The organism is Planococcus donghaensis MPA1U2, assembly GCF_000189395.1.
GTDB lineage: Bacteria > Bacillota > Bacilli > Bacillales_A > Planococcaceae > Planococcus > Planococcus donghaensis_B.
The window spans coordinates 1-101264 of sequence record NZ_AEPB01000030.1 but is presented as its reverse complement, the minus strand read 5'-3'; the positions used below and the strand labels follow the sequence as shown (position 1 = coordinate 101264).

The 101264-nt window shown below is 39.6% G+C and carries 96 protein-coding genes, 17 tRNA genes and 1 rRNA gene; 82 read left to right on the top strand and 32 right to left on the bottom strand.

Translation table 11 applies throughout. From position 1 onward, the window contains the following. Positions 1 to 65 precede the first annotated feature (65 nt). From rrf to GPDM_RS08675, 18 genes are all read left to right on the top strand, one after another. Positions 66 to 181 (top strand): 5S ribosomal RNA (gene rrf, locus GPDM_RS08760). 11 nt (positions 182 to 192) lie between these two features. Next, positions 193 to 267, top strand: a tRNA-Asn gene (locus GPDM_RS08755). A 5-nt stretch (positions 268 to 272) separates the two neighbouring features. Beyond that, positions 273 to 362: transfer RNA gene (locus tag GPDM_RS08750), tRNA-Ser, on the top strand. A 29-nt stretch (positions 363 to 391) separates the two neighbouring features. Next, positions 392 to 466, top strand: a tRNA-Glu gene (locus GPDM_RS08745). 7 nt (positions 467 to 473) lie between these two features. Continuing rightward, positions 474 to 549, top strand: a tRNA-Val gene (locus GPDM_RS08740). 43 nt (positions 550 to 592) lie between these two features. Beyond that, positions 593 to 669: transfer RNA gene (locus GPDM_RS08735), tRNA-Met, on the top strand. Between the two features lie 3 nt (positions 670 to 672). Then, positions 673 to 748, top strand: a tRNA-Asp gene (locus GPDM_RS08730). A 17-nt stretch (positions 749 to 765) separates the two neighbouring features. After that, positions 766 to 841 (top strand) — tRNA-Phe (locus GPDM_RS08725). Between the two features lie 24 nt (positions 842 to 865). After that, positions 866 to 941, top strand: a tRNA-Thr gene (locus tag GPDM_RS08720). A 7-nt stretch (positions 942 to 948) separates the two neighbouring features. Continuing rightward, positions 949 to 1032, top strand: a tRNA-Tyr gene (locus tag GPDM_RS08715). A gap of 6 nt (positions 1033 to 1038) precedes the next feature. After that, a tRNA-Trp gene (locus tag GPDM_RS08710) sits at positions 1039 to 1112 on the top strand. A gap of 20 nt (positions 1113 to 1132) precedes the next feature. Continuing rightward, positions 1133 to 1208: transfer RNA gene (locus GPDM_RS08705), tRNA-His, on the top strand. A gap of 41 nt (positions 1209 to 1249) precedes the next feature. After that, positions 1250 to 1325 (top strand) — tRNA-His (locus GPDM_RS08700). Between the two features lie 11 nt (positions 1326 to 1336). Next, positions 1337 to 1408 (top strand) — tRNA-Gln (locus GPDM_RS08695). Between the two features lie 7 nt (positions 1409 to 1415). Further along, a tRNA-Gly gene (locus tag GPDM_RS08690) sits at positions 1416 to 1490 on the top strand. Between the two features lie 6 nt (positions 1491 to 1496). Continuing rightward, positions 1497 to 1570: transfer RNA gene (locus GPDM_RS08685), tRNA-Cys, on the top strand. A 9-nt stretch (positions 1571 to 1579) separates the two neighbouring features. Next, positions 1580 to 1663, top strand: a tRNA-Leu gene (locus GPDM_RS08680). Between the two features lie 250 nt (positions 1664 to 1913). Beyond that, positions 1914 to 1997, top strand: a tRNA-Leu gene (locus GPDM_RS08675). Positions 1998 to 2209: 212 nt separating this feature from the next. On the opposite strand, the gene GPDM_RS16320 is transcribed toward GPDM_RS08675, so the two are convergent. The 4 genes from GPDM_RS16320 to GPDM_RS08655 form a co-directional block, all read right to left on the bottom strand. Next, entirely contained in the window at positions 2210 to 2737 is a 528-nt protein-coding gene (locus GPDM_RS16320; protein ID WP_008430689.1) for a hypothetical protein, read from the bottom strand. Positions 2738 to 2961: 224 nt separating this feature from the next. After that, entirely contained in the window at positions 2962 to 3414 is a 453-nt protein-coding gene (locus GPDM_RS08665) for a hypothetical protein (RefSeq protein WP_008430688.1), read from the bottom strand. After that, positions 3398 to 4225 (bottom strand): DUF3100 domain-containing protein, encoded by an 828-nt coding sequence (locus GPDM_RS08660; RefSeq protein ID WP_008430686.1) that lies wholly within the window; start codon positions 4223 to 4225, stop codon positions 3398 to 3400. The genes GPDM_RS08665 and GPDM_RS08660 overlap by 17 nt, the downstream gene beginning before the upstream one ends. A gap of 45 nt (positions 4226 to 4270) precedes the next feature. Beyond that, a complete protein-coding gene (locus GPDM_RS08655; protein WP_008430685.1) occupies positions 4271 to 5467 on the bottom strand; it encodes a M20 family metallopeptidase in 1197 nt (398 codons plus the stop codon). Positions 5468 to 5684: 217 nt separating this feature from the next. Between GPDM_RS08655 and GPDM_RS08650 the strand changes: the two genes are divergently transcribed. The 3 genes from GPDM_RS08650 (at position 5685) to GPDM_RS08640 (ending at position 10110) form a co-directional block, all read left to right on the top strand. Further along, positions 5685 to 8354: an HAD-IC family P-type ATPase gene (locus GPDM_RS08650; RefSeq protein WP_008430683.1), complete on the top strand. Its 2670-nt coding sequence runs from the start codon at positions 5685 to 5687 to the stop codon at positions 8352 to 8354. 47 nt (positions 8355 to 8401) lie between these two features. After that, positions 8402 to 8905 (top strand): VOC family protein, encoded by a 504-nt coding sequence (locus GPDM_RS08645; RefSeq protein WP_008430682.1) that lies wholly within the window; start codon positions 8402 to 8404, stop codon positions 8903 to 8905. A 152-nt stretch (positions 8906 to 9057) separates the two neighbouring features. Further along, the gene (locus GPDM_RS08640; protein ID WP_008430680.1) at positions 9058 to 10110 is read left to right on the top strand and encodes a C45 family autoproteolytic acyltransferase/hydrolase; all 1053 of its coding nucleotides are present in this window, start codon (positions 9058 to 9060) and stop codon (positions 10108 to 10110) included. Positions 10111 to 10149: 39 nt separating this feature from the next. On the opposite strand, the gene GPDM_RS08635 is transcribed toward GPDM_RS08640, so the two are convergent. Together GPDM_RS08635 and GPDM_RS08630 are read right to left on the bottom strand one after the other, a co-directional pair. Beyond that, positions 10150 to 11193 (bottom strand): C45 family autoproteolytic acyltransferase/hydrolase, encoded by a 1044-nt coding sequence (locus GPDM_RS08635; protein ID WP_008430679.1) that lies wholly within the window; start codon positions 11191 to 11193, stop codon positions 10150 to 10152. Positions 11194 to 11366: 173 nt separating this feature from the next. Next, a complete protein-coding gene (locus GPDM_RS08630; RefSeq protein ID WP_008430678.1) occupies positions 11367 to 12029 on the bottom strand; it encodes a B3/B4 domain-containing protein in 663 nt (220 codons plus the stop codon). Between the two features lie 64 nt (positions 12030 to 12093). Here GPDM_RS08630 and queG point away from each other — a divergent pair, with 64 nt between their 5' ends. The 3 genes from queG to GPDM_RS08615 all read left to right on the top strand — a co-directional run bounded on the left by queG (position 12094) and on the right by GPDM_RS08615 (position 14334). Further along, positions 12094 to 13239 (top strand): tRNA epoxyqueuosine(34) reductase QueG, encoded by a 1146-nt coding sequence (queG, locus tag GPDM_RS08625; protein ID WP_008430677.1) that lies wholly within the window; start codon positions 12094 to 12096, stop codon positions 13237 to 13239. A gap of 9 nt (positions 13240 to 13248) precedes the next feature. After that, positions 13249 to 13722, top strand: a complete 474-nt coding sequence (trmL, locus tag GPDM_RS08620) for a tRNA (uridine(34)/cytosine(34)/5-carboxymethylaminomethyluridine(34)-2'-O)-methyltransferase TrmL (protein ID WP_008430675.1) — start codon at positions 13249 to 13251, stop codon at positions 13720 to 13722. Positions 13723 to 14031: 309 nt separating this feature from the next. Then, entirely contained in the window at positions 14032 to 14334 is a 303-nt protein-coding gene (locus GPDM_RS08615; RefSeq protein WP_008430671.1) for a hypothetical protein, read from the top strand. 40 nt (positions 14335 to 14374) lie between these two features. Here GPDM_RS08615 and GPDM_RS08610 read toward each other — a convergent pair whose 3' ends face one another. After that, positions 14375 to 15676: an NCS2 family permease gene (locus tag GPDM_RS08610; protein ID WP_008430670.1), complete on the bottom strand. Its 1302-nt coding sequence runs from the start codon at positions 15674 to 15676 to the stop codon at positions 14375 to 14377. 151 nt (positions 15677 to 15827) lie between these two features. Between GPDM_RS08610 and GPDM_RS08605 the strand changes: the two genes are divergently transcribed. Then, on the top strand, positions 15828 to 16658 hold the full coding sequence (locus tag GPDM_RS08605; protein ID WP_008430669.1) for an aldo/keto reductase: 831 nt from the start codon (positions 15828 to 15830) through the stop codon (positions 16656 to 16658). A 142-nt stretch (positions 16659 to 16800) separates the two neighbouring features. On the opposite strand, the gene GPDM_RS08600 is transcribed toward GPDM_RS08605, so the two are convergent. The 3 genes from GPDM_RS08600 to GPDM_RS08590 are packed head-to-tail and all read right to left on the bottom strand — an operon-like array spanning position 16801 to position 18598. Beyond that, complete coding sequence (locus GPDM_RS08600; RefSeq protein WP_008430668.1) at positions 16801 to 17646, bottom strand: RluA family pseudouridine synthase; 846 nt, start codon at positions 17644 to 17646, stop codon at positions 16801 to 16803. A 54-nt stretch (positions 17647 to 17700) separates the two neighbouring features. Continuing rightward, a complete protein-coding gene (locus tag GPDM_RS08595) occupies positions 17701 to 18171 on the bottom strand; it encodes a thioredoxin family protein (RefSeq protein WP_008430666.1) in 471 nt (156 codons plus the stop codon). A 1-nt stretch (position 18172) separates the two neighbouring features. Beyond that, complete coding sequence (locus tag GPDM_RS08590; protein ID WP_008430665.1) at positions 18173 to 18598, bottom strand: disulfide oxidoreductase; 426 nt, start codon at positions 18596 to 18598, stop codon at positions 18173 to 18175. A gap of 132 nt (positions 18599 to 18730) precedes the next feature. Here GPDM_RS08590 and GPDM_RS08585 point away from each other — a divergent pair, with 132 nt between their 5' ends. The 4 genes from GPDM_RS08585 to GPDM_RS08570 all read left to right on the top strand — a co-directional run bounded on the left by GPDM_RS08585 (position 18731) and on the right by GPDM_RS08570 (position 24361). After that, on the top strand, positions 18731 to 20275 hold the full coding sequence (locus GPDM_RS08585; RefSeq protein ID WP_008430664.1) for a carbon-nitrogen hydrolase family protein: 1545 nt from the start codon (positions 18731 to 18733) through the stop codon (positions 20273 to 20275). A gap of 201 nt (positions 20276 to 20476) precedes the next feature. Then, complete coding sequence (locus GPDM_RS08580; RefSeq protein ID WP_008430663.1) at positions 20477 to 22177, top strand: phospho-sugar mutase; 1701 nt, start codon at positions 20477 to 20479, stop codon at positions 22175 to 22177. Between the two features lie 476 nt (positions 22178 to 22653). Then, complete coding sequence (locus GPDM_RS08575) at positions 22654 to 23703, top strand: GAF domain-containing sensor histidine kinase (RefSeq protein WP_237704149.1); 1050 nt, start codon at positions 22654 to 22656, stop codon at positions 23701 to 23703. A gap of 16 nt (positions 23704 to 23719) precedes the next feature. Continuing rightward, complete coding sequence (locus GPDM_RS08570; RefSeq protein ID WP_008430661.1) at positions 23720 to 24361, top strand: response regulator; 642 nt, start codon at positions 23720 to 23722, stop codon at positions 24359 to 24361. A 35-nt stretch (positions 24362 to 24396) separates the two neighbouring features. On the opposite strand, the gene rsgA is transcribed toward GPDM_RS08570, so the two are convergent. Next, positions 24397 to 25452 carry a ribosome small subunit-dependent GTPase A gene (rsgA, locus tag GPDM_RS08565; RefSeq protein WP_008430660.1) on the bottom strand — a complete coding sequence of 352 codons (1056 nt, stop codon included), beginning with the start codon at positions 25450 to 25452 and terminating at the stop codon, positions 24397 to 24399. 343 nt (positions 25453 to 25795) lie between these two features. Between rsgA and GPDM_RS08560 the strand changes: the two genes are divergently transcribed. The 3 genes from GPDM_RS08560 (at position 25796) to GPDM_RS08550 (ending at position 29369) form a co-directional block, all read left to right on the top strand. Next, positions 25796 to 26863, top strand: coding sequence for a phosphotransferase family protein (locus tag GPDM_RS08560; RefSeq protein ID WP_008430659.1), 1068 nt, complete (start codon positions 25796 to 25798; stop codon positions 26861 to 26863). A gap of 120 nt (positions 26864 to 26983) precedes the next feature. Then, the gene (locus GPDM_RS08555; RefSeq protein ID WP_008430658.1) at positions 26984 to 28276 is read left to right on the top strand and encodes a DUF2254 domain-containing protein; all 1293 of its coding nucleotides are present in this window, start codon (positions 26984 to 26986) and stop codon (positions 28274 to 28276) included. Positions 28277 to 28313: 37 nt separating this feature from the next. Beyond that, the gene (locus GPDM_RS08550; RefSeq protein ID WP_008430656.1) at positions 28314 to 29369 is read left to right on the top strand and encodes a mechanosensitive ion channel family protein; all 1056 of its coding nucleotides are present in this window, start codon (positions 28314 to 28316) and stop codon (positions 29367 to 29369) included. A 39-nt stretch (positions 29370 to 29408) separates the two neighbouring features. Here GPDM_RS08550 and GPDM_RS08545 read toward each other — a convergent pair whose 3' ends face one another. Next, positions 29409 to 30302, bottom strand: coding sequence for a cation diffusion facilitator family transporter (locus GPDM_RS08545; RefSeq protein ID WP_008430655.1), 894 nt, complete (start codon positions 30300 to 30302; stop codon positions 29409 to 29411). 335 nt (positions 30303 to 30637) lie between these two features. Here GPDM_RS08545 and chrA point away from each other — a divergent pair, with 335 nt between their 5' ends. From chrA to kynB, 3 genes are read left to right on the top strand one after another with little or no spacing between them, the layout of a single operon-like run. Further along, a complete protein-coding gene (gene chrA, locus GPDM_RS08540) occupies positions 30638 to 31810 on the top strand; it encodes a chromate efflux transporter (RefSeq protein WP_008430653.1) in 1173 nt (390 codons plus the stop codon). 19 nt (positions 31811 to 31829) lie between these two features. Further along, positions 31830 to 33080: a kynureninase gene (gene kynU / locus GPDM_RS08535; RefSeq protein WP_008430651.1), complete on the top strand. Its 1251-nt coding sequence runs from the start codon at positions 31830 to 31832 to the stop codon at positions 33078 to 33080. Positions 33081 to 33084: 4 nt separating this feature from the next. After that, a complete protein-coding gene (gene kynB / locus GPDM_RS08530; RefSeq protein WP_008430649.1) occupies positions 33085 to 33705 on the top strand; it encodes an arylformamidase in 621 nt (206 codons plus the stop codon). Between the two features lie 69 nt (positions 33706 to 33774). Here the strand turns inward: kynB and GPDM_RS08525 are convergent, their stop codons facing one another. Next, on the bottom strand, positions 33775 to 34218 hold the full coding sequence (locus tag GPDM_RS08525) for an arsenate-mycothiol transferase ArsC (protein ID WP_008430648.1): 444 nt from the start codon (positions 34216 to 34218) through the stop codon (positions 33775 to 33777). Between the two features lie 160 nt (positions 34219 to 34378). Continuing rightward, a complete protein-coding gene (locus tag GPDM_RS08520; protein ID WP_008430646.1) occupies positions 34379 to 34897 on the bottom strand; it encodes a universal stress protein in 519 nt (172 codons plus the stop codon). A gap of 404 nt (positions 34898 to 35301) precedes the next feature. Here GPDM_RS08520 and GPDM_RS08515 point away from each other — a divergent pair, with 404 nt between their 5' ends. After that, positions 35302 to 37038 carry an ABC transporter ATP-binding protein gene (locus GPDM_RS08515; protein ID WP_008430645.1) on the top strand — a complete coding sequence of 579 codons (1737 nt, stop codon included), beginning with the start codon at positions 35302 to 35304 and terminating at the stop codon, positions 37036 to 37038. A 2-nt stretch (positions 37039 to 37040) separates the two neighbouring features. Continuing rightward, positions 37041 to 38795 carry an ABC transporter ATP-binding protein gene (locus tag GPDM_RS08510; RefSeq protein WP_008430644.1) on the top strand — a complete coding sequence of 585 codons (1755 nt, stop codon included), beginning with the start codon at positions 37041 to 37043 and terminating at the stop codon, positions 38793 to 38795. Between the two features lie 105 nt (positions 38796 to 38900). Here the strand turns inward: GPDM_RS08510 and GPDM_RS08505 are convergent, their stop codons facing one another. Continuing rightward, a complete protein-coding gene (locus tag GPDM_RS08505; RefSeq protein ID WP_008430643.1) occupies positions 38901 to 39104 on the bottom strand; it encodes a YheE family protein in 204 nt (67 codons plus the stop codon). Positions 39105 to 39212: 108 nt separating this feature from the next. Between GPDM_RS08505 and GPDM_RS08500 the strand changes: the two genes are divergently transcribed. From GPDM_RS08500 to GPDM_RS08490, 3 genes are all read left to right on the top strand, one after another. Then, positions 39213 to 40328, top strand: coding sequence for a DUF445 domain-containing protein (locus GPDM_RS08500; protein WP_039863184.1), 1116 nt, complete (start codon positions 39213 to 39215; stop codon positions 40326 to 40328). A 21-nt stretch (positions 40329 to 40349) separates the two neighbouring features. After that, positions 40350 to 40697 carry a YlbF family regulator gene (locus GPDM_RS08495; protein WP_008430641.1) on the top strand — a complete coding sequence of 116 codons (348 nt, stop codon included), beginning with the start codon at positions 40350 to 40352 and terminating at the stop codon, positions 40695 to 40697. 88 nt (positions 40698 to 40785) lie between these two features. Further along, the gene (locus GPDM_RS08490; protein ID WP_008430640.1) at positions 40786 to 41565 is read left to right on the top strand and encodes an enoyl-CoA hydratase; all 780 of its coding nucleotides are present in this window, start codon (positions 40786 to 40788) and stop codon (positions 41563 to 41565) included. Between the two features lie 39 nt (positions 41566 to 41604). On the opposite strand, the gene GPDM_RS08485 is transcribed toward GPDM_RS08490, so the two are convergent. Further along, positions 41605 to 41790 carry a YhzD family protein gene (locus tag GPDM_RS08485; protein ID WP_008430638.1) on the bottom strand — a complete coding sequence of 62 codons (186 nt, stop codon included), beginning with the start codon at positions 41788 to 41790 and terminating at the stop codon, positions 41605 to 41607. A gap of 127 nt (positions 41791 to 41917) precedes the next feature. Between GPDM_RS08485 and GPDM_RS08480 the strand changes: the two genes are divergently transcribed. From GPDM_RS08480 to yhaM, 5 genes are all read left to right on the top strand, one after another. Next, positions 41918 to 42808, top strand: coding sequence for an ABC transporter ATP-binding protein (locus GPDM_RS08480; RefSeq protein WP_008430635.1), 891 nt, complete (start codon positions 41918 to 41920; stop codon positions 42806 to 42808). Position 42809: 1 nt separating this feature from the next. Then, a complete protein-coding gene (locus tag GPDM_RS08475) occupies positions 42810 to 44060 on the top strand; it encodes an ABC transporter permease (protein WP_008430634.1) in 1251 nt (416 codons plus the stop codon). A 115-nt stretch (positions 44061 to 44175) separates the two neighbouring features. After that, positions 44176 to 45399 (top strand): metallophosphoesterase family protein, encoded by a 1224-nt coding sequence (locus tag GPDM_RS08470; RefSeq protein WP_008430632.1) that lies wholly within the window; start codon positions 44176 to 44178, stop codon positions 45397 to 45399. Then, positions 45396 to 48236: an AAA family ATPase gene (locus GPDM_RS08465; protein ID WP_008430631.1), complete on the top strand. Its 2841-nt coding sequence runs from the start codon at positions 45396 to 45398 to the stop codon at positions 48234 to 48236. Before GPDM_RS08470 ends, GPDM_RS08465 begins: the two co-directional genes overlap by 4 nt. Continuing rightward, on the top strand, positions 48233 to 49171 hold the full coding sequence (yhaM, locus tag GPDM_RS08460) for a 3'-5' exoribonuclease YhaM (RefSeq protein WP_008430630.1): 939 nt from the start codon (positions 48233 to 48235) through the stop codon (positions 49169 to 49171). Before GPDM_RS08465 ends, yhaM begins: the two co-directional genes overlap by 4 nt. Before the next feature lie 65 nt (positions 49172 to 49236). On the opposite strand, the gene GPDM_RS08455 is transcribed toward yhaM, so the two are convergent. The 7 genes from GPDM_RS08455 to GPDM_RS08425 all read right to left on the bottom strand — a co-directional run bounded on the left by GPDM_RS08455 (position 49237) and on the right by GPDM_RS08425 (position 53505). Next, on the bottom strand, positions 49237 to 50127 hold the full coding sequence (locus GPDM_RS08455) for a peptidylprolyl isomerase (RefSeq protein WP_008430628.1): 891 nt from the start codon (positions 50125 to 50127) through the stop codon (positions 49237 to 49239). A 106-nt stretch (positions 50128 to 50233) separates the two neighbouring features. Beyond that, positions 50234 to 50419: a hypothetical protein gene (locus tag GPDM_RS08450; RefSeq protein WP_006828367.1), complete on the bottom strand. Its 186-nt coding sequence runs from the start codon at positions 50417 to 50419 to the stop codon at positions 50234 to 50236. Positions 50420 to 50480: 61 nt separating this feature from the next. Beyond that, positions 50481 to 51026, bottom strand: a complete 546-nt coding sequence (locus tag GPDM_RS08445) for a DUF3267 domain-containing protein (RefSeq protein WP_008430626.1) — start codon at positions 51024 to 51026, stop codon at positions 50481 to 50483. A gap of 100 nt (positions 51027 to 51126) precedes the next feature. Next, a complete protein-coding gene (locus GPDM_RS08440) occupies positions 51127 to 51690 on the bottom strand; it encodes an HTH-type transcriptional regulator Hpr (RefSeq protein ID WP_008430625.1) in 564 nt (187 codons plus the stop codon). 204 nt (positions 51691 to 51894) lie between these two features. Further along, positions 51895 to 52314: a YtxH domain-containing protein gene (locus GPDM_RS08435; RefSeq protein WP_008430624.1), complete on the bottom strand. Its 420-nt coding sequence runs from the start codon at positions 52312 to 52314 to the stop codon at positions 51895 to 51897. A 124-nt stretch (positions 52315 to 52438) separates the two neighbouring features. Continuing rightward, positions 52439 to 52969: a tryptophan transporter gene (locus tag GPDM_RS08430; RefSeq protein ID WP_008430623.1), complete on the bottom strand. Its 531-nt coding sequence runs from the start codon at positions 52967 to 52969 to the stop codon at positions 52439 to 52441. Between the two features lie 104 nt (positions 52970 to 53073). Beyond that, on the bottom strand, positions 53074 to 53505 hold the full coding sequence (locus GPDM_RS08425) for an HIT family protein (protein ID WP_008430622.1): 432 nt from the start codon (positions 53503 to 53505) through the stop codon (positions 53074 to 53076). 109 nt (positions 53506 to 53614) lie between these two features. Here GPDM_RS08425 and GPDM_RS08420 point away from each other — a divergent pair, with 109 nt between their 5' ends. Next, positions 53615 to 54364, top strand: coding sequence for an ABC transporter ATP-binding protein (locus tag GPDM_RS08420; RefSeq protein WP_008430621.1), 750 nt, complete (start codon positions 53615 to 53617; stop codon positions 54362 to 54364). Further along, positions 54348 to 55550, top strand: a complete 1203-nt coding sequence (locus tag GPDM_RS08415; RefSeq protein ID WP_008430620.1) for an ABC transporter permease — start codon at positions 54348 to 54350, stop codon at positions 55548 to 55550. Before GPDM_RS08420 ends, GPDM_RS08415 begins: the two co-directional genes overlap by 17 nt. A 39-nt stretch (positions 55551 to 55589) precedes the next feature. Here GPDM_RS08415 and GPDM_RS08410 read toward each other — a convergent pair whose 3' ends face one another. The 3 genes from GPDM_RS08410 to GPDM_RS08400 all read right to left on the bottom strand — a co-directional run bounded on the left by GPDM_RS08410 (position 55590) and on the right by GPDM_RS08400 (position 58474). Next, a complete protein-coding gene (locus GPDM_RS08410) occupies positions 55590 to 56762 on the bottom strand; it encodes a M20 metallopeptidase family protein (RefSeq protein ID WP_008430618.1) in 1173 nt (390 codons plus the stop codon). A gap of 150 nt (positions 56763 to 56912) precedes the next feature. Then, a complete protein-coding gene (locus tag GPDM_RS08405; protein ID WP_008430616.1) occupies positions 56913 to 57908 on the bottom strand; it encodes a sodium:calcium antiporter in 996 nt (331 codons plus the stop codon). A gap of 53 nt (positions 57909 to 57961) precedes the next feature. After that, positions 57962 to 58474 (bottom strand): antibiotic biosynthesis monooxygenase family protein, encoded by a 513-nt coding sequence (locus GPDM_RS08400; protein WP_008430615.1) that lies wholly within the window; start codon positions 58472 to 58474, stop codon positions 57962 to 57964. Positions 58475 to 58682: 208 nt separating this feature from the next. Here GPDM_RS08400 and hemE point away from each other — a divergent pair, with 208 nt between their 5' ends. From hemE to GPDM_RS08385, 3 genes are read left to right on the top strand one after another with little or no spacing between them, the layout of a single operon-like run. Next, on the top strand, positions 58683 to 59729 hold the full coding sequence (gene hemE, locus GPDM_RS08395; protein ID WP_008430614.1) for a uroporphyrinogen decarboxylase: 1047 nt from the start codon (positions 58683 to 58685) through the stop codon (positions 59727 to 59729). A gap of 25 nt (positions 59730 to 59754) precedes the next feature. Beyond that, on the top strand, positions 59755 to 60681 hold the full coding sequence (gene hemH / locus GPDM_RS08390; RefSeq protein WP_039863167.1) for a ferrochelatase: 927 nt from the start codon (positions 59755 to 59757) through the stop codon (positions 60679 to 60681). Between the two features lie 46 nt (positions 60682 to 60727). Next, on the top strand, positions 60728 to 61198 hold the full coding sequence (locus GPDM_RS08385; RefSeq protein ID WP_008430610.1) for a FixH family protein: 471 nt from the start codon (positions 60728 to 60730) through the stop codon (positions 61196 to 61198). Between the two features lie 185 nt (positions 61199 to 61383). Here GPDM_RS08385 and yhfH read toward each other — a convergent pair whose 3' ends face one another. Beyond that, positions 61384 to 61509 carry a protein YhfH gene (gene yhfH, locus GPDM_RS16470; protein ID WP_008430608.1) on the bottom strand — a complete coding sequence of 42 codons (126 nt, stop codon included), beginning with the start codon at positions 61507 to 61509 and terminating at the stop codon, positions 61384 to 61386. 143 nt (positions 61510 to 61652) lie between these two features. Here yhfH and GPDM_RS08380 point away from each other — a divergent pair, with 143 nt between their 5' ends. From GPDM_RS08380 to GPDM_RS08350, 7 genes are all read left to right on the top strand, one after another. Then, positions 61653 to 62645: a lipoate--protein ligase gene (locus tag GPDM_RS08380; protein WP_008430607.1), complete on the top strand. Its 993-nt coding sequence runs from the start codon at positions 61653 to 61655 to the stop codon at positions 62643 to 62645. 43 nt (positions 62646 to 62688) lie between these two features. Then, positions 62689 to 63423, top strand: coding sequence for a response regulator transcription factor (locus GPDM_RS08375; RefSeq protein ID WP_407918606.1), 735 nt, complete (start codon positions 62689 to 62691; stop codon positions 63421 to 63423). Beyond that, positions 63423 to 64451, top strand: a complete 1029-nt coding sequence (locus tag GPDM_RS08370) for a sensor histidine kinase (RefSeq protein WP_008430605.1) — start codon at positions 63423 to 63425, stop codon at positions 64449 to 64451. Before GPDM_RS08375 ends, GPDM_RS08370 begins: the two co-directional genes overlap by 1 nt. Then, entirely contained in the window at positions 64429 to 65202 is a 774-nt protein-coding gene (locus GPDM_RS08365) for an ABC transporter ATP-binding protein (RefSeq protein ID WP_008430604.1), read from the top strand. The genes GPDM_RS08370 and GPDM_RS08365 overlap by 23 nt, the downstream gene beginning before the upstream one ends. After that, a complete protein-coding gene (locus GPDM_RS08360; RefSeq protein WP_008430603.1) occupies positions 65174 to 67111 on the top strand; it encodes an ABC transporter permease in 1938 nt (645 codons plus the stop codon). Before GPDM_RS08365 ends, GPDM_RS08360 begins: the two co-directional genes overlap by 29 nt. Positions 67112 to 67208: 97 nt before the next feature. Further along, a complete protein-coding gene (locus GPDM_RS08355) occupies positions 67209 to 68762 on the top strand; it encodes a fatty acid--CoA ligase family protein (RefSeq protein ID WP_008430602.1) in 1554 nt (517 codons plus the stop codon). 228 nt (positions 68763 to 68990) lie between these two features. Continuing rightward, the gene (locus GPDM_RS08350; RefSeq protein WP_008430601.1) at positions 68991 to 70655 is read left to right on the top strand and encodes a S9 family peptidase; all 1665 of its coding nucleotides are present in this window, start codon (positions 68991 to 68993) and stop codon (positions 70653 to 70655) included. 475 nt (positions 70656 to 71130) lie between these two features. On the opposite strand, the gene GPDM_RS08345 is transcribed toward GPDM_RS08350, so the two are convergent. Further along, the gene (locus GPDM_RS08345; RefSeq protein ID WP_008430599.1) at positions 71131 to 71907 is read right to left on the bottom strand and encodes an enoyl-CoA hydratase-related protein; all 777 of its coding nucleotides are present in this window, start codon (positions 71905 to 71907) and stop codon (positions 71131 to 71133) included. A 102-nt stretch (positions 71908 to 72009) separates the two neighbouring features. Here GPDM_RS08345 and GPDM_RS08340 point away from each other — a divergent pair, with 102 nt between their 5' ends. Next, complete coding sequence (locus tag GPDM_RS08340) at positions 72010 to 73626, top strand: ABC1 kinase family protein (protein WP_008430597.1); 1617 nt, start codon at positions 72010 to 72012, stop codon at positions 73624 to 73626. 112 nt (positions 73627 to 73738) lie between these two features. Here the strand turns inward: GPDM_RS08340 and GPDM_RS08335 are convergent, their stop codons facing one another. Further along, the gene (locus GPDM_RS08335) at positions 73739 to 74293 is read right to left on the bottom strand and encodes a competence protein ComK (protein ID WP_008430596.1); all 555 of its coding nucleotides are present in this window, start codon (positions 74291 to 74293) and stop codon (positions 73739 to 73741) included. A 177-nt stretch (positions 74294 to 74470) separates the two neighbouring features. On the opposite strand from GPDM_RS08335, the gene GPDM_RS08330 reads away from it, so the two are divergent. The 4 genes from GPDM_RS08330 (at position 74471) to GPDM_RS08315 (ending at position 81099) form a co-directional block, all read left to right on the top strand. Then, positions 74471 to 74713 (top strand): IDEAL domain-containing protein, encoded by a 243-nt coding sequence (locus GPDM_RS08330; protein ID WP_008430594.1) that lies wholly within the window; start codon positions 74471 to 74473, stop codon positions 74711 to 74713. 227 nt (positions 74714 to 74940) lie between these two features. Further along, positions 74941 to 76923 (top strand): excinuclease ABC subunit UvrB, encoded by a 1983-nt coding sequence (gene uvrB / locus GPDM_RS08325; protein ID WP_008430592.1) that lies wholly within the window; start codon positions 74941 to 74943, stop codon positions 76921 to 76923. A 6-nt stretch (positions 76924 to 76929) separates the two neighbouring features. Further along, positions 76930 to 79812, top strand: a complete 2883-nt coding sequence (uvrA, locus tag GPDM_RS08320) for an excinuclease ABC subunit UvrA (RefSeq protein ID WP_008430590.1) — start codon at positions 76930 to 76932, stop codon at positions 79810 to 79812. A 99-nt stretch (positions 79813 to 79911) separates the two neighbouring features. Continuing rightward, a complete protein-coding gene (locus GPDM_RS08315) occupies positions 79912 to 81099 on the top strand; it encodes a DUF4097 family beta strand repeat-containing protein (RefSeq protein WP_008430588.1) in 1188 nt (395 codons plus the stop codon). A gap of 61 nt (positions 81100 to 81160) precedes the next feature. Here the strand turns inward: GPDM_RS08315 and GPDM_RS08310 are convergent, their stop codons facing one another. The 3 genes from GPDM_RS08310 to GPDM_RS08300 all read right to left on the bottom strand — a co-directional run bounded on the left by GPDM_RS08310 (position 81161) and on the right by GPDM_RS08300 (position 84199). Continuing rightward, a complete protein-coding gene (locus tag GPDM_RS08310; RefSeq protein WP_008430586.1) occupies positions 81161 to 81586 on the bottom strand; it encodes a DUF1801 domain-containing protein in 426 nt (141 codons plus the stop codon). Between the two features lie 31 nt (positions 81587 to 81617). Further along, the gene (locus GPDM_RS08305) at positions 81618 to 83564 is read right to left on the bottom strand and encodes a GTP-binding protein (RefSeq protein WP_008430584.1); all 1947 of its coding nucleotides are present in this window, start codon (positions 83562 to 83564) and stop codon (positions 81618 to 81620) included. An 86-nt stretch (positions 83565 to 83650) separates the two neighbouring features. Beyond that, positions 83651 to 84199 carry an N-acetylmuramoyl-L-alanine amidase gene (locus GPDM_RS08300; protein WP_008430583.1) on the bottom strand — a complete coding sequence of 183 codons (549 nt, stop codon included), beginning with the start codon at positions 84197 to 84199 and terminating at the stop codon, positions 83651 to 83653. Positions 84200 to 84365: 166 nt separating this feature from the next. Here GPDM_RS08300 and hprK point away from each other — a divergent pair, with 166 nt between their 5' ends. The 20 genes from hprK (at position 84366) to GPDM_RS08200 (ending at position 101224) form a co-directional block, all read left to right on the top strand. Next, positions 84366 to 85292 carry an HPr(Ser) kinase/phosphatase gene (gene hprK / locus GPDM_RS08295; RefSeq protein WP_008430581.1) on the top strand — a complete coding sequence of 309 codons (927 nt, stop codon included), beginning with the start codon at positions 84366 to 84368 and terminating at the stop codon, positions 85290 to 85292. A 21-nt stretch (positions 85293 to 85313) separates the two neighbouring features. After that, complete coding sequence (gene lgt, locus GPDM_RS08290) at positions 85314 to 86126, top strand: prolipoprotein diacylglyceryl transferase (RefSeq protein WP_008430580.1); 813 nt, start codon at positions 85314 to 85316, stop codon at positions 86124 to 86126. 19 nt (positions 86127 to 86145) lie between these two features. Continuing rightward, positions 86146 to 87081 (top strand): nucleoside recognition domain-containing protein, encoded by a 936-nt coding sequence (locus GPDM_RS08285; protein WP_008430579.1) that lies wholly within the window; start codon positions 86146 to 86148, stop codon positions 87079 to 87081. Then, positions 87078 to 87734: a pyrophosphatase PpaX gene (ppaX, locus tag GPDM_RS08280; protein WP_008430578.1), complete on the top strand. Its 657-nt coding sequence runs from the start codon at positions 87078 to 87080 to the stop codon at positions 87732 to 87734. Before GPDM_RS08285 ends, ppaX begins: the two co-directional genes overlap by 4 nt. Continuing rightward, the gene (locus GPDM_RS08275) at positions 87731 to 88243 is read left to right on the top strand and encodes an acyltransferase (protein WP_008430576.1); all 513 of its coding nucleotides are present in this window, start codon (positions 87731 to 87733) and stop codon (positions 88241 to 88243) included. Before ppaX ends, GPDM_RS08275 begins: the two co-directional genes overlap by 4 nt. Before the next feature lie 130 nt (positions 88244 to 88373). After that, on the top strand, positions 88374 to 89531 hold the full coding sequence (gene hisZ / locus GPDM_RS08270) for an ATP phosphoribosyltransferase regulatory subunit (protein ID WP_008430575.1): 1158 nt from the start codon (positions 88374 to 88376) through the stop codon (positions 89529 to 89531). Next, positions 89531 to 90157 (top strand): ATP phosphoribosyltransferase, encoded by a 627-nt coding sequence (gene hisG, locus GPDM_RS08265; RefSeq protein WP_008430574.1) that lies wholly within the window; start codon positions 89531 to 89533, stop codon positions 90155 to 90157. The genes hisZ and hisG overlap by 1 nt, the downstream gene beginning before the upstream one ends. Then, positions 90154 to 91437 (top strand): histidinol dehydrogenase, encoded by a 1284-nt coding sequence (hisD, locus tag GPDM_RS08260; RefSeq protein WP_008430573.1) that lies wholly within the window; start codon positions 90154 to 90156, stop codon positions 91435 to 91437. Before hisG ends, hisD begins: the two co-directional genes overlap by 4 nt. Then, positions 91434 to 92021, top strand: coding sequence for an imidazoleglycerol-phosphate dehydratase HisB (gene hisB, locus GPDM_RS08255; RefSeq protein ID WP_008430572.1), 588 nt, complete (start codon positions 91434 to 91436; stop codon positions 92019 to 92021). Before hisD ends, hisB begins: the two co-directional genes overlap by 4 nt. After that, positions 92018 to 92647: an imidazole glycerol phosphate synthase subunit HisH gene (gene hisH / locus GPDM_RS08250; RefSeq protein WP_008430571.1), complete on the top strand. Its 630-nt coding sequence runs from the start codon at positions 92018 to 92020 to the stop codon at positions 92645 to 92647. The genes hisB and hisH overlap by 4 nt, the downstream gene beginning before the upstream one ends. Then, positions 92640 to 93368 carry a 1-(5-phosphoribosyl)-5-[(5-phosphoribosylamino)methylideneamino]imidazole-4-carboxamide isomerase gene (gene hisA / locus GPDM_RS08245; protein ID WP_008430570.1) on the top strand — a complete coding sequence of 243 codons (729 nt, stop codon included), beginning with the start codon at positions 92640 to 92642 and terminating at the stop codon, positions 93366 to 93368. Before hisH ends, hisA begins: the two co-directional genes overlap by 8 nt. Beyond that, entirely contained in the window at positions 93362 to 94114 is a 753-nt protein-coding gene (hisF, locus tag GPDM_RS08240) for an imidazole glycerol phosphate synthase subunit HisF (protein WP_008430569.1), read from the top strand. Before hisA ends, hisF begins: the two co-directional genes overlap by 7 nt. Next, the gene (gene hisIE, locus GPDM_RS08235; RefSeq protein WP_008430568.1) at positions 94111 to 94734 is read left to right on the top strand and encodes a bifunctional phosphoribosyl-AMP cyclohydrolase/phosphoribosyl-ATP diphosphatase HisIE; all 624 of its coding nucleotides are present in this window, start codon (positions 94111 to 94113) and stop codon (positions 94732 to 94734) included. The genes hisF and hisIE overlap by 4 nt, the downstream gene beginning before the upstream one ends. Positions 94735 to 94819: 85 nt before the next feature. Further along, positions 94820 to 96343 carry a tetratricopeptide repeat protein gene (locus GPDM_RS08230; RefSeq protein WP_008430567.1) on the top strand — a complete coding sequence of 508 codons (1524 nt, stop codon included), beginning with the start codon at positions 94820 to 94822 and terminating at the stop codon, positions 96341 to 96343. A gap of 70 nt (positions 96344 to 96413) precedes the next feature. After that, positions 96414 to 97376, top strand: a complete 963-nt coding sequence (gene trxB / locus GPDM_RS08225; protein ID WP_008430566.1) for a thioredoxin-disulfide reductase — start codon at positions 96414 to 96416, stop codon at positions 97374 to 97376. A gap of 203 nt (positions 97377 to 97579) precedes the next feature. Then, a complete protein-coding gene (locus tag GPDM_RS08220) occupies positions 97580 to 98065 on the top strand; it encodes an NUDIX domain-containing protein (protein ID WP_008430565.1) in 486 nt (161 codons plus the stop codon). Next, entirely contained in the window at positions 98058 to 98939 is an 882-nt protein-coding gene (gene rapZ / locus GPDM_RS08215) for an RNase adapter RapZ (protein WP_008430564.1), read from the top strand. The genes GPDM_RS08220 and rapZ overlap by 8 nt, the downstream gene beginning before the upstream one ends. Positions 98940 to 98943: 4 nt before the next feature. After that, the gene (locus tag GPDM_RS08210; RefSeq protein ID WP_008430562.1) at positions 98944 to 99939 is read left to right on the top strand and encodes a gluconeogenesis factor YvcK family protein; all 996 of its coding nucleotides are present in this window, start codon (positions 98944 to 98946) and stop codon (positions 99937 to 99939) included. Between the two features lie 23 nt (positions 99940 to 99962). Beyond that, complete coding sequence (gene whiA, locus GPDM_RS08205; protein WP_008430561.1) at positions 99963 to 100913, top strand: DNA-binding protein WhiA; 951 nt, start codon at positions 99963 to 99965, stop codon at positions 100911 to 100913. Positions 100914 to 100966: 53 nt separating this feature from the next. Beyond that, complete coding sequence (locus tag GPDM_RS08200) at positions 100967 to 101224, top strand: HPr family phosphocarrier protein (protein ID WP_008430560.1); 258 nt, start codon at positions 100967 to 100969, stop codon at positions 101222 to 101224. The last annotated feature ends 40 nt before the right edge of the window (positions 101225 to 101264 follow it).

Below are 101264 nucleotides of genomic sequence, written 5' to 3'. Positions count from 1 at the left end.
GAAAAAAAGCTTGAAAAAACCTGTGATATTGGTATAATAAATCTTGTCTTTCAAAATAAATTCAGTCTGGTAATGATGGCAAAGAGGCCACACCCGTTCCCATCCCGAACACGGCAGTTAAGCTCTTTTGCGCCGATGGTAGTTGGGGGTTTCCCCCTGTGAGAGTAGGACGTTGCCAGGCTGATCAATTATTCCGAAGTAGCTCAGTGGTAGAGCACCGCACTGTTAATGCGATGGTCGTAGGTTCGAGTCCTACCTTCGGAGCCAATTATGGAGAGCTGTCCGAGTGGCCGAAGGAGCATGATTGGAAATCATGTAGGCGGGCAACCGTCTCAAGGGTTCGAATCCCTTGCTCTCCGCCAGAAGATCGTTTTCAACAATTTATAAGAATGGCCCCTTGGTCAAGCGGTTAAGACACCGCCCTTTCACGGCGGTAACACGGGTTCGAATCCCGTAGGGGTCACCAATTTCATGGAGGATTAGCTCAGCTGGGAGAGCATCTGCCTTACAAGCAGAGGGTCGGCGGTTCGATCCCGTCATCCTCCACCATTTCTTACATATTAAGTATATGAAAAGAAATAAATAGTATTATCGCGGGGTGGAGCAGTTCGGTAGCTCGTTGGGCTCATAACCCAAAGGTCGCAGGTTCAAATCCTGCCCCCGCAACCAAATGGTCCCGTGGTGTAGCGGTTAACATGCCTGCCTGTCACGCAGGAGATCGCCGGTTCGATCCCGGTCGGGACCGCCATTTTTACTTAACAAAGTGGGTCAGTAGCTCAGTCGGTAGAGCATTAGATTGAAGCTCTAAGTGTCGGCGGTTCGATTCCGTCCTGACCCACCATTTTTTTAGAAATGCAATCTCCATGCCGGAGTAGCTCAGTTGGTAGAGCAACTGACTTGTAATCAGTAGGTCGAGGGTTCGACTCCTTTCTCCGGCACCATTTTTTAGGTGGGGTAGCGAAGTGGCTAAACGCGGCGGACTGTAAATCCGCTCCTTCGGGTTCGGCAGTTCGAATCTGCCCCCCACCACCAGTTTTTAGGGGCATAGTTTAACGGTAGAACAGAGGTCTCCAAAACCTCCGATGTGGGTTCGATTCCTACTGCCCCTGCCAATTTTAAAATTTATATGATGGCGGTCGTGGCGAAGTGGTTAACGCACCGGATTGTGATTCCGGCACTCGGGGGTTCAATTCCCCTCGTCCGCCCCATGTTTTAATTTAACTAAGTGAACTTATAAAATAGTAAAGTGGCGGTCGTGGCGAAGTGGTTAACGCACCGGATTGTGATTCCGGCACTCGGGGGTTCAATTCCCCTCGTCCGCCCCATCTTTTATTAATGGGGTATAGCCAAGCGGTAAGGCAACGGGTTTTGATCCCGTCATGCCCTGGTTCGAATCCAGGTACCCCAGCTTTATTGCGGAAGTAGTTCAGTGGTAGAACGCCACCTTGCCAAGGTGGAGGTCGCGAGTTCGAACCTCGTCTTCCGCTCCATTATTTGGCGGCATAGCCAAGTGGTAAGGCATGGGTCTGCAACACCCTTATCACCGGTTCGAGTCCGGTTGCCGCCTCCATAATGATTTGCCGGCGTGGCGGAATTGGCAGACGCGCGGGACTCAAAATCCCGTTCCTTCACCGGAGTGTCGGTTCGACCCCGACCGCCGGTATACTGAAAGAACCTGCCTGTTCTTTCCAAAACCCCTTAACTGTGAGTATTCATAGTTAAGGGGTTTTTTGTTGTATCAATATTTATATAAAAAAGTAATCTAGAATCTATTTTTAAAGCACTCGGTGTATAGGGAGTAGAGGCAGCTAATACTTGATTAATGATCAGTGTTTATGATTACTACTTAGAGAAAGTATTGGCGAAAAAAGTAAGGTGTGCTATAATAATTCTTGTCCGCTAAAACAATACTTGCCGGCGTGGCGGAATTGGCAGACGCGCGGGACTCAAAATCCCGTTCCTTCACGGGAGTGTCGGTTCGACCCCGACCGCCGGTATATTGCAAGTAAAAAGAAAGTCCTGACTCAATTGTCAGGGCTTTTTTTTGGACTGATATATAAATGAATTTTCGTATGAGTTTCTTCTATATAAAAGAGTACTTTTATAAACTTATTAATAGTATATGTAACTAAAGATAAACTAGTTTGAAAAACCGACGTAGGAGGAGTTCTCATACGCCGGTTTACTGGTTATTTTCAAGAAGTTATACTTATTCAGCATATTGACAACTTATACGTGTATTCTCTGGTTTGAAGATACCATCAAGATTTGTTTTGAACAGCCATACATGTAAGTCATAATGCTGACCTGCTGTGCCATCATGGTTATTCATAGGACCTTGGAATTTTTGTCCAAATAGTACTGGTGCTTTATCAGTTACATCTGTTGGTACGTACCATTCCGCTCCAACCAATTTGTAGTGACCATTTTTCAGTGGTTCATAAAGCAGAATTTCCGGTTTTTTGATACGAAGTTTGTCATCGTCCATACGGCTAGGTTTGACCAAGTGAATTCCCATATTAGGTACACATGCTCCAGGAAACAGGCCAACAAATCCTTCATCAAGTGCGACGTCGATGTTACGATACTTCTTAATTGCTTTTTTGCTCATAGCTAACTGTTTCTCAATACTGTACTTTTGATCTCCTTTGTCGTGATCATGTGGATGGGCACTCACACTAGACAGGGCAGATAGGCTGAGAAAAGCGACCATGATCATGGTAAAGATTTTCTTCATTTCAGCTCCTCCTTGTTATATTTTTGACCTATGTATCAATATTTTGGTTTTTACAGCACCTATTATACACCTTTTTTTTATAAATACAATATAAAAAACTGAATAATTAATTTTTTTAGAAATAAAAAGTGTTTTGACCTATATAGCAATATATTTAGTGGTTTAAAAGAATTAAAAGACCGCATCAAAGTTATAGCTTTGATGCGGTCTTTTATTGAGGAAGTTTAAATAATGCCTTGGAAACGTAAAATGATTTCAGCGATAACTGCAGATCCAAGAAATGTTCCAAATAGAACGAGCATACCAACGACAATTGTTTTCCAGCCTAACTGAACAAAATCAAACCATGAACGGCCAATTGATACACCTGCATAGGCTAGAATAGGGGTCGCGATAGCCAATAAATTAACTTCCGCTGTATAAGTAGCAATTTGAGCGGATCCCGGCATACCTGGGATTGTTAAAATGAGTCCGATAATGCCGATATAAGCGATACTAGGCAATTGGAAAGGTAACAGGCGGTGAATAATTAATCCAGCCAAGCTGATACCTATTAGAATAGCTATTCCAGGAAGCGCAGTCCATGGAAGCACATCATAGCCAATCCAATTTCCTATTAGCATAATTACGCCGATAATCATAAAGACGGCTATCCATTCTTTAATGCTTTTTAACATATTCCACGCTTCCTTTCATTGCTTTTTTCTCTTTGTTTTTTGACAATACTTCATACATTTTCACAGTTAATGGAAGTCCTACAAAAATACTCATATAGAGACCAGTCACGGAAGAAATCAAGTTACTAACACCTGAAAAGGCAGTCAGTGTTTCACTCATTTCAGGAAATGCTGCAATTAATGGTCCAAGAGAAGCGGCTGCCATACTACCACTGCCAACACCTGTCGCCATTGCAAAAGAAATAGGGTGTAAAGGAGTTACAGTTGCTAAGAAGCCAGAAATCATACCGATGAATATTGAACCGAAAACAGTACCGAAAATATACATGGCCATAACGCCGCGGCCTTCTGGTGAAGACAAACCATATTTATCAGTAATTAACGCGAGGTTAGCTTCGCGTCCGATAGAATGGGTCATACCAATACTTTCTCTTTTCATGCCCAGAAATACTGCCAAAGGTAGAGCTAAAAAGATGGTTCCTAAATTACCGAACTCTTGCAATAGTAAAGCGGGTCCTGCTTCAATAATTTGTGGAAGTGCGGGTCCAGCTTGAACGCCGAATTTCGCAATTAGTATCGAAACAGAAAGAAACACTAAAGGTTCGGCATTAATTGATTGTTTATCGTTTATTAAGGGGGTAAAGTACAAGGCCAACCCAATGACTACTGCATAAAGCATTGGCAATAATAGAATGGTCCCTGGACCCAGTGGAATTTTGAATATACCGATGGATTCGGTTATCACTACAATACCTAAGACAATTACGTGCAATCGCCAATCTTTCCATAACGCTAATGCATTCTCACTCATTTCACAACTACTCCTTCTATGTAAGAGACTAATTCTTTATGAATATTAATTTATGCAAATAGAGGGTCTATTAGCTTTCGCATAAGTTAATGCAGCACTACCTAATACTTTTGCAGCAATTAATAGTGCACGCTCATCAATATCGAACTTTGGATGGTGATGTGGGTAAGCTTCTGTATTTTCTGGATTTTTGGCACCTGTAAAGAAAAAGGTTCCTTTAGTTTGCTGAAGGTAATAAGAGAAATCTTCGCCACCCATAACAGGTTCTGTTTCTCTGACGTTTGTTACATCAGGAATAGCAGGGGCAAGCGCTGCAACAAAGTTTGTTTCGGCTTCATGGTTAACGGTTGTTGGATAGCCGCGTGAATAAGTGTATTCATAATCTGCACCTGAAACGAGACAAGTTCCTTTAATGACACGGTCAATTTCTTCTTCGATAAAATTACGTATATCTTCCTTAAAAGTCCGAACAGTTCCAGTCATTTCGGCCGTATCAGCAATAACGTTATAAGGATTTTTTGCTTCAAAATTGCATATTGAGACAACCGCAGATTCAAGAGGATCGATTCGCCGACTGACAATTTGTTGTAAGTTGTTAATCAACTGTCCACCTATAACAATACTATCTTTCGTTTCATGCGGGCTTGCACCATGTCCACCTTTTCCTATGATTTTAATGTCGAAACGATCAGGAGCAGCTTGTAACGGACCCGACCGGTAACCAATTTCTCCAAGAGGTGTTTGAGCTTGTAAATGTGTTCCGAAAATAACATCAACCCCATCCAGGCAGCCATCTTCAATCATGGCAATTGCTCCACCGGGCGGTAATTCTTCTGCGTGTTGATGCAAAAATACAATAGTGCCTTCAATTTCTGACTGCATACTGTTCAACGCTTTCGCGAGCCCAAGCAAACTTGCAGTATGGCCATCGTGCCCGCAAGCATGCATCACACCGTCATTTTTTGATTTATACGGTGCGTCCGTTTGTTCTTGAATCGGCAATGCGTCAAAGTCAGCACGTAAAGCGATAGTAGGACCAGGTTTACTACCTGTTAAATAGGCAAGTACGCCATTACCACCCACATTTGTCCGTACTTTGTGTCCGAGGTTTTCATGGAACTGAGCAATGTATTTTGCTGTTTTGACTTCTTCAAAAGACAGTTCAGGGTACTCATGAAGAAAACGTCGAATGTCGACTATCTCATCATATAATTCATCAAGCTTGGTAAATAATTGATCCACGATATAACCTCCCCAAAAATAATATTCTAATCCTATCATAATTATTCATATACAACTATAAGACTTTTTACGGAATACAAAAAATATTCTGATATCAGAACCTATAATATATGGAAAAAAGGTAGTTCTGTAACAACAGAAGCCTAAATAGGTGTTATGATAATCAGAATAATAACTTAATTTATTGTCATTTTGTTAGTTGAAATGAGGGACAATGATGCAAGCCAAAAATTGGTGCGGAATAGATGCAGTTGAATTGCTAAAAATTTTCGATACAGATGTAGAAGTTGGCTTAAGTGAAGACATAGCAAAAAAGCGTCACGAGGAATATGGAGCGAATGAGCTGCCAGAACCTAAACAAGAGTCTAAGTTCTTCAAATTTTTTAAGCATTTTAACGATGTATTAATTTATGTATTACTTGTAGCTGCAATTATTACTTTGTTTTTAGGGCATTGGATCGATACGGCTGTAATTTTGATGGTGGTAGTCATCAATGCAATTATTGGATATATTCAGCAAACCAAAGCAGAAAAGGCGTTGGAAAGTATTCGGAAAATGTTGTCATTAAAAGCAACGGTAATTCGGGATTCAGTCCGACAAGAGGTGCTTTCTGCCGAACTGGTACCAGGAGATATTGTAGTACTTTCAGCGGGGGAAAAGAATTCTGCCGATATTCGGATTTTAGAAGCTGTCACCTTACAAGTAGAAGAGTCTTCTTTGACGGGTGAATCAACAGCAGTGGAGAAAAATTCAGCAGTATTGCCAAAAGATACGGTATTGGCTGACCGGCTCAATATGGTATTTGCTGGGACAACGATAGCATCTGGTTCAGGAATAGGAGTTGTTGTTGCAATCGGCTCGGATACAGAACTCGGAAAAATTAGTTCTTCAATAGAAGAAGTCGATCGTCTACAGACACCATTATTAAAGCAAACGGCAGCTTTTGGTAAAGTCATATCGTTGACCATTGTCATTAGCTCTTTTGTCATATTTGTGGTTGGGTACTTGTTTCATGATTATGCAACATCTGATTTATTATTGGCGATTATTGGCCTAGCCGTAGCGGCAATTCCTGAAGGTTTACCAGCTGTGCTATCAATCATTTTAGCAATCGGAGTACAGCGTATGGCAGGAAAAAATGCCATTGTCCGCAATTTACCTTCTGTTGAAACTCTTGGAGCCGTTACAGTAATTTGCTCAGATAAAACTGGGACGTTGACAAAAAATGAAATGACCGTCACTTCTGTGATGTTAAAAGATAAAGAATTAACTGTTACAGGAACAGGTTATTCACCAAACGGCTCGATTTTTGATGGGAAGCAACTTGTTCAACTTGCGGAATATCCAGATTTTAAGGAATTTCTAACAGCTGTTAAAACGGTTAATGAAGCTAATTTGAGGTGTGATGAACAAGGATATTGGGTTATCAGTGGAGATGCTACTGAAGGTTGCCTTATTACATTAACTGAAAAAACAGGGGAAGAGGTTCGAAGGTTGCCAATCTTATCAAAAATCCCTTTTAATTCAGATTATAAGTATATGGCGGCTTTAGTAGAAAAAGAGCAAAGTAAATGGATTTATGTAAAAGGTGCACCTGAAAATTTATTGGAAATGACTGGCTTGTCAGCTTCTTCTGTAGAAGGAGCTTACTGGCATAAAAAGATGGTTCAACATGCCAATAAAGGAGAGCGGTTGATCGCAGTTGCCGCAAAACAAGTTGAGGACACTACTTGTTTTATTAATCATAGCGACATGGAATCAGGATTTAGGTTAGTCGGCCTAGCAGGCATTATTGATCCTCCCCGAGAAGAAGTCATAGATGCGATTCAACAATGTCGCAAGGCAGGGATTATTGTGAAAATGATTACGGGTGATCATAAAGATACAGCAGTTGCTATAGGTGCCCAAATGGGAATTGGCGATGGAATACGTGTACTTGAAGGAAAAGATTTGGATCGAATGGATGACAAAGAGTTAGCACAGGCAGCAGTGAATTATGACGTCTTTGCACGAACTAGTCCGAACAATAAGCTTCAGTTGGTTCAAGCATTACAAGCTGAGAAGCATATTTGTGCCATGACTGGAGATGGGGTCAACGATGCACCAGCATTAAAACGTGCGGATATAGGGGTTGCAATGGGGATAAAAGGGACAGAAGTATCTAAGGAAGCAGCTGGAATGGTTTTAGTGGACGATAACTTTAGCACAATTGTAAATGCGGTGAAAGAAGGCAGGCGCGTTTATGATAATTTGAAAAAGACCATTCTATTTATTTTGCCAACAAATATGTCAGAAGGCGCGTTGATGTTTGTGAGTATTTTGTTTGGAACAACATTGCCATTAACAACAGTACAAATTCTATGGGTTAATATGATTTCTGCCGTTACCATTTCCTTAGCTATTGCTTTTGAAAAGTTGGAACCGGGAGCGATGGAACGGCCCCCAAGAAAGCCCAATGCCAAATTGATGAGCCCCTATTATGTTTTTCGCATCGTCTTTGTTTCACTGATTATTTGTGGGGGAATTCTATTCATGAATATGTTTTTAACCAATCAGCAAATAAATCCATCCACCGTGAATACAATGACGTTACAGGCATTGGTAATTGCGCAATTGATGTATTTATTCAATTGTCGTAGTGAGACCGAGTTTGCATTAAATCGGAGTTTTTTTTCGAATAAAATTGCGTTTATTGTCTCTATTATTTTAATCGTTGTGCAGCTTGCAGTGACCTATATGCCATTTATAAACTTCTTACTTGGAACCGTTCCGTTACAAGTAAAAGAGTGGATATGGCCGTTAACGATTGGTGTTCTAGTATTTGGTATTGTGGAGATTGAGAAATGGATTGTTCGTCAGACAAAGAGATACCAGAAGATTCGTTGACCTATGATACATAGCCATTGCTTTTTTATCGGAAGTAGGAGAAAAATATGGATCCTGTCATTCAAAAAATAACGACGAATTTATGGTTTGATATGAATGCTGAAGAAGCAGTAGATTTCTATACGTCGGTTTTCAATAACTCGAAAATTGGACGAGTGACTTACTATAGTGGTGTAGGTAATGAAAGTCATCGTCTTAATGCAGGAAAAGTCATGACAATCGAGTTTCAAATTGAAGGCCAAGGGTTTTTAGCTTTAAACGGAAGCCCAGCGTTTCCGTATACCGAAGCAATTTCGTTCATCATCAATTGCGAATCTCAAGAAGAAGTGGATCATTATTGGGATAAATTAACCCAAGGCAGTGATAAAAGAACACAAATGTGTGGGTGGTTAACGGATCGGTTTGGGATTACTTGGCAAGTGGTTCCAATCGAATTAAATAATATGTTGATTGATGGCGAAGCAAAAAAAGTAGAGCGGTTAACAAATGCATTAATGAAAATGAAGAAGTTAGACTTAAAAGAATTGCTTAGGGCATATGAAGAAGAATAATAAAAAGCAATGGCTGTTCCCGCTTTATGAATTTTATAAGGCGGGATTTTTTATGGAGATTTTGGTTTTTTAACTCGGAGCTTTTGAACTTTTTGATTGAAGTGTGTAAGCTAAATTATATTCAGTGATTTTGTAGCATAAAGGAGAATTTGATGAAAGATATACATAGTGATATTTTAGAGTTTAGAGGCAGTCATTATGATTTCGGGGTTAAGCAAGGAAAGCTATTAAAAGATAGTGTGATTTTGGATAATCGAAGAAAGCAGTGGAAAGCAAAAAGACCTAGATTTGAAATAGATGTGCAAGAAACAAAAGCTGTTTATCAACGATTTGCTCCAGGTATTTGGGCTGAATTAATGGGACTACAGGAAAGTCTGGGATTGCCGATGGAAGAAGTGCTGCGTGACTTTGGCGGCTACCGAATTGACGCAATGCCTTCGGGCTGCTCGATTGTTACAGGAACAGATTTTATGGTTCGTAACTATGATTTCCATCCACAAACTTATGAAGGACGCTTTAGTTTGTTCCAACCGACTGATGGCGGGTATGCAATCATCGGACCGACATCGCGCATTACCGGACGGATGGATGGGATGAATGAAAAAGGGTTAGCGATGGGCTATAATTTTACACACCGAAAAAAGCCGGGAGACGGGTTTGTGTGTTATTTGATCGGTCGAATCATCCTTGAAACCTGCGCTACAATTCACGAAGCAGTAGAGCTGTTGAGAGAAATTCCTCACCGTGGCTCTTTTAGTTATATTGTGACAGATACCAGCGGTGAAACACGTATTATCGAAGCAAGTCCACGCTCGGTCGATGTTCGCATCAGTAATATCTGCACCAACCATTTTGAAATTCAGTCACATGAAAACCGGAATTATTTAAAAGATTCGTTTGATCGTTTAGAGGCGATTCAAAATCAAGAAAGTCAAACCCATAATGCTTTAGAAGCTTTCCGATTGTTTAACGATACAGACAAAGGTGTATTTTCAACTCTTTATAAAAGTTGGGCAGGAACGATTCATACATCTGCTTATTTACCGAAAGAAAAAAAGGTATGGTTTGCACTTGGCGGAAATCAGCAACCGGTCGTTTTTGATTTTGATAGTTGGCTACAAGGAGAGAGCTTAGCTATTCAAACAGTGTATGGAACGGTAGATACCGATATTGGTTTTGCACATGTCGATAAACAATTTGTATAAAATAAAAACAAGAGTCAGCATCGAGCTGGCTCTTGTTTTTTACAGTTCTGCCATATGAACAAATGGCAAATGTGTATCTATTTTTCCGTTGATCCGTTTAGCGTATAAGCGCTCACCTTGCAGCCATTTATCGAAATCTAGCATTAGTGGTAGGCGATCTGGACCAATAGCAAATCCAACTTTCAAGCTCTGTTGGAAGTATGAAGCGGTATGAAGAGTGCCTGAAGCTGTGCTGTATTTTTTTGAGAAAACGCCTTTATCAGAGTCATTTAGTAGACGAAAAGCGTTGTACGCATCTATTTTTTTATGTTGCTGCAACATCATTTGTTCTCTTCGACGAGAGTCATCGGTTTGGTAGCGGTTTTCTTCTACTAATAACTCGAAATGATTGGTGGAAACAGCAGATTCGCGAACAACAACAGAACGCGGTGAGGCTTCGACTACTACTGACTTCCCAGTACGGTCTAATAGTACGTAACTAAAAGAGCGACGGTGAGGCAGTTCTTCTAGCAATGCTACTGCATCATCAATGGTCGCACAGTTTTCCAGAATCAGCCGACCAATCATATTGCAAATAAAACCATCTTCTGAGTTGCGACGATTAATGAAATTATAGCCCATGACCAAGCCTTTTTCATTCATTCCATCCGTACGTCCGGTAATTTGCATGGTCGGTCCGATTGTTGCGAAGCCTCCATCAGTTGGTTGATACAAAGCAAGTCGACCTTCGTACCCTTGAGGTGAACTATCGTAATTGCGAACCATAAAATCAGACTCGGTATAAATCGAGCAGCCGCTACGTGTGTATTCCAAATAATAGCCGCCGAATTCACGAATCGCTTCATGCATCGACCAGTCAAGAGCGTCGGCTAAGCCATTAATTTCTTCCCATACTCTTGGAGCTAAGGTTACTAATATATTTTTTGCTCGTTGTTCATCAATAATTAAATGACGGCTAGATGCTTTTCTTTGTTTTTGGCGGTTTGGAAGAATCAATGATTCTTTTAGCAATTCTCCTTGCATTCGACCAAATTCATAATGGCTTCCGCGAAACTGAACGATATCGCTATGCACTCGTTTCATGTAAGAATCCCTCTTTTACTTTTCAGTGTAAGAAGAGTTTACTGCAATCGTGCATGAATGGAAAAGAATATGCCTAAGAGAACAAACTGTTAAGATTACACATAAGAGCTGTTAAAAAACGAGGCAAAAAAGCTGATGCACAATATTAAAGCATCAGCATTCTTTTTAATTTATTACACTACATAAATCTCAGCGTCTCCGCCATTAATAGTTGTAAACATATTAGAAGCAGCTGTTAGAAGTTGCAAAGCTGTGTCTTTTGCCATTGATGGACGTAGATAGAAGATATGTACTGCATTTTTTGTTTGTTCCGTAACAGCCGTCCGCTTAGAATCTACATAAGGACTGCCAAACGCGCCTTGAGCATCTTTGGATACAAGAATGCCTGTTAAGGTGTTAATGCGGTTATTCAAGCCTTCATAGCGGTCTGTGCTAGTCCCGACTGCAATTTCGATATCGCCTTCAACTTTGTCAGCATCATATAAACCAAGTGGAATTTCATATTGCAATGACAAAAAGCTATTCATGTCGACAGCTGAATTAATGGCAGCCAAGTAATTTTGCTTTTTGATGCGGCGATATAATGCTTCTGCTGAGGGACGATATCGGCTAGGATCAGAACCTAATGCCTTCCAAATAAGTTGCCATTCGAGCAGACCTGGAAAGTCTGTAATTTCTTTGTCTTCCAACTCGAAGTATAATTGCTCTTGGAAAAGCTGAAGACGGCCTTTTAACATTTGAGGTGAATCGGAAACGGTGATATTGTTATAATGAATGACACCAATTTTAAAGTCACTTAGTGTTTCGTTTATTTGAGGATCGATTGTCAGTTTCATTGCAATCTTCCTTTCATTAGGAGTTTTTATTATCGTATCATAGAATTGAGTGAGGGGTTACGACATGAATCTTGATCAATTTCAAAAAGAGCTTGTTGCGTATGCCTCGGACATCGGAATTGATAAAATCGGCTTTGCTTCGGCAGAACCTTTTTATAGCTTGAAGCATCAATTGATTCGTCAGCAACAATTGAATTATCAGTCTGGATTTGAAGAGTCTGACGTAGAAAAGCGCACGCGACCTGAATTATTGTTGAACGAAGCTGTGAGCATTATTTCCATCGCTATTGCGTATCCATCACGAATGACGGATGCCCCGCAAGGCGTTAAAGGCGCGCGCCGTGGGATTTTCTCTCGGTCTTCTTGGGGAAAAGACTATCATGCGGCACTTAGAGAGCGGCTAACGCTGTTAGAAGCATTTATCGCGTCGCGTTTTCCAGAAGCGCGAATGCGGTCCATGGTGGATACCGGTGAGCTATCTGACCGTGCAGTAGCAGAACGCGCTGGAATTGGCTGGAGTGCCAAAAACACCAATATTATTACACCGGAATTTGGTTCGTACGTTTATCTTGGTGAAATGATTACCAATATTCCGTTTCGGTTTGATGAGCCTATAGAAGACCAGTGCGGTGATTGTCGTTTATGTATTGATAGTTGTCCAACAGGTGCTATAGTTGAAGGTGGCCAATTAAACGCTCAGCGCTGCATTTCGTTTTTAACACAAACAAAAGGATTTTTACCAGATGAGTTTCGTGGCAAAATCGGCAATCGGTTGTATGGCTGCGATACATGTCAGACAGTATGTCCGAAAAATAAGCGCAAAGCCAATCAAATTCATGCAGAATTCGAACCAGATCCTGAAATAGCCAAACCACTACTGTTGCCATTATTAACGATTTCCAATAAAGAATTCAAGGATAAGTTTGGCTATGTGTCCGGATCGTGGCGAGGCAAAAAGCCAATTCAACGAAATGCCATATTGGCGTTAGCACATTTTAAAGAAACGGCTGCTGTGCCTGTGTTGATTGAGTTGCTTGAAAGTGATGAGCGGCCAGTTATTCGAGGAACTGCGGCATGGGCGATTGGTAAGATTGGAACAGCAGAAGGTTTAATTGCTTTGCAGCAAGCAGAAAAAAGTGAAAAAGAAGAAGAAGTGCAAGAAGAAATTCAAAAAGGATTGGCATTTTTTGCTGAAAGATCGAAAGGATAAGTGAAAGATTTGGCTATTCATATTGTATTGTACCAACCGCTGATTCCAGCAAATACAGGAAATATCGCGCGTTCATGCGCAGGGACAGGTGTGAAATTACACTTAATACGTCCGCTAGGCTTTTCGACAGACGATAAAATGCTAAAACGTGCCGGACTTGATTATTGGGAGCATGTTGATATTCATTATTACGATGGATTGCAAGAGTTGTTTGACCGATACAAAAACGGAGCATTTTACTATATTACGAAGTTTGGGGCAAAGACACATACTTCTTACGATTATTCCGACAGAGAAAAAGATCATTTCTTTGTATTTGGACAAGAAACAAAAGGATTGCCAAAAGAATTGATCGAGCAAAATCCGGATTTTTGCTTACGCATTCCGATGAATGACAATATTCGTTCGCTCAATTTATCAAATACAGCATCAATTTTAATGTATGAAGCGTTACGTCAACAAGATTATCCAGGGTTAGAATAAAAAAAGGACAGCGGATTCCGCTGTCCTTTTACACTATTCTCTTTCGTTTGTTCCAGGCTTGTCATCGTATCCAGCAGTGAAAATAGCTACTAAGAACGAAACACAAATACCTAAAATAAGGATTAAGTTCATAATAATGACCTCCTTGAAATGTGCATCTTTGTTTAGTATAGCTTACAAGCGGGAAAAATGAAATATACAACATGGGTTGAAATGTGGATAATTTCTGACGGTCTGCAAAAAATGAAACCTTTTCCGCGTTCAATCGTATAAAGAAGACAAGAATAGTTACAGAAGGGATGAATTTATATGAAAATGAAAATTTCTGTCGCATTGCTTTGGTTTACAGGACTTGCTGAAGCATTTCTAGCGATTCCATTAATAGGCGGTGGCTTTGTCATCAGCACAGGCTACTCAGCTCTTGGCATTATGTTTGTGCTTCATGCGATTACATTGTTCTTTTGTTTCCGTGAATTTTCTCCAAAAGCAGGATCAATTCTCGGAATCATTACAAGTACGATTGCTTGGATTCCAGGCGTAGGCTGGGTATTTCATTTGATCACAGCAGTTGTTTTATTACTGTCAGCAACATTTACAAGAAATCGAGTATAACTAAAAAACCGCCAATTGGCGGTTTTTTTATGTCTATTCATCAATGAGGTGCGATTAATAGTTGAATCGTAAACAAAATAGCAAAGATATACAGAATCGGATGCACAGCTTTCCATTTTCCTTTAAAAACTTTCATTAATGGATAAGAGATAAATCCAAATGCAATACCTGTCGCAATACTAGATGTTAAAGGCATAGCAAGGACAATCAAAAAGGCAGGAAAAGCTTCGTCAAATTTTTCCCATTCAATTTGTTTAACAGAACCAATCATTAAACTCCCAACGATGATTAAGGCAGGTGCTGTGATGGCTGCGACACTTGATAAAGAACCAACTAATGGACCAAAAAAGGCTGCAACGATAAATAAGATAGCGACCGTTAAACTTGTTAATCCGGTGCGTCCTCCAGCCGCGACACCTGCAGAAGATTCTACATAAGCAGAAGTTGGGCTTGTCCCAACCATTGCACCTGCTGTAGCTGCGATTGAATCAGCTAACAACGCTTGGCGCATTCTTGGCATTTTATTGTCTTTCATAAGGCCAGCCTGCTTAGCAACACCAATCATGGTTCCGGTGGTATCAAATAAAGTTACCAGCAAGAATGAAAAGACCACACCATATAAGCCGAATTCAATAACTAATTGAAGCGCCTCTATAGGGTTCCAAATAAGGATTCCTTCCGGTAACGAAGGAAGCTTCATCAGTCCTGCATTGAATTTTAATTGACCTGTGAAAAACGCAACGATGCCAGTAATAATCATGCCGTAAAATATACCGCCATGAATATTTAAGGACATAAAGATGACGGTAATGAGTAATCCAAGCAAAGTTAAGGCAACTGGGGGAGACGTCAAATCACCCAATCCGACCAAATTGGCATCATTGGCCACAATCAACCCACTCAGTCTCATCCCGATAAAAGCGATAAATAAACCAATTCCCGCTGTGATTGCATGTTTTAAGTTTTCAGGAATGGCGTGAATCAATACTTTTCTCAAAGAAGTTAATGACAGTAAAACAAAAATAAGGCCTGCCACAAACACTGCTGCAAAAGCAGTTACATAGTCGATGGCTCCGTCTGAACCGAGGACCATTGAAGTGAAATAAGCATTCAAGCCCATGCCTGGTGCGATAGCGATAGGGTAATTAGCAGCTAACGCCATCCATAAAGTTCCGATGGCAGCGGCGATAATGGTAGCCAGAAATACTTGGTCAAACGGTACACCTGCTGCTCCTAAAATAACGGGGTTAACAATCACGATATAAGCCATTGTTAAGAAAGTCGTCATACCGGCAGTGATTTCCGTCTTTATCGTAGTATTATTTTCTTTTAAATGAAACATTTAAAGCTCCTCCTAAAACACGAACGATTTTAAACAACATGATATATATTATTCGTTTTAATGAGATAGTGCAAGAGCTGGAATCAAAATCCTAAAAGTCGAATTAATCTAATATTATTTGTACAATAGAAAGAAGAAAGGATGATGATAGATGGACTTAACGATCAACTCAACAAAAAAATTACATAATGGAGTAGAAATGCCGCGTTTTGGTCTTGGCGTTTACAAAATGACTGATAAAGAAGCGGCAGTCGAAGCGATGATCACAGCTATTAAAGAAGGCTATAAAGCGATTGATACGGCGACTATTTACGATAACGAGGCAGAAGTAGGAGAAGCGGTTCGAAATTCTGGCGTGAAGCGTGAAGACTTATTTATCACATCAAAAGTTTGGAATACCGATCAAGGTTATGACGAAACATTGCGTGCATTTGAAGCATCGCTAAAGCGTTTAGACTTTGATTATTTAGATTTGTATTTGACGCATTGGGCTATTGAAGGAACATACGTGGATACGTATCGCGCGATTCAACGTCTTTACGATGAAAAGTTAGTTCGTTCAATTGGTGTTTCGAATCATCATGAACATCATCTAGAGAAAATTTTAGCTACTGCTAATACAAAACCAATGGTCAATCAAATTGAATTACATCCACAACTAACGCAAGTGACGTTGCGAAATTATTGTGAGACGAAAGACATTGCCGTAACTTCGTGGTCGCCACTCGCTAGAGGTCGTCTTTTAGAAGATCCGGTGTTATTGGAAATTGCAAAACAACACAATAAATCAATTGCACAAGTAATTATTCGCTGGCATTTGCAAAGTGATTTGATTGTTATTCCAAAATCAGTAAAGCCTTCACGCATTCAAGAAAATGCGTACGTATTTGATTTTTCATTATCACAAGAAGAAATGAAAATGATTGATGAGCTAAACCAAGATTGGCGGAGCGGAACAAACCCAGATGACATTACGGTTTAAAAATTTCTATAGTGTAAGGTAACCTATAAAAGGATGATTTCCATTGCAGCGGACGTTTTCCTGCGGGAGTCGCCGCTTCCATTTCAATCAGCCAGTCTATAAAAAAAGCTATCCCGAAATGTCATTTCGGGATAGCTTTCTATTATCTTGCAGTATCTTCAACCACTACTTTTTCATTAGTGAAAGGGTGGATGAACGACATGCGGAATGCATGTAAATGATAAGCACCATCTTGTGTTGGCGGTCCGTCGTATAATGTATCTCCAACAATCGGATGACCGATATGAGAAAGGTGAGTACGGATTTGGTGCGTGCGTCCTGTTTCTAGTGTTAAATGAAGCAAAGATTTGCCTTCCATTAATTTTAACACGCGGTAATGAGTGACAGCACTTTGACCTGTTTGTGAAACCATGCGACGCGTTGGGTGATGGCGATCGCGACCAATTGCGAAATCAATTGTGCCAGACTTATTATGAACTTTGCCTTTAACGACAGCTTCATAATCACGAACCAATTGTTTTTGTTCTAACATGCGGTCTAAGACGTTTTTAGCGACAGGGTGCTTAGCAACCATCAATAAGCCAGAAGTTCCTTGGTCTAAGCGGTGAACGTGCTCGCCATATGATCCACCGTTGCGGATAATGTGACCAAGAATAGCATTGATAAATGTATCGGTTTGTCCAACTTCGTTTGGATGAGTCGCCATGCCTTTTGGTTTGCGAGCCACAATAAAGTGATCGTCTTCAAAAAGTACAGGTAACTCAACATCGTGTTTTGGTTCGTATGGCGATTCTGCAGGAGGCAAGTCAAAATACAAAACAAAGCCTTTTGGCAATGGCTCTTTCCAAACTACTTCTTGGAATTTATCATTTTTTACGCTTTTGGCCATGCGCATTTGGTGAACAACTTTTTTGCCTAGGCCCCATTCGGTTCTTAGTAATTCTTCTACAGTCATACCTTCGTCTTTAATTTCGTAACTCCACGTCATCTGGTTTCCTCCATAAAAAAGGATCATGCGCAAGGCACATGATCCTTTTGTCAGTTATTTTTTAACTACATCATTGAAAAATAGTTCAATATTTTCTTTCGGCTGTGCGCCGACCCAGCGCGAAACTTCTTTACCGTCTTCATAATGAACTAAAGTTGGTGTTGCTTCAATCTGGTATGGTGCAGCTTCTTCTTCATACTCTAACAGATTATACTGCAACACGTCTACATCCATATCTTCAGCAACTGGCATTAAGACAGGAGTGGTTTCTTTGCAATAGCCACATAATGGGCTGTAAAAATAAACTGTAGTTGGCTCACCGCTAGCAATTTGCTTTTCTAAATCGGCAGGCAAAATAAGGTTCTGATAATTCTCATCATCTAATTGGTCAATGGTTGCTTGGTTTAAATCGTCTGTATCGTAAGGGTTGTTCGCTAATTTACTGTCGTTCGATTGGTTCGTTAATAAAATAATACCTGCGAAAATGACAACGACAATTCCTGCGATGATTAATAATTTTTTCATTTTACTTTTCCTCCTTAAGGGTCTTCAATAAAACAATGCTCATTCCAGCAATTAAAATAAATGCGGTCAATGCTAAAAAAGGAATGGTGATAAAGCCAAAGAGATTGATGTATTCTCCGGTACATGGAACGAGTCCACATGAAGGTGCACTATCCGCTAAAAAATCAAGCTTTTGCAAGCTGTAGTGGTATATGGAGAATCCACCACCAATAATTGATAAAACCAATGCAGTCGTTGCAATTCGAACATTTTTCTGGACAAAAGCGACGCCGAGAACAATAACAAGTGGATACATAAATATGCGTTGAATCCAGCAAAGTTCGCACGGAGCATAGCCGCGAATTTCAGAAAAATAAAGTGAACCTGCCGTAGCGATAAGCGCTACAATCCACATGGACAGCAAAACATTTTCCTGGCGTCTAGTCATTTTGTGGCCCCTCTTTTCAAAAATTGTTTCCATAGAATTATAATTGTAATCAGGAGACATGTAAAATAATATCAACCTAGACAACTATCCTATATAATAAAGTATGAAACTTTTGTGAAGGAGAGCTGTGCTGTGTCAGAACAATTCGATTTATCCCATTTTGAAAAAAGCATGATCATTCGTGAAATGACTTATGCCGATATAAATCCCATCTTGGAAATGCAGCGTTTATGCTTTCCCGGTATGGATCCATGGAAAGAAGAACAATTAAGAAGCCATTTAGGCGTATTTCCACAAGGCCAGCTTGTAGCTGAGCTAGATGGCACAGTGATTGGTTCATGTTCAAGTTTACTTATTAACTTTGACGAATACGATGACCGCCACACGTGGGATGATGTAACAGATGCTGGTTACATAACCAATCATAATCCCGATGGTTACAATATGTACGGAATTGAAGTCATGGTACATCCAGAATACCGCCGGATGAAAGTCGGACAACGTTTATACGAGGCCCGCAAAGAGCTAGCGCGCGAGTTAAACTTAAAGTCGATTATTATCGGAGGACGCATTCCAAACTACCATAAATACTCGGATGAAATGTCCCCACGTGAATATGTAGATTCTGTTTCGCGTCATAAAGTGTATGATCCTGTATTAACATTCCAGTTAATGAACAATTTCCAATTGATGCGCATTAACCCGAACTACTTGCAAGATGATGTAGCGTCAGGCAAATACGCAACGTTAATGGAATGGAATAACGTGGACTATAAACCGATTTCTAAACGTCATTTTAAAACAAGTTTGCCGGTTCGTATTTGTGTGGTGCAGTATTTGATGCGTGCCATTACATCATTCGATGACTTGGCTAACCAAGTTGAATATTTTGTAGACGTTGCCTCAGATGCGCATTCAGATTTTGTTGTATTCCCTGAAATTTTCACAACACAACTGATGTCGTTCTTAAACGAGCCATCGCCAAGTCAAGCTGTTCGTAAACTAACAGAGTATACGCCACAATATATCGAGTTGTTTACAGACTTAGCAGTCCGCTACAACATCAATATTATCGGAGGATCTCACTTCGTTAAAGAAGAAGACGACGAAATTTACAACATTGCTTATTTGTTCCGCCGTGACGGTTCGATTGACAAGCAATACAAAATTCACATCACACCAAATGAACGTAAATGGTGGGGGATTTCCGCAGGAGATTCTGTTCGCGTATTCGATACAGACTGCGGGAAAATCGCTATCCAAATTTGTTACGATATCGAATTTCCAGAACTTGCGCGCATTGCGACAGATATGGGTGCCAATATTATTTTCACACCGTTCTGTACAGAAGATCGTCAAGGCTATCTACGTGTTCGCTATTGTGCACAAGCACGTGCTGTGGAAAACCAAATTTACACGGTTATCTCTGGTACAGTCGGAAACTTGCCACAAACTGAAAATATGGATATCCAGTATGCACAGTCCGGTATTTTTGCGCCATCCGATTTCGAGTTTGCACGTGATGGCATTGTCGGAGAAACCAATCCAAACCTTGAAATGGTCTTGATTGGAGATGTCGATTTAGAAATTTTACGTCGTCAACGTCAAAATGGTACGGTTAAGCAATTAAAAGACCGTCGCCATGATGTTTATCGTGTCGAATACAAAAAAGATTAAAGACAACCGCTTCCAAAAATGGGAGCGGTTTTTCTTTGCGGTATTTGGTAAACTAATGTTTATCTATAAAAAATGCTTTTATCCCTTATTTCAAATGCTTTGTGTTCTTTTTATGAAGGAAAGAGCATGTGGTTTGTAGAATGTTATTAATAGGTGAGGGTTAAAAGTAAAACTATTAACAATTTGAATGGAGGAATACATATGTCGTGGAAAGAACGTATTCAACGTTGGTTGGACCATACAGCACTTGATGAAGAAACGCGTCAATCTTTGAATGTTTTAAAAGAGGATGAAAAATCAGCAGAAGATGCCTTTTATCAGGATTTAGTTTTCGGAACAGGAGGCATGCGCGGCGAGATTGGACCCGGTACAAACCGGATGAACGTTTATACAGTTCGAAAAGCGTCGCAAGGAATTGCCGACTACATAAAAGAAAATGGAGAGTTAGCGATGTCTCGCGGCATGGTCATTGCCTATGACAGTCGCCGGATGTCTCCGGAGTTTGCCGAAGAAGCAGCACGTACATTTGCGGCAAACGGCATTCATACGTATTTATACAGTGGCCCAAGAACGACGCCGCAATTGTCATTTAGTGTTCGTTATTTAAACGCGTTTATGGGAATTGTTATTACGGCAAGTCACAATCCACCAGAGTACAATGGCTATAAAGTATATGGGGAAGATGGTGCTCAATTAAATCTTGAAGATGCGGATCGCGTAATTGATTATGTTGGTCGTGTTGAGGATGAATTGTCTATTGAAAACAATCAGTTCGATAACTCGTTACTCGTTCGAATTGATGAAAAAATGGATGAAGCTTATCTTAGCAATGCATTAACAGTACAAGAGCATTCCGCAAGCCCAATCCAAGCAGTCTTTACGCCGCTTCACGGAGCTTCTGGGGCAACGGTTAAGCGTCTACTCGACAAAGCAGGATATGATCAAATTACGTACGTTACTGAACAAATGCAACCAGACGGAGAATTCCCGACAGTTACTTCTCCGAACCCGGAAGAAGGATCTGCATTCGAACTAGCAAAAGAGTACGGTAAAAAATCAGGTGCTGATTTGTTAATTGCTGTCGACCCAGATGGAGACCGTGTCGGAATTGCTGTTTGGAGTGGTAGCCATTATGAATTATTAAGTGGCAACCAAACTGGCGCTATTTTAATCGAGTATTTATTGAGTCAAAAACAACAAAAAGGGACACTTCCAGAAAACGGTCGTATTTTTAAAACCATCGTTACGTCTGAATTTGGTCGCGTTGTCGCAGAATCTTACGGTGTAAGTTCTGAAGATGTGTTAACCGGCTTTAAATTTATCGGAGAAAAATTAAAGCATAACGATGAGAACCCGAAATTTGAGTTTTTATTCGGATATGAAGAAAGTTATGGCTACTTGATTCGCGATTTCGCACGCGACAAAGACGCTGTGCAATCGGTATTACTGCTTGTTGAAGCCGCAGCTTTCTACAAAAAGCAAGGCAAAAATCTGCATGACGTCTTAATCGAATTGTATAATAAATTTGGTTGGTACCGTGAATCGCTTGTGTCGATTACGAAAAAAGGCATCGATGGAGCACGTGAAATTGCGGCATTGCTCGAAAACTTACGCAAACAGCCAGTAGAAGCAATTGCTGGAATTCCAGTCGTTTCAATAGAAGATTACGAAACACAAAACCGTAGCTTTGTTAAATTAGGAACTAATGAAAAAATTGAATTACCGCAATCCAATGTCATCAAGTATTTCTTAGAAGATGGCTCATGGGTTTGTGTGCGACCAAGTGGTACGGAGCCGAAAGTGAAATATTACTTCGGAATTACTGCCGAAACGCAACAAGAAAGCGATGAAAAAATGGAGTTGCTAAAAGAATCATTTGTTGAAGAAGTAAATAATCGCTAGAGAGCTAAGTCCCCTTCATAAAGGGGGCTTTTATTTTCTTCGTTACATAGATATCTGTGTAGCTTACGTCTGTCGAATCTATATGGCTGCTTGCGCTTTTCTTTGTCTAGACTCCAGCGCCCAGCTCTTTGGGTCATAAGTCAGTCCGACTGTGCGGCAAAAGACGCCGCTTCGTCGGTCTGCCTTATGGCCGGCAGAGCTACACAGGCGCCTACGCTTTTCTTTGTCCAGGCTCCAGCAGCCAGATTCTAGGGGCATAAGCCACTCTGGCTGTGTGGCAAAGAACACCACTTCGCCAGTGCGTCTTATGCCCGTCGAATCTATACGGCTGCTTGCGCTTTTCTAAGACAAAAGTACGAGTGAGCTTTTTTGTGGTAACGTGTATGGTTAAATTAGGTTGAGCGAGGTGAACAGTTGTGGAAGAACCTTCAAATGTAACGCTATTAAAAGAAATTGCTGAATTGTTAAATGAAGAAATGGATATGTCTCGTATGCTTGATGGGGCTATAAGAAAATTACTAAGTGGCTCTACTTTTGAAACGGCTTGGATTTTCTTTATTAATGAAAAAGGAAAACATCAATTGGTAGCTCATGCAAATTTGCCGACAGCGTTGGAAGATAATGATTGTCGACATTTGCAAAAAGGTGGTTGTTGGTGCGTCAAACGTTATCACGATGGCGATCTTGAAAAGGCATCAAATATTATCGCGTGCCAACGAATTGAAAATGCCATGCCAGAAAATGCACGACAACAAGGCAATATCACACATCATGCGACAGTACCTTTGCAATCAGGAGAAGAAAAGTTCGGACTGTTAAATATTGCTGCACCAGATACGATCGGTTTTTCAAAAGACGAGCTGGCTTTGTTGGAGTCGGTCGCTTTTCAAATCGGTTCAGCGATCAAGCGAATTGGTTTAACAAAACAAGAGCAAGAATTAGCGCTTGTAAAAGAGCGTAACCGATTAGCGAGAGATCTTCATGACTCGGTCAATCAATTGTTGTTTTCTGTAACCTTGACTGCGCGTGGTGGAGTTGAAATGTCTGAAGATGTGGCTGTTCAGACTACGTTTCGCGACATTCAGCATTTAACGCAAGAAGCTTTAAATGAAATGAGGGCGTTGATTTGGCAATTACGTCCAAAAGGACTTGAGAGTGGGTTACTTGAGGCGATTAAAGGTTATGGGGAAATGCTCGGCATCACCGTTGAAACAAAAATGACGGGTGTGATTCAGTTGCCATCTCGTATTGAAGAAACTTTATTTCGAATAGCACAAGAGGCTTTAAACAATGTTCGGAAACACGCAGACGTCAATAAAGTCGAGTTGTATTTGTCAGTTACCCCAACGGATGTAATGTTGGTTTTAAAAGATGAAGGTCGTGGATTCGCTTTTGACCTAAGCGTAAACTTACCTTCTATCGGGATTCAAAGTATACAAGATCGAGCAAAAGCAGAAGGTGGAACAGCTGATTGGTCGAGTGAAATTGGCAAAGGAACAGAAATTTTAGTGCGGATCCCGTATTGATAGAGAGGTGCAGATTATGGTGAAAGTGTTGATTGCAGATGACCATCACGTCGTCAGAAGAGGGTTGCTATTCTTTTTAAAAACACAAAAAGATATAGAAGTAGTAGGGGAAGCTGTAAATGGGAAAGAAGCTGTGGAAATGGCAGCGACGCTTCAGCCGGATATTGTGTTAATGGATTTGGTTATGCCTGTCATGGATGGCATACAAGCAACGCGATTGATTAAAGAACAATTTCCGCATATCATCGTTTTGATGTTGACTAGTTTTTCTGATCAAGACCATGTAGTGCCAGCAATTGAAGCAGGCGCGGCAGGCTATCAATTAAAAGACATTGAGCCCGATGAATTGGTTGCTTCATTGCGCAGTTTGATGCGTGGTGAAAACACGCTTCATCCAAAAGCTTCATCAGAGCTACTTAAAGCGCCAGCTGAACCTGCTCCACATACCATTAACCAACTAACACCGAGAGAACAAGAGGTGTTAGCTGAATTGACAAAAGGCAAAAGCAACCGAGAAATCGCATCAGCTTTGTTTGTCACGGAAAAAACGGTCAAGACTCATATTTCCAATATCTTTATCAAACTAGCAGTTCAAGACCGCACACAAGCAGCGTTGTATGCGGTAAAGCACGGATTGACAGAAGTCGGAAGAAACTAAAAAGAGTGCAACGGGATTTTCCGTCGCACTCTTTTTTAACGCTTTTTCACCGGGCGTTTTCGGTAATCTTTAGTTAATTGCTTCCATTTGTTTCGTTCTGCTTTTTGGGCAGCGGCATCGCTTTTTCGCTCCATATGTGCAAGTTCGCGTTTGAGTTTTAAATAACTTTGGTAACGTGCGGCGTCCAATTCACCATTTTGAAGGGCTTCTTGAACGCGACAACCCGGTTCATCGTGGTGAGCACAATCGCGGAATCGACAAGAAGAAGCTAACTCTTCGACATCACTAAACCCTGATGCCACACCTTCTGAGTAATCACCTAGCTGAAATTCACGCATGCCCGGTGTATCAATCAATAACCCACCACTGGGCAACAAAACCATTTCCCGGTGAGTGGTTGTATGACGGCCTTTGCTATCGTCTTCTCGTATATCTTGTACCAGCATCTTATCGCTGCCGGATAAAGCGTTGATTAGCGAGGACTTTCCAACCCCGGAAGAACCAAGTAAAGCACCTGTTCTTGATCCTGCTAGTTGATTTTGTAATTCTTCAATGCCCTCGCCCGTAACAACAGAGACAGCAAAGACGGAAACTCCAAATGCTACACTTTCAACTTGTTGGATAAACGGATCGCTATCTACACATTGATCTTTTTTGGTTAATACAATAATTGGGTTTGCGCCCGAATCCCACGCTGCCACTAAATAGCGTTCCAAACGGCGAATATTAAAATCATCGTTTAATGACATGACTAAAAAGACTAAGTCAACGTTAACTGCAATCAACTGAATATCTGTTGTTTCGCCTGCGCCTTTTCTAGAAAACTGCGAAGTGCGAGAAAGGACTTGGTGAATAATGCCTTTTTCCTCTCCAGGCATTTGCTCAACGATGACCCAATCGCCAACGCATGGAAATTCGGTGCCGCTATGTTGATGTCTGTATTTTCCTGATAACGAACAAAGCCATTCGCCGTGATCTGTTACAACACGATATAAATTTTTATGTTCAAGAGTTACGCGGCCTGGTGTACCATTTACCGTTATTTTTTCTTGCCAGCTGTCGTTCCAGCCGTATTGTTCAATTTTCGTCAATGTTATTTCCTCCTAATTATGCAAAATAAAAAACCACGGATGCGCGCAATTCGCAGTCCATGGTCTCCGGGCATAATGGAAGAAGCGTATCGTTAGCGATACACAGAAGGAGACACTATAGACTGGAATTGCGTATTCAAAAATAAAATAGCCATAATGCCTCACCTCTTTCTTCAAGTTAAGTTAACGATAAATTAGTTTCCATTTTTCGTCAAGATAAAAATTAGATAATTGAAAAATAATTTACTTCAACTTGCATTCAAGAAATGACAACGCTAACATTAAGTAACTATTCCGATTATTTTAAGCAGCGATATCTACTGACATTAGAAGAGGTGAAAAAATGGAAGAGCAGCAAAATGGCATTATTTCTGTAAGAGCAGGAGAAGAACTTGATAAAGTCCGCCTTGAACAGTTTTTGCGAAAGGAAATAGTAGGGTTACCGAACAATCAGCTCAAAATTCGTCAATTTGGAACAGGACATTCGAATTTGACTTATGCGTTGGAAATAGGGGACTGGGAAGCCGTTCTTAGAAGACCGCCACGTGGACCTGTAGCACCTAAAGCGCATGACATGGAACGCGAATACAAAATTTTATCCGCTTTGCATCCGATTTTTACCACAGCTCCAAAACCTTTTGTGTTTTCAGATGATCTATCCATCGTGGGAAGTCCCTTTTTTGTGATGGAGAGACGACATGGCATTGTATTGGATAGTGATTTTCCTGAAGGGGTTGACCCTACGCCTGAACTTGGACGCATAATATCAGAAAAAATGGTCGACTTATTAGTTGAACTTCATTCGCTCGATTATATGAAAACGGGTTTAGCAGAAATGGCAAAACCTGAAGGCTTTATGCAACGGCAAGTTGAGGGTTGGATCGGTCGCTATGAACGTGCACAAACAGATCAACTAGAAGGTGTAGCTCAATTAACTGAATGGATGCGAAAGAATATCCCGGTTTCACAAGAACCGACAATTATCCATTATGATTTCAAACTAAATAATGCTTTATTTTCAGAAGACTTCTCAGAAATAACAGGATTGTTTGATTGGGAAATGACGACAGTTGGTGATCCATTAGCAGACTTGGGTGCTGCGATGAGTTATTGGATTCAGGCAGATGATCCTGAACTACTAAAAGAAGGCTTAGGAAAAGTGCCAGTCACAGTAATGGAAGGCTTTTACAGCCGAGAAGAATTTATCGCAAGCTACGGTAACAAAAGTGGAAGAGATGTATCGGATATGAATTTCTATTTGACCTTTGCTTATTTTAAGCTCGCAGTTATCGTTCAACAAATTTACTATCGTTATAAAAAAGGACAAACGCAAGATCCGCGGTTTATGCATTTTAATCACTATGTAAAAAGCTTAATACATCATGCTTTATCAATTGCTTTAAAGGGTTAAGTGATAGGAAAGCATAAAAATAGATAGGCAAAGGCGGATTAGCTATCCGTCCTTTTTGTTTGTCAAAAAGCTATCAAGGGAAAAGAAAAAGACAGCGACACACTAGAGAGGAGAATTTTTATGAAAGCATTTTCGCTTTGGCTAAAAGAAAAGTTATGGCTTACGCCAGCTATTTATATCGTTATGGCCATTTTGCTATCGATTACTTTTTTTTATATAGACTTATTATATGTGGAGAGAATGAAACCATTTATTCCTTCTATTCTTTTAACAAATGTTGATTTAGCGAAAACGATAATGGGGAGCTTATCAGGCGCCTTATTAACCATGACGACATTTACTTTTTCGACAATTCTAGTCGTCCTAACTATGTACTCATCTCAATTTTCTCCAAGAACATTAAAAAACTTTGTTCACGATAAAATTACATGGCGGGTTTTAGGAATTTTTCTTAGCGGGTTTATTTATAACACGTTGTCATTATTGTTTATGAGAGATGATTTATACGAAACTGACATTCTCTCTACTTTTGTAGGCATCGTCATCGCATTCTTTTGTCTTTCCACTTTCGCTTATTTTATCCACTATATTGCAACCAATGTGCAAGTCGGACAATTGGTCAACCAGTTGATTGCAGATGCAGAAGAAGCCATTTCCAAACTAAAAGATTTGCAGGAAGAAGAAGAGGCAACTACAGAAGAAACTGCTTGGCATCCAGTGGGTATTAAAGAGACCCATCAAGCTGACCAAGAAGGGTACATTCACTATATTTCTTTTGATCGATTAGTGGATTATGCACAAGAACAAGAACTTAAAATAGAAATTCTTGTGAATCCGGGTGACTATGTTTACGAAGGGAAAGAAATTTTCCATATTTACAAAACGAGTGAAGCGGAACTGTCTGTCGCTAAATTCTACTCGCTTGGCAATTCTAGAACTTCAGAGCAAGATTTAGATTTTGCGATTCAAAAAATGGTAGAAGTTGCGCTCCGTGCAATATCTCCAGGAATAAACGACCCAAATACAGCAAACGATATTATCATCCGTTTAGGAAGATTACTTGGCCAACTGGGCTGTTTAAAAACCGGCACGATTCTTTTAGGAAATAAGCACGTGCTGTATCGTTTTCCCTCATACAAAAAAGCGTTGTATAAAACCTTTTATCAATTATCGCATTACGGGAAAGAAGATATTTCAGTTTTGATCTCCATCTTGGAATCATTACAAGTAACTGCTGACGTAGTCCCTAATCGACACCATATAGAATTATGGGAAATTCATAGTTATGTTCTAGAAGGTGTAGACATTCAAGAGTTAAAGACATTAGATATTGAAAAACTGCAAGAGAAAGTGGATGTATTGGCTGTAGCTACAGGGCAGCACTCGTATAATTTACGTCTGGTGGAACAATAATATGTCTTAAAGCAATTAGCAGAAAAGGGGGGAGTCGATGCAGGAAAATCAGCTTTTTGAAGGAATTGGCTTTTTAAAAAATTTATCTATGTCTGAATTTCTCATGTTCTTTATATACTTAGCTATTATTCTTGTTGTGAAATTTATTGGGTTATTGCTATTGCGAAAGCTTGTTCCTTCTAAAGATTTCAAACTGCGCATTTATCCAGTAATTGAAGACATCTCAAATTGGCTGGTCTTATATGGCGGCATCCTATTCTTTGTGTTTTATTTTTCAAAAGAACAATGGTTAACTTCTGCTTTTTATGAAACAGAAGGCGTGGAAATATCCGTATTGCTAATTATTGTTGCTGTACTGATTGTGACTTTTGCAAACCGGATTACAAAAGCGCTTACTCGTTACGTTATGCCATTTGTTTATGAGCAGTTTGATGTCGATATTGGCATGAGCTATACGATTAATCGATTATTGTATTATTTAGTCATGTTTCTCGCTTTGGCTATTAGTTTTACAACGGTGGGGTTAGATTTAACAGCACTTGGTGTTGTGTTTAGCGTGCTTGGGATTGGGATTGGATTTGGTGTCCGTAATATTGCCGCCAACTTTGTCTCAGGCATTATTATTTTATTTGAACGGCCGATGGAAGTCGGAGAAATGGTAGAAATCGATGGCAAAATCGGACGCATTACCAAAATTAAGTTAAGGTCCACTGTGATAGAAACCTTGAAAGAAGGAACACTTGTTGTACCTAATCAATATTTTATCGAGCAGATTGTTAGAAATCGATCTAGCGCGCAATTATACGCTAGAGTTATGGTAAGTGTGCAATATGGTAGCGATACAAAAAAAATTGAGCAACTTCTTCAAGATTCCGCACTAAAAACGATAAATTTAATGGACGAACTGCCAGAGAAAAATATAGAAGTTCAGTTTGTTGATTTTCGAAATTCGGCTTTAGATTTTCAAGTAGAAGTACAAGTAGTAGATGTGGAGATGAAAGAAAATCTTGAAAGTCGAATTCGGCATGCAATTGCGGAAGCTTTTCTCCATAATAATGTAAAACTAGCTGAAGGAAACGATGAAGAATCGTAAAAGGCGATGGTAGCTACCATCGCCTTTTACGATTTTTATTTATTCTTCTTCATAGCTATCCATATATGAAGTGTCTGGCTCAATGTGGACGAGAATTACGCAGTTTGGTTTTACTTTTTGTATTTTCTTTTCAATTTCTTCCGTAATCCAATGACTTTCGATTACATTTAAATTTGGTGCAACGCTAACAGTTAAATCAATAAACATGACATTACCATGATTGCGTCCTTTAAAATCGCGTAATGTAATGACACCAGGTACTCGACGAACTAATACAGATAAAGTTTCGACTTCGTCTTCATCAAAACCATCCGTTAAAGTCATGACAGACTCTTTAAATATATCCAACGCAGTTTTTATTATAATTAATCCAATAATAAAGGCGGTGATAATATCTAATATTGGTGCTCCAAACACTGCGCCAAATATCCCGATACCAGCACCCAAACTAACGAGAGCATCGGAACGGTTGTCGTACGCTGCAGCACGAACAGCAGAGCTCTTAATTTCTTGGCTGAGTTTTAAGTTATAACGGTATACGCCATACATGATAATGGCGGAGAAAAAAGCAATCCATGCAGTAATTAATGAAGGTGCTTCAGCAATCGGTTCGAATATCGAACGAAATGCGTTGGTTAAAACTTGTAAGCCAATGACTGCCATAATAAAAGAAGCCAAAAGAGAGGCAATGGTTTCAGCACGCAAATGACCATAATGATGATTTTCATCGGGTGGCTTCTGAGAAATTCTAAGTCCGACTAATACGGCAATAGAAGCAAGAATATCGGTCAAGTTATTAAAACCATCCGCTTTTAATGCTTCGGAAGATCCCAAAAAACCAAAGGTTAGCTTAATAGAACTAAGAAATATATAAGCCCCAATGCTGATCCAAGCACCTTTTTCCCCTTTGCGTAAATTTGTATACAGGTCCATAATGTTTCCCACCTCCAAGTCACTGAAACAAAGTGAAACGACCCTCACATGAGGGTCGTTTCGCTATTATTATTTATAGTCACATTCTTTAAATATCATTTTTAAATATGGCAAATCATATATGTACCAACCAAACTTTATCTACATGTTCGCCAGGTAAAATAGCTTAATGGTGGAACAGTTGATCCTTTAATAGTATCAAGCTCTTTTCAAACCTTGTCAATACTGAAAATGTTTTCGAACTATTTGTTTAAGAATTTAACACAAATTTAATGTTCACACATATAAGTGAAAGGTTATGCTTAAAGAGAACAAACGATGTAAAGGAGAAACTTATGACTAAGAAAAACAACTACCTTGAAATTCTTAAAGCATCTACAAAATTAGGATTGACGTCTTTTGGTGGGCCAGCTGCTCATATCGGCTATTTTCGTGATGAGTATGTTACGAAAAGAAAGTGGCTAGACGATAAAGCTTACGCAGATATAGTGGCATTATGCCAATTCCTTCCGGGTCCTGCAAGTTCTCAAGTTGGAATCTCAATTGGTATGTTGCGCGGTGGAATATTCGGTGGCTTTTTGTCTTGGTTCGGATTTACGATGCCTTCGGTTATTTTATTAGCGTTATTCGCACTTATTGTCACTAATGGAAATTTTGATAGTGGCTGGATTCAGGGCTTGAAAATTGTTGCAGTTGCAGTTGTAGCACATGCTTTACTAGGAATGGGCAAAAATTTAGCGCCTGATCGTCCGCGTATTGCTATAGCAGTAGGAGCTGCAATTTTAATTTTGTTAATACCTGCTACTTGGGCACAAATCGGAGTAATTGTCCTAGCAGGTGTGCTTGGCTATGCAATTTATCGGAAAGAAGATGCACCTAAACCTGTAAAATTAGTATTAAGTTTTGGGAAGAAAACAGGGATAGCGGCTTGGGTAATTTTTGCAACACTACTAGTCGGCTTACCATTAGTTCGGCCATTTATTGAGTCTACTTCTTTTGCTATTTTTGATGTGTTTTATCGAGTAGGTTCAATCGTTTTCGGTGGAGGGCATGTAGTATTGCCGATGCTTGAGCGAGAAGTTGTTCCGCAATGGATGACGGCAGACGCTTTTATTGCGGGATATGGAGCTGCACAAGCCGTTCCAGGCCCTTTGTTTACATTAGCAGGTTATTTAGGTCAATTGATGAATGGCGGGTGGGGTGTTTTTATCGCAGTGATTGCCATGTTTTTGCCCTCATTTTTATTGGTTATTGGTACCTTGCCTTTTTGGAGTATGATTCGAACAGAATCAGGCGTCCAAGCGGCTTTAAAAGGGATCAATGCAAGTGTTGTGGGTATATTATTAGCAGCTTTATACGATCCTGTTTTCACGTCAGGAATCCGTGGTCCTGTCGACTTTGCAATTGCGATAACAGCCTTTACAATGTTAGTCTATTTTAAACTAGCTCCTTGGATTGTGGTTTTGGTAACGACTATTCTTGGTGTAATCACTTATGCGGTTTTATAACTAAAGGGGGATGGATTAAATGATAGGCAACGAGTTGGATCAACAAGATGTGCTAGCAGCTTACAAGCAAGAGTTTTTTGTAGAAAAAGATACGATTTATATGGATGGGAACTCTCTTGGTTTAATGTCTAAACGAGCTGAAGCAAAATTACATAGTTTAATGGATAGCTGGAAGACCTTCGGAATAGACGGCTGGACAGAAGGCGAGCATCCTTGGTTTACTTTAGCGGAAGACATGAGTGCGCGTATTGCACCTTTAGTTGGCGCAAAGGCTCATGAAGTAATGGTGACAGGGTCAATCACCTCTAATATTCATCAAATGTTATCAACTTTATTTCAACCAACGTCTGATCGTAAGGCAATTCTTGTCGATGAATTAAACTTTCCATCGGACATTTATGCGGTAGAAAGTCATCTTCGTCTGCGTGGACTCGATCCAGCTAAAGCACTGAAAAAAGTTGGCAGTCGAGATGGTTATACATTAAAACTAGAAGATATCCTCGAACAATTGACTGACGACGTGGCGGTATTGTTGTTGCCATCTGTTTTGTATCGAAGTGGACAGCTGTTACAAATTCGAGAAATTACAGAAGCCGCACATAAAAAAGGAATTTTAGTCGGTTTTGATTTGGCACATTCAATCGGCGCAATGCCGCATAATTTACATGACGATGGAGTCGATTTTGCTGTTTGGTGCCATTATAAATATATGAATTCTGGACCTGGTGGAACAGGTGGACTATATGTTCATGAACGTCATCATGATCTATTGCCAGGAAATGCAGGGTGGTTTGGTTCTGACAAAACGCGTCAATTTGATATGGATCATGAATTTTCAAAAGCACAAGGTGCAGGTGCTTATCAAATTGGTACACCACATATTTTCAGTATGGCGCCTTTACTTGGCAGTTTAGAGTTGTTCGAAGAAGCAGGAATTCAAAAAATCCGTGAAAAGTCACTTCAGCTGACAGCACTTTTAAGACAGCTTGTTAGCCAACAAATTCCTGAATTGACTGATGTTACGCCTGAACAAGACGATGCAAGAGGTGGACATATTGCTTTAGCGCATCCAGAAGCTGCAAGAATTTGTAAAGCCTTGAAAGAAGCAAAAATCATTCCTGATTTTCGTGCACCCAATATTATTCGATTAGCACCTATCGCATTTTACACTTCGTTTAGTGATGTAGAGCAAGTAGTTGCTAAACTTCAAGACATTATGGAAAATGAAACTTACAAAAACTTCAGCAATGAACGAAATGTGGTGGCGTAAGGTTATGACGAGAAAAATTATCGATATTTCTATGGAATTGAACGCTATGACTCCGGAATGGCCAGGAGATACGCCGTTTAGCTACGAGCTATCAGTAACAAAAGAACAAAGTGGCTCTGTTAATATTGGAAAGCTGCAAACAAGCACTCACATAGGTACACACATCGATGCTCCATTTCATTACAATGAGCAGGGGTTAAAGACGCATGAATTGCCACTAGATGTCTATTTAACGCAAGCGCAAGTAATGGATGTTAGTGGCTTAGAAAAAATTAATCTTTCAGACTTAAAACCGCTCGAAAAAAATGTTGAAGCAGTATTATTGAAAACGACTTCGTGGCAAGATCGGAACAAATTTCCTGATAAATGGCCCATCTTTGAGGAGTCGATTGCCAAATGGATGGCTGACAATGGGGTGAAATTGCTAGGGGTAGATGTACCGTCTGTAGATCCTGAAACGAGTAAAGATCTGCCCATGCATCAAGCTATGAATCAGCATCAACGTTTTATTTTAGAAGGCATTGTATTGGATGAAGTTTCTGAAGGTGTTTATCACTTAGTCGCATTGCCATTGAAAATTAGAGGTGGGGAAGGCAGTCCTGTGCGCGCCATTCTTCACACGTAAAATAACCAGAAATTATAAAGTGTTTTCAAAGACAAATAAAACCTTCACCTGTTTTTTCAGGTGAAGGTTTTATACGTAGTCAGCACGGAAATATGGTTCCATATTTTTTATATTCATCGCGATTTCATCACAAATCTCTTGATAAAGCGCCCATTGTTCTGTACTGTCGGTAGTCCGCAATTCGGGATTGCGGATATTCCAACGCAATAATTTTTGGCTAGGCAAATCCGATGGAATATCACCATCTTCAAATTCGCCATCGTGTAAAGCGATGATTAAATCCGCTTCTCCTACTTCTTGTGGGTTGTAAGAACGTGCTTCAACTGAAGGTAAATCCAAAATGATTTCTTTCATAATCTCTAAAGGCATCTCGTTAAAGTCAGGTTGAGAACCTTGTGTCCATGCAGCACTACGTATTTCCCAATCAGGGAGCATTAGCCGATTGGCCCAAATTTCAGCCATTAACCCACGATGTTGATGAGGAGAGATAAAATATACTGTTTGTCTTGACATGGGAAACCCCTTCTTCCTATAGAACAAACCGTTTCTTCTGTTAGTAATGTTTACCCACTAACATGAAAATAAAACTATTAAATTTATGACAAAATAGTGAATTTGATGCAATAACTGCAGAATCCGGATTTGTGAACTTTAGCTCACAAATCCGGATTCTTTATTTCACAACTAATATGGAACATGAAGAATCTTGGATTAATTTTTTACTAACTGATCCAACAAAGAATTTTTGCAAACCTGATTTGCCACTGTTGCCGATAATCAGCAAATCGATATTTTGCTCTTCGATAAAAGCTGTAATTGTTTTAGCTGCATTTCCTTCTAGTGCAAGGACAGAAGCTTTGGTGTCATGCGTATCTAGCTGTCGTTGAATAGATTGCTGAATATGCTTCGAGTATTCAGCTGCTCCGTCGTCATAATCTTTTTCGTGAGAAATTCTTTCGTCACCAATCCCATAAGGCATATACTGTGCATAATTGCTATCGACATTCGCAGATACTACAGGAGCCGAAGCAGTTCCTGCATCCATATAGCCAACACTTTCCCGATAATCTTCGTTTACGTAGATTACCGAAAGTTTAGCATTGGGCAATACGTTAACTAGTTCAATTGCTTTTTCAAATGCCATTCGACTCCCATCGGAGCCATCATAAGCCATTGCGATATTCGTATACATATCTCTCACCTCGCCTTATTACTCTTATTTGTAAATTACCCTTCACTACTTAAATGAAACCTCTGTTAGTTTCAGGAAAAAATTTTCGAAAAAAGTTGACAATTCAAAAAAGTTTTTGCTATTCTAGAATTAACTAATAAAAGGGAATGGAGGTAATGATGATGAAAAAAATGGAAATGAACATTCAATTCAATTTAATATCAACATCAGACCTTCCTATAGTTTTTCTCTGACTTTATTTCGAGAATAGAATTATTCAGGACAAGTCTGTAAAACTGTCCTGTTTCCATGAGCGCGCGCCCATAAACTAGGCGTGCGCTTTTTTGTGTTTGTTCTCAAAAGAAATTTAGTCAGCAATAGGAAATTGTAAATAGGGATTGGGTATTAGAAAGTGGGCGGAAAAAATGTTTGACGTGTTATGGAAATTAAAATGGTTTTTTAAAGAAAATTGGCTGCGTTATACGACAGCGATTGGCTTATTATTTGTTGCAAATATTTTAGAGATTATTCCCCCTTGGCTTATCGGCAAGGCGATTGACTCAATTGCACAAGGTCAATTAACTTCGTCATTAATGTGGCAGTATGTAGTAGTTCTATTTATAGCGCTTGTATTGGCTTATTTAATAAACTTTGTGTGGCAGTATCAATTATTTGGAGGTGCCTATGTAATCGAGCGTCAACTTCGTTCGAGTTTGATGGGGCAATTTTTGAAAATGTCGCCAACTTTTTATGAAAAAAATCGGACCGGCGATTTGATGGCGCGATCAACAAATGATTTAAAGGCAATTTCAGAAACTGCTGGATTTGGTATTTTAACGTTAATCGATTCGACTTTGTATATGGCGACAATTATTGTCGCGATGGGAGTTCTGGTTTCTTGGGAGCTGACTTTCTTTGCGATGTTGCCATTGCCAATATTGGCTATCATCGTTCAAGTCTTGGGAAAGAAAATTCATGGACGCTATATGGAAGCGCAGGAAGTATTCGGCGATTTAAATGATAGCGTATTAGAGTCAGTAGGTGGCGTGCGAGTGATTCGGGCGTACGTGCAAGAGCGGGCTTCCGAAAAAACTTTCGCTGAAATGACTGAAGATGTTTATGAAAAAAACATGGCTGTCGAACGAATAGATGCACTGTTTGCGCCGGTAACAAAAGTACTTACATCGATTAGTTATATGATTGGACTTGGTTATGGTGCATTTTTAGTTGCAGAAGGCAAAATGACATTGGGAGATTTAGTTGCTTTTAATGTCTATTTAGGAATGATTGTGTGGCCAATGTTTGCCATTGGAGAAATGATCAACATTTTGCAACGGGGCAACGCATCGTTAGATCGTGTTAATAAAACTTTGGATTACCCAGAAGATGTGACAGATCCTGAAAAGCCGATTGTGGCTGGGAAAATTGAGAGAATTGGCTTTAAAGATTTTAGTTTTACTTATCCACAATCGAGTTCAATTAACCTTCAAGGCATTAACTTATCGATGAATAGTGGCCAAACTTTAGGGGTTGTTGGCAAAACCGGTAGCGGAAAAACCACTTTTATTAAACAATTGATGAGAGAATATCCGACGGGGAATGGATCAATTTTAATAAATGGCATCGAATTAAAAAAACTAACTAAAGATCAATTGCGCAGTTGGATTGGCTATGTACCACAAGACCATGTGTTATTTTCACGGACCATTCGAGAAAATATTTTGTTTGGTAAATCAACTGCAAGTGAAGAAGAGTTAATAGAAGCGCTTCGCTTGTCTTATTTTGAAAAAGATTTGGCTTTATTGCCAAATGGACTAGACACACTAGTTGGTGAAAAAGGAGTGGCATTATCCGGAGGTCAAAAACAACGTATTTCAATTGCGCGCGCCTTGATCAAAAATCCTGAAATTTTAATATTGGATGATTCTCTATCTGCAGTGGATGCAAAAACAGAAGCTCAGATTATTAAAAACATTCAAGATGAGCGTTCAGGAAAAACAACCATTATTACGACGCATCGACTGTCTGCGGTCAAACAGGCCGATTGGATTGTCGTATTAGATGAGGGCGAAATTATAGAAGAAGGAACTCATGATGATTTGCTAGAAAAAAACGGCTGGTACAATGAACAATTCCTCCGTCAGCAAATCGAGGAGGTGTAAGCATGGGAACAGGAAAACGATTATTACACTATGCACTGAATTTTAAAGAAGTTTTAATAACGGGGTTAATCATGTTAGCTATCGCAGTGGCTGCAGATTTAGCGGCACCATTAATCGCTAAAGAGATTATTGATAATCACATAGCGGTTTCAGGTGGGGCTGTAGATTTTGAGCCAATCGCTTATTTATTAACTTTGTTCTTTGTACTGGCGATTGTAACAGCGGTTTTTCGGTATTGGCAATCGGTTTTCTTACAAAAAGGAGCCAATCGAATTATCCGCAAAATGCGAAACGATGTTTACGAGCACACGCAAACTTTGCCCATTCGCTATTTTGATAATTTACCGGCAGGCAAAGTAGTCGCACGCATTACAAACGATACAGAAGCAATCCGTGATTTGTTTGTTACAGTGTTGTCTCAGTTTGCTACAAGTTTTATGTATATGGGCGGTATTTTTATTGCCTTGTTTTACCTCGATTGGAAAATGGCTGCTATGACACTTGTGCTAATTCCGCTGTTATACATTTGGATGTTGGTTTACCGAAAGTATGCAGCTCGCTACAATCATATTGTACGTGAGAAAGTTAGTGAAATGAATGCCATGATTAATGAGTCGATACAAGGGATGACGATTATTCAAGCATTTCGACGAGAACGCAAAATGAAAGATGAGTTTGAACAATTAAATGAGGAGCATTATAAATACCAGAAAAAATTACTGATTCTTGAAGGAGCTGCCTCTTATAATTTAGTTGGTGTGCTTCGTTCGATGACGTTCATTCTATTTGTTTGGTATTTTGGCAGCGCCTCTATATCAGGGGGCACAATTATTACAGTAGGGGTGTTATATGCGTTTATCGACTACATTATTCGCTTGTTTAATCCTATAAGTGGGATCGTCAATCAATTTGGCCGGTTAGAGCAAGCGTTAGTAGCTGCAGAAAGAGTATTCCGTTTGCTTGACCAAGAAGGAGAAGCAGTAGTCGATAAGAAAATAGCGCGCTATCAAGGCAATGTTCGTTTTGAAAAAGTTTGGTTTGCTTATAAGGAGAAAGAATATGTCTTAAAGGATATTTCCTTTTCAGCAAAACAAGGAGAAACAGTGGCGTTGGTTGGCCATACAGGTTCAGGAAAAAGCTCCATCATGAACTTACTGTTTCGCTTTTATGATGTTTCAAAAGGAGCGATTACTATTGATGGCGTCAATATCAATGATATGCCGAGACAATCAGTGAGAGAACACATGGGAATTGTGTTGCAAGATCCATATTTGTTTAGTGGAACGATTGAGTCGAATATTACATTAGGTGATGAGCGAATTACGAGAGACATGGTAATTGATGCATTGTCTGCAGTAGGAGGCGAGCGTGTATTAAATCATTTGCCAAACGGAATTGATGAACCGGTTGTTGAAAAAGGAAGCACGTTGTCTTCGGGGCAACGCCAATTAGTGTCGTTTGCACGAGCATTAGCGTTTGACCCGGCAATTTTGATATTGGATGAAGCCACTTCTAATATTGATACAGAGACAGAAGAGATTATCCAACACGCCATGGACGTGTTGAAAAAAGGCCGAACAACATTTATCATTGCCCATCGTTTGTCCACGATTAAAAATGCTGACCGTATACTAGTGTTAGAAAAAGGCGAAATAGCCGAAGCAGGCAGTCACGAAGAATTGATGAAGCTTGGCGGTATCTATTATCAGATGTACAAAATTCAATCAGGAATGTCCCAAACCCAAACTATTGGGTAAAGGACATTCCTTTTTTCTAGTGAAAGAAGCTATCGCTGTTAAATTGAGCGAGCCTTCCTTATAATTAGAAGAGCGTAAAAAAAAGCACTGGAACATTCCAGCGCTTTAATCGTATACATGATAGAGCATAAGCTCGTGAATCATTGTTTTAATGGTTTCTTCATCTTGAGGAGTCTTTGACTTCCAAACGATGCTGCCATCGGGATGGTATTCTCCTGTTATGCGTTCGTTTTTATAAAAGAAGGAAATGTCCCACCCTGGTAGTTGATCATTTTCAAACATCGGCTTAAATTTAAAATGCTGAAGCATGTAGATCCTCCTTTGCGTTCTCCTTTCATTATAGGGGAATATACGGAATACACAAAGCAGAAAAAGAAATGAGTGACAAAAGTGAATATACTAGTGACCTTAATCTTTATGGCAATCGTCGGGGCGTTAATTGGTGGTGTGACCAATCACTTGGCAATTAAAATGCTCTTTTGGCCGTATGAACCCAAGTATATTGGGAAATGGCGCGTGCCATTAACACCTGGACTTATACCAAAACGGCGCGATGAATTATCCCGTCAACTTGGTCGAACGGTTGTCGAGCATTTACTAACACCGGATACATTTAAAAAACGGTTTTTTAATCAGGAAATGCGCTCAAAATCCGAAAAATGGATCAACCGTCAGTTAAACAAGCATTTGTTTGACTCACCGAAAACATTTAATGATTGGTTGCAAGCAGCTGGTCAAACAGGAATGGACGCGAAAATTGAAGCAAAACTAGATGAATTAGTTGACCTTCAAAAAGAAGCTTTACAACAATATATTGCTGGAAAAACAATCCGTGAATTGATGCCAGACAACTGGAAAGCTGAAGCGGAGACAAAATTGTTTGAAGGGGTGCAATATGCGTTAGACCAAGGAATCGACTATTTTGAATCCTCACATGGCAGACAAACGATTAAGTCATTACTGGATGAATTTTTGGAATCACGTGGTCGATTTGGTCATATGCTGCATTCTTTGCTCGGCGAATCAAGACCTTTAGTCGACCGTATTCAACCTGAAATCATTAAGTTTCTTAACTCTCCAAAAACCTTTGAACTAGTTGGGACTTTAGCTTATAGCGAATGGGATAAAGTTCAAGACCGTAGAGTGGATGAACTGTTAAAAGAGTTTGATTTTGATACCGCAATGGGATCAGTAAAACAATATGTTCGTGAAAAAGCAGCAATTTCTACACGTTTAAACACAACACTTGCAGAGACTTGGCCTGGAGGGTTAGAATGGACAAGTGTCAATATTACGCCCCTTGTAATAGACTTTGTCTTTGAGCAGGGAGAGCATAAACTGGAAGAAACCATATTGAAAATTGATATGGAAGGTATGGTAAAAGAGCAAGTCGATTCTCTGCCGCTCAGTCGCCTAGAAGAATTGGTGCTTGGGATTTCACGGAGAGAATTTAAAATGATTACCGTATTGGGCGCATTTCTCGGAGGCTTTATTGGCGTCTTCCAAGGAATCATCGTCATGATACTAAACTAAAATTAGAGGAGATGGATGAACATGGCAGTAAACATTTATGACGACATTAACAAATTGGAAAGCACATTCCGTTCAACAGACGAGTTTAAAAAATTAGAGGAAGCTGTTGCACAAGTAACTGCTGACCAACAAGCAAACGAATTGTTCAAGACTTTCCGTGATTTGCAAATCACACTTCAGCAAAAACAAACACAAGGTGAAGAAATCACTGAAGAAGAAATGATGAACGCACAAAGTACAGCACAAGAAGCTCAACAAAACGAAAAAATTCTTGCAATGCTAGAAGCTGAAATGGGCTTAAGCCAAATGATCGAAGAAGTTAACCGTGTTTTGATCAAGCCTGTACAATCTTTATACGAAAGCATGTAATTTTACAAAAATAAAGGAATAATGAAGAGAGGCACCGAATACGTAAAGGTGAATGACAATTCATCTTTATGAAGGGGTGTCTCTTTTTATGTTTGAAACAATCGAATTAACAAAACGTGGACGAATCGGTCAATTGGTTTTAAATCGTCCAGACTCAATGAACGCCATGAATGGGAAAATGATGAAAGAGCTGGCGGATTGCTTTGAATCGTTGCAGCAAGATAGTACGGTACAAGTTCTAATCATTAGAGGCGAAGGAAGAGCGTTTTCAGCTGGTGGGGACATTAAAGAAATGATGGATCCGGATAACCCAATGGATATTGATGTGGTGATGAAAGATGTTAGTCGTTTGGCGAAAGCTTTATATACCTTGCCTCAAATAACGATTGCTGTCATTCATGGTGCGTCAGCTGGCCTTGCTTTTAGTATGGCATTAGCATGCGATTATGTAATAGCTGAAGAGAATAGCAAATTAGCCATGAACTTTATCGGCATTGGCCTAGTACCAGATGGTGGAGGACATTTCTTTATGAAAGAACGTGTCGGCGTAGCAAAAGCGAAACAAATCATTTGGGCTGGCCAAACCTTAAAAGCGCACGATGCACTTTCAAAAGGCTTGATCGAAGAAGTGACAGCAGAAGGACGTGGAATTGAGCATGCAGAGATATACGCTGCAGTCGCAATTGCATCTCCACTCAAAGCCAAATTGGCAACGAAACATATTCTACATCAAACAAAAGTCGATGAACTAGTGCAAGTGTTAGAAATGGAAGCAGCTGCACAGTCAGCAATGCGTAAGTCAGCAGACCATTTAGAAGGCATTCAAGCTTTTGTGGAAAAAAGAAAACCTGAGTTTAAAGGTCATTAAAAAGCATGGCGGAAAAATTCCGCCATGCTTTTTACATGTTTATGAATGAAAAAGAAGAAGTTTGCCAGCAGGTGATGCTAAGCGGTGAGTGAGAGTAATCATCTCTTTTTCTTCTAGCATCGCCTGTCCTTTACCGCGTGCTTCTTCATCGGTTTCAGCAGTAAATGTTTCGTCTAATAGTTGTTTGCCTGTTTTTTCGAATACAGTCAGTTTGTAAGTTCTCAATTCAAATCAATCCTTTCTGAATGTATATTCATTTCAAGTATAAAGGGTTTCGTTTAAAAAGTCCTGTAATTATTGAAACATTTTGGCAGTTGTTTCGTAGTAAATAGAAAGAAAGGAGCGAACAGAAATGACTTTGCAGGTTGAAAATGTTACAAAAAAGTTTGGAGATTTCACAGCAGTGGACAATCTTTCGCTGTCGATAGAACAAGGCGGAATGCACGGATTTCTTGGAGCGAACGGAGCTGGGAAAACGACAACATTCCGAATGATTTTAGGGTTATTGGATCCGACCCAAGGGTCTGTCCGTTGGAAAGGAAACCCCATTACATATGCGAGTAGTCCAGAAATAGGATATTTACCAGAAGAACGTGGACTTTATCCCAAAATGAAAGTAGAAGAGCAACTAGTTTATTTAGCGCAACTGCGCAAAATGTCTAAAGGAGATGCGAAACGTGAAGCTGCTGCTTGGTTAGAGCGTTTTGAGGTACCGCATTATGGACAGAAAAAAGTAGAGGAATTGTCAAAAGGCAATCAGCAAAAAATCCAATTGATCGCATCACTCCTACACAAACCATCCTTATTAATATTGGATGAACCGTTTTCAGGGTTAGATCCAGTCAACGTCGAAATGTTGAAAAAAGCGATATTGGACTTTCAAAAGCAAGGAGCCACCATTGTTTTTTCTAGCCATCGTATGGACCATGTCGAAGAATTATGTGATGACATGAGCATTTTAGATCGTGGGAAAATAGTGGTTGGTGGATCGATAAAAAAAGTAAAACGTTCATTTGGCAAACAAAATGTTCGATTAAATATGGATGCGGATCTTAGTCATTTATGTAAAATAGCTGGAGTCGACAACTTTACAAAAACGAAAGATGGAGCTCTGTTTCAAATTACCGATGAACAGGTTGCGCAAGTATTATTGACTGAAGCGATGAAACTCGGTACACTTCGCCATTTTGCAGTAGAAGAACCTTCGTTAGAAGAAATTTTCATCGCAAAGGTGGGGAAATAACATGCATAGTTTTTGGATTATTTTCAAACAAGCATTTATAACTAAAGCTAGAACAAAATCCTTTCTTATAACGACGGGTGTCGTTGTTGCGGCCTTTTTCTTGTTAGCGAATATATCGAACATCATCGCTATTTTCGATGGCGACGAAAATGAAGAAAACACTTTGCATGTCGTAAGTGAAACTCCAGTTTTGCTGGAAAATTTACAAGCGCAATTGGCATTGATGAATAGTGAAATCGAAGCTGTACCCACTCCCTTAACCGAAGCAGAATTGCAAGAAAGTATTACAGAAGGCACCATTGATGATTACTTGGTGTTAATGCTAGATGGGCAATTGACAGCACGTTACGTTTCCGAGTCTGCCAATGAAATGGGCGGAGGGGCTGAAATTGAAAATGCAGTCCAAGCAATACATACTGCTATGACTGCTGAATCACTCGGCTTAGACGATAACCAAGTGGGTCAATTGTTTATGCCTGTTGAATTTGAACGCCAAGCGGTCTCTGAATCTTCTAAATCACAAGAAGAACTGAGTCAGGCTAGAGGGCTTGTTTATGTATTGATTATGTTGATTTATGTCGCCGTTATTTATTACCCAAATATGATTGCCATGGAAGTCGCAACAGAAAAATCATCGCGTGTTATGGAAATTTTAATCTCGAGTGTGTCACCTGTTAAGCACATGTTTGCCAAAATTGCAGGCATCGGCAGTCTTGGTATTTTGCAAATGGGGATTTTCGGGATGGCGGGTTATTTTGCCATCCAATCAGCCGGTACAGATTTGACTGAAGGGGTATTTAGCGTCATGGGCTTTTCAGAAGTGAAAATCAGTACATTCTTGTTTGCAATACTCTTTTTCCTACTCGGGTATTTTCTTTATGCGGTACTTGCCGCATTGCTTGGATCGTTGGTTAGTCGAACAGAAGATGTACAGCAGCTCATGTTGCCTATGATGATTTTAATTATTATCGGATCGTTAATTGCATTTTCAGGTATTTCAGTGCCAGAAGCTAGTTATGTCACCATCTCATCCTACATTCCGTTTTTTGCCCCGCTAGTTATGTTTTTACGCGTTGGTATGCTCGACTTGCCAATATGGGAGCCGTTGTTATCAATTGGAATCATGTTGTTAACCATTGGTATTCTTGGTTGGTTTGGTGCACGCGTTTACCGGGGAGGCGTTTTAATGTATGGTTCTTCACAATCGCTAAAAGATATTCGAAAAGCCATTCATTTAGGCAATAAAAAATAAAATAGTGGATTGAGCTATTCGGCTGTTTGCGGGAAACTTTCTGCAAACAGTTTTTTAAATAACTCGGTCATGTTAAAATAAGAACAAATATTCGGTAGTTAAAAGGGGATTATTTATGGAGTCGATTCGATTTATCCACACAGCAGATTTGCATTTAGGTAGCCCTTTTATCGGCATGAAGGACTTGCAAAAAGAACAGTGGAATCAGTTGAAAGATAGTACATTAGCGGCTTTTGATCGACTGATTCAATATGCACTAAAAACTACACCAGACTTTGTGTGTATTGTAGGCGATATTTATGATGGAGAAGATCGTAATATTCGGGCACAAGCTCGTTTTCAAAAAGGAATGCAGCAACTCGCGGAGCAAAATATTCCCGTTGTTATGTGTTTTGGTAACCACGATCACTTGAGTGGGAATTGGACGCGCTTTGAACTTCCGAAAAATGTGCATGTTTTTGATAAAGCGGTTTCTCAGTTCACGCTACATACAGCTGCTGGTCCTGTTATTTTTACAGGTTTTAGCTATGGTAAGCGACATGTAAACGAATCTATGGTTGAACATTATCCAATTGCACAAAACTTAAACAGTTATCATATTGGTCTTCTTCACGGAAGTCTTGAAGGAGATGCTACACATGCTGTGTATGCTCCGTTTAAAAAAGAACAGCTGCTTAGTAAGCAATATGATTATTGGGCATTAGGGCATATCCACAAGCGCCAAGAGCTCTATCTTGAACCTGCAATGGTGTATCCAGGAAATATTCAAGGTCGCCATAGGAAAGAATCGGGTAAAAAAGGCTTTTACGAAGTGACCTTATCAAAAGCAGCGACTCAATTAGAGTTTATTCCAAGCGCTGTTGTTCAATTCGATCAAGTTGCGATCTCAGGAAAAGGCATGGTTCACATGAATGAATTGATTGATGCTTGTCAAAAACAACTAAGTCTTTTTAGTGAAGAAGTGGGAACAGCCGTTATTGAATTGGTGTTTACAGATTTAGATCAAGACAGTTTTGGGTTACTCGCTGACATTCCAGAAAGTGAATTATTAGAAATGCTCCGTGAATCAGTAGAAGGATTAGACTCTTTTGTTTGGATACAACAAATTCATTTGCAACAAACCCAGCAAGATGCTGAGCTTTCTCCAATTGGTGCCACGTTAATCGACACAATGGCAAGTTGGGAACTAGATGACTGGAAAGTGGTGTTACAGGACTTGTATCGACATCCGAAAAGCAGTCGTTTTTTAGAGGCAGTAGATGAACAAACTAGTAAAGAACTTCAACTAGCAGCTGCCCAAAAAATTCGGCGCACGATGCAGGCAGGAGAGATGACATGAAAATCGAAAAATTAGTGATTTATGGTTTTGGCAAGCATGAAAACCGAACCATCGTATTAGGAGAACAAATGATTTTGTTTGATGGACCAAATGAAGCTGGGAAAACGACGATTCAGCAATTTATCATTCAAGTTCTTTTCGGATTTCCAGCACGTAACCAAACACAACTTCGTTATGAGCCGAAAAACGGTGGGAAATATGGAGGTCAGCTTTACTTAACAGATCCTCAGTACGGTAAGCTAATCATTGAACGCATTAAAGGGAAATCGGCTGGAGATGTTACGGTAACTTTTGAAGATGGACGACGAGGTGGAGAAGCTGACTTGAAGCAAGTGTTGCGAAATTACGATCGCGCTTCTTTTGAAGCGATTTTTTCGTTTTCGGTTCATGAATTACAAGGACTTGATCAACTAAGTGAAGCCGAACTTAGTCGCACGCTACTTGCTTCTGGTACGACAGGCATTGATGCTTTAACGCATTTAGAAAGCCAGCTAGAAAAACAAATGAGTGAACTGTTTAAAAAAAGTGGCCGAAAGCCGTTAGTAAATGCATTAGCTGAAGAATTACGTGAAATGGAAAAGGAGTTAAAAGACTACCGACAGCGAGCTGAACTTTACAGCCCTTCCATTGAACGATTACAGCTTATTGAACAACGCCTACAAGCGATTGAAGATGAAGAGATGACAAAAGATCAAGAACTTAAAGAAATTAGAAAATGGCAACAAGCAGCACCATTATTTGCGAACAAATTGAAATTGACCAGTCAGCTAGATAAATTGGAGATGGAGCAGTTTCCTGCTGAAGGCAGAAGACAAATGGACCGTTTAGTAGATCAGTTGACACAAACTAAGGCAGAGATAGAGCACCTAAACAATCACCTCAATCGCTTAACCAATCCCGACAAAGCAGATTCCATGGAGTTTATTGAGAATTTGTTAAACCGTGAATCTGATTGGCATCAATTAAACGTTCAATTGGCGCAAAAGCAAAACGAGGCAATCGAGTTAACGGAAGAACGAGACGAACTATTAGCTCTTCTCGGACTTACTGAACAACAAGCGATGATTGTGGATGTTTCTTTAAACCAAGAGGAGCAGCTAGCAGAGCGGTTAAAAGAGTTGGATTTAGAAGAAGAAAATCAGCGTTTTACTCAACGATACTTGCAAGAAGAAAAAAATAACTTAGCACGCGCAGAACAAGATTTAGCAAAGTTTTTAGCACAAGAACCAACGGAAAAAGAACGACTAGCTGCAGAACAGTGGCCGCAAATTTCATCCCAGTTAGCAGAAGCTAGAGCTGCCTCAAACTTTCAAAAAGGCAACACAGCTCAAGACCAACTGGTTAAATTTGCGTTAATAGGCGTCGGGTTACTAGTTGCCGCTTATGGCTTTTTTCAGTCCACCATTTTACTAATCGTGATTGGCCTAGCAACGATGGGTGCGGGTCTATGGCTTTTTGTAAAAACGGCAAAATCTGACGAGTTGCCAGCAAATTATGCTGAACTACTCGAAAAATACAATGGTAAAGAACAGGAATACGAAACAATTGCGAAAAAAGTGGCAGAGTTTGACTTGCAACTGGATGCATTGATGAACAATGTTGAGAAGAGCAAGAAGAATGTAGCCAATTACTCTTCTATCAAATCAAATTCTGAAGCTGAAAAAGCTTATCGGCAATTGTTACTTGAGATTGGTTTGAGTTCAACTGTTCGGCGCACAATGGCAATGGAGCTTTTTGAAAAGTTAAGGAAAGTTCATGCTTCTTCTTCACGCCTATTGCGCATTAAGGACGAGATTGAGCAACTAAAAGCCCAGCAAAAAGAATGGTTAGACAAAGCACAAAGAGCATGTGGTAAAGACATAGCAACCGAAGGACTGATGGCTTCATTGCGATCAGAATTATCGGTACGAAAACAAAAGCAAGAACACTGGAATAAAGTTAAAAGTGAACAAAGCAGTTTGCAAGAAAAGTACGATCAATTACGAGCACTCCAGAAACAGCTTGAAAAAGAACAACAGACCTTATTAACATATGCTCATGCGGAAGAAGTATTTGATTTTTACCGATTAGCCGATCAGTGGGAGAAAAAACAGGAACTGGAGCGAGCACTCCAATTGACCCAAGCGCAATTACAATCGATAGGCAACGTAGAAGGGCCACCAAACTGGGAGCTTGAAGATGCACAACGAGCAATCGAACAAATTCAGGCAGGTTTAAACCAGTTAAAAGTAGAGCGGAACGAGTTGTTGAAAGAGCAAGCGGACAAATATCAACTGACCCAAACTCTAGTGTCAGATACTTCATATGAAGAAAAGCTCCAGCAATTTGAAGAAACAAAAGCAACTTTTGTTGATTTAGCGAAACAATGGTCCGTTAACAAAGCAATAGTCGAAGCGATCAACCAAACCATGAATGAACTAAAAGAGAAAAAGCTTCCGGCTGTATTGACCAATGCCCAGCGTTACTTTAGAAAACTAACCAATGGGGCGTACTACGAACTGAATATGAATCAAACAGGCTTTTTTGAAGCTAAACGTCAAGACGATACTTATTTCCCGATATCGGAGCTAAGTCAAGCAACAAAAGAACAAGCTTATTTGGCATTAAGGCTGTCATTGGCCGTTTCAATGAAAGAAAGTCATCCGTTTCCAATTATTATGGATGATGCTTTTGTCCATTTTGATCGCAGTCGATTGCAGCAAATGATAAACTTAGTTAAAGAGTTGCAAGAAGAGCATCAATTTATTTATTTTACATGCCACGAAGATATGCAACAGGCTTGGCCAACTGCACAAATCATTCATTTGGCCAATACCGAAAGGAGCGTTCATTCATGACCAAAGGAATTACACAGTACGCAGTCGGAGAAACAGTCGATGTATTCTTACTGATCAAGCAATCAGTTAAAGGGGTCACGACTACTGGAAACCCATTTATCTCGCTCGTATTACAAGATAAAAGCGGAGATATTGAAGCGAAATTATGGGATACAAAAGATGAGCAGGAAAAAATGTTCGCAGCTGAAGTAATTGTCCGCGTCGGTGGAGAAATCCATAATTATCGTGGGAAAAACCAATTACGCATTAAAAGCATTCGCCCAGCAAAACCAGAAGAAAACCAATCAATCTCTGATTTAATGCCTTCTTCTGAGAAATCAGCAGATGAATTGCTTGAAGAAGTGATGAAGTATTTGTTTGAAATGGAAAACCCTCAAATCCAACGAATCACACGTTTTATGCTTAAAAAATACCAGCAACAATTTTTAACCTACCCAGCAGCAACACGTAATCATCATGATTACGTATCAGGTTTAGCAGATCATGTTGTATCGATGCTAAAACTCGGCAAGTCTTTAACAGAGATTTACCCTGGTCTTAACAAAGATTTATTATTTGCAGGAATCATCCTACACGATATTGGTAAAGTCATCGAGCTATCAGGACCAATCGCGACTACTTATACAGTAGAGGGCAATTTAATCGGTCATATTTCAATCATGGTAACCGAAGTTGCAAAAGCTGCAGAAGAGCTAGAGATTGAAGGGGAAGAAGTCATGCTCTTACAGCATATTATCCTGTCACACCATGGCAAAGAAGAGTGGGGCAGCCCGAAAAAACCAATGCTGAAAGAAGCTGAAATGCTGCATTATATCGATAACATCGATGCAAAAATGATGATGTTGGATCGTGTACTCGGCAAGACAAAAGAAGGCGAGTTTTCAGAGCGTGTTTTCGCGTTAGACAATCGTTCATTTTACAAACCGAAAATTTAATAAACACGTAACGAAAAAACCGCTTCAACAAGTTAGAAAACTAACTGTTGAAGCGGTTTTATTTGTTATTCAGCTGGAGCTTCAGGTATTTCTGGATTTAAAATATCATCCAACGCACCTTCAAGGTCTTCGTCTTTGATTTTAACATTGGCTTCTTTCATAAGCTCAGCAACTTTTGGAAGCAAAGTCGTCTGATCTGCTTTAGAAAGGGCTAATTCTGTACGTAGCTCTTCTTTTTGATCTTCTAGAGCCGGTTGGTCTTCAATTTGACGTTTCTCAAGAACTTGGATGATATGGAAGCCGTATTCAGATGCTACAGGCTCACTAATTTCATCAACTTCAAGTCCATAAGCAGCTTCTTCAAATTCAGGAACCATTGCGCCTGGTCCGAACCAATCAAGATTACCACCGTTTGCACCAGAACCAGTATCTGTTGAATTTTCTTCAGCTAATTTTGCGAAATCTGCGCCTTCATCTAATTGTTTTTTAAGCGAGTTCGCAGTTTCTTCATCAGCAACAAGAATGTGACGAGCATTTAACTCCGTACCTTGACGGTCGTAGTAATCTTGTATTTCTTCGTCCGTTACTTCTACGCCTTCAGTCAATGCTTTTTCTTGCAACAAGTTCAAACGAATTACTTTCTTATAGCTTTCTTCTGTTTGGTTGTTTTGAGCAAGAAACTCATCAAAACTTTCACCAAGTTCTTCTTTATTGCTGTCGTATTCAGCGTCTACTTCTTTGTCAGTGACTTCGTATTTGTCAGCAAGTACTTTTTCAATTAGTAAAATCTGAATTGCTTGTTCACCAATTGATGTTTTCATTTCTTCGTAAAGATCATTCTTTGTAATATCGCCAACATCGGAAGTTACGATAGCTTCTCCATCTCCGCTGTCACTACAAGCAGATAAAGCTAATACCGAGGCTGCTAACGTAAAGGTTAAAAAAGACTTTTTCATTGAATTCGCTCCCAACTTTCTATGTATTTCCAGTAATTACTATACTATAAATGTATTACAGTTTGCAAAGTTCCTAAAAAAATACACTTGCCAGAAGGCAAGTGATTTAAGGTGTAAATTCTACGCCTACATACAACGATACCAGTAGTATTGTAATCAATATATTAATTGTCCGAAATATTTTTTGATGATTTTCTTCCGGGATTTCCCGTGAAGTGACTAATGCCAATGTCATCCGGTTGATCTGGAAAAGATAAAACACGGAGAACATAACGATAAATGCGATAATCATGAATTTCCTCCCCTCTAACTTTCCTTCCTAGTATAACAAAAAAGAGAAGAAAAAGCAGATATCAGCTCATCACCGGCGGCACTAGAATTTCAAAGCCCGTATCTGTTTCTTCTATTAACGCGTATTTAGGTGAGCGCGCTAAGTTACGAAGATAGATGATATCTGTTAAACATAGTGCACAATGATAGGCCAAAAGCATAGCAAAATAGTGTGTAAAAGCCGGATACAGTACACTTAGCGTCACCAAAACCGTATTTAATACGAGGAAAGGAGTAGCCAGTGATAACAGAAACCGAATTTTTGGAACGGGTTCGTTAATATGAAGTGAGATAGCAGGACAAACCTTCATTTGTTTACGAATAATAAATTTTAAGGATTTATGACATCCGATTAACGGTAAAAAATGCAAAAGCTTATGAAGTGGATAAATGCCAAGCAATGCCATTATAAAAAAGAGAAAATACTGATCGGATAAGGGAGTGGCATATATGATTGTAAGCCCGATATAGGCAGTCATAAATACAGCGATTCCGAAAAGTGCCGAAATCATGAAAAGCCGGTCAAATCCGTATTGTTTTTTTAAGTTAATTGTTTTCCAGCAGTGCATGTTTGCATCCCCTATTACTAAATTCATTTTTGATTCGCTACATACAATACAATGATTTATAAGGAAATGCAACCATAAAATTTTTTAAAAAAAGTACTTATTATTGCTGGTTTTTTTGATGGGTAATTACATGATTTTCTTCATTGAATTTATTCTCAATATTTTTGAAAGAAGCTTCGAAAATTTCCATGAAATCATCTCCATAGATATTGCGAATAACAGCCATAATATCCATAAATTCTGGGAACTTACCATATAGCTCGCGTAAAGGAAGAGAGCCATCAATGACAGAATGTGGCGTTTCATGATAGTTCTCAATCATTTCTTGCATTAAGGTTTCGCCTTTTTCTGTTAACTGTACATAAGTATTTCTTTTGTCTGTATCCCGTTTTGAAAAAGATAGCAGTTCACGTTCTTCTAATTTTTTAGAGAAGTTAAAAGCTGTTGAAACGTGCATTACACCAAATTTTGCCACATCTGAAATAGAAGCTCCTTTTAGATGATAGGAGATCCAAAGAATGTGGTGCTCATTAATATTCAAGTCATAAGGTTTTATCCACATTTGCCAATCTTTTTCTACCGCTTTCCATAATGCTTTTGATAATTGACCAATGCGTTGACTAAACAACATGGCTTCTTTCATCGAATATTCTTTCTCGTTCACACAGGCACCAACTTTCCTCCAAAATCTTTTCTTTATTATAGCAGTAAAGCAAACGTAATTAAAGTAAGAATAGTAAAATAATTTACAACAAAGAGATATAACAGAAAAGAAAAAAGAAAATGGTCGTTTAAATGCTGAAAATCCTTGGTACGGAGCTTTATTGCGAAAATAAAGGTAAAAAAAAGCCACCCGAAGGTCGCTATTTTATGCACTTTCTGTATCATCGTCAACTTTTTCTGATTTTGGTTTATTATCGGGTTTAGCTTTTTTGTCTTTACTAATAGTGTTTTGCAATTCTTCGATGGCATTTTGAATTGCCATGATTTCAAGTTGAAGATGTTCCTTTGCAGGAGCAGTGCTTTCAGTCCAAGTTTCCAATGAAGCCTTTAATCCTTCAACAGCTTCAGGCAATTGCGACTTAGCCTCTTCAGATAAATGGTTGATGGATTCTTTCAAGCTATTTACTTTTTCTTTTAGTTCAGTTAAATAGTCTTTCCATTCAGATGATGCTGATTTCACACTAGAGCGAAAATCCTGTCCTGATTGTGGAGCAGAAAATAATGCCGCTGCAGCTCCAGCTGCTAACCCAGTTGTAAGTCCTAAGAAAAACCTTGATGCTTTCATATGTGAAACGCCCCTTTCTTCTTATGTACTTCTTTCCCTCTATTATACCTAATTGAAACATATTAATGAATGGCTATTCAACAAAAAAATGCTCTCCCTGTTAAAACAGAGGAGAGCATTTGTCTTATGCAGCTTGTGAAACAGCTGTTTCGAATTTTGAACGCTTGACCAATGTAATCACAATTGGATAAATTAAAGCGAAAGCAACTCCATTTAACAATACCGCAGGTAAAACTACAGTAACTAGCAATAATGTAAAAGGAATATTAGCGCCAATTACAAAGATTGCTGCAGAAAGGAAGATTGTTCCGGATAATAAAGTTCCAATTGCCACAAGACTAATTGTGACAGGCAGTTTAGTGACAAATTTCTTCAAGATCATCACTAAAGCAAGGAATACGAAAGCCGTGATAAATTTATCGATGATATTCGGGAAAAATCCGCCTGGAAACGTCGAAAACAGTCCGGATAATACGCCCGTTGTTACTGCTAACAAAAAGACATTTTTTACATTTGGAAATAACAGAATACCGACAAACATCATGGTTAACATAAAGTCAGGTTTCATCCCGCCGTTGATGCCTGGAATTACTACGTACAATGTGGCTCCGACGCTAACCAGTAGCGCCATTAAAACTAGATTCTTTGTATTCATTTCTCATCTCTCCTCAGCTCTACGCTATTTTCTTTTTCCCGGTCGTGTCCTCGTGACCGCCGGCGAAAAACTTATATTGATTCTATCTTGTCTACTTGAGAAAATCAAGTATCTGCGTTCAGCTTAGTTTTTACACTTTCCGCCAGTTCTTGAATGCGCTCTGTAGTAAATTCTTTTTCTTTTGTTACCCACTTTGCGCCGAAGCCGTCTGTTTGGCCATAGCGGGGGATAAAGTGTAAGTGGAAATGAAATACACTTTGTCCTGCTTTCGCACCATTATTATTCAGTAAGTTCATGCCTTCGGGTTGGAAAGTTTCATTGATTGCTTTCGCAATTTTAGGTGCGACAGCAAATAAATTGCCCGCTTCTTCTGGTGTCATGTCATAAACAAATTCACGATGTGTTTTAGGGATGAGTAAGGTATGTCCTTTTGATAAAGGCATAATATCCATAAAGGCGAATACATGTTCATCTTCATAAATTTTTACGCTAGGAATTTCACCTGCAATGATTTTGCAGAAAATACAATTTGTCATTCGTATCATCCTTTCCATTTTTCTCATTTTACCATATTTGCCATATCAAAAAAGAATTCGTTAGCTAGTTTTGATACAATAGTTTAATAGAAAGAAAGAGGTGTAGTGGATGGCTGTTTTGGAAGTGGATGCATTAACAGGTGGATATACACGAAAACCTGTTTTGCAAGAAGTGACATTTTCGATTGGAAAAGGCGAACTTGTAGGATTAATTGGTTTGAACGGTGCTGGCAAAAGCACTACAATTAAACACATTATTGGAATGATGCAACCAAAATCGGGGCAAATCCGCTTGAATGGAAAAACGTTTGAAGAGGATATGGATCGTTATCGGTCATCGTTCTCTTATATTCCTGAAACACCGGTATTATACGAAGAACTGACATTGCGAGAACATCTTGAACTAACTGCGATGGCTTATAATATAGATCCAGCACAGTTTGAAAAACGTTCTGCAGAATTGTTAAAGGAATTTCGGATGGAAAAACGTTTGAAATGGTTTCCATCGCATTTTTCAAAAGGAATGCGTCAAAAGGTAATGATTATGAGTGCATTTTTAGTAAACCCAGCACTATACATTATCGACGAACCTTTTGTTGGACTCGATCCACTAGGCATTAAATCTTTGTTGGATCAAATGGAACAACAAAAGAAAAAAGGCGCTTCTGTATTAATGTCGACACATATTTTATCGACAGCTGAACGCTATTGCGACCGAATCATTTTGCTTCACAATGGGCGTGTTCGAGCAAGTGGAACGATGGCAGATTTACGAGATGCGTTCCAGATGCCTGACGCTTCACTGGATGATTTGTATATTGCGATGACCGAGGATGAGCTTAATGAAGAATTTGCATGATATTTGGTCAAAAAGACTTCATAAGTACACCATTGAAGTTCAAAATTATTTGAAATACATTGTGACAGGGCATATTGCCGTTGTAATGCTATTTGCTTTAGGAGCAGCGGGATTTGCATATAGTGAATGGATCCAAGACGTCCCACCGGAATTTCCGGGAGCGTTATTGCTTGCTGTAATTTTCGGCTTATTATTGGCGCTCAGTCCGCCATCTACTTTATTAAAAGAAGCGGACATGGTGTATTTTTTACCATTGGAAAGCAAATTAGATGACTTTTTAAAACCGGCTTTAAGATGGTCGTTTTTGTCCCAATTGTATTTACCCGTGATTGTTTTTATTGTTTCGTTGCCAATGGTGAATGCGATATATGGTTTGTCGTCATCGTTTTTAATCGGTTTTCCAATTTTGCTGTTGTTGATCAAATGGTGGAACGTTCAAACGGAATTTGCTTTTCGGAAGCAAGGTGCAGGAGAGCAAGTTTGGCTTGATCGGCTTGTACGTTTTCTATTAGTTGGATTGTTTGTTTACTTTTATATAGAAAACTTATTAGTAGTTGCAGTGATTATTTTGTTTATCATCATTTTTTACGGCAAATGGATTGCGCGTAAAGCAGTAGGGAAGCCGTTTGCTTATGAACATTTTATCGGCTTGGAAGAAAATCGCATGTTGCGTTTTTATCAATTTGCTAATTATTTTACCGATGTACCTCATTTAAAAGGCAAAATAAAAGCGAGAACTTGGTTGAATTGGGTGTATGGATGGATCAAAACCGGTCCGAAAAATGCTCATCTGTATCTTGTGTGCAGAACTTTTATTCGTTCGGATGAATTGTTTTATTTATGGGTAAGGTTAACTGCGATTATTATGATAGGTGCTTGGTTTATTCCTTTCCAAATTGGAGTTGCCTTGTTTGCAGGCGCTTTAGCTTTTGCAACAGCGATTCAAATTTGGCAAGGGCTGACTCATACGCAGCATTTCCGAATGGATAACTTATTTCCGTTGACACAATTCAGCAGGCAAGGAGCGGTTTGGAAATTAGTCATTGGGTTGCAATCTCTCCAAAGTTTGGCCGCAGCGGGAGTTCTAATCGCACTCGGCGAACCTGTTACAGCATTGCTGACATTTGTCGTTATTTTAACCGTTTCTCTTGTTACAGTTACTGTTTTAAAAAACAAAAAGAAATAAACAAAGCCCACCATCTAAAAAAGATGTTGGGCTTTGTTTTTATTCTTTATTAAAATGAATGGCAGCTGAACCTAATGTTTTTGCGGCAATCAGCATTGCTTCTTCTTTAAAATCGAATTTTGGGTGATGGTGCGGGTACACGTCTCCGTCAGGCATTGCACCAGTGAAGAAGAAAGAACCAGGAATTTCCTCGAGGTAATAAGCAAAATCTTCGCCACCCATTTGAGGTGGGCAATCATATACTTCTGTAACTCCAGGCACGTCAGCTGCAATGTCTTGTACGAACAAAGTTTCATTTTCATGATTAATAACAGCAGAATAGCCCCGCTTGTAATTAAATTCATATTCACTGTTATTAGCTAAACTAGTTCCACTAATCACACGTTCCATTTCGGTTTCCATTAAACTTCGAACATCTTCTTTAAATGTACGAACAGTTCCCGATAACACAGCTTGGTCCGCAATAATATTGAATGGGTTTTGTGCCACAAACGAACCAATAGACAACACAGCAGATTCTAATGGGTCTACTCGTCTAGAAACTAAAGTTTGAAGATTAGAGACAATTTGCGAACCAATTACGACCGCATCAATCGTTTCATGGGGACTTGCACCGTGACCACCGCGGCCCTGTACTTTTAATGTAAAGCTATCAGCGGCCGCCATAAGCGGTCCGACACGCGTATCAATTCGACCAAATGGCGTCATAGACCAAAGATGAGTACCGAAAATGGCATCAACTCCATCTAAAACTCCTGCTCTAATCATCGATTTTGCACCACCTGGCACAAGTTCTTCGGCATGTTGATGGATCAATACATAAGTTCCTTCTAATTCATCGCGCATGTCAAAAAGCGTTTTCCCAAGTACTAAAAGAGTAGCTGTGTGGCCATCGTGACCACAAGCGTGCATGACACCATCAACTGTGGAGCGGTAAGAGACATTTGCTTTTTGATCTTGGATTGGCAAAGCATCAAAATCGGCGCGCAATGCAACTGTTTTTCCAGGTTTTGCTCCTGTGATCGTAGCCACAACACCGTTTCCACCAACACTGTCTTTAACATCAACGCCTAAATTTTTGTAATAAGAAAGAATATAGCGAGCGGTTTCAGTTTCATGAAAAGAGGGTTCAGGATGCATATGTAAGTGGCGACGAATTTCAACCATTTCTGGATAAGCAGCATCTAAAGCGGCATATAATTTCGTAAGCATATGTAAAACTCCTTTTTTTTATTTAAGCATATCACAAAAAATTTAGAATATGCGGAAGAGTGGGTATTGATAAATAACGCAATTGGCTTTATGTAACAATAAAAAAGACACAGTAGTGCTGAATTTCAGCACAACTGTGTCTTTTAAGTATTAGTAAGTAAAGTTTAAATAAGAAGCTGCAAAGTACACAATGAGAATAATCACTGATGGGATTGCATAAGACCATGTAGATGCACTTTGTTTTCGGTAAAGTGAAAACAAGGCCAATAATGACATAATGAGTACCCCAACGGCGATAATCATGTTCGCACCGGAAACATCTAGCATGATAGGTCCTGCAGTATATACAGGATCAGACAAGGCCAGAATAATCATATTGAAAATATTGCTTCCGAGAATTGCGCCGACAGCCATATTGACATTGTTTAATCGCAATGCGATAAAAACGGAAATAGCTTCTGGCAGGGAAGTTGCAGCGGCAATCAAGAAACTGCCGATAAAGCTTGATCCAATGCCAGTAATAATCGCAATTTGGTCTCCTGTAATCGACAAAGCTGTACCGGCTGCTAGAATAACTAAAGCAGCGATGATGAAACGAACAATTGCGGCTTTAGGTGATAATGAAGCACTTGGGTTGTCGGGTTCTTCTTCTGATTCGACAATGGCTTCTGCTTCAGGATCTAGTGAAGGGAGTTTGTTTATAACCACCATCCCAATAATATAGGTAACGGCGATTAACAACGCGTCCAGTCCAACGCCAAAGATTTGCGTATCTAGGCGGAGTAAAAGAGCCATAACAACCAAAACCGTCAACAAAATCCCAAGAAGAGCTGTATAAATATTGTTGCGTGAAGCCCGATTTAAAATTTGACGTCTTCGAAGAAGAAAATCGAATCCAGCAAGGATAAACAGGTTGAACAAATTCGAACCAATCATGTTACCAACAGCAATATCTGCATTGCCAATGGCTGCTGCTGAAAAACTAGTTGATACTTCAGGAAGTGAAGTTGCACCTGCCAATAAGAGTGTACCAACCATCATGCCACCCATTGCTGTTTTTGAACTGATGACATCGGCGTATTGGGAAAGCTTAATGGATGCAAACACAGTAAGTGCAGCTGCTAGTATGAAAATAACAAAGACCAAATGATTTTCCTCCTTAACTTATCAACACCCCATGAGTATATGGGGTGAGGTGATCATTCTTCTTCTGGTTTAGCTCGGTAAGTGCTGACGTAAGATACACCAGAGAAAATATTTGGACGCTGTGCACTCGTGTCAGCTTCTGGCTTCGCAGAATGAGCTTTAGCAAATGCTTGAGATTCTTTCCACTTTTCATAAAAAGCTGGAGATTCCCATTCAGTCAAAACAATATACGTATCTGAATCAAGTGGTCTCAGGACACGAAAAGCAATATAGCCCGGTTCATTTTCAACAGTACCTGCTCTATTTTTAAAACGATGTTCAAAAACAGGACGGCCTTCATCAGAAACTGGAATATTATTTAAAACAAAATATCCTTTTTCTTTGAACTCTCCTGTCCCATCCACTACCTCATAGCGTCGAGGTGTTTGGAAAATCGTTTTGCCTTTTGTTTCATGAATCACCAAGGTCGTTCCTTCCCCTTGCATCACTACCATATTTTCCTCTGGGTGGTTATCACGCATTTTCTTCATATAATCATATGTTCCCGTTGTCATGTAAAAATTCATCAAAACCCCTCCTAAAAATATATATATACTATTATATACTTCCCTAATGAAATCTACATGAAACAGGTTTGTCGAACAAGTGAAAAGAGAAGCGTCAAATTTATGACAAATGCGTTCGAAATCTATACAATATAGTACGGAACGTCTATAGTATAGACGGATATAGGTAGACAAAAGTAGAGTAGCACATCGAAGGGATGAAACATTCATGACATTTAATGATACTTATCTTCGCGCAGCCCGTGGAGAAAAAACAGATCACGTACCCGTTTGGTATATGAGACAAGCTGGACGTTCGCAACCTGAATACCGCAAAATAAAAGAAAAATATTCGTTAGAAGAAATTACGCACCAGCCAGAGCTATGCGCCTACGTAACTAAACTTCCAGTAGATCAATACAATAACGATGCAGCAATTCTTTACAAAGACATTGTGACGCCATTGCCTGCAATTGGTGTTGATGTAAAAATCAAATCTGGAATTGGCCCTGTTATCGATAACCCAATTCGCACGATGGCGGATATCGAACGTTTAGGGGAAATCAATCCTGAGCAAGATGTAGATTTTGTTCTCGATACAATTCGTTTGTTAACGCAAGAGCAATTAAATGTCCCATTGATCGGGTTTTCTGGTGCGCCTTTCACGTTAGCCAGCTATATGATTGAAGGCGGACCTTCTAAGAGTTACAACAAAACAAAAGCGATGATGGTTTCAGAACCAGCGATGTGGTTTGCATTAATGGACAAATTAGCTGATACAATCATTCCTTATGTAAAAGCTCAAATTAAAGCAGGCGCAAAAGCAATCCAAATTTTCGATTCATGGGTTGGCGCATTAAACGTTGAAGATTACCGTATTTTCATCAAACCGGTAATGGATCGTATTTTTGCTGAATTGCGTACAGAAAATGTACCATTGACAATCTTTGGAGTAGGCGCAAGTCATTTAGCAAAAGAATGGCATGAACTGCCAGTAGATGTAGTGGGTCTAGATTGGCGCTTGCCGATTTCAGAAGCCCGTTCAATGGGATTAACAAAAACTTTGCAAGGCAATTTGGATCCTTCTTATTTATTGGCCGACTGGTCAGTTATCGAAGAACGTACGAAAAAGATTTTAGATATGGGTATGCAAAATGATGGCTATATTTTTAACCTTGGCCATGGCGTTTTCCCAGAAGTTAATCCAGATACACTGAAACGCTTAACTTCATTTGTTCATGAATACAGTGCTGCACACAAAAGCAATTTAAAATAAGAACAAAACTTACGTAGAGGTGATTATGTTGAAGAAGAAAATGGGATTATTAGTGATGGCGTACGGTACGCCATACTCAGAAGACGATATTGAACGTTATTATACACATATCCGTCGCGGACGTAAGCCGAGCGAAGAAAGTTTAGAAGACTTACGTAGCCGTTATAAAGCGATTGGCGGTCTTTCACCACTTGCAAAAATTACATTAGACCAAGCAAATGGTTTATGCGATCGTCTAAATGAAGTTCAAGATAACATTGAATTCACAATGTACTTAGGCCTTAAACATATCGAACCATTTGTAGAAGATGGCATTGAAGAAATGAAAAAAGATGGCATTACAGAAGCGGTATCAATCGTCTTAGCTCCGCATTTCTCTACTTTCTCTGTAAAATCATATAATGGACGCGCAGCAGAAGCGGCTGAAAAAGCAGGCATTTCTTTAACTTCGGTTGAAAGCTGGTATAAAGAACCGAAATTCATCCAATATTGGACTGAAAAAGTAAATGCAGCATTTGCTGAAATGTCTGAAGAAGAACGCGCGAAATCTTGCTTAATCGTATCTGCCCATTCATTGCCAGAGAAGATTATTGCAAATGGTGATCCATACCCAGATCAGTTAAAAGAAACGGCTGAAATGATTCAACAAGCGACTAGTGTTAAAAACGTAGAAATCGGTTGGCAAAGCGCTGGACAAACAGGCGAACCTTGGATTGGCCCAGATGTTCAAGATTTGACGCGTGATTTGTTCGAGCAAAAAGGCTATACCTCTTTTGTTTATACACCAGTTGGATTTGTAGCAGATCACTTGGAAGTTCTCTTTGACAATGATTACGAATGTAAAGTAGTTTGCGATGACATCGGAGCAACTTATCGTCGCCCAGAAATGCCAAACGTACAGCCATTATTTATCGATGCATTAGCTGATGTAGTTTTGCGTGAGTTAGCTTAATAAGGATGACTAGCGACTAAGTCTTCCTATGAAAGGAGAAATAGTTATGAAAAAACTTGCATGGCTTGGATTACCTTTACTTTTATTAGCTGCATGCGGATCAGGAGAAGCGGAATCGTCTGGTACTGGTCCTCAAGTAGAAGAAGTGATGGTAGCATTTAATACCGAAACTCAAGCAGAGCCAGCGGAAGAAGTTGTCTTGTCTGTTACAGTAACGCAAGGCGATGATGCTGTAGAAGACGCAGATGAAATTGTTTATGAAGTATGGCAATCAGGTGACCGCAACAATAGCGTAATGATTCCAGCAGAGCACACGGAAAATGGTATTTATGAAGCACAAACGAGCTTTGAAGAAGAAGGTCTGTATTATATGCAGGCACACACGACAGCACGTTCGTTACATGTTATGCCAAAGCAAGAAATAACCGTTGGCGATCCTGATCCGGCCTCAATCGTTTCTGATGACAGTGATGATGCACAAGGTATGGATAAAATGGAAGACCATTCTGGACATTAATACGAAAGAAAAGACATCGCTTTGGCGGTGTCTTTTTGTTTTAAATTTATAAAAGCAAAAAAACCGCTTCCTGTTATGGTACAGAAAATAAGAGCTCTTTATAGAATTCTAGAGGCATCAAACGTGAAAAAACGAAGCAGCGCTTGATAAGCGCTGCTTCGTTTAATCATTAGTTTTAGCTGATTTTATAAATTATTGCAGGAATCACATTGAGTACCATAACATTCATGCTGCTCTTCCATTTTTTCTCCACATGACGCGCACTGTTTCGGGGGCAAGTTCTTGAAAAATTCAACTACGTTTTCAATCATAACTTCCATCTCCTTTTGTTATAGTACTGTTGGTGTTTAAAACAGTGTATTATAACAGGGGGGATTCGTCAACCCTAAATAGTGAATTTATTTAATTAATCCGTTAAACTATAAAAAGGAACATAGTTAAAAGGAGAGAGATTATGTATTTCGTAGACAATAAAGGCATCACAGACCCACGAATTAACTTAGCAATCGAAGAATACTTGTTAAAAACAATGGATGTTGAAAAAGATCCATTTCTTCTGTTTTATATCAATGAACCATCTATCATCATCGGCAAAAACCAAAACACAGCTGAAGAGATCAATACCGATTATGTAGACTCTAATGGCATTCATGTAGTTCGTCGTTTGTCTGGTGGAGGAGCGGTTTATCATGATTTGGGCAATTTAAATTATAGTTTTATTACAGTAGATGATGGGGAGAGCTTCCGTAACTTCCGTAAATTCACTGAGCCTGTTGTACAAGCGTTACAGAGCCTTGGCGTAAATGCGGAACTTTCTGGACGCAATGATTTAATGGCAGAAGGTCGGAAGATATCGGGGAATGCACAATTCTCAACTAGAGGTCGCATGTTTAGTCATGGAACTTTGTTGTTTGATACAGAAATCGAAGCTGTCGTATCTGCATTAAAAGTAAGCAAAGAAAAAATTGAATCAAAAGGTATTAAGTCGATTCGCAGTCGGGTGGCGAACATTTCTGAGTTTTTAAAAGAGCCTATGTCTGTAGAGAATTTCCGGCATGCAGTTTTACATTCCATCTTCGAAGGTGAAGAAAATGTCCGTCATTACGAACTGACAGAAGAAGATTGGAAAAATATACACGAATTATCAAGCGAGCGCTACGGTAACTGGGATTGGAATTATGGGAAGTCTCCTAAATTCAATATTAAACATTCTCACCGCTTCCCAGTCGGTGGCATCGATGTCCGCTTACAAGTAGAAAAAGGCATTGTTCAAGACGCTCATATTTTTGGAGACTTTTTCGGTGTTGGAGACATAGCTGAAGTTGAACAGGCAATTGCTGGTTCAAAATACGAACGTGCGTCTCTAGAGGAAGCTATTGCCGAAATTGACATTCCAAAACTTTTAGGCGGCATTACAAAAGAAGAATTTTTGAAATTAATTTATTAAGAACTTCCGAAGAGTCTGCATTTATGCAGGCTCTTTTGTTAAAATGGAAAGAAAAAGGAAAGGGGGAATCATTGTGGCTATTCAACGAATCTTCATTGTAGAAGATGATTTGAAAATTGCGGAGTTGTTGGCTGAGACTTTAAGGAAATACCATTACGAAGTAGAGACCGCAAAAGATTTTGATCAAATCATCGAAGAGTTCGAAGCATTTGATCCCCATTTGATTTTACTCGATATTAACTTGCCGTCTTACGATGGCTATTATTGGTGCCGCCAACTTAGACAACAAACCACTTGTCCGATTATTTTCATCTCCGCTCGCTCTGGAGAAATGGACCAAGTCTTTGCTTTAGAAAATGGAGGGGATGATTTTATTACGAAACCTTTCCATTATGAAATCGTCCTTGCAAAAATACGAAGCCATTTGCGAAGAGCTTATGGTGAATATGCTCCAAAACAAGAAGAGCGATCTGTTAGGGCAGGACGTATTGTTTTATATATGGAACGAATGGAGTTGCACATTAAAAAAGAAGTCATTCCATTGCAAAAAAAGGAATGCACGATTTTGGAACTATTGCTAACTCATTATCCAAAAGTAGTATCACGTGAACAGCTGCTAGAGGAATTGTGGGACGATCAAGCTTTTGTTGATGAAAATACGCTAAATGTTAATATGACACGTGTTCGGAAAAAGCTATCCGACTATGGTGTATTATCTGCTATTGAAACTGTAAGAGGTGCCGGGTACCGTCTGTTGCTTCATGAGGAGGAAGCTTAATGCTGCGATTATTTATGAAAGAACATGCAGCATTTATCGTTTTTCAAGTAGTACTCGTAGCATTTATCATGCTGTTGTATTGGTTAGATGGTTTCCGAAACTTAGATACGGCAATTTATTCGTTTGTCATAAGCACAGTGTTGGTAATCACATTCTTATCGGCGCGCTTTGCAAGGCGCTATCAGTATTACCAGCGAATTTTGTCGGCTCCCCAAAACTTGGAACATATGTTACAACGTGAAGGAAAGTCGCCCGAACAAGTGCAAAACGAAGTTTATTTGCAAAAATTATACCGCTTGTACCAACACGAAGTGCAATCGTTATATGCAGCTCAAAATCGGCATTTGCAATTTATGAATCAGTGGGTTCATCAAATGAAAACGCCTATTTCGGTCATGCACTTATTGCTTCAAGAAGAAAAAGAACTGGATAAAAATAGTGTTCGTGAAGAAATGGAGCGTTTAAAAGCAGGGTTGGATACGGTGTTAATGAATGCACGTCTAGACACTTTCGAGCAAGACATGCAAGTTGAACAAATTAATCTGCGGGCTTTAGTTAGTGAAGTCGCGACAGAAAACAAACGCCTATTTATTTCAAAGCGCGTTTATCCAGAAATATCAATTGGCGCAGAGCACGTTGTAGCAACAGATCAAAAATGGATGAAGTTTATCATCGGTCAATTTTTAACAAATGCCGTTAAGTATACATTCAAACAAAACAAAAAAGTTTATATTGCGGCTGAATGTTCAAATGGCAATACATTATTGACCATACGTGATGAGGGAATTGGGATTTCATCATCTGATTTGCCTCGTGTAACAAAAGCCTTTTTTACTGGTGAAAATGGACGTAAAATTGGCGAGTCAACAGGGATGGGCTTGTATTTAGCGAAAGAAGTTTGTGGAAAACTAGGTCATGAATTGACGATTTCTTCCGTTCAAGGTGAAGGGACAACCGTTTCTGTTTTGTTTTGTAATCAAGATTTCGTAACACAGGAGGAACATGATGACAGTAGTGGAAATCGATGAAGTAACAAAAGTATATGAAGGAAAAGTGACGCACCGGGCAGTCAATCAGCTAAGTTTCACAGTGGAAAAAGGAGAATTTCTAGCAGTGATGGGGCCGTCCGGTAGTGGGAAAACAACTTTGCTCAATTTGATTTCAACTATCGACTCACTGACTTCTGGCGAGATTTTGATTGATGGGGTCAATCCACATTTATTGGACAAAAATGAGTTAGCCTTGTTTCGCAGAAGAGAAATGGGGTTTGTTTTTCAAGACTTTAATTTACTTCAGATGTTAACTGTCGAAGAAAACTTAGTGTTGCCTTTAACCCTCGATTATTTCCCCGTGGATGAAATGGCCAAACGCGTGCTGGTTATTGCGGAGCGTTTAGGACTGACATCACTTCTTCACAAAAAACCGAACGAAATTTCAGGTGGAGAAGCTCAACGGACAGCGATTGGACGTGCGCTTATTCACCATCCAGCAATTATTTTAGCGGATGAGCCAACAGGGAACTTAGACTCTAAATCTTCCCGTGATGTACTTGAAATTTTATCGCATGCAGCCAAAGAAGATGAAACGACCATTATTATGGTCACGCATGATCCAATTGCAGCAAGCTATTGCGATCGCGTTCTCTTTATAAAAGATGGGGAATTTTTCAATGAAATCTATGGGGATGAACGCCGACAGACTTTTTACCAGCGAATTTTGAATGTCCTGTCGTTGTTGGGAGGATCCGTAAATGACGTTTCGACAACTCGCTTACCATAATGTTTTTCGCAACCGACGAAACTATGCGGCGTTTTTTTTAGCTAGTGTTTTTTCGGTTATGGTGTTTTTTGTGTGCTCAATGTTTATTTTTCATCCGCTATTTGAAAAAGACGCATTGCAGCTGTTAGCCATACGAGGAATGATGATTGCGGAAGTGGTTTTGTACATTTTTACATTGTTTTTCTTGTTTTATTCGATGAGTGCATTTTTACAAGCTCGATCGAAAGAATTTGGTGTGTTAATGCATTTAGGAATGACGAAAAAACAATTGAACAAATTAATCTTTTTTGAAATGCTGATTATCGGAGCAGTTTCTACTGCCACAGGCACTGTTTTTGGTTTTGCTTTTTCCAAATTCTTTTTCATGGTTGGACGAGAAATTATGGAACTGGATACGTTGCCACTTTATGTTTCTTGGGAACCTTTTTTGCTGACAATAGTGGCGTTTGCCAGTTTGTTTATCATCATTTCATTTGTTAGTGTTGGATTTATCCGTACGAAGCGAGTGATTGATTTGTTGCAAGGTTTTTGGAAAGTTGAGGAAGAAACAAAATCATCTACATTGCTCGCGATTACCGGAATTATTTTTTTAGCAGTCGCTTACCTATTTGCTGTGAATGTCTCAGATGAGACGGTGTATTACATTATTTTTATCGTTCCGCCACTCGCCACGTTCGGCACTTACTTGTTTTTTACCCATACGCTGAGTTTCTTATTGAGTTTATGTAAACGAAAAAGGAGTGTATATTGGAAAAAAACGCGCTTGGTTTCACTAGCTGAAGCATCGGTAAAATTAAAAGACAGTGCGCAAATGTTTTTTATCGTAACCATCGTTTCAACCATCGCTTTTTTAACAGTCGGAACGTTAGCGTCTTTCATGTCTTACACGGGTGATTTCCGAGAATCTAATCCGCTAGGGCTTATTTATATTTCTTTTGATGGAAATGAGCAAGAAACAGAACATATCGAACGGCTCACCAGTCAATTAGCAAGCGAACAGCTATCCTATGACTTAGTTGAATTGACGGTAAAACGCCAAACTTCAGAAGCATCTGGCAACGATGTTGATATTTTGTCGGAATCAGAATTTAATCGACTCGCTACGGCGCTTGATTTTGAACCAATACAATTGGCTCAAGGAGAAGGGATGTTTGTGCCATTTTCATTAGATTCGGTAAAAGAGTTGGAGAATGTAAGCGTTGATACCTCGCTAATAGAAAGCGATGTGCCGTTATCCATTCGATCAACTTATCCACATGTCGTTTTTCCTATTCATACATTAAATATCAATACAATTGTAGTAAATGATGCCGATTATGAAGCGATCAATCAACCACTTGTTGGATATGAAGTTGATAAGTCCAATTTTACTTATTATGCGTTTGATATATTAAACTGGACCGAGACGATGAATATAGGGAATCGCTTAACAGACACGATGTATGAAGCAGCAAATAAAGCCGATTTTAATGGAGTCAATTATTATTTTGAAAACCCAGGTGCCGACTATCGATGGTTTAAATCATCATTTGCCTTATTGTTGTTTATCGGCGTTATGGTAGCAGCAGTCTTCTTACTAGCAGCGGGGAGCTTTATCTACTTTAAATTATATACAGGTTTAGAGAGGGACCGAAAGCAGTACAAGTTGTTGACGCGCATGGGGATGACTGAGAAAGAACTGGGTAAAATCGTTAACCGTCAACTTATTCCTCAATTCTTTCTGCCATGGGTAATTGCTTTGTTGCACAGCGCTTTTGCTTTTATTTCGTTACAAGTAGTATGGGATGAATTTGCAGAGCTCTCAATACTCGGCGAAATGGCTATGGTACTTGGAGGCTTTACAATTGCTCAAATTTTATACTTTTTCTTAATACGTTGGCGCTATGTCGCTCACTTACAGGCACCGTAATCTAACGGTGCCTGTTGTATTGTCTGAAGATTTATTTTATAATGAACACAGATTGAAATATGAATGAGTATTCATTCAACACGAAAGAGGGATGAAGATGAGTTTAATGACACGTGTGCATGAAATTGCAGAACAAAATCCTGCCAAAGCAGCTTACAGCTTTATGGGACAAGATACAAGCTACGGGGAATTTGATCAAAAAGTGGCGCTTTTTGCTGGAGCTTTAAAGGAACTGGGCGTGGAAAAAGGGGACCATGTCGCATTTCTTTTAGGCAATACACCACATTTTTTAATCTCACTTTATGCAACAATGCGTCTAGGCGCAACAGCCGTTCCAGTTAATCCTATTTATACGCCTGATGAAATCGCTTACATCGTTAACAATAGCGATGCTAAAGTAGTCGTGGCCCTTGATATGCTACTTCCATTAATAGAAAAGGCGCATGTTGCATTACCGGCAGTAGCATCTTATGTTATTTGTGAAACCGATCCAACAACGCCAGAAAAAATGGCCCAGTTGCCTGAAGCAGTAAAAGGCAAAATCCATTCTTTCACGAAACTGTTAACAAATTCTACAGCTAATAGTGAGTTTGCGGAAGTTGAAGCAGACGATACAGCAGTTATTTTATACACATCAGGCACTACTGGGAAACCAAAAGGTGCGATGCTGACACATCAAAACCTTCATTCAAATGCACGAGATGTTGGAGCATATCTTCAAATTGGTGAAACCGATCGCGTAGTAGCAACTTTGCCAGTATTCCATGTGTTTGCATTAACCGTCGTTGTAAACGCACCTTTATTACAAGGCGCAACCATTATTTTGGTGCCCCGTTTTAATCCGAAAGAAGTATTTGAGGCGATTAAAGCGAACAAAGCGACCGTTTTTGCAGGAGTACCAACGATGTTCAATTTTATGAACCAGTTGCCAGATGTTGACCCAGCAGATTTTGCTACTGTCCGTCTTGCCGTATCAGGTGGTTCTGCAATGCCAGTTGCTTTGCTTCATAGTTTTGAAGATAAATTTAATGTTCGTATTTCAGAAGGATATGGTTTGTCAGAAGCTTCTCCTGTTACTTGCTTTAACCCGATTGATCGAGAACGAAAAGCAGGTTCAATTGGTACATCCATTATCAATGTGGAAAACAAAGTTGTTAACGAGCTAGGCGAAGAAGTAGCTGTAAATGAAGTAGGGGAATTGATTGTTCGTGGACCGAATGTAATGAGAGGGTATTACAAAATGCCAGAAGAAACAGCCGCAGCGATTCGAGACGGTTGGTTGTATACAGGAGACTTGGCTCGTGTGGATGAAGAAGGCTATTTTTATATTGTTGACCGTAAAAAAGACATGATCATTGTAGGCGGATATAATGTCTACCCACGAGAAATTGAAGAAGTATTATTTGCACATCCAGCTATTTTGGAAGCAGCTGTAGTTGGTTTGCCTGATCCCGATTTTGGAGAAGAGGTAAACGCGTACGTAGTACTAAAAGATCCGACAGTTTCTATTGAGGATTTGAAAGATTACTGTGCAGAGCATTTAGCAAAATACAAAGTGCCAAAACAGTTTGAAGTTCTTGAAGAATTGCCGAAAAACACTACAGGTAAAATTTTACGCCGATCGTTGAAAGATCAGGCAAGACAGAAATAAACACGTCTTCATGTTAATAAAATCATAAAGAAGCGATGCGATTTAGCATGGCTTCTTTTTTTGAAGTAAATTACTGTTGAATTCGTATTACAAGCTGAAAAGTTCATGGAAGAGAAATATTAATTCATATAAAAAGTGCGCTAGTACTCCTTTGTGTCTTTTCCTAAAAGTTTTTATTATAGTTAAAGAGTGTGTAGGAGAAGTCAGATGTAAAAAGGGGAATGCATGGTGAAAAAAACAGTGGAAATTCAAGATATCACAACAGTAGTTTCTGTGACCGATCCTCAAATATCTCCAAATGGAAAAAGAGCAGTATACGTTCATACCACAATAGATGAACAGGAAGATGCGTATATCGCAAATCTATTTCATATTGATTTGGTAACGCGTCAGCATAGTCAATGGACTTTTGGAAAAGGTCGAATCAGTTTACCGCAGTGGTCTGTAGACGGTACAGCTGTCGCATATATAGCAGAAGAAGAAGATGGTCATAAGCAATTGTTCGTTTTATCTGTAGCAGACGGGCAAATTAACAAAATGACTGATTTAGAAATTGGTATAGAGCGATTCCAATGGTCGCCTTGTGGAAAAAAGATTTGGGTTAACGGCATACTGGATAAAGAACAAATTACAGAGTCGTTTTATCAACAAATAGGATTCTTAACGATTGAGTCGAAAAAAATAGAACAAGTATTAGCAGGAGACTGTCATTATCGCTTAGAAGCCATATCGCATGATGAGGAGAAAATCGTTTACGCATTAGTAAAAGAACAACAACACGATTTTGTACCTGGTCAACCTCTTTATTTGTATCACTTTCAAACTAACGAACATACAATGCTTACAGAAAACCAAGGTCATTTTAGTGGGGTAACATTTTCACATGATGACTCAAAGCTCGCGTATTTTGGAAATAAGCGACAGTACGGAGAAGCTACTCAAAATGAGCTTTATATCGCAGATTTACAAAATCAAACAAATAGTTGTTTAACGGAAGGTTTAGATGCACCTATTGGAGATTACGCACTAAGTGATCATCAAGAAATAACGGCAGGGAAGCCTGTTTGGACTAAAGACGATCATTTGTATTTTCAAGTGTCTACCATGGGTGATGTTCGTCTATACTTTGCATCGCTTGATGGAATGATTTTTCCAGCATCTCCTGAAATGGAGCATGTGCTTGGCTATGACGTTTCATCCGATGGTGAATTTGCGATTCTTGCTATCAGTACAACGACTCAACCAGGAGAATTATATCGCTTACAAATTACAACAGGAGAATATGAAGCGTTGACGTTTTTAAATCAAGAATACGTTGAAAACAAAAAATTGCTTGAAGGACAACCGACAATTACGATAGGTTCAATGGAGCCGGTACATAGCTGGTTAATAGAGCCGATTGGTATTCAAGAAGGTGAAAAGTATCCGTTAATTGTAAAAGTTCACGAGGGTACGAAGGGAATGTTTGCTAATACTTTTTATCATGAACTGCAAATACTCGCAGCCCAAGGTTATGGTGTTCTTTACGTTAACCCAAGCGGAAATCACGGTTATAGCCAGGAGTTTGCAAAAGCAACAAGTGAATTCGCTTATAAAGATACGATGAATGCAATAGCTGAAGTGGTGGAAACAATTGACTGGATCGATGAAAATCGATTAGCTGTAATAGGGGACCAGTATGGGGGATTATTGACGAAGCTGCTTTTCCTTTACACCAAAAAAGCAGATCGTTCTACAAGTGAGAAAACAGGACAATTGGCTTTAAAATTAGAAAATATGGAGAAGGATACAAAATTTGTCCGTTTTCTAGAAAATGATTCACATATGCATAAACCAAGTCATCGCATTGAACGTTTAGAAAAAATTATAAGTTGGTTGAAAAAATACGTATAGAAAAAAGCGGCTGAAAAAGCCGCTCCAGACTGTAGACAAAAGAATATTCACTCAATTTTGTATGCATATAGGATTCTCCGCACTTAGTGGACGCTTTCCGCGGACTCCGCGCTGAGCCTCCTCGTCGCAAGCTCCTGCGGGGTCTCACCACTTCGCTTTTCCGCTGGAGTCGCCACTAGGTGCTCCGAATCCTGAAGCGAGTGGGTAAATTTTTTTGATAGGTTATTTTTATGGTGAAGCGCTCTCAAATACCTCATAGTAATCGAAGCTGGAAACCTTCAACTAGGTTGGTCACGAAGACTCCTATGGGACAGCGAAAGCTGAAGACCCCGCAGGAACGCCAGTGACGAGGAGGCTAAAGCTGAGCCCATGGAAAGCGAAGTGGCCAGCCTAGTTGAAGATTATGCATCATTATTCAGTTTAATAAGACTTTGTCTACAAGCTGAAGCGGCTGAAAAAGCCGCTTTTTTTATGGTTATTTTCCTTTGAACACAGGTTTTCTTTTTTCCCCAAAAGCGGCAAGGGCTTCAACTCGGTCTTCAGTGGGTATAGTGATTTCATAAGCCTTGCGTTCGATTTGCAGGCCTGTTTGTAAATCAGTGTTCATGCCGTTCTTAATTGCGAATTTTGCTTGCTGAAGAGCGATTGGACCATTTGCAAGAATAGAATCGGCAAAATTACCCGTCACTTCAGCAAGTTCTTCACGGGCTGCAATCCGCGTTAACAATCCGTAATCTAATGCTTCAGCAGATTTCAAGCGACGTGCAGTCAATATCAATTCCAGTGCTTTTGTCTCGCCGATTAAGCGAGGTAGACGTTGAGTACCGCCAGCTCCAGGAATAATGCCTAAACTGGTTTCAGTTAGTCCGAGAAGTGTATCGTCGGTTGCAATTCGGAAATCACAGGCGAGTGCTAATTCCATTCCCCCTCCAAATGCAAAGCCATTAATCATGGCAATAGTTGGTTGTGGTAAGTTCTCGATTGTGGAAAACACTTCTCCAATTTTATAGATATTGCGTTTAACGTGTTGCTCGGTTAAATTTTTGCGTTCTTTCAAGTCCGCACCTACACTGAATGCTTTTTCCCCTGCACCAGTAAAAATAACAACGCGAATATCTGGGTTAATGCGGATTGCTTCTACAACCTGGCCAAGCTCATTTAACATGTCATAGTTAAAAGCATTCATGGCCTCAGGTCTATTTAATGTGATAAAAGCTAAGTTGTTGCGTTGTTCATAATGAATTGTGTCCATTTTTCATCCCCCTAGTATCGTTCCATCCACTAAAAACATATCACTTTTTGGACTATTTCGCCATCAGACTCTATAATGAACTCCATGGGAGGGACTGCATTTATGAATCAAGTAACGTTTATACGTATCTTCCGGATTGTCTGGTTGGCAGTCAAAATCTTTTTACAAGTAACGATTTTCCAAAAGCGCAATCGAGGCAAATGGACTCCGTTAGTTGAAAAAAGATGGAATGAGATGATTACAAAGCAAGCAAAAGAATATAAGAACCTCGCATTAAAGCTGGGTGGACTTATGATTAAACTAGGGCAGTTTCTCTCAACGCGAGCGGACATCATGCCTCCGTCGTTTCTTGAAGAATTAGAAGGCTTAACAGACCGTGTCCCATCTGTTCCGAGACAAGACATTGTCTCTGTACTTGAACAAGAATGGAATACGACTCATACGGATTATTTGGACCATCTATCGGAATCAGCAGTCGCTTCTGCTTCTATTGGAGAAGTATACAAAGGGGTACTGAAAAATGGTTTGGAAGTCGCAGTCAAAGTTCAGCGACCAGGAACGGATCGAATATTACGTGCTGACTTTAAAGCTATTCGCATTGTAATATGGTTAGCTGAAAAATTTACCCCGTTTGGTAAACAAATTGACTTTAAGCAATTGTACGTAGAAATGACCGAAACCATTGGCAATGAATTAAACTTCCTAAAAGAGCTTCAAAATGGCCGTTCTTTTTCCGATCGCTTTGATGCGATGGAAGGAGTAAGAATTCCAATGTATTTTGATGAATTTACCACACGTCGAGTGTTGGTGATGGAATGGATTGAAGGAGCACGAATTACAGATTTAGCTTTTATCGAAAAAAATGACTTAGATCGACATGAAATATCTGAACGTTTGTTTATCTTATTTTTAGAACAAATTTTATACGGCGGCCAATTCCATGCCGATCCACATGGCGGCAATATTTTACTTGAACCGAATGGTGGAATTGTGTTAATTGACTTTGGGATGATTGGTACGATTACTAAAAAAGATTCTCAATCCGTATTACGTGCAGCAGAAGGAATTATTTTTAAAAATTACGAACAAGTACTGGATGCATTGGAAGAACTACGTTTTTTATTGCCACAGGCAGATCGCGCTGTGTTAGAAGATGCTATTTCACGACTTGTGGAAGCATATGAGTCAAACGAATTGTCACAGATGGACAGTTTTGTAGTCGAACGTTTACTCGACGATATTCAAGAGATTGTCCGTACACAACCGGTACAATTACCAGCTGAATTTGCCTTTTTTGGACGAGCAGCTTCTATTTTTGTCGGAGTCCTGCATATTTTAGATCCCAATGTCGATTTAATGGCATTGGCTCGACCACGAATTTTGGAATGGGCTTCGTCACAAAAAGAAGGCAAAGGGATGTTTGGCAAAGAAGATGTTCTTCGCTGGGTATTAAATGGAACTGGTCCATTACGCGTTTTCCCGCAGAAAGTGATTAATTATTTAGAAGAACCAGAGCGTCTCCGTCGCTATTTTGAAAACCGGGATGGCAAAGAACGTGAATACCGCCGTGACTTGCAATCTCGTATGTTTGCGGGAGTTTTCACAATCCTATCATTCGTTGGAATTTCAGTTTCTGTTTGGTTCTGGAATGAACCTTATATGTGGGTTTCTTCTGTATTCTTCGTAGGATCACTATGGGCTTACCGTTCAATAAAGTAGGAGTAAAAGGTGCATTGAAACAACATTCAGGTGCAAAAAAAGAGCTTTCGATTAAAGTCTTTAACTTTAATCGAAAGCTCTTTTACTATGCAATTTAAAATGAGTATCAAACTCACTCAAGATGCTGCTGTTTGCGTGGGGGAAATGTACGTGTTGTCACATAAGCCATTGGACGATTATGAACACGCTGCGCCTTTTTGAAAAAACGACGAAGGGAACCAGCGAAAGAATGTTGATTTCGTAAAGCAATAGGCGATACATCTAAATAAACGGTTACATTATTGCTTAAATAAATAATGCTTCCTTTACCACTACTATCACTTTCGATAAGGTCGATGGCGTCGTAATTAAACCAAACGCATTCTTTGTTTTTAGGAGAGTGTGTCGGAAAGAAAATAAGTGGATTGCCGTAATACTCACCTACAATAATGGGGGGCTTATGTTTAACACCGACAGCTTTTTGAGCATAAAGTGTGGCGCTTTCTAGTGATGCACGATAAAAGCGGCAGGAAGTCGTGACCGTTTTGTAAACAGCGTCTTCAACCACAAATTCATTGCGATCTTCAATCACACGCATCCAGGTGCGATGGCCGTCTGTATAGGGTAAAAGGGCATACGTATTTGTGCAAATCGTATACGAAGACGGTCTGTGATTCTTTTTACTCATGAAGAATAACCCCCTAAATTTACTTTACATACCCTATTATAATAAAAAATGGAAATTTGGCAATGTTAATTAGTTTGAAAATAAACTTTTTTCTATTTAATTGTAATTTTCAAATAAGTCTTGATTTTTATTATTCCTTTCATGTATACTAATGAAAAGCATTCGGGGTGAAGAAGAATGGAAAACTATTATTCTTATGCTGATTTCATGAAGGCAATGGCTCAAACAAAAAAAATTACGGAAGCAGAAAAGCTGCTAAATGATATCTATTTAGATCTGTTCTTAAAACATGTTCACCGTTCTCAACAGGAAGAGCAACTCATGACACTCATCGATGAAGCCTTGGACAATCACGATCAACAAGCGTTCATTAAATACACAGCGCAATTACAAACTTTAAATCACGAAGAAACTGAATAAATAGCTGTTTGAAAATAGCTAGAAAAAAGGCAACTAGAATTAATCTAGTTGCCTTTTTTCTATGCCCAATACATAAAAGCAATTCCCTTCCTTTAGATAGTTGCTCATTTTATACTGGATATTTCTTTCTTATTTCTTGATAAAAAACATACGTTCGCTTTTTGTTAGGGGTTTTTTAGGGCATATGTTAAAGTAGAAGTATTGAAAGAATGGGAGGATGCCTCATCATGAAACAAGAATTTAATCTGCAAGCCCCATATGAACCTGCGGGCGATCAGCCACAAGCGATTGCTGAATTGACTCAAGGCATCATCGACGGCAAGCGTTGCCAAACCTTACTGGGAGCAACGGGTACAGGGAAAACGTATACAATGTCAAACGTCATTCAGCAAGTGAAAAAACCAACACTTGTCATGGCTCACAATAAAACTTTAGCAGGCCAGCTCTACAGCGAATTTAAGGAATTTTTTCCCGACAATGCTGTAGAGTATTTTGTCAGCTATTACGATTACTATCAACCCGAGGCCTACGTACCTCAATCCGATACATTTATCGAAAAAGATGCGAGCATTAACGATGAAATTGATAAATTGCGTCACTCTGCAACTAGTTCGTTATTTGAACGGGATGATGTAATTGTGATCGCTTCAGTTTCTTGCATTTATGGACTTGGATCGCCTAAAGAATACCGTGAGTTGGTAGTTTCTTTACGTAAAGGCATGGAAATCGAGCGAAATCAATTATTGAGAAAGTTAGTCGATGTTCAATACGAACGCAACGATATTAACTTTATCCGCGGAACTTTCCGTGTTCGGGGAGATGTGGTAGAAATATTCCCAGCATCACGTGATGAAAGATGTTTACGTGTTGAGTTTTTTGGCGATGAAATTGATCGCATTCGTGAAGTAGATGCACTGACAGGTGAAATTATCGGTGAACGCGACCATGTTGCGATATTCCCAGCATCTCACTTTGTTACGCGTGAAGATAAAATGGTTAAAGCCATTGAAAATATCGAAGTAGAGTTAGAAGAACGGCTAAAAGAAATGCGTGCAGAAGATAAATTATTAGAAGCACAGCGACTTGAGCAACGCACACGCTATGATTTGGAAATGATGAGGGAAATGGGCTTTTGTTCGGGGATTGAAAACTACTCACGCCATTTGACACTTCGTCCTGCAGGTGCGCAGCCGTATACATTAATTGATTATTTCCCAGAGGACTTTTTACTAGTCGTGGATGAAAGCCACGTAACATTGCCGCAAGTGCGCGGGATGTTTAATGGTGACCAAGCACGAAAAAAAGTACTAGTTGATCATGGTTTCCGTTTGCCTTCAGCTATGGATAACCGACCGTTAACATTTACAGAGTTTGAAGAACATATTAGCCAAGCAGTTTTCGTGTCCGCTACACCAGGACCTTATGAATTAGAACATACACCTGAAATGGTTGAACAAATTATTCGTCCGACAGGTTTGCTGGATCCGACAATTGAAATTCGTCCAATTGAAGGTCAAATTGATGATTTAATGGACGAAATTCGTCAACGATCAGAAAAAAATGAGCGTGTATTAGTCACGACATTAACGAAAAAAATGTCGGAAGATTTAACAGCTTATTTAAAAGATGCAGGTATTAAAGTGAATTACTTACACTCCGAAATCAAAACACTCGAACGCATTGAGATTATTCGCGAATTGCGGATGGGTGTTTATGACGTACTTGTTGGGATTAACTTGTTGCGTGAAGGGTTAGATATTCCAGAAGTTTCGTTGGTGACCATTTTGGATGCTGACAAAGAAGGATTTTTACGATCTGAACGATCACTTATCCAAACAATGGGACGAGCGGCGAGAAATGCAAATGGTCGAGTCATCATGTACGCTGACAGAATAACTGATTCCATGCAAAAAGCGATGGATGAGACCACGCGACGCCGTACTATCCAAGCTGAATATAACGAAAAACATGGTGTAACACCGATTACCATACAGAAGAAAATTCGTGACGTCATCCGCGCGACAAATGCGGCAGAAGAGTCAGAAGAATATATTTCAAAAGCAGTAACAGGCAAAAAGCTCAAAAAAGAAGAGCGCGTAAAACTGATCAGCTTGTTGGAAACCGAAATGAAAGAGGCTGCAAAAGCACTCGATTTCGAACGAGCTGCCGAGCTGCGTGATACGGTTCTCGAATTGAAAGCGGAAGGATGATGCAATGTGAAGAAACAAGAAATACGCATACAAGGCGCACGCGCGCATAATTTAAAAAATATAGATGTCGTCATCCCACGAGACAAATTGGTCGTTATGACTGGTTTGTCTGGGTCGGGTAAATCATCATTAGCATTTGATACGATTTATGCAGAAGGACAGCGGCGATACGTCGAGTCTTTGTCAGCTTATGCCCGCCAATTTTTAGGGCAAATGGATAAGCCAGATGTTGATTTAATCGAAGGTTTATCGCCAGCCATATCGATAGATCAGAAAACAACGAGTAAAAACCCACGATCTACCGTGGCAACTGTAACAGAAATTTACGATTATATGCGCTTAATGTTTGCTCGGATTGGGAAGCCGATTTGTCCAAATCACGGCATAGAGATTTCATCCCAAACTATCGAGCAGATGGTAGACCGGATTGTAGAGTATCCTGAACGCACCAAAATGCAGATTTTAGCTCCGATTGTGTCTGGCCGAAAAGGTACTCACTTAAAATTACTTGAAGACATTAAAAAACAAGGCTATGTCCGTGTTCGTGTAGATGGAGAATTAATTGACTTAGATGATGATATTACATTGGATAAAAACAAAAAGCACAACATCGAAGTGGTGATTGACCGAATTATTCTTAAAGAAGGAATTGCTCCACGTTTAAGTGATTCTTTAGAATCTGCTCTCCGTTTAGCAGATGGACGGGTTTTAGTCGATGTCATGGAACAAGAAGAATTATTGTTTAGTGAACATCATGCTTGCCCGATTTGTGGATTTTCCATCGGCGAATTAGAACCGAGAATGTTTTCGTTTAACTCACCATTCGGTGCTTGTCCAGACTGTGACGGCTTAGGGATGAAGCTTGAAGTTGATCCTGAACTCGTTATTCCGGATTGGGATGTGTCATTAAATAAAGGCGCGATTGTGCCATGGCAGCCAACAAGTTCACAATATTATCCGCAATTACTAAAAGCGGTTTGTCAGCATTACAAAATTGATATGGACATACCGGTTAGTGATTTACCCGAAGAACATATTAATGTCATCATGCGTGGGTCCGGAAAAGATAAAATTCGCTTCCGCTATGAAAATGATTATGGTCAAATTCGAGACAATCACATTCATTTTGAAGGCGTCCTTTCGAATGTTGATCGGCGCTACCGAGAAACTTCATCTGATTACATTCGTGATCAAATGGAAAAATACATGGGGCAACAAGCATGTCCTACATGTGAAGGGTATCGCTTAAAGCCAGAATCTCTATCAGTTAAAGTAAACAACTTACACATCGGAACCGTAGCGGAGTTTTCTATTGTAGAAGCATATGAATTTTTCGGTCACCTAAAATTATCGGAAAAAGATATGCAAATTGCGAAATTGATTTTGCGGGAAATTCAAGAACGTATCGGCTTTTTGATTAATGTTGGTTTAGACTACCTTACGTTGAACCGCGCCTCTGGAACTTTATCTGGTGGAGAAGCACAACGAATTCGTTTGGCAACTCAAATCGGCTCAAGATTGACCGGCGTATTGTATATTTTGGATGAACCTTCAATTGGTTTGCATCAACGTGATAATGACCGCTTGATTGAGACCCTTAAAAGTATGCGTGACATTGGGAACACATTAATTGTAGTCGAACATGATGAAGATACGATGCTGGCAGCAGATTATTTAATCGACGTTGGACCGGGAGCAGGGGTCCATGGTGGCGAAATTATTGCTGCAGGGACCCCAGAAAAAGTGATGAAAAACAAAAAATCATTAACAGGACAATATTTAAGTGGTAAGAAGTTTATTCCGTTGCCGGCAGAGCGAAGACTACCAAGTGACCGGAAAATATCAATACGTGGAGCAAACCAAAACAACTTGAAAAAAGTAGATGTGGATATTCCACTTGGTTTATTCATAGCTGTTACGGGTGTATCAGGCTCAGGGAAAAGTACATTAATCAATGAAATTTTGTATAAAACATTGGCACACCGATTAAACCGAGCTAAAGCAAAGCCAGGGCAATTTGATTCGATCGAAGGAACAAAAGAGCTAGAAAAGGTCATTGAAATTGATCAATCGCCAATTGGTCGAACACCTCGCTCAAACCCAGCAACGTATACCGGCGTTTTTGATGACGTTCGAGATGTCTATGCCACAACAAACGAAGCAAAAGTTCGTGGCTATAAAAAAGGGCGTTTCAGTTTTAATGTCAAGGGTGGTCGCTGTGAAGCTTGCCGCGGGGATGGTATTATAAAAATAGAAATGCATTTCCTTCCAGATGTTTATGTACCTTGCGAAATTTGCCACGGCAAACGGTATAACCGGGAAACCTTGGAAGTGAAATATAAAAACAAAAGCATTGCCGATGTACTTGCTATGACGGTAGAAGACGCTTTATCATTTTTTGAGAACATTCCAAAGATTAATCGAAAATTACAGACCATTGTTGATGTTGGACTGGGTTACATTACAATGGGACAACCTGCGACAACATTATCAGGAGGAGAGGCGCAGCGTGTAAAGTTAGCTTCAGAGCTGCATAAACGCTCAAACGGTAAATCGTTCTATATTTTAGATGAGCCAACGACCGGTCTTCATGCCGATGATATTTCGCGCCTACTGCTCGTGTTACAACGTCTTGTTGAAAATGGCGATACTGTATTGACCATTGAACACAATTTAGATGTGATTAAGACAGCGGATCATATTATTGATCTAGGCCCTGAAGGTGGAGACAAAGGCGGAACCATTTTAGCAGCAGGTACTCCTGAAGAAATTGCAGCTGTTGATAATTCTTATACTGGAAAGTATTTAAAACCGATTCTTGAACGGGATCGGGCACGTATGGAGTCCTTAGTTAAAGGCGCAAGTCGTAAGAAAAAAGTAGTCAAATGAAACTTTTCTCGCTAACAAACGTATCAAGTAATAGAACCTATCTGTTTATTAGTTGAGCTATGGCTTATCAATATTCAGAAAAAGAGGAGGCCGCAATACATGCAAAGCGAAAAAGAACGCATTTTAGACATGGTTGAGAACGGTACGATTTCAGCACGTGAAGCAGTTGAATTGTTGCGTGCAATAGATGGCAACAGCTCTTCTTCTTCAAATGAACCAAATTACGGCCGTAACAATCAACGTGACAAAACAAGCAAGCGTGGTTTTTTCAGACCCGAAGACATTGTTAAAAAAGTATCGCAAGATTTTTCAAAAAATGTATCTAAAAATGTTTCGAAGAATGTCTCAAAGAATGTTTCACGAGACATTAATGACTTTGGCAATCGCATGATGGAGTTCATGCAAACTTCTGTCGGCAAGTTAAAAACAATGGAGTTTGATTCGCCATTTGGGGAAGCTGTGCAATTCCATCATACCTTTACCGATGAAATGACCGATTTGAATACCATCATTGCAGATATTGCGAATGGTCAATTGGAGATTTTTCCATCACAAGATGGTTTGTTACGTGCAGAATGTAGCGTAAAAGCATATCGTTCAGAATCTGTAGCGCATGCGAAAGAAGATTTCCTTGATAAATTTGTTTTTATCGCGGATGACCATAAATTACGAATCATTAGTGATTTGAAAACGACGCAAGTAAATGTCGTTCTTTATGTACCTGAAGCTGCATATGAGCACATTACGGCACGCTTGTTTAATGGTGGATTTACCATGAAGCGATTAAATGCAGAATTGGTGAAAGTAAAAACAGCAAACGGCAAAATTGATTTAAAAAATGTAGAATTTGCTGATGCGGAGTTAGAAACTGCTAATGGTGCGATCCATGTGAATGAAACCAAAGGGAAAGTGTTAGAAGCTGAAACTTTAAACGGTCGTATTTATGTGGATGGCGATATACAAACAATCGTAGCTAAGTCACTGAACGGCAATATTGTTGCTACGACAAGATGCAAAGAAGCACGTAAACTTGAAACAAAAACTTTAGCAGGAAATGTAGAAATTTACATTCCAGCACATTTGCCGCTTAAAGGTGAAGTTTCATCTAACCTTGGCAAAATGGATGTTTTGCTTTCGGACATCGATGCTACACATGAGCAAGGACAGTTTATGCAAAAGTCGATTCGTTTCTCAAAACAAGGAACAGAACCAGTTGCAGCTCCACTACTAGTTTATGGCGAAACCAAAACGGGTTCCGTATTACTTCGTTATTTAACAATCGAATAACTAGCAAAAAAAGCCGACACAAATCATTTGTGTCGGCTTTTCTATGCATACTTATCTAACATTATTTTTGTTCGGGATATAGGTTCTGCAAAAATTCAATGGACTGGCTGATTAGTTGTTGAAGAACATCTAAATCGATGTCTTCGGTTTTATTAATGTAAACACAAGATTTCCCACTAGTGTGCTTGCCCAATTTTTCGAGTAAAGGACCACGACTTTCATCACCTGTCGCAAAATACAAACTAATTTTCGCTTTACGTGGAGAAAAACCAACAAGTGGAGCATCGCCTTCATGGCCTGTTTTGTAGACATAATGATAAGAACCAAAGCCAATAATACTCGGCCCCCACATTTTAGGAGGATATCCACTTGTTTGCTCAAATAGTTCTAGTAATTTATAAGCATCTTGCCGTTTTTTAGCAGATTCAACCGATTCGATAAATTCAATAACGTCTTTATCGGTTTCTTTTGTTTTCGGTTCGTACATAGTCAATCCCTCTTTTCATCTAGATGTGATGTTACAAACAATGCATCGCTTTTTCTGCTTGGTCCCACGGAACTTTATAACCTTGCCCTTTAGCACAAAAAATAGAAGTTGAAGTATAAAGCGGATCGGCATTTTTGTCGTAGCCCATCTTGGAAATTACATGAGCTTCATTGTGGCATAAATCATACCCATCAAATAGTAAACTGAGTGATCCTTTGCCATGAGTCCATGCAGCAAATTCAGTGCTGTAATTCATAAATGTCGCAACTGGTACACGACCTTCAATCGTTGTTTTTTCTTCAAAGGTTTCTGGCGTTTCAAAACTTCCAAACGCCTGTTGAATGTCTGATAGCACTTTTCCCATCTGATCGAGATTCACTTTGATTTTGAACCGGTACATGGGTTCAAGCAATTGGTTTTGAGCTTGTTCCAATCCTTGTCGAAGTGCACGAAAAGTGGCTTCTCGAAAATCTCCACCAGATGTATGCTGATTGTGTCCACGTCCAGTTACTAAAGTAGCTTTAACATCCGTCAAAGAAGATCCCGTTAATACTCCATGATGATTGCGTTCAGTCAAGTGATGAAGAATCAAATTTTGATTGCCGGTAGATAACGCATCGGCGTGACAAGTATTATCAATTTGAAAGCCACTGCCACGTTCGCCAGGTTCTAGTTTTAAATGCACCTCTGCATAGTGGCGAAGTGGTTCAAAATGGCCATAGCCCATAACTGCCGTTTTAATTGTTTCTTTATAAAGAATTTCTGGTTCGCCAAACTGGATGGGGTAACCAAAACGTTCGAGAACAACTTGCTCTAATACTTCTAATTGAATAATGCCCATAACTTGAATTTGTATTTTCTGAAAGTGTTCATCCCAGTAAACCGATAGAGAAGGATCTTCTGCGTCCAATAGCTGAAAACTCGCCAGCACTTCTTTTACAGAAATCGTTGAATCAAAAAGGACTGTTGATTTTAAAGTAGGTAGAACTGCTGATTTGTTATCATCAGGACAATTACCAATAGCATCACCAATTTCAGCTTCTGTTAAACCGGCAATTGCGAACAGTTCACCTGCAACAGCTTGTTCAACTGTTTGAAACTTCTTGCCGTTATACATTCGAATTTGCGATACTTTTTCTTCTAAACCTTGCGTGCCGTATGATAATTTATCGCGAACTTTCAGTGTTCCGCTAAAAGCTTTCAAAAAGCAAATTCTGTTGCCGTTTTCATCGTGGCGAATTTTATAAATCCGTGCTCCAAATGCCTCATCTTTTTCATATGAAGTAACCGTCAATTGATCAAGTTGGTGCAAGAATTCCAAAATGCCGGTATCCTGCAAAGCGGAACCCGTAGCACATGGATAAATTTGATTTTTAGCAATCAAGCTTTGAAAACGTTCAAGCCAAAGAGTTTCGTCGTATTCTGATTCTAAATACAGTGCTAATAACTCTTCATCTCGCTCAGCAATAAATTCGATTAAAGATTCATTCATTTGTCCAGTTTGGAAATTAAATGTAATATCAAACGCATTTTTTGAAAACTCCGTTTGGATTTCTTTTAACACTTGCGCTGGATTTGCTCCTTCACGGTCAGTTTTATTAATGAAGAAAAAAACGGGGACTTTATGTTTTTGAAGAAGTTCCCAAACGGTTTCTGTATGTCCTTCAATACCATCAACAGCACTGACGATAATAACGGCGTAATCCATTACTTGAATTGAACGTTCCATTTCAGATGAGAAATCGACGTGTCCAGGTGTATCAATGAGAAAATAAGTTGAGTTCTTAAAAGAAAATGTTGCTTGATCAGCAAAAATGGTAATGCCACGACTTTTTTCAATGCTGTGACTGTCGAGAAAAGCGTTTTGGTGATCAACGCGGCCACGCTCCCGAATGCTTTTTGTATGATAAAGCAATTGCTCTGAAAATGTGGTTTTCCCAGCATCAACATGTGCCAGTATTCCAATGGTTTTGTTCATATTGTCACCTCTTAACATTAGTTTAGCAGAATTTAAATTTATCTATAAGAAAAACGCGAAAGCCGAAGAGGCTTTCGCGTGAAACGTTAAAGACTGTTTTCAAAGCAGGCAATGCCAAAGCAAATACCTTGTGCGCAACGCTTTCGGTAAAGTGATGACTTGAGCAATTCCACTTCTTGTTTATGTGTCATAAAACCACATTCAACGAGAATAGCTGGCATATGTGTATCACGCAGTACGGCAAAGTCAGCTTGTTTGACCCCCCGATCTTTACGACCCGTAATTAACACTAGCGATTGTTGAACCATCGTTGCCAGTTGTTGTGTAGCTTTTTGCGATTTAGTGTAAATAAAAGTTTCCACACCATTTGCAGAACTAAATGTATTACCAGCTGCATTAGCGTGAATCGAAACTACTAAATCCACTTTTAATCGATTTGCAAGGTTGGTTCGTTCATGCAAAGGGACGTCTAAATCGGGCTGATGACTGAAAATAACGCGATGACCATCTAATAATAATTGTTTTTTAACTTCTTCTGCTACGGCAGCATTAAAGTAAAATTCTTTCAACTTACCATCAGGTGAGCGCTTTCCAGGTGTATTTGGACCGTGTCCGGCATCAATTAGTATATTCATTTTAAATCTCCTCCTTTTTCCAGTTATATAGCTAAGGGAAAGGAGGAAGGGGACAAAAATCTTCAAATATATTTTATTCATGATAAAATGAAAGCAAACCGCATGCAATACTAGCTATTTCGATAAAATTCGAAATAATGTGTGGATAGGAAGTGAGGAGCAAAGAATGGGGCAAGTAACGACAAAACAAGTCATGAAAATGTTTGACCTAGATTTAATCAGCGGAGAAGAAGGCATTGGTCGTCATATTCCCATCAGTGATATTTCGAGACCGGGTTTGGAAATGGCGGGATATTTTACGCATTATCCAGCTAACCGTGTACAATTGCTCGGGAAAACAGAGCTTTCTTTTTTTGCGATGTTGACACCTAAAGAGCGTTCAGAGAGAATGTTGAAGCTTTGTACAGATGACACGCCAGCAATTATAGTTTCACATGGCGTACCTGTGCCACAAGAGTTAATCACCGCATCGAGCAACCGGCATGTGCCAGTTATGACAACCCCTATGTCGACAACGCGTTTTTCAAGTTTACTGACCAACTTTTTGGAAAGTAAATTAGCACCCACCACAGCAGTTCATGGTGTACTTGTCGATATTTATGGCGTCGGTGTTTTATTAACCGGTAAAAGTGGAGTCGGTAAAAGTGAAACAGCGCTTGAACTGGTTAAAAAAGGTCACCGTTTAGTTGCCGATGACTGCGTGGAAATTCATCAAGAAGGTGAAAATACCTTAGTTGGATCTGCGCCAAAATTAATCGAACATTTACTTGAAATCCGTGGAGTGGGCATCATTGATATTATGACGCTATTTGGTGCGAGTGCAGTTCGTACATTTAAACGAATTTCATTGGTCATTGATTTGGAAATATGGGATCAAGATAAAACTTATGATCGTTTAGGATTAGAAGAAGAGAAGATGAAAATTATTGATACTGATTTAACGAAGCTGACAATTCCAGTTCGTCCTGGACGAAATCTATCCGTTATTATCGAAGTAGCAGCGATGAACTATCGGTTAAAACGAATGGGTGTTAATGCGGCTGAAGAATTTTCGAATCGTCTTAATGACGTTATTGCACAAGATACAAACTAAGCGAATGGGAAGGTGCACAAAATGTTTTCATTATTAGCTACAATCGACCCAGTCGCTTTTTCACTCGGTCCAATTTCGGTCCGTTGGTATGGCGTAATCATCGCAGCAGGGATTGTCATTGCGTTTTTAGTAGGCCAGCGTGAGATGGTTAAACGAGGACTTCATGTCGAATTTTTAACAGATTTATTAATATGGGCAGTGCCGCTTGCGATAGTCGGCGCACGCATTTACTACGTGACATTTGAGTGGGATCATTATAAAAACAATCCTGGAGAGATTATTGCGATTTGGAATGGTGGAATCGCAATTCATGGTGCTTTGATTGCTTCGGTTATTGTTGCGTATTTGTTTACGAAAAAGCGCAATACTTCATTTTTGAAAGTAGCGGATATTTTAGCGCCAAGTATTTTAATTGGTCAAGCTATAGGCCGTTGGGGGAATTTTATTAACCAAGAAGCACATGGTGGAGAAGTGTCACGTACGTTTTTAGAGAATTTATTCATTCCTGATTGGATTATCAATCATATGTACATAGATGGAGCTTATTATCACCCAACATTTTTGTATGAATCTATGTGGAGTTTAGTTGGTATTATCATTTTACTGTTGCTTCGGAAGGTTAATTTAGTGCGCGGGGAAATGTTTTTCTTCTATATGATTTGGTATTCAGTTGGTCGCTTTTTTATCGAAGCAATGCGGACAGATAGCTTGTATGTAGTGGGCGAACTTCGTGCAGCACAACTTGTATCTGTAATTGCCATCGTCATTGCCGTGGTATTAATTGTATACCGTCGTGTAACAATTAAAAATCCACCCCATTACAAAGATAACTAATAAAGAAAAGAGCGATTAAATGACAACATTGAAAAATGGATTGAAGGCAGGGTTAAAAACGACTTGGTCGTTAGGGAAAATTATTTTTCCGATTACTTTGCTCATTACTATGCTTCAATATACACCGGTCTTGCCTTTTATTATTAATTTAATTGCGCCAGTTATGGGCTTGTTTGGCTTAAGTGGCGATGCGGCAATTCCGTTAGTTCTTGGGAACGCACTCAATTTATATGCCGGTATCGCCGGGATGTTGTCTTTAGAATTGACGGTCAAAGAAGTGTTTATCTTGGCAGTTATGCTATCATTTTCACATAATATTTTTATCGAGACTGGGGTAGCATTAAAGGTCGGAGTTAAGCTATGGGTCGTGTTAGTTGTTCGTTTCGGATTAGCAGCACTTTCTGGTGTCATCATCAACCTATTCTGGCAAGGCGGAGGAGAAATTGCTCAATACGGCTTTGCGCCTGAAATTTCCGCGACGCCTGAAAGTTGGGTAGGGATTTTGTTCATTGGACTGGAAAAAGCTTCATTCGGTATTTTGCAATTGGCGATGATTGTGATTCCGCTAATGATTATGATCCAAATTTTAAAAGATAAACATTACCTTCAAAAAATATCGGATGCACTGGGGCCGTTAACTCGTTTATTGGGGGTTCAAAAAAATGCTTCGTTAACATTAGCTTCTGGACTTATTTTTGGATTGGCTATGGGAGCGGGTGTGATGATTCAAGCTGTGCAAGAAGATGGTGTTAGTAAAAAAGACGCCACGTTAGTATTTATTTTTCTTGTAGCTTGTCATGCTATTGTGGAAGATACGTTGATTTTTATCCCGTTAGGAATACCAATTTGGCCGTTGCTCGCAATACGTGTCGTGACGGCGCTAGGGCTGACCATTTTTGTCTCCTATATGTGGCGTAAAGCTGAAGAAAAGCAGAAGGAAGTGGTTTCTACATGAAAGAGAAAAAAATCAATACACTTTTATTCGATTTTGATGGCACGTTATTAGATACAAATGAATTAATCATTCAAACTTTCTTAGCCGTACTTGATCAACATTATCCAGGTCGTTTTAATCGAGAAGATGCTCTGCATTTTATAGGGCCTTCCTTGGAACAAACATTTACAGCAATTGACCCAAGTCGTGTGGAAGAACTGACAACTGAATATCGCCAGTTGAACCGAATCATGCACGATGAATTAGTAGCAGAATACGATGGGGTAGCTGAGACGTTGCACCACTTAAAAGCACAAGGACTGAAACTGGCGATCGTTTCGACAAAACGCAGTGAAACAATTCGTCATGGCTTATCGTTAATGGGAGTTACAGGTGTATTTGATGTGATAGTTGGCTTAGATCATGTAACAAATCCTAAACCTCACCCTGAACCACTGTATCTGGCTTTGACTCAATTAGGGTCGTCTCCTGATGAAGCGTTAATGATTGGTGATAATTCACATGATATCGAAGGTGGGAAAAATGCAGGAGTTCGTACAGCAGGTGTAGCTTGGGCTGCAAAAGGGGAAGACTATTTGGCTAAGTTCAATCCAGACTTTATGCTTCAACATATTAGCGATTTACTGGACTTGACGAAAGAGGCAGTGAAATGAGAAAAACACAACGCCATTTTGTAGATGGTCCAAATTCACTTTGGCATATATACAAAACGGTGCCATTCTGGAAAGTTGCTAAAAATTTTTTGGTCATTCAAACGGCTAGATACACGCCGTTTCTACCAATGAAAAATTGGCTGTATAAAACTTTTTTGAAAATGAAAATTGGAAAACACTCTTCTTTTGCGTTGATGGTCATGCCTGATGTGATGTTTCCTGAAAAAATCACAGTCGGAGAAAATTCCGTGATTGGCTATAATACAACAATTCTTGCACATGAATATTTAATAGATGAATACCGGCTCGGCGATGTGGTCATCGGAGACCGCGTCATGATCGGAGCAAACACCACGATTTTGCCCGGCATTACGATTGGAAACGGTGCTATTGTTTCCGCTGCCACGCTCGTCCATAAAGATGTGCCAGCTGGATCATTCGTCGGCGGAAATCCGATGAGCGTTATTTTTACAGCTGAACAAATGGCAGAGCGACAAGCAAAATCCTGAAAACACTATGTGTTTTCAGGATTTTTTTCGAGTATATCTCTTGACGATAGGCTGAAATATGAGATAAAATAGTTTTACTTCACCACATTAGCGAGATAAAGTAAAATAACCAATATTAGGGAGTTTTAAAATGACTATACAAATGTTTGAGAAACCATTAGGCATGAGAGACGATTTCCCATTTATCGCAAAAAAGAAAGCAGAGCTTCGCACAAGTGGAACGAACATGATTCAACAAGCAGGCTATGAGTTATTGCAGACACCTACATTAGAATATTACGAGACCATTGGTAAAATTTCAGCCATTGAAGATAACGCCTTGTTTAAATTATTAGACAGTCAAGGGGAGACATTGGTTTTACGACCAGATATGACTTCGCCAATTGCACGAGTTGCGGCGTCTAAGCTATTAAAAGAAAAAATGCCTGTTAGGCTTGGCTATTATTCGAACGTTTTTCGCGCTCAGAAACGAGAAGGCGGACGCCCAGCTGAATTTGAACAAATGGGCGTAGAACTGATTGGCGACGATTCACTTTATGCTGATGCAGAAGTGATTATCTTAGCAGGCACTATTTTAAAAAACTTAAACATCGAATCAAGTCGCTTTGTAATTGGTCACACACAATTGCTTCAGCTAATTCTTGAGGATTTTGGGTTAAACCAAGAACAAATAGAGCAAGTACGGAGCGCGTTTGTTTCCAAAAATAGTGTCGGTTTTGAAACTTTAGCCAAGCAATTGCCTATTGAAGAGTCGAGAGTAGAGTCATTTATTGGATTAATCTCCACGACTACTGTCGAAGAATGGCAACAGTGGGTCAACCCTCACAATTCGAAACAAAGTTTCTTATTTGAAGAAATGAAAAAATTAAAGAAAATATTAGATCGCAGCGGTTTGTCTGAAGCTGTCACTTATGATTTGTCATTTAATAGCCACATGACGTATTACACCGGTGTAGTGTTTGAAGTATACGCTGCTGGTAGTGGTTTCCCACTTGGCAATGGCGGCCGATACGATGGGTTGATGAAACAATTTGGACTAGAGGTTGGTGCAACAGGATTTGGCTTGCGTGTCGACAGACTATTAGAAATTATGTCGGCTGTATCGGAACAACAAGACCACACATTAATCTTGTTTGATGAACAAAATGAAGAGCAGGCATTTGACGAAGCAGAAAAGCTTCGTGCAAACGGCACACGAGTGACGTTGCAATTTGCACCAGCGGTGAAAGCCACTGATGAATTTGTCAAACATTTCAGCGAGGTTTTACGATTGGAAGGTGCTAACTGATGGATGCATTAACAATAGCAATGCCGAAAGGCCGAATATTTGAAGAAGCTTACGAATTATTAGTAAAAGCCGGATATGATTTGCCGAAAGAACTGGATGATTCACGAAAGTTAATCGTCGAAGCACCTAATGAAAATATCCGTTTTATTCTTTCAAAACCAATGGATGTTCCAGCCTATGTAGAACACGGAGTAGCAGATATCGGCATTGCCGGAAAAGATGTTATGCTTGAACATGATCGCGATGTTTATGAATTACTAGATCTCGGCATTAGCCGTTGCTATATTGCCACTGCAGGTATGCCGGATACACCAATGAATAAAGTATCGCCACGCGTGGCAACTAAATACCCAAAAGTGGCCTCGCAATATTACCGTGGCAAAGGCGAACAAGTCGAGATTATTGAATTGAACGGTTCGATTGAACTGGCCCCAATGATTGGTTTAGCTGATCGTATTGTGGATATTGTTTCAACTGGAAAAACGTTAAAAGAAAATGGCTTAGTCGAATACGAAAAGATCGTCGACATTACATCGCGGTTAATTGCGAATCCTGTAAGTTACCGCTTAAAACAAAAACGCATTACTGATCTAGTAGAAAGACTGAGAAAGCAGGCGGTTTTATGAAAGTGACGCGTCTTTCTCCAGGAATCTCCATTAGAAGAACTATTGCAGAAGGCACGGAACAGCAAGTAGCAGCAGTAAGAGCGATTATTCAAGAAGTAAAAGATCACGGAGACAAAGCGATGTTTCGCTTTACGGAGAAATGGGACGGGGCAAAATTAACTTCTTTACGCGTAACAAAAGAAGAAATTGCACACGCGATCGATCGTTTTGATCCTCAATTGTTAGCAGATTTAACTGAAGCTGCGGCGAATATTCGAAAGTATCATGAAAGTCAGCAGCAACAAGGATATCGTTTGGACAATGAGGATGGCTCATATGTTGCACAACGTGTGACAGCTATTGATTCAGCTGGGCTTTACGTACCTGGTGGCACAGCTGCATACCCTTCATCCGTATTAATGAATGTCATACCAGCACAAGTAGCGGGCGTACCCCGTATTGTGTTAATATCACCACCAAGTAAAGACGGCACTTTATCAGACGGCGTTCTCGTATCAGCTCATATTCTGGGTATTTCGGAAGTGTATAAATCTGGTGGAGCGCAAGCGATCGCAGCATTGGCTTATGGCACGGAATCTATCGCATCGGTTGATAAAATTACAGGGCCAGGCAATATTTTTGTCGCACTCGCTAAACGAGAAGTAAATGGGGACGTGGCCATTGACATGATTGCTGGACCAAGTGAAATAGCGGTTATTGCAGATGATACAGCTTATGCTGATGAAGTGGCTGCAGATTTATTATCGCAAGCAGAACACGATCCATTAGCAAGCGCCGTGCTATTAACAACAAGCAAAAAATTAGCAGATGCAGTTTCAATACAAGTAGAAAAGCAACTGGCAAGTTTGCCGCGTGAAGCCATTGCAAGTCCAGCCATTGCAAATCACAGCATGATTTACTTGGGCGACACGATGGAAGAGCTAATCACAGCCGCTGATCAACTAGCTCCAGAACATTTGGAAATTATGACAGAAGATGCCGAAGCAGTCGCGGATAAAATTCGTCATGCCGGTGCTATCTTTATCGGTCGTTATTCTTCTGAACCAATCGGCGATTATTTCGCAGGGACGAATCACGTTTTGCCGACAAACAGCACTGCTCGCTTTTCAAGCGCATTGTCGGTTTATGACTTTATCAAACGAACAAGTATTATTCGCTACAGCGAAAAAGCATGGCAAAACAATAAAGAAAAAATCGCCCGACTGGCACGTTTAGAAGGTTTAGAAGGACATGCACGTGCAGTCGAATCACGGTCGTGGGAAAAGGAGAATGAACAATGAGACAAGCTGAAATCAAACGAAATACCAATGAAACCAAAATAGCCATTAATTTTGCATTAGATGGTGAAGGGAAATCGGTTATTGATACAGGCGTTCCATTTATGGATCATATGTTAGATTTGTTCATTAAACACGGTTTATTTGATGGAGATATTAAAGCTGATGGGGATACACATATTGATGATCACCATACGACAGAAGATATTGGCATTGTTTTAGGACAAGCTGTGAAAGAAGCGCTTGGTGACAAAAAAGGCATACGTCGTTACGGCAATGCTTTTGTTCCGATGGACGATGCATTGGCACAAGTAGTAATTGACTGCTCTAACCGCCCTCATTTAGAGTTGCGTTGCGAACCGCTGAAAGAAAAAGTTGGCACGTTTGATACAGAGCTAGTAGAAGAGTTTCTGTGGAAATTCGCATTGGAATCACGCATGAATGTTCACGTCATTGTTCATTACGGCAAAAATACGCATCATATTATTGAAGCGATATTTAAAGCGTTGGCACGTGCACTTGATGAAGCGACGATGATCGACCCAAGAGTTAAAGGTGTACCATCAACAAAGGGGCTGTTAACATGATCATTGGTATTATCGATTATGGTATGGGCAATTTATTTAGTGTTGAACAAGCATTAAAAAAATTAGAATGTACAGTAATTGTCTCAGACGATCCGGCCGTGTTAGAAGAAGCAGAGGGGATTTTGCTTCCAGGTGTAGGTGCATTTCCTGACGCAATGGATTTATTAAATCAAAAAGGTTTGTCTGAATTTATTCAATCCTTGCCAGCAAAAAATATTCCGCTTCTTGGAATATGCCTTGGCATGCAATTATTGTATGAAGATAGCTCTGAAGTTAAACCAACAAAAGGTTTAGGTTTGTTAACAGGGCAAATTCGTCGTTTTGAAAAAGGAACATACCGAATTCCACATATGGGTTGGAATCGTTTGGAGTTTTCACATATGCCGTACTGGCTGGATGAGTTGTTAAGTGACACCCATGTTTATTTTGTGCATTCGTTTTTAGCGGTTAATACAAAAGAGCAAGAAGTGTTAGCGACTGCAAGTTATGGTAATTTAACAGTTCCGGGAGTCGTAGGAACAGGGCTAATAACAGGCATGCAATTCCATCCGGAAAAGTCTGGTGATTTCGGTCATTATTTATTAAAACAATGGATTGCAAATGTTAGGAGGAACTTAAATGACTAACTTTCAAATTTACCCCGCTATCGATTTAAGAGATGGTAATTGTGTACGTTTATTTCAGGGAGATTATGCTCAAGAAACAATTTACGGCGATTCCCCGGTTGATATGGCTAAAAAATTTGTAGATGCTGGTGCAGAGTGGATACATATGGTCGATTTGGACGGCGCTAAAGATGGCGTCCGGATTAACGACCAAGTTGTTATTGAAGCTGCTAAACTAGGTGCAAAAGTGCAAATAGGCGGTGGCATTCGGACACGTGAAGATATCGAACATTATTTATCTAACGGTGTAGCACGTGTCATTATCGGTAGTCTCGCAATTCGCAACCCAGAACTTGCCGTATCATTTATTGAGGAATTTGGAGCTGAACAGATTGTCATTGGGATAGATGCAAAAAATGGCATGGCCGCAACAGAAGGTTGGATCGAAACATCGGGACAAGCCGCGACAGAAGTGGCTGATTATTTTGCTTCAAAAGGCGCAAAGCATTTTATCTATACCGATATCGCAACTGACGGTACGTTAGCTGGACCTAATATTGAAGCCAATAAAGCTTTAGCTAAATCTGAAAAAGCACAAATTATTGTCTCAGGTGGTATTGGTTCACTTGAAGATGTGAAAAATGTAAAAAAAGCAGCGGAACAAAGCAATATTGCAGGTGTGATTATCGGCAAAGCACTTTATGAGAACCGCTTTACACTGGAGGAGGCATTGTCATGCTGACAAAACGCATTATTCCATGTTTAGATGTAAAAGAAGGGCGCGTTGTTAAAGGCGTTAGCTTTGTATCGTTACGTGATGCAGGAGACCCTGTAGAACTGGCTCGTTTTTACGACAAACAAGGTGCAGACGAATTGGTCTTTTTAGATATTTCTGCGTCTCACGAAGGCAAAGAAACTATGGTTGAAGTGGTGAAAATCGTTGCAACTGAATTATCAATTCCCTTCACAGTGGGCGGTGGAATTCGCAGCTTAGATGATATGAAGCGGATGTTGCGCGCGGGTGCTGATAAAGTTGCGTTAAACACAGCAGCTCTTGACCGTCCGGAGCTCATTAAAGAAGGGGCAGACTTTTTTGGATCTCAATGTATTGTGGTCGCGATTGATGCGAAGAAAAATGGCGACAGTTGGGACGTATACACACACGGCGGACGCAATAAAGCCGATTGGTCAGCTGTAGAATGGGCAAAGAAATGCGTCGAGCTTGGCGCAGGTGAGTTGCTGTTAACGAGCATGGACAAAGACGGCTCAAAAGACGGCTTTGATTTGGAATTGACACGCGCTGTACGCGAAGCAGTGGAGGTCCCAGTTATTGCTAGTGGTGGAGCAGGAAACAAAGAACATTTTGACGAAGTATTTAAAGATGTAGATGCTGACGCAGCATTAGCAGCATCGATTTTTCACTATAAAGAAACCAGTGTTGCTGAAGTAAAAGATTATTTACGCAAAGAGGGAGTGAATGTCCGATGACTACGATTCAATATGACCAAAACGGGCTAATTCCCGTCATTATCCAACACGCTAAAACAAAAGAAGTGTTGACGCTTGCGTATGCGAATGAAGAAGCTGTGCAAAAAACAATGAATACAAATGAGACATGGTTATATTCAAGAAGCCGCAACGAATTATGGAACAAAGGTGCAACGAGCGGTAATACGCAACAAGTAACGGCTGTTCGATTAGATTGTGACGGCGACTCACTTATTTATGAAGTAATTCCAAATGGACCAGCTTGTCATACCGGACAGAACAGCTGCTTTTTTGACACCATTCATGGTGAATCGAATGAGTCGCCTGGAGATATGATTGCGCAATTAGCCGCATTGATCAAAACGCGTGAAACAGAAATGCCTGAAGGCGCGTATACAACGTATTTGTTCAATGAAGGCGTTGATAAAATTTGCAAAAAAGTAGGCGAAGAAGCAGCAGAAGTAATCATTGCAGCAAAAAATCGTGATGCTGAAGAATTGTCAATGGAAGCTGCAGATTTGTTTTACCATGTCTTGGTGTTACTACAAGAACAAAAAGTTAGCTTTGACCAAGTAGTAGATGTGCTAAAAGAGCGCCATACGCCCAAAACGGACAAGTAAATAATAGGGGAATATGCTATAATTACAGCACATTTTAGTTTGGAGACGATTTTAATCGTCTCTTTTACTTTTTCGGAGGCATATTTTGGAGAATAAAAAAAGAAACGATAAGAACATACTGTCTTTTATTCCGACAGGAGAATTTTATTATAGAAAAGCAATGAAAGAACTTCAGCGTGAAAACTATCCTAAAGCACATAAGTATTTGCGGCGTGCTACGGAGCTTAGTCCGAAAGATGCGGTTTTTTTGACTCAATATGGCATTGTGTTGATGGAGATGCATGAATTTGAACAAGCTATGGATGCTCTTCATGCCGCACATGAATTGGATGCGAAAGATCCTACTATTTTGTTTTTCCTTGCGGAAGTCCATGCACACATGGGCTTATTTTGGGATGCGCGAAACTATGCGAAGCAATATCTGGTTTATGAAACACAAGGGAAGTATGCGGCCGAAGCATTGAGCATTATCGATTTTGCAGAACAAGAAGAAGGGCAATTTTTCGATGAGGACGGGGACACCCAAGATAGCGAATATCATTACCAACAGGAAAAAGCACGTCGCATGATGGAGCAAGGCGATTTTAAAAGCGCTATTAAATTGCTTGAAAAGCTAATCGAAGAAAAACCTGATTTCTGGGGTGCTTGCAATAACTTGGCATTGGCATACTTTTATATTGGTGAAGCTGAAATGGCAAAAGCTTTGCTTCATGATGTGTTACGAAGAAATACGGGTAATTTACATGCGCTTTGTAATTTAGCGGTGTTTCATTATTATGAAAAGAATGCAGAGTTAGATGACATTCTTGAACTGTTGAAAAAAATTCAACCGTATGTGTTTGAGCAACGTTACAAATTAGGCGCAACATTTGCGCTAGTAGGCAAATACAAAGAAGCTTATCGTTGGTTAAAGAGTTTGCAAAAACGTGGCTTTGAGGGCGATGCGGCATTTTACTTTTGGTTGTCACATGCAGCTTATCATTCGGGACATGAAGAAGCATCGAGACAAGCATGGGATGAGTTAAAGAAAATGGATCCAGATAAAGATGGTTATGCACCGTGGAACGAACATTCTGCGATGCCACATGCAGATGCGCTTGAACATGACCGAGATTATTTGGTGAAAAAACTGGATCATGCAAAAAAAAGTGAACGACTTTTTGGTTTGTTTTTGTTAGGGAAGTCAGCTCATAAGCAAGAAATCATCTCTCATCCAAACTGGCTAGCATCCGATCAACCATCGGCACTGGAAACCTTTTTGTTAGGTTATGCCCTTGGTCATCCGTTTAAAAAAGAAATTCCCGAAGAGTTCGCATTTATGCGCGCAATGGAAGTTGCAGAACTGCTATACGCATCAGACCAAATGGTAACTCAGCAACGAGCTGGAGTTTTCAAACTATGGTTTGGATTAGTGGAAAACGCATATAGTGAGAATTATACATTCAAGAATCCAAAAGCTTTAGCTGCGGCAGTCGAATTTATGGTGAAATCCGCTAATAGTGAGAAGATAACTAAAAAACAGTTGGCAGATCGCTTTGAGATTTCTGTCGCTACGTTAACAAAGTATATAAAAGATATGACCGCATACTTGCCTCATACGGAGTTATAGGCATAAAAGTTGAAGCTTTTGCTGGAATCTTATACGATTTAGCTACTGAAGAAATAGGAGGCCTATTAATATGACTGAAGCAACTAAAATTTATGATGTAATAATTATCGGAGCAGGACCAGCAGGCATGACTGCCGCTGTTTACACATCTCGCGCAAACTTGACAACGTTAATGCTTGAACGCGGTATTCCAGGAGGCCAAATGGCTAATACGGAAGAAATTGAAAACTATCCAGGATTTGAACACATCTTAGGACCTGATATTTCAACGAAAATGTTTGAACATGCAAAAAAATTCGGTGCTGAATATGCATACGGAGACGTAACTGAAATTACTGATGGGGAAGAATTTAAAACCATCAAAGCAGGATCTAAAGAATACAAAGCTCGTGCTATTATTGTAACAACGGGTGCTGAGTACAAAAAAATGGGCATTCCGGGTGAGTCTGAACTAGGCGGCCGTGGTGTCAGCTATTGTGCAGTATGCGATGGTGCTTTCTTTAAAGAGAAAGAATTGGTTGTTGTCGGCGGTGGAGATTCGGCTGTAGAAGAAGGAGTTTACTTGACTCGCTTTGCAAGCAAAGTAACTATTGTTCACAGACGCGACGAGCTACGCGCGCAAAAAATTCTTCAAGATCGTGCGTTTGCCAATGATAAAATTGACTTTATTTGGAGTCATACCGTGAAAGAAGTTCACGATGAAGGTAATGGGAAAGTTGGCGCAGTAACATTAGTGTCTACTGAAGACGGTACTGAAAAAGAATTTAAAACAGATGGTGTTTTTATCTATATCGGTATGCTTCCGTTAACAAAACCATTTGCTGAGTTAGGCATTTTAAATGCTGAAGGATATGTTGTAACCAATGAAAAAATGGAAACTTCTGTTCCAGGAATTTATGCAGCTGGCGATGTTCGTGAAAAAACTTTGCGTCAAGTCGTTACTGCGACAGGCGATGGCAGTATTGCCGCGCAAGCAGCTCAACATTATATTGAAGAGCTAGTTGAAAAAATGAGCATGAAAACAGAAGCTTAATTGTTTCTTAATCGTTTTGTAACGCGCTTGTCACAGTGCATCTATATAATAAGAAGAGTAAAATGACCCCCTTTTTTAAAAGAGTTTTTGATAGGCCATCTTTCGAGCGAATCGAAAGGTGGCCTTTTTTTTCATTCCTTTGCACGGCACGCCAGGATAGATGTATAATGAAGAGAGTTTACAATAGATGCGGAGTGTCGAATGTGCAGCGAATCGCGAATTTACTAATTATTAAAGATAAACAAGTACTATTATTGAAGAAACCACGTCGGGATTGGTATGTAGCACCGGGTGGCAAAATGGAGCCTGGCGAGTCGATTTTTAAGGCAGCAGTCCGTGAATTTACAGAAGAAACAAATGCGACGCCAATCGGTACGCATTTAAAAGGTGTTTACACAATGATGATCCAAGAACAAGGGAAAACGGTAGATGAGTGGATGTTGTTTACGTTTGCAGCAAACCATTTGACTGGCGACTTGTTCAAAGAAACAACAGAAGGCATATTGGAGTGGCATCCAGTAGAAGCATTAGCTACTTTGCCAATGGCAGAAGGCGACCGGACGAATTTACAATTTGCTGCAAACCAGCAAGGAGTTCAGTATGGAACATTTTACTATACACCAGAATTCCAACTGATTGAAGAAAGCATCCAATCATCCATTGAAGAGGTGAATCATCCGAATGAATAATCATGTAGAAGAAACCGAACTAATTATCATTACAGGAATGTCGGGTGCAGGAAAAACAGTTGCCATCCAAAGTTTCGAAGATTTAGGATTCTTTACAATTGATAATTTACCCCCAACATTATTACCTACTTTTCTTAAATTGATGAGAGATTCTGGGAAATCGATGAAGCGAGTAGCAGCAGTTATGGATTTGCGTGGAGGCGACTTTTTCGATAGTCTTGTCGATGCAATTGACGATTTGTCGAAAGAACCAAAAGTTTCAATTACCATCTTATTTTTAGATGCAGAAAATGAAGCGCTGGTTAGTCGTTATAAAGAGTCAAGAAGATCTCATCCATTATCACCTGGCGGACTTGTATTAGGAGGCATAAAAAAAGAACGTGATATGTTAAGTGACCTTCAAGGGCGTGCACAACATATTTACAATACATCTAATATGACCCCACGTCAGTTAAAAGAACGAATTACTTCTGACTTCTCCTCAAAAACAAGCAATGTTTTCACGGTGAATGTCGTATCTTTCGGATTTAAACACGGTATGCCAATAGATGCTGATTTAGTATTTGACGTTCGCTTTTTACCAAATCCGTATTACATCGAAGAGTTAAAACCATTATCAGGGCTTGATAATAGCGTATCGAGTTATGTATTAAAATGGCAAGAAACGCAAACGCTTATTCAAAAACTGACAGATCTTTTACAATTTATGATTCCACAATATAAACGTGAAGGAAAAGCACAACTGGTCATTGCATTTGGTTGTACGGGTGGTCAACACCGTTCAGTTACATTAGCTGAGTATTATGGTAAACTTTTGGGAAAAAACAATAAAGTTATCGTTACGCATAGAGACGTAAAAACCAGAAAGGAATGAGCGCATGGAACGTAACCAGCATCGGAAACGCGTCGTCATATTAGGCGGCGGAACCGGACTTTCCACTTTGTTGAGGGGCTTGAAATTGTACCCGCTAGATTTAACGGCTATCGTAACCGTTGCAGACGATGGTGGAAGTTCAGGGCGTTTACGAGATGATTTAGATATTCCTCCACCAGGAGATATCCGAAACGTCATGGCAGCATTATCAGATACTGAACCATTAGTTGCTGAGATGTTCCAGTATCGTTTTAAACATTCTTTAGACCTTGATGGTCATTCATTGGGGAACTTAATGCTTGCTGCTTTAACGGATATTACAGGAGATTTTTCTCACGCAGTTCGAGAGATGAGTCGTGTGTTAAGTGTGAACGGTACCGTTTTACCGGCCGCTAATCAAATTGTAACCTTAAGTGCAGAATTAGAAGATGGCACAATTATTGAAGGCGAATCTAAAATACCTGCTTATTTACAGCCGATCAAACGCGTGTTTATTGAACCTTATGATGTAAAAGCGTTGCCAGCGACGATAGCGGCCATTGAAAATGCAGATGTCATCGTTGTTGGACCGGGGTCTTTATATACGAGTATTTTACCGAATTTGTTAGTGAAAGATATAAAAAAAGCTGTAATTGCTGCAAAGGCAAAAAAAATCTACATTTGTAATTTAATGACTCAAGCAGGTGAAACGTATAAGTATACAGCTTCTGATCATGTGAAAGCTTTGTATGATCACGTAGGTGAAAACTTTCTAGATGCCATATTGCTTGATAAAGTACAAATGCCAGCGACAATTGCTGAGCGTTACGAAAAAGAACAAGCTTGGCCAGTTGAATATGACGAAGAGCGACTAAAGAAAATGGGTCTTGAAGTATATCGAAAAGACATTGCCAACATCTCTGGTGAAACTGTACGTCATGAACCGACAAAAGTCGCAGAATGGCTATTTGAATATGCTGATGGTCATACCAGTGAAGATTCGAAGCAGCTATATTTTTAATGCTTTGAAAGGGGGAACGAATTTTGTCTTTTGCATCCGAAACAAAAAAAGAAATGACGCAAATTGAAATTGACGATTGTTGTGGCAAGGCCGAGCTTTCTGCAATGATCCGGATGAATGGCACGTTATCGTTTTCCAACCGGCAATTAAGCCTAGACATCCAAACCGAAAATGCGGCAATAGCTCGTCGGATTTATACATTGTTAAAACGTTTTTATAAAGCTTATCCTGTCGAATTGCTCGTTAGAAAAAAAATGCGATTAAAAAAGAACAATATTTACATTTGCCGAATCCGTGAAGGTGCTAAGCAAGTTCTTGAAGATTTAGAAATCTTAACAGAAGGTTTTCAATTTCAACATCAAATCGTTAAAAGTTTGATAGAGAAGGATTGCTGTAAACGTTCTTATTTAAGAGGTGCATTTTTAGCCGGGGGGTCGGTAAACAACCCTGAAACTTCATCTTATCATTTAGAAATCTATTCTCTTTACAAAGACCATGCAGACTCTTTAGTAGAATTAATGAATAAATTCCATTTAAATAGTAAAACAATTGAACGAAAAAAAGGTTTTGTCACGTACTTAAAAGAAGCCGAAAAAATCGCTGATTTTTTAAGTATTACAGGCGCACATTCTGCTCTTTTAAAGTTTGAAGATGTTCGAATTATTCGAGATATGCGCAATAGTGTTAATCGTTTAGTCAATTGTGAAACCGCTAACTTAAATAAGACGATTGATGCTGCTTTACGACAAGTAGAGAACATTCGCTTTATCGATCAAGCAATTGGAATTGATCAATTGCCAGAGAGATTACGAGAAATCGCTCGACTTCGTGTAGAGTATCAAGATGTCACGTTGAAAGAGCTAGGTGAGATGGTTTCTGGTGGGACAGTGAGTAAGTCAGGTGTTAATCACCGGCTACGGAAAATTGATGAGATTGCAACGTCCTTGAGAAATGGAGAAATGATCGGCCACTAACAAATGGCTGGTCTTTCATATAGAAGATAGTTAAGTTTTAGAGGAGGGTCCGTATGGTTGAAAAACAAGTAAAAGTACTATTAAAAACAGGTCTGCAAGCAAGGCAAGCTGCTTTATTTGTACAAGAAGCAAACCGTTACAGCGCCGATATTTACTTAGAAAAAGACAGTAAAAAAGTAAATGCGAAAAGCATTATGGGAGTTATGAGTCTGGCAATCAGTAAAGGAACAGAGGTTAAAGTTTCGGCCGATGGGTTGGATGAAGAAAAAGCAGTAGATTCTTTATCGAAAATTATGGAGCAAGAAGTGTAAGCTTTAAAAGTTAAGCTTCATTATTTACACAAAACATAAA

Bases quoted from the DNA above. Each gene is read 5' to 3' on its own strand.
- GPDM_RS16320 (WP_008430689.1), bottom strand. From the start codon at position 2,737: ATGAAGAAAATCTTTACCATGATCATGGTCGCTTTTCTCAGCCTATCT.
- GPDM_RS08665 (WP_008430688.1), bottom strand. From the start codon at position 3,414: ATGTTAAAAAGCATTAAAGAATGGATAGCCGTCTTTATGATTATCGGC.
- GPDM_RS08660 (WP_008430686.1), bottom strand. From the start codon at position 4,225: ATGAGTGAGAATGCATTAGCGTTATGGAAAGATTGGCGATTGCACGTA.
- GPDM_RS08650 (WP_008430683.1), top strand. From the start codon at position 5,685: ATGCAAGCCAAAAATTGGTGCGGAATAGATGCAGTTGAATTGCTAAAA.
- GPDM_RS08645 (WP_008430682.1), top strand. From the start codon at position 8,402: ATGGATCCTGTCATTCAAAAAATAACGACGAATTTATGGTTTGATATG.
- GPDM_RS08640 (WP_008430680.1), top strand. From the start codon at position 9,058: ATGAAAGATATACATAGTGATATTTTAGAGTTTAGAGGCAGTCATTAT.
- GPDM_RS08635 (WP_008430679.1), bottom strand. From the start codon at position 11,193: ATGAAACGAGTGCATAGCGATATCGTTCAGTTTCGCGGAAGCCATTAT.
- GPDM_RS08630 (WP_008430678.1), bottom strand. From the start codon at position 12,029: ATGAAACTGACAATCGATCCTCAAATAAACGAAACACTAAGTGACTTT.
- queG (WP_008430677.1), top strand. From the start codon at position 12,094: ATGAATCTTGATCAATTTCAAAAAGAGCTTGTTGCGTATGCCTCGGAC.
- GPDM_RS08615 (WP_008430671.1), top strand. From the start codon at position 14,032: ATGAAAATGAAAATTTCTGTCGCATTGCTTTGGTTTACAGGACTTGCT.
- GPDM_RS08610 (WP_008430670.1), bottom strand. From the start codon at position 15,676: ATGTTTCATTTAAAAGAAAATAATACTACGATAAAGACGGAAATCACT.
- GPDM_RS08605 (WP_008430669.1), top strand. From the start codon at position 15,828: ATGGACTTAACGATCAACTCAACAAAAAAATTACATAATGGAGTAGAA.
- GPDM_RS08600 (WP_008430668.1), bottom strand. From the start codon at position 17,646: ATGACGTGGAGTTACGAAATTAAAGACGAAGGTATGACTGTAGAAGAA.
- GPDM_RS08595 (WP_008430666.1), bottom strand. From the start codon at position 18,171: ATGAAAAAATTATTAATCATCGCAGGAATTGTCGTTGTCATTTTCGCA.
- GPDM_RS08590 (WP_008430665.1), bottom strand. From the start codon at position 18,598: ATGACTAGACGCCAGGAAAATGTTTTGCTGTCCATGTGGATTGTAGCG.
- GPDM_RS08580 (WP_008430663.1), top strand. From the start codon at position 20,477: ATGTCGTGGAAAGAACGTATTCAACGTTGGTTGGACCATACAGCACTT.
- GPDM_RS08575 (WP_237704149.1), top strand. From the start codon at position 22,654: ATGGATATGTCTCGTATGCTTGATGGGGCTATAAGAAAATTACTAAGT.
- GPDM_RS08570 (WP_008430661.1), top strand. From the start codon at position 23,720: ATGGTGAAAGTGTTGATTGCAGATGACCATCACGTCGTCAGAAGAGGG.
- GPDM_RS08560 (WP_008430659.1), top strand. From the start codon at position 25,796: ATGGAAGAGCAGCAAAATGGCATTATTTCTGTAAGAGCAGGAGAAGAA.
- GPDM_RS08555 (WP_008430658.1), top strand. From the start codon at position 26,984: ATGAAAGCATTTTCGCTTTGGCTAAAAGAAAAGTTATGGCTTACGCCA.
- GPDM_RS08550 (WP_008430656.1), top strand. From the start codon at position 28,314: ATGCAGGAAAATCAGCTTTTTGAAGGAATTGGCTTTTTAAAAAATTTA.
- GPDM_RS08545 (WP_008430655.1), bottom strand. From the start codon at position 30,302: ATGGACCTGTATACAAATTTACGCAAAGGGGAAAAAGGTGCTTGGATC.
- chrA (WP_008430653.1), top strand. From the start codon at position 30,638: ATGACTAAGAAAAACAACTACCTTGAAATTCTTAAAGCATCTACAAAA.
- kynU (WP_008430651.1), top strand. From the start codon at position 31,830: ATGATAGGCAACGAGTTGGATCAACAAGATGTGCTAGCAGCTTACAAG.
- kynB (WP_008430649.1), top strand. From the start codon at position 33,085: ATGACGAGAAAAATTATCGATATTTCTATGGAATTGAACGCTATGACT.
- GPDM_RS08525 (WP_008430648.1), bottom strand. From the start codon at position 34,218: ATGTCAAGACAAACAGTATATTTTATCTCTCCTCATCAACATCGTGGG.
- GPDM_RS08520 (WP_008430646.1), bottom strand. From the start codon at position 34,897: ATGTATACGAATATCGCAATGGCTTATGATGGCTCCGATGGGAGTCGA.
- GPDM_RS08515 (WP_008430645.1), top strand. From the start codon at position 35,302: ATGTTTGACGTGTTATGGAAATTAAAATGGTTTTTTAAAGAAAATTGG.
- GPDM_RS08510 (WP_008430644.1), top strand. From the start codon at position 37,041: ATGGGAACAGGAAAACGATTATTACACTATGCACTGAATTTTAAAGAA.
- GPDM_RS08505 (WP_008430643.1), bottom strand. From the start codon at position 39,104: ATGCTTCAGCATTTTAAATTTAAGCCGATGTTTGAAAATGATCAACTA.
- GPDM_RS08500 (WP_039863184.1), top strand. From the start codon at position 39,213: ATGGCAATCGTCGGGGCGTTAATTGGTGGTGTGACCAATCACTTGGCA.
- GPDM_RS08495 (WP_008430641.1), top strand. From the start codon at position 40,350: ATGGCAGTAAACATTTATGACGACATTAACAAATTGGAAAGCACATTC.
- GPDM_RS08490 (WP_008430640.1), top strand. From the start codon at position 40,786: ATGTTTGAAACAATCGAATTAACAAAACGTGGACGAATCGGTCAATTG.
- GPDM_RS08480 (WP_008430635.1), top strand. From the start codon at position 41,918: ATGACTTTGCAGGTTGAAAATGTTACAAAAAAGTTTGGAGATTTCACA.
- GPDM_RS08475 (WP_008430634.1), top strand. From the start codon at position 42,810: ATGCATAGTTTTTGGATTATTTTCAAACAAGCATTTATAACTAAAGCT.
- GPDM_RS08470 (WP_008430632.1), top strand. From the start codon at position 44,176: ATGGAGTCGATTCGATTTATCCACACAGCAGATTTGCATTTAGGTAGC.
- GPDM_RS08465 (WP_008430631.1), top strand. From the start codon at position 45,396: ATGAAAATCGAAAAATTAGTGATTTATGGTTTTGGCAAGCATGAAAAC.
- yhaM (WP_008430630.1), top strand. From the start codon at position 48,233: ATGACCAAAGGAATTACACAGTACGCAGTCGGAGAAACAGTCGATGTA.
- GPDM_RS08455 (WP_008430628.1), bottom strand. From the start codon at position 50,127: ATGAAAAAGTCTTTTTTAACCTTTACGTTAGCAGCCTCGGTATTAGCT.
- GPDM_RS08450 (WP_006828367.1), bottom strand. From the start codon at position 50,419: ATGATTATCGCATTTATCGTTATGTTCTCCGTGTTTTATCTTTTCCAG.
- GPDM_RS08445 (WP_008430626.1), bottom strand. From the start codon at position 51,026: ATGCACTGCTGGAAAACAATTAACTTAAAAAAACAATACGGATTTGAC.
- GPDM_RS08435 (WP_008430624.1), bottom strand. From the start codon at position 52,314: ATGAAAGCATCAAGGTTTTTCTTAGGACTTACAACTGGGTTAGCAGCT.
- GPDM_RS08430 (WP_008430623.1), bottom strand. From the start codon at position 52,969: ATGAATACAAAGAATCTAGTTTTAATGGCGCTACTGGTTAGCGTCGGA.
- GPDM_RS08425 (WP_008430622.1), bottom strand. From the start codon at position 53,505: ATGACAAATTGTATTTTCTGCAAAATCATTGCAGGTGAAATTCCTAGC.
- GPDM_RS08420 (WP_008430621.1), top strand. From the start codon at position 53,615: ATGGCTGTTTTGGAAGTGGATGCATTAACAGGTGGATATACACGAAAA.
- GPDM_RS08415 (WP_008430620.1), top strand. From the start codon at position 54,348: ATGAAGAATTTGCATGATATTTGGTCAAAAAGACTTCATAAGTACACC.
- GPDM_RS08410 (WP_008430618.1), bottom strand. From the start codon at position 56,762: ATGCTTACGAAATTATATGCCGCTTTAGATGCTGCTTATCCAGAAATG.
- GPDM_RS08400 (WP_008430615.1), bottom strand. From the start codon at position 58,474: ATGAATTTTTACATGACAACGGGAACATATGATTATATGAAGAAAATG.
- hemE (WP_008430614.1), top strand. From the start codon at position 58,683: ATGACATTTAATGATACTTATCTTCGCGCAGCCCGTGGAGAAAAAACA.
- hemH (WP_039863167.1), top strand. From the start codon at position 59,755: ATGTTGAAGAAGAAAATGGGATTATTAGTGATGGCGTACGGTACGCCA.
- GPDM_RS08385 (WP_008430610.1), top strand. From the start codon at position 60,728: ATGAAAAAACTTGCATGGCTTGGATTACCTTTACTTTTATTAGCTGCA.
- yhfH (WP_008430608.1), bottom strand. From the start codon at position 61,509: ATGATTGAAAACGTAGTTGAATTTTTCAAGAACTTGCCCCCGAAACAG.
- GPDM_RS08380 (WP_008430607.1), top strand. From the start codon at position 61,653: ATGTATTTCGTAGACAATAAAGGCATCACAGACCCACGAATTAACTTA.
- GPDM_RS08375 (WP_407918606.1), top strand. From the start codon at position 62,689: ATGGAAAGAAAAAGGAAAGGGGGAATCATTGTGGCTATTCAACGAATC.
- GPDM_RS08370 (WP_008430605.1), top strand. From the start codon at position 63,423: ATGCTGCGATTATTTATGAAAGAACATGCAGCATTTATCGTTTTTCAA.
- GPDM_RS08365 (WP_008430604.1), top strand. From the start codon at position 64,429: ATGACAGTAGTGGAAATCGATGAAGTAACAAAAGTATATGAAGGAAAA.
- GPDM_RS08360 (WP_008430603.1), top strand. From the start codon at position 65,174: ATGACGTTTCGACAACTCGCTTACCATAATGTTTTTCGCAACCGACGA.
- GPDM_RS08355 (WP_008430602.1), top strand. From the start codon at position 67,209: ATGAGTTTAATGACACGTGTGCATGAAATTGCAGAACAAAATCCTGCC.
- GPDM_RS08345 (WP_008430599.1), bottom strand. From the start codon at position 71,907: ATGGACACAATTCATTATGAACAACGCAACAACTTAGCTTTTATCACA.
- GPDM_RS08340 (WP_008430597.1), top strand. From the start codon at position 72,010: ATGAATCAAGTAACGTTTATACGTATCTTCCGGATTGTCTGGTTGGCA.
- GPDM_RS08335 (WP_008430596.1), bottom strand. From the start codon at position 74,293: ATGAGTAAAAAGAATCACAGACCGTCTTCGTATACGATTTGCACAAAT.
- GPDM_RS08330 (WP_008430594.1), top strand. From the start codon at position 74,471: ATGGAAAACTATTATTCTTATGCTGATTTCATGAAGGCAATGGCTCAA.
- uvrB (WP_008430592.1), top strand. From the start codon at position 74,941: ATGAAACAAGAATTTAATCTGCAAGCCCCATATGAACCTGCGGGCGAT.
- GPDM_RS08315 (WP_008430588.1), top strand. From the start codon at position 79,912: ATGCAAAGCGAAAAAGAACGCATTTTAGACATGGTTGAGAACGGTACG.
- GPDM_RS08310 (WP_008430586.1), bottom strand. From the start codon at position 81,586: ATGTACGAACCGAAAACAAAAGAAACCGATAAAGACGTTATTGAATTT.
- GPDM_RS08305 (WP_008430584.1), bottom strand. From the start codon at position 83,564: ATGAACAAAACCATTGGAATACTGGCACATGTTGATGCTGGGAAAACC.
- GPDM_RS08300 (WP_008430583.1), bottom strand. From the start codon at position 84,199: ATGAATATACTAATTGATGCCGGACACGGTCCAAATACACCTGGAAAG.
- hprK (WP_008430581.1), top strand. From the start codon at position 84,366: ATGGGGCAAGTAACGACAAAACAAGTCATGAAAATGTTTGACCTAGAT.
- lgt (WP_008430580.1), top strand. From the start codon at position 85,314: ATGTTTTCATTATTAGCTACAATCGACCCAGTCGCTTTTTCACTCGGT.
- GPDM_RS08285 (WP_008430579.1), top strand. From the start codon at position 86,146: ATGACAACATTGAAAAATGGATTGAAGGCAGGGTTAAAAACGACTTGG.
- ppaX (WP_008430578.1), top strand. From the start codon at position 87,078: ATGAAAGAGAAAAAAATCAATACACTTTTATTCGATTTTGATGGCACG.
- GPDM_RS08275 (WP_008430576.1), top strand. From the start codon at position 87,731: ATGAGAAAAACACAACGCCATTTTGTAGATGGTCCAAATTCACTTTGG.
- hisZ (WP_008430575.1), top strand. From the start codon at position 88,374: ATGACTATACAAATGTTTGAGAAACCATTAGGCATGAGAGACGATTTC.
- hisG (WP_008430574.1), top strand. From the start codon at position 89,531: ATGGATGCATTAACAATAGCAATGCCGAAAGGCCGAATATTTGAAGAA.
- hisD (WP_008430573.1), top strand. From the start codon at position 90,154: ATGAAAGTGACGCGTCTTTCTCCAGGAATCTCCATTAGAAGAACTATT.
- hisB (WP_008430572.1), top strand. From the start codon at position 91,434: ATGAGACAAGCTGAAATCAAACGAAATACCAATGAAACCAAAATAGCC.
- hisH (WP_008430571.1), top strand. From the start codon at position 92,018: ATGATCATTGGTATTATCGATTATGGTATGGGCAATTTATTTAGTGTT.
- hisA (WP_008430570.1), top strand. From the start codon at position 92,640: ATGACTAACTTTCAAATTTACCCCGCTATCGATTTAAGAGATGGTAAT.
- hisF (WP_008430569.1), top strand. From the start codon at position 93,362: ATGCTGACAAAACGCATTATTCCATGTTTAGATGTAAAAGAAGGGCGC.
- hisIE (WP_008430568.1), top strand. From the start codon at position 94,111: ATGACTACGATTCAATATGACCAAAACGGGCTAATTCCCGTCATTATC.
- trxB (WP_008430566.1), top strand. From the start codon at position 96,414: ATGACTGAAGCAACTAAAATTTATGATGTAATAATTATCGGAGCAGGA.
- rapZ (WP_008430564.1), top strand. From the start codon at position 98,058: ATGAATAATCATGTAGAAGAAACCGAACTAATTATCATTACAGGAATG.
- GPDM_RS08210 (WP_008430562.1), top strand. From the start codon at position 98,944: ATGGAACGTAACCAGCATCGGAAACGCGTCGTCATATTAGGCGGCGGA.
- GPDM_RS08200 (WP_008430560.1), top strand. From the start codon at position 100,967: ATGGTTGAAAAACAAGTAAAAGTACTATTAAAAACAGGTCTGCAAGCA.